Below are 115,343 nucleotides of genomic sequence, written 5' to 3'. Positions count from 1 at the left end.
CTTGTGATGATGCCAATTATTATATTGTTAGTTCCTACTCGCATGTTAAAGATTCCTATGAATCGAATAATATTGACCATGTGAAGTATTATGCCGATCGAGCTGTGGGTTCCCTAAAATCATTTCTTAATCAAATGAAATCCTGCGATTGTGTTAATGCAGAACGACTAGCAAAAAAAAGTTATGATATTCTTGAAAAAGTAGCCTATCAGGAAACTTATGAGGATGCTCGCTTTTTTGTGAAACGAGCTCGCGATAGTATTAAAGCCGGAGTTATTGAAGATGATAAATGCTCTGTATTACGTGGACAAAACAATGCTTCAACAACTGCAACCACAACAGAGGTAGCTTATTCAGATACTTCCGAAGATCAAACAGCTCTTTCTGATTTGGAAAAAGAGCAATTAAAATTACAGCAGCAACAAGAAGCTTTAAAACGGAAAGAACAGGAAATTAAAGCGAAACTGGCTGCGCAACAAGAAAAAGAGCAAATGCTGGAGAAACAACAGCTTATCAGAAACTATCAAAATGCGCTTCGATCTAGTGTAAAAAGTTACAATCAAACCTTAAAATTATGCGGTAGTAGCCATGACGCGTTTACTTATGCAGAAAATTCCGAAGGTTTAGAAAACAAATCAGTGAACGAAATTAATGAGCATTACAAACGAGAGATCGAAACGATGACCAATGAATTTTTAAGTGCCCTTAATTCAGTTAATTAAAACGATATACTGAAATATAAAATGAAAATCCCGTAACGATTGTGTTACGGGATTTTTTTATTTACTGGCGAATAGTTTTACATCCGTTTCACTCACCTCTTTACCTCCCAGGATGATTAAACGTTCCACGACATTACGTAGTTCTCGAATATTACCTGTCCAGTTATAGTCCTCAAGTAATTTAATAGCCTTGTCAGAAAAACTCTTTTGACCTGTGCCTTGTTCTGAGGCAATTTTAGCTGCAAAGTGATTTACCAATAAAGGTATATCTTCACGGCGTTCATTTAATGAAGGCACATTGATTAGAATAACAGCCAACCGGTGATATAGATCTTCTCGAAATTTACCTTCTTTAATTTCCTGGCTTAAATTCTTATTGGTTGCGGCAATAACACGGACATCAACTTTAATGTCTTTATCGCTTCCTACACGTTGGATTTTACTTTCCTGAAGCGCTCGAAGCACTTTCGCTTGTGCCGGCAGACTCATATCACCAATTTCATCTAAAAAAATAGTTCCGCCGTTAGCCGCTTCAAACTTACCCGCCCGGTCTTTATTAGCATTTGTAAAGGACCCTTTAACATGACCAAAAAGCTCACTTTCAATTAATTCACTCGGAATAGCCGCACAATTCACTTCGATCAAATTCCCTTTACTTCTATCGCTTTTTTCATGAAGCCAATGTGCTACTAATTCTTTTCCGGTACCATTCGGACCGGTAATCAACACTCTTGCGTCGGTTGGAGCTACTTTATCTATAATTTCTTTGATCTGGGAAATAGCATCACTGTCTCCAATCATTTCATATTTTTTACTAACCTTTTTCTTCAGTTTCTTGTTTTCAACAACAAGCTCTTTACGGTCTACTGCATTTCGTACAGTATTTAAAAGGCGATTGAGGTCCGGTGGTTTTGAAATGTAATCGAAAGCCCCTAATCGCATGGTATTTACGGCAGTATCGAGATCGCCGTGCCCGGAGATCATCACGACCGGAATTTCAGGTTTAATTTTTTTTACGGCTTCCAAAACTTCAACACCATCCATTTTTGGCATTTTGATATCACACAAGATCAGGTCGTAATCCTCATTTTTAATTTTTTCTACACCACTCAAACCATCTTCTGCTTCCTCAACTTTATAGGCTTCATTTTCCTCAGAAAGAATTTTCACCAACACACGTCTGATCGCTGCTTCGTCTTCAATTACTAATATTTTTGCCATATTGGTTCTGTTGTATTTCTTAATTATTATGGATTACCGGGAAAATTACAAATAACCTGCCAAATCAACTTTATTTTTTAATTTAAGCTTTATTCTGATTTTGAATAATATGAATATCGCGCTGCGGAAATGGAATTGTAATGTTATTTTCCCGAAATAACCTATCAATTTCAAAACGTAATTCACTTTGAGGTATTGCAGCCATAAAGCTATCTCCAAGGGTAAAAACCAATTTAAAATTCAAGGAGCTATCACCAAAATCAGTAAACAAAACTAAAGGTGGCGGTTCGTCCAGAACAGCTTCATGCTCCGTGGCGGCTTGTAATAACAGTTTTTTTACTAACTGTACATCGCTTCCGTAGGCAACGCCCACGGTTACCGATTCACGGGTAATATTACCGTTTTGCGTCCAATTGAACAAACTGTTCTCCAAATACATATGATTCGGGATTACCAGCACTTTATTGTCAATAGTCACCGCTCGGGTAGTTCGCAATTTAATTTCTTCAACACGGCCAACTTTGCCATTAATCTCAATAATATCGCCTACATGAACGGATTGATCAACTAAAATGAAAATCCCGGAAATAATATCTTGAAATAAGGTTTGTAAGGCCAGACCAACACCAATTAATAAAGCTGCCGAAGCTGCAAAAATAGCGGTTACATTTATCCCGATAGAATCAAAAACAACCAGAACAACGATCACATAGATGATCCAACGGGCAAAAGAAAATACAGTATTGAATTTTACTTTATCTTCCTGAGGCATTTTACGGGTTACCAGGCGTTTTACCCATCGTAAAAGATAGGTCGTCAAGATCATAACGATGGCAACCAATAAAACATATTTCACTTTCAGAACAATATCATGAACATTCTGCCCTGTTCCATAGGTGAAGTCTATGAGCTTAAAATCAAGAAAATCGATGAACTTGTCCCATAAAGAACTATCCTTGATTTTATTTTCAATATTTTTTAAATCTTGACTCATGATATTAAAATATGTCAATATTTAACCCATTTTATAATTTCTTTCCAGCTTGGTTTTTTCCCATACATTAAAATACCAACACGGTAAATTTTGGCTGCAAACCAAACAATGAGCATAAATGTACCTAATAAAATTAAAAGTGATACTATTTGATGCCAAATCGGGACACCAAAAGGTATGCGCATAAGCATCACAATGGGTGATGTAAAAGGAATAAATGAAAAAACTGTTGAAACGGTGCCGTGAGGATCTTCAATGACGGTAAAGAACCCAATATAAACTGCCAACATTAAAGGCATAATGATGGGCAACATAAATTGCTGAGTATCCGTTTCGTTGTCTACAGCTGCTCCAATTGCAGCATAGAGTGAACTATAAAGTAAATAACCGGCAATAAAGAAGAAAATAAAGGCAATTATAAGATTTGCCAGTGGCAAATGATAAAAAGCGGTCATAAAACCTTCAACTTTTGCGTTAAAATCCGGACTAGCCACCATTTGGTCTACCACAGCTTTTTGCGGACTTTCAATTTGTGAAAGATCAATTCCGAAAATAACTGAGGTTACGGTTAAAAGAATGCCACCAAATAAGATCCAAATTGCAAACTGGGTAAGACCAGCCAGAGAAGTACCAATAATTTTACCGAGCATCAGTTGCAACGGTTTAACTGAAGAAATGATAACCTCTATGATTCTACTTGTTTTTTCCTCGATCACACTACGCATGATCAGGTTTCCGTAAATAATAATAAACATGAACAATAAATATCCTGCAGCACCTCCAAAGATCAATTTTACCAGGCTATCCATTTTTGAAGTTTTTTCTCCTTCAAAACTCTCTTGAAAAATATTTATCCGAACCTGAGAATTTTCAATGGTATCCACATTGATCCCTTTATCCTTAAGGTTTCGATCTGTAAACGTTTTATCCAGCTTATTTTCCAGATCATTAATCAAACTTAATGACGGTGATTCATCTGAAAAGAACTTGATCTTTGGAATTGATCCATCGGTCATTTGATCATCCACATACAATAATCCGAAGGATTCTGTTTTTTTAGAAAGTGTTTTTGCTTCTTTCAAAGACATATTGTCTAAAACCGCATATCTGGTATTTTCTGAACTTTTAAAAGTGTTATGAACAACCCCTGAAGGATCCAGAATATTGATTACCCGAACCTTATCCTTATTAAGTTGCGTTAGGTAAGAGATAACCGCAATAAGGGCTACAAAAATTAGTGGGCTCAAAATCGTCATCACTATAAAGGATTTATTTCGAACCTTTGTTAAATACTCACGTTTTATAATTAAGGGTAAATGATTCATAACTCTAGTTGTTGCGCTTTACAGTTTGAATAAAAATATCGTTAACACTTGGGATAAGTTCTACAAAATGAGATACTTCCCCGTGAGTCGTTAAAAACGACAATAGATCGTTGGGACTATGATTTTCCTTGATTTTGATATTCAGTTTAAGCTCATCTTCAAGGGTTTTAAATTTAGCTTCAGATATCTCGAAATTTTCAGAGATCAGCCCTCGTAATGCCTTATGGTCACCCCGAATACCTACTTCGTACGTATTGCTTTTATACTGGCGTTTGATATCGATCAATTTTCCATCTAAAATCTTATTCGATTTATTGATTAAGGCGATATCATCACAAAGTTCCTCTACCGATTCCATGCGATGTGTTGAAAAGATAATGGTTGCACCCTCGCTACGTAAGCGCAATATTTCGTCTTTAATTAAATTAGCATTTATAGGATCGAAACCTGAAAACGGTTCATCAAAAATCAGCAATTTAGGCTCATGTAATACCGTTACGATAAACTGGATTTTTTGGGCCATACCTTTAGAAAGCTCCTGAATTTTTTTGTTCCACCAGTCTCCTATTTCCAAACGATCGAACCAAAACTTCAGGCGCTTTTTTGCTTCGGCCTTACTAAGCCCTTTCAATTGCGCGAGGTACAAGGCTTGCTCGCCAACTTTCATTGACTTATACAAGCCGCGTTCTTCGGGTAAATAGCCTATGTCTTTAATATGATTTTCTTCCAGAAAACTACCGTCTAAAACCACAGTACCGGAATCGGGGGCGGTGATTTGGTTTATAATACGAATTAAGGTTGTTTTACCTGCGCCGTTTGGCCCTAAAAGCCCAAAAATACTACCTTTTGGAACTTGAATTGATACGGAATTCAAGGCTGTGTAGTCGCCAAATTTTTTTGACACCTGGTCGACTTCTAATAAGTTAGTCATTAATGCTGTTTTTTTTGTAAATATATTAAATGTAAATAGAGTTATAAGGGTCTTAAGTGCACTAATTGAAAGGCTTTCACAAATATTTAAGAAACTTAATAAAGTTGGTGGTATAGGTACAAAACAAAACCCACCCTTAATAGAAATTAAGGATGGGAAAAAAATTGCTATGAAAAAGAAAAATTACCACTAAAAAATATTAGTGATAGTTCAAAGATAGTTTTTTTTTTATAACTAACGGCAAAACTGGCAGATAAACTCTGGCTGAAACAAAAAAAATTCCGTTTGTTAACGGAATTTTTATTTTGATTACATTTTTATCAAATTTAAGAGAACATATCTTTAACTTTTTCAAAAAATGATTTGTCTGAGCTTTCCGGTTTAGGCTCAAAATGTTCATCATTACGCATGGATTCAAAGAATTCTTTTTGTTCTTTATTGAGCGTTTTTGGCGTCCAAACATTCACATGAACCAAAAGATCGCCTCTTCCATAACCGTTAATACTAGGTATTCCTTTTCCGCGTAAGCGTAAAATTTTACCTGATTGAACACCTTCTTCTATTTTAATACGAACCTTACCGGTTACCGTATCGATTTCTGTTGAAGTACCAAGCACCGCATCAGGATAACTTATATATAGATCATAATGCAAATTATCGCCTTCACGCTGTAATTTTTCGTGTGGAACTTCTTCGATAGCTACTAATAAATCACCTGAAATACCATTACCGGGCGCTTCGTTTCCTTTTCCTGAAACCTTTAATTGCATGCCATCAACAACACCTGCAGGTATTTTTATTGAAACAGTTTCTTCAGAAATCTTTAAGCCTTGAGCGTCTGCATCATTTGGTTTTTTATCGATAATCTCACCGGCGCCTCCGCAAACATTACAGGGAGACGAGGTTTGCATTCTACCTAAAATAGTATTTGCAATACGCGTTACTTGTCCGGTGCCGTTACAGTTTGAACAGGTTTTATAGGTTGTTCCCGGTGCCTGAACTTTACGTTTTACTTTAATTTTCTTTTCAACACCGTTAGCGATCTCTTCCAGAGTTAATTTAACCCGGATACGTAAGTTACTACCTTTGGCACGGCGCTGACCACCGCCACCAAATCCGGAAAAACTTCCTCCTCCAAAAGCACCACCGAAAATATCTCCGAACTGACTGAATATATCATCCATATTCATGCCGCCGCCACCAAAGCCACCGCCTTCAAAGGCTTGATGACCAAACTGATCGTAACGAGCTTTTTTATCGGGGTTACTTAAAACCTCATAAGCCTCTGCAGCTTCCTTGAATTTAGTTTCGGCTTCCTTATCATCCGGGTTTTTATCCGGGTGATATTGAATGGCTTTCTTTCGGTAAGCTTTTTTAATTTCAACAGTGGTTGCGCTTTTGCTAACACCTAATATTTCGTAGTAGTCTCTTTTTGCCATATTTTCAGATTATTGTCCAATTACAACTTTTGGGAAACGAATAATTTTGTCTCCAAGTTTATAGCCTTTTTCAATCACATCGATAATCTTACCTTTCATATCATCGCTAGGCGCAGGAATTTGGGTAACCGCCTCATGTTTATCTGCATCAAAAACATCGCCACTAGCTACTTCAATAGCCTTCAACCCTTTTTGTTCTAATGTTTTTAAAAGCTTTTGATAGATCAAATCCACTCCCTTTTCAAGTTCGTCTGCACCCTCGGCTCCTTTTAAATGGGTTAAGGCGCGCTCAAAATCATCAACTACCGGCAAAAGGGTCTTCATAACATCTTCGCTAGCCGTAGAAAATAATTCTATACGCTCTTTAGCCGTACGACGTTTGTAATTTTCAAATTCTGCAAACAAACGCAAAAACTTGTCTTTTTCTTGCTTTAGTTCAGATTGTAATTTTTCTTGAACATCTTCTTCAGAATGATCCTCTTTTTTTGAAGATGCTTTGGATTTTTCGTCAGATGCATCTACAGTTTGGGTTTCTGCTGACTCAAACTGCTCCTGATCTAATTCTTGTTGTTTGTCTTTATTTTTGCTCATCGTTTCTTTTCAATTTTGGACTACGCGAATAAGTTGGCAAAAGTACTGCCATTATATTCAAAATGCCATAATGTCATTAAAAATTTTAATAAAATATTTTGTTTAACTTTTTTTTGGTTTTGTTAAACATTTTATTTACATTTGGATCAAAGAAAAAAAAATTGCTGTGAAAAAGATTTTTTCTCTTTTGACTAATTTTTAGTCTGTTACTGATTAATAGCTTTAAATGAAGACGACTACAACCGGAAACGGTACTTCATTTTAAAAAAGTCTCAAACTGTTTGAGACTTTTTTATTTTACAATACGTTCCTATTGATCCTCAGATTTTAAAAGTAAATCTTCCAAAGCAGGCTCCAGGCGATGATATTTAAATTGAAATCCTTCGCTTTCAATTTTCTGAGAACTCACCCGTTGACTGGCGTAAAGTATAACATGCATTTCTCCCAATAAAATTCGCATTACGAATTCCGGGATATTAGGTAAAAGCAAAGGTTTATTTAAAACTTTAGCAATCATAAGAACGAGATCATTATTTGTCACCGGATTAGGTGCTACACCATTATAGATTCCATACAGTTCATCCTGTAAGACCCGAATGAACATCTCAGATAAATCATGAATATGGATCCAGGACTGCCATTGTTTCCCTTTTCCAAATGCTGATCCAACGCCAAATTTAATAGGTTTTGCCATTGATGGTAAGGCGCCTCCTTCCTTCGCCAAAACCAAACCAATTCTAATTTTAGATACCTCAATGCCCAATTCCTTAAATCCATCCACAGCTTCTTCCCACTTATTCACAACTAAAGTTAGAAAAGACTCATGATCAAAATCGGTAAAAGTTTCATCGTAATAGTTCACCAAAGAATCGGGGTAAACGCCAATGGCACTGGCAGAGATCACATGTTTAACATGATGCTTTTCACCAATAAGCGATTGTATTAGCAAATGGGTTGGTTTAACGCGACTATCTAAAATTTCTTTTTTATACGCTGATGTCCATCGCTTCGAGATACTGGCACCTGCTAAATGAATTATAGCATCAACCCCATCAAAACAAGATTTATCGATTTCTCCTGAATCCGGATCCCAGTAAAATCCTTTGTAATTTTCGTTCGATTCCAGTTTTGATTTTCTAGTAGTGAGATAGTGAATTGCAATCCCATTTTCTTTACACCTGGATACTACATGTTTTCCAATTAATCCAGTAGCTCCTGTTATTAAAACACGCATTTTCTTTTTTTGCAAAGATACGAAATCTAAAAGGGGTACAACTTTTATTTATGCCAGGTTTAACACGCTGGTAAGAGTCTATATTTTTATCGCTCTCAGCATTTCGCGTTTACCAGGTGGTCCAGGCAGCCTTTCCACTCTAAAACCTACTGTCTGCATAGCGCGGCGAACACTTCCTTTTGCCGCATAGGTAACCAAAACGCCATTTATTTTCAGTGCTTCAAACATTATTTTAAAAATGGTTTCCGTCCATAGTTCCGGTTGTACACGCGCACCAAAAGCGTCAAAATAAATGAGATCATAACACGATTTATCATTTATATCCTTAAAAAATTTCTGTTGTTTTTCTAAATGAAAAGTATCGGTTAATTGATGCATCTCGCCCCAGGGCATCTCATGAAATTTTTGAAAAACAGCATCCAGCTGCCCTACTTCCAGAGCTTTCGTGTAGTTTAAATGTTTAATTTCTTCAATTGAAACGGGATAAGCTTCAACGCCTGTGTAATTTATTGAACATTGCAGTTTTGCGGCTTCTAAATAGGTAATGAAGGCGTTCAAGCCGGTTCCGAATCCAATTTCTAATATTGAAATATTTTTGGTTTTTTCACCTGCCAAATACTCCAAACCATTTTTAATAAACACATGATACGCCTCTTGGATTGCTCCATGTTTAGAGTGATACTGTTCATTCCAGTCCGGTAAATGAATGGTTGATGAACCATCTCCTGTAATAATGATATCTCTTTTCACTGTCATTTAATTCTTTACGCATGGGGTTGCATTCAAAAGTACTAATTTGATTGAAAGTAACATACAGAACATTCCAAAAGGCCGCAAAACACTGGTTATTAATTTTTTAAATCACTAAGGAATTAACAATTTTTAAGCCATGATTAGCAGTGTTTTAAAGATAGTATTAGAAATCCTTTAATTTTAAACGAAATAGCCGAACATTCCCTATTTTTAAGTCGCTTTTACTTAAATTTGCAACACTAATTAAGAAACCATGAGTGTACTTATAAACGATATTGAAGTTGTAAAAACAGAAACTTCAAAAATAAATGATATAGATTTTGACAATTTAAAATTTGGTCAGGTTTACTCCGATCACATGTTAGTTTGTGATTACGAGAATGGCGCATGGAAAGCACCGAAAGTAATGCCTTACCAAAATATTAGTCTGGAACCTTCTGCAAAGATCTTCCACTACGGACAATCCGTTTTTGAAGGTATGAAAGCCTATAAGGATGCCGATGGCGGGGTTTGGTTATTCCGACCAATGGAAAATTTTAATCGCTTAAACATTTCATCAAAACGTTTAGCCATTCCTGAAATCCCTGAGGCTTATTTCTTGGATGGTTTAAAAACCCTTTTAGAAGTAGACCAAGACTGGATTCCTCAGAAAGAAGGAAGCTCCTTGTACATTCGTCCGTTTGTTTTTGCATCCGGCACAGGTTTGCATGCTTCTCCGGCTAACGCCTACAAATTCATCATTTGTACAGCACCATCAGGATCTTATTTTTCAGGCAAAGTGAAAGTTTTGATCGAAACAAAATATTCTCGTTCTGCAAACGGTGGTGTTGGTTATGCTAAAGCTGGTGGTAATTATGCCGGGCAATTCTATCCAACGCAATTGGCCATCGATAAAGGATATCAACAAGTGATCTGGACGGATGACACATCGCACGAATACATTGAAGAAGCCGGTGCAATGAACGTGTTTATTCGTATTAATGACACTTTAATTACGAGTCCGACAAGTGATCGCATTCTGGATGGTATAACCCGTAAAAGCCTTATCGATCTCGCACGATCTAAAGGTATTAATGTAGAGGTAAGAAAAATAAAAGTTTCAGAATTGGTTGAAGCTGCGGAAAACGGTTCACTAAAAGAATTGTTTGGCGCCGGTACTGCTGCAGTAATTTCACCTATAGCAGGTTTTGGTTACCAAGGTAAAGACTATGAACTTCCGGAATTAAAGGAAACCTATGCCAGCTCTTTAAAGAAAGCCATTACGGATATTCAAACCAATAAGGCTGAAGATCCTTTCGGATGGCGCTATAAAGTTTTATAATATACTGTGTAAAGAAAAAGGAAGCCGATGGGCTTCCTTTTTTTATTTATCTAGAATGGCTTCGATATTCGGCTTGAAATAATTTGGCCCTTTCAACACTTTTCCATCTTCACGGTAAATAGGCTCACCGTCCTCACCAAGTTTACTCATATTACTTCGCTGAATTTCTTCAAAAACTTCTTCTATTTTATATTGTAAACCATGTTCTATAATAGTACCACATAAAATATACAACATATCGCCTAAGGCGTCTGCAACCTCTACCAGATCATTATCATTGGCTGCTTCCAGGTATTCTTCATTTTCTTCGCGCATTAATTTGTAACGAAGTAAATTTTTGGCTTCACCAAGGTCAGCTTTTGGGGTTTCGCGAAACCCTAATTTAAAGGCGGTATGAAATGCTTTAACGGCATTTATTTTGTTTTCCATGTGCTGTGTTTTAGTTAAATTTGCATAAAAATAGTTATATGTTCAGTAATGGTCAAAAGATTTTCGCCCTTTTATTTTTTATCGTTTTTGCTATTGTTATTGGCTACACTTATAGAAAAGATTTAAAACTTCACAAACGATTCTACGCCGGAAGTATTTGGGTTTTAATTGCTTTTATCTCCTTCATTTTACTGATTTCTGCGATCAAATTCTTTTTCAAATAGAATTTCTGAAAAAGTTCCAATATTTCACGCAACCATTTTATTAATGGCTCATCTTTTTGGTAGCTATTAAATCTGAATAACATGACACTAATTATAATTCTTAGTGCACTCGTTGCTATAAATTTATTTTTACTTGTATTTAGTGTTAATAAAAAAACAGACCATTGAGAGGGTCTGTTTTTTTTATTTTCAACGCTATGTTCTAATTCATATCCGGTAAAAAGTTATACTTTTCACTGTAATTGAGCATTTGCTCTGAAAAACTTTCCGGTTGTTCAATTTGGATATCTGTGATCTCACCAGCATCGTTAGTCAAAGGAACCAAAACCGGATTTACATAACCATTATAAGGCGCCGCATTAAATTGCTTATAGCGTTCTAAAACCTCAGCATGAAATTGCTGATCTACTTTAACACCGTATGTTTCTACCAAATCCTTTACTGCTTCATAATCACCTTCAGACTTGATGCGTTGTGTTTCCCGAAGTAATTCACCAAAAAGTGCTCTTAATTTTTCATAATCTGTGATATTGAAATACGTTTTACCATCACGTGAAATTTTTTCAATAACATTATCTTTCTTACCATGCTCAAAGGCCCAGGCAGAGATCCATTGTCTGTTTCTCATGTGAGCTTCTTCCACATCATCACCAAGGGTTATTCGGTTCAATTGGGTCATTAATCCATTTCGAATATACGTGTCATAAGCAGCTTCGCCAACGCCTTTCCAATTATCAACTAAGCCTAATTCCTGCAATTTTGGACTGTACAAATAGTACAATGCAACCAGATCGGCACGACCTTCTTCCAAAGTCGATGCATAATTTTTCAAGGTTTCCTTGGTTTCTCCAACTCCGGGATTTATTTGTCCGGAGGCATGACCAACCACTTCGTGTAAGGCTGTTTTTAATTTTGAAGCCAGCGTGTTGTATTTTTCGTAGTTTTCGATCTCCAGTGAATCATTAGCAAACTCTTCAATTTTACCTTTACTTCCGGCCTGATTTCCGGCTTCAACAATATTTCCTAATGAAACAGACTTACTTCCTATTTCTTTTCTTATCCAACTTGAATTGGGCAGGTTAACGCCAATAGCAGAGCTCGGTGAGGCATCACCGGATTCACCCGCAACATTTACCACTTTATAGGTAACACCAACGACATTTTTCTTTTTGTTTTCATCCAAAATGGGTGAATTATCTTCAAACCATTGTGCATTTTCTGAGAGTACTTTCATTTTTTCAGACATATCGAAATCATTGATCTCAGTTATGCCTTCAAAAGAACCCGTATATCCCAGAGGATCATTATATACCTCAATAAATCCGTTGATGTAATCAATATTTCCTGCAGTGGCTTGAGCCCAGGCCACATTGTAATCATCCCAGGTTTGAAGGTCTCCCGTATTGTAATAGTCAATTAATAATCCTAATGCCTTGGCCTGAGGTTCGTTTTCCGCTACAGACTGTGCCTTTTTAAGCCACATTACTATTTCATCAATCGCCGACCCATAAAGACCTCCGGATTTATATACTTCTTCTTTTACAACGCCATTTTCCTTAACTAATTTGGCATTGATACCATAAGCTAAAGGCTGATTGGGATTTGGTGATCTCTTATCCTTATAAAAATTGATCACATCAGCATTGGTAACATTTGGACTATAAAGATTCACGGCAGATTCCGCCACATTATCAATACCTTGTGCCAAATTCACCTTTTTGAGATCTTTATCATTAAAAATAACATCAAAGGCCTCAGAATTCAACTCCGTATTGGTTTGTTCCATGAGTTCAGATAAATAATCCTGACTAAAACCAGGTTTTATCTTTAAGTTAGAATAATGATGATGAATCCCATTACTAAACCAAACCCGCTTCAAATAAACTTCAAACGCCTTCCAATCATCAGTTGTTTTATCCCCTTCAAAAGCGGTGTAGATATGTTCAAGAGCGCGGCGGATACTCAGGTTATAACGGTAATTCTGATCCCAGATAATATCACGACCGGACAAACCCGCCTGGGTGAGATAATACACCAGTTTCTTTTCTTTTAAACTCAGTTGATCCCAACCGGGAATTTGATAACGAAGCACCTGAATATCGGCAAATCGGTCAACTTTATAGTCAAACTTTGAAACTTCGGTAGAATCTGCATTATTAGTAGACTTATCTTCTCCTTTTTTTGCACAGGAGAAACTCAACACGGCTATCAATACAGAATAGATTAAAAATTTAAAATTCATGTTCTTATTTTTAGTTAATTGGTTTATAATGACTTACAAATAAAAATATCTCTTTGAAGAAAATCGAAATAATTTTTAACTAAAGCCAATCAAATTTACGAATTTATTACTCCAAATTTAAAATTGATTATCTTTGAATTTAACTAACCGTTTTATAAAGAATGAAAGCCTTAAAGTATCTACTTTTTCTACTCTTAATTGCCGTTATTGGCTTTTCAATTTATGTTGCTTTACAACCGAATAGTTATAAGATTACCGTTAAAAAAACCATCGATGCACCGGCTCCAGTTGTTTACGATTTAGTAAATGATTTTAATAACTGGGATTCCTGGTTGTCGTTAACCAATGGTAACCCTGAACTGGTATTGAATGTATCAGATCATAGTTCAGGACCGGATAGCTATTTGTCCTGGGATTTAAAGAATCATTCGGGAAGTATAAAAACCACCGGCGTTAATCCGAACAAAATGATTGATCAGGAAATCAGTTATAAGAACTTTCCTTCCCTGGGTGGCATTTGGGGCTTTAATCAAAATGATAATGCCACGGACGTATCTTTCACGCTAGCATCGGAAAATTTATCTTTCAGTTTTAAAGCAAAATCAATTTTAAAAGGAGGCATTGAGAAACAAATTGAACCCGAATTAGTTGAAGGTTTAAATAAACTCGACAGTTTTGTAGTGGCGCGAATGCATCAGTACAGCATAAAAGTTGATGGCATTACAAATCACAGTGGTGGTTATTATTTATACACCACAACCTCTTGTAAATTGAATGCTTTCACAGAAAAAATGGAAGCCTCGCTGTCTTCTCTTAAACAATACGTTACAGAAAATAATATCACCACCGGTGGCGCCCCTTTCACACTATTTTATAACTGGGACCGAGATAACAATGCGGTAGTGTTCTCTAGTTGTATTCCGACAACTGAAAAAGTAATTACGACCAGTTCTGAAATACTAACCGGACAATTAGAACCGTTCAAGGCCTTAAAAACAACCCTGCAAGGAAATTACTCAAACCTAAACGAGGCCTGGCAGAAAGCTAACGATTATATCTCACAATATGGTTTAAAAGCCAGGGAAGATGGTCCGATGCTTGAACTTTATGTTACAGACCCACAAACAACGCCTAATCCTGCTGATTGGGTTACTGAAATCTTCATAGCGCTAGAATAAAATGAAAAATATCCTTCTTGTATTTATAGGTGGTGGCTTTGGTAGCGTTCTTCGCTTTCTCATTGGAAAATATCTTAACAGCTCTGCATCCGGTATTCCCTATGGTACATTTTTGGCCAATATTATGGGTAGCTTACTAATTGGTGTTATTTTAGGTATCGCTTCCAAACACAACACACTCAGCCACGGTCAAATTTTACTTTTAGCAACCGGTTTTTGTGGTGGCTTTACAACCTTTTCAACTTTCGCTTACGAAAATCATCTCTTCCTGCGAACCGGAGATTTCACCTCTTTTGCCATTTATACCATCGCCAGTTTTGTGCTTGGCTTTTTGGCGGTTTTCTGGGGGATGCATTTAGTAAAATAGAAACTGGAATTTTTCTAGTGCTTTCCAAAAGTCTTTACACCGGCCTCTACTCGCGTTTTAAGATAGTTTACACGCGGTACGATAGGACATGAATATTTGTCGTTGTAGGCACAATAAGGGTTGTACGCTTTATTAAAATCGATAGTTAAACTATCGTCTTCCGGAATACGCATATCAATGTAACGCCCTCCTCCATAACTTTCTAAACCGTTGGTTTCATCTAAAAAAGGTAAAAATAGATAATCCTCATAGCCTTCCTCCTGCATCAATTTTTGATTTTGATATAAATTCAATTTAAAATTTTGCCCTTTTAAGCGGAAAACAACTTCACCGTATTTAGTATAAACTGGTGTACGATCTGTTGTGGTTTTCATTTTGAAAGGTTTTTCATCAGGCGTTCTTATAAATTTTGCTTTAACCACAAAACTGGAATCCACTTTAAAAAAATCTAAACCTTCAAAGTTCTTTAAATCTTTTTCTTTTAAAGGCGATGTTGTCGCATCTTTAAATTCAGCATTCAAGGATTTCTGGAATTCTGTTTCCCCTTGGATGGGTTGTTTTTCCTGAGCGCAACTGTTAAAAATCAATAGGGCTAAAATAAGATTAAAGAAATATTTCATGAATTTAATTTTAGAAGAAAGCGGCAAGTTATAAATATTTTATCTACATTTGAACCAAACAAAAGTAAAAAATGATGCAAATAGTCGCTTATACCCGTAAACCAATTTCTTCTTTTGATACCAAAAGAAGTCGGACTTGCTGTATATTGTGATGCTATAAAAATATGATTTAACAATTTCTGAAAGTCCGACAATTTTGTCGGACTTTTTTTATTTACTTATGAAAACGCTATTCAACAGTTACATTAATACCTTTAAAGGACTTTCCCGTGAAGTTTGGCTTCTGGCTTTGATCACCTTGATTAACCGTGCAGGAACCATGGTGATTCCTTTCTTATCGCTGTATCTCACGGAGAAACTTGAGTTCTCTCTGGAAGATGTCGGTTGGATCATGAGTGCCTTTGGATTAGGCTCCGTTGCAGGTTCCTGGCTGGGTGGCAAACTCACGGATGCCATCGGGTATTATAAAGTTATGGTTTACAGCTTAATAGGCACAGGCATCTTTTTTATTTTCCTTCAATTTTTTGACACCTTTGTAGGATTTTGTTTTGGAATTTTTAGTGTGATGTTGGTCGCGGACGCTTTCCGACCGGCACTTTTCGTGGCTTTGAGCGCTTATAGTAAACCTGAAAACCGTACGCGATCTGTTACACTGATTCGTCTGGCTATAAATTTGGGTTTTTCCGCAGGTCCGGCTATTGGCGGGTTGATCATTACAACAATGAGTTATTCCGGGTTGTTTTGGGTAGATGGCATCACGTGTTTAGTTGCTAGTTTGGTGCTTATAGATACCTTAAACCCTAGAAAAGCAAAAACTCTGGAGGAGGTTAAAACCGCCAATCCGGAATCGGCATATAAGGACAAAGCATTTTTGATTTTCCTGGTAGCGATGGTATTGTTTGGTATTATATTTCTACAATACTTTTCAACCATGCCTTTATATTACAAGGAGTCACACAAATTGAGCGAGTTAGAAATTGGTATTTTATTGGGAGGTAATGGTTTTTTAATTTTTCTGCTAGAAATGCCACTAATAAAATGGCTGGAAACATCGCGGTTTTCCAAAACGGGACTCATGCTTTTTGGAGCCCTATTAACCGGCTTAAGTTTTATTATTTTAAACTTTACAACCTGGTCCGGTGTGTTGGTCTTTGGAATGCTACTTATGACCTTTGGAGAAATGATCGCTTTCCCGTTCTCCAATGCTTTTGCCCTGGACCGAGCGAAAAAAGGAAATCAAGGCGAGTATATGGCCTTATATTCCATATCGTTTTCTGTGGCCCATATTTTCGGACATAATACAGGAATGCGATTAGTATCGCATTTGGGTTTTAATAATACATGGTATATCGTAACTTTGCTAAGCGTAATGTGTATGCTGTTGCTCGCAACATTAAAGCATTATTTAAAACCAAAAAGAAGCTTAAAGAAAAAAGAATTATCATTTTGAAAGAATTAAAAAAAGATATTGTTATTGTAGGTGGTGGTCCCATTGGGATTGCCTGTGCTTTGGAATGCAAGAAACGAAACTGGGATTATGTGATCATTGAAAAGGGTGCTTTAACCAATTCTATTTTCAATTATCCCAGAAATATGACATTTTTTTCTTCTTCGGAAAAATTGGAAATCGATGAAATTCCTTTCATAAGTAACAAGTCGAAACCCAACCGGGATGAGGCTCTAGAATATTATCGCCGCGTCACTACCTCTAACAATCTTAATATCAATCTGTTTGAAACAGTAACAGATATTAAAAAGGAAGCCGGGCAATTTAAAACAACCTCAGATAAAGCTGTTTACTTTTCTGATCAGGTGATTATTTGTACCGGATTTTATGACATTCCGAAACTTTTAAATGTGCCGGGAGAAGATCTGGATAAGGTGACACACTATTATAAGGAAGCTCATAATTATACACTTCAGGATGTCATCGTAGTTGGCGCCAGCAACTCCGCAGTAGATGCCGCTTTGGAGATCTGGCGTAAAGGCGGAAGAGTAACTATGGTGGTGCGCGGTGAAGGTATTGGAGAGCGCGTAAAATATTGGGTGCGTCCGGATATCATAAACCGCATAAAAGAAGGCAGTATCAAGGCCTATTTTAATTCTGAAATTAAAGCCATCAAAGAAGAATCAGTCGAAATTCATACACCAGAGGGCGATATTGAAATAGATAACGACTACGTTGTAGCCCTAACGGGGTATTTGCCTAATTTTAGTCTCTTAGAAAAAAGTGGTATTACCATTTCAGATGATCAGAAATACATTCCGACTTATGATCCGGAAACTATGGAGTCGAATATAGAAGGTTTGTATTTAGCAGGAGTGATCTGTGGCGGTATGGAAACCCATAAATGGTTTATTGAAAATTCCAGAATTCACGCCAAATTAATTGCGGAAGCTATAGAGAAAAAACAGAACGTAAAGGCTTAGAAACCTTAATTATTTAATGGGTATTAGGCTACGTTGCTTCACAACACCAGACAACACGATCTGCGTCTTGCTTTCACCATAAACGATGAGTTGGTCGATAAAGGCTTCAAGGTGTTTATGGTCCTTCAAAACAACCTCCATAACAATGTTTTCATCACCTGTAATGCGGTAGCAATTAACCACTTCATCTAGAGACCTTACCTTCTCAAGGAAGGGTTTCAGCTTCCCCATAAATGCTCTCAATGTGATAATGGCTTTTAATTGATAACCAATATCGAACGGAGAAACGATCGCTTTATAACCCTCAATAATACCAAGGTCTTCCATCCTTTTAATACGCTCTGAGACCGCAGGAGAACTGATTCCAACCCGTCTGCCAATTTCAGCATTAGACATCCTGGCATTGTCCTGTAAACATCTTAAAATCTTCCAGTTGAGTTGATCTAAAGCCATTTAAAAGAATTTTGCTATTAATACATTAAATCTTAAAGCAAATATACAATTTTACTTTAATTTCTAAAGAAGAATATGGAAACTTGTGAGTAATTTTGAGTAAATTGCTGGAAAAATAAGATGCTATACAATACACCTCCAAACCTTTCGGACTTGCCGATATACAAAAAAGCCATTGATATTTTTGCGCTTTCACAAAGTATATCGTCCTATTTGAACCAGGATTTGTCTGGTTTGAAAGACGACGGCACAGAAGACAATAACATTTATTTCTCGGGTGACATCGTTCAACAATCCGTGTCCCTTGCTCCTGAAATTGCCAATGCCGAATTGCAAAAGCATTCCGATAGAAAATACAAGCATCTCGCGTCTTTAAAGCGATTAACAAATATGCTCTATAAGAATTCCTATCGTTTGGAAAAGTCTAATAGTAATGGCAAGGACTTCTTACCTATTTTGCGCAGCGAGCTGAGAAAATTCAAGAAATTACAGCGCACTTGGATATTAACGCTGTAATTTCCTAAACTTCTTTTTACATATTTCTTCGGTATTGTCCCCCTACCTCAAACAAGGCTTGCGTGATTTGGCCTAGAGAACACACTTTACAAACCTCCATTAAAGCTTCAAAAATGTTCTCATTATTAATGGCTGTTTCCTGTAAACCTTTCAATACGTCATCTGTATTTTGAAATTCGTGTAAGTTTTTCAAGGTCTTAATCTGATTTTCTTTCTCCTCCTCAGTGGCACGAATTACTTCTGCAGGTAAAATTGTTGGTGATCCTTTACTGCTTAAGAAGGTATTCACACCTATTATTGGATAATCACCATTGTGTTTCAAAGTTTCGTAGTACAAACTTTCTTCCTGAATTTTACTTCGTTGATACATCGTTTCCATGGCTCCCAGTACACCGCCTCGTTCCGTAATGCGATCGAATTCCATAAGAACAGCTTCTTCAACCAGATCAGTAAGTTCTTCAATAATAAAGGCCCCCTGAATTGGATTTTCATTTTTAGCTAATCCTAATTCTTTATTAATAATGAGTTGGATTGCCATGGCGCGCCGCACAGATTCTTCCGTTGGCGTTGTAATAGCCTCATCATAAGCATTGGTATGCAAAGAATTACAGTTATCGTAAATAGCGTACAAGGCTTGAAGGGTGGTGCGAATATCATTAAAATCAATTTCCTGAGCATGCAAACTTCTACCCGAGGTTTGAATGTGATATTTCAACATCTGAGCTCGCGGATTGGCTCCGTATTTATGTTTTAAAGCTTTAGACCAGATTTTTCGTGCCACACGGCCAATTACCGCGTATTCAGGATCGATCCCGTTGGAGAAGAAAAAGGATAAATTCGGACCGAATTTATTAATATCCATACCACGACTTAAGTAATACTCTACATAAGTAAAGCCGTTGGACAAGGTTAATGCTAATTGTGTGATCGGGTTGGCGCCGGCCTCAGCGATATGGTATCCGGAGATAGAAACTGAATAAAAATTTCTAACCTTATGCTCTATAAAATACTCCTGAACATCACCCATCAAACGTAAAGCAAATTCCGTTGAAAAAATACAAGTGTTCTGCGCCTGATCTTCTTTTAAAATATCCGCCTGAACCGTACCACGAACCTGAGAAATGGTTTTGGCTTTTATGTCTTCATAAACGTCTTTAGGCAATACCTGATCTCCGGTAACGCCTAATAGCATCAAACCTAAACCATCATTACCTTTTGGTAATTTTCCGTAATATTTAGGACGTTCTTTTCCCTTGTAGAGTTTTTCTATCTTTTTTTCAACCTCAGCTTCCAAACCATGCTCTTTGATATAAATTTCACATTGTTGATCGATGGCTGCATTCATAAAAAACCCTAATAACATTGGTGCCGGACCATTAATGGTCATACTCACAGAAGTCATTTTATCAGCCAAATTAAAACCGGAATACAGTTTTTTAGCATCGTCAAGGCAGCAGATAGAAACCCCTGCATTACCAATTTTTCCATAAATATCGGGACGATAATCAGGATCGTTTCCATAAAGCGTTACACTATCGAACGCCGTAGATAAACGTTTGGCTGGCATACCCTCGCTTACATAGTGAAAGCGTTTATTGGTACGCTCTGGTCCGCCCTCACCGGCAAACATTCGTGCCGGATCTTCATTAGTACGTTTAAATGGGTATAGACCAGCTGTATACGGGAATTCTCCCGGAACATTCTCTTGTAAACACCATCTCAAAACATCGCCCCAAGCCTGGTATTTTGGCAGAGCAACCTTAGGAATTTGCAAATGGGAAAGTGACTCTCTATGAGTTTCTATTTTAATTTCCTTGCCACGAACGGTATACGTATAAACCGGTTCTTTGTAGCGATTCACTTTTTCCTCCCAACCTATTAAAATCTCCCAATTGTAAGGGTCTAGATTCATTTTTTCACGATCAAATTCAGCAAAAAGAAGTTCTAAAAGTTGTTTACTTTTCTCGTCGGTAAGCGGACTTATTAAAGCTTCTTGATTGATTCCTAATTTGGTCAGAAAATCGGTTTCTTTTTCTTTAGCTACCTGCCCAACATTACAAATTGTTTTATAAATGCCATATAGCTTTTGCGCAACCTCAACCTGTTCATTTACGGTTTCGTCATAAGACCGGTTATTCTCTGCGATCTCAGATAAATAACGCGTTCGTTTCGGTGGAATGATGAAAACTTTTTCACTCATTTCTGCTGATATCTCAAGATGAGAGCGTAATTCTGCCTCCGTCCGATCTGCTAAGGTATCCATAATAGCCTTGTAAAGTGCATTCATTCCGGGATCATTGAATTGTGATGCGATCGTGCCAAATATTGGCAGTTCATCCTGTGGCGTATCCCATAAGTTATGGTTACGCATATATTGTTTTTTCACATCACGAAGGGCATCTAGCGCACCACGCTTATCAAATTTGTTGATAGCTACCAGATCGGCAAAATCCAACATATCTATTTTCTCCAATTGTGTAGCCGCACCAAACTCCGGCGTCATCACATAAAGGGACACATCACTATGTTCAATGATTTCTGTATCCGATTGACCAATTCCTGAAGTTTCCAAAATGATGAGATCGAATTGGGCTGCCTTTAATACCTGAACGGCTTCCTTCACATATTTTGATAGCGCGAGATTAGATTGTCGCGTTGCCAAACTACGCATATAAACACGTTTGTTATTGATAGCGTTCATACGAATACGATCGCCCAACAAGGCGCCTCCGGTTTTTCTTTTCGACGGATCCACAGAAACAATTCCAACTGTTTTTTCCGGGAAATCAATTAAAAAGCGACGGACCAATTCGTCTACCAAACTGGATTTTCCCGCGCCTCCGGTTCCTGTAATACCAAGAACAGGGGTTTTTGAATCCTTATTTTTTTTGTGAATTTGCTCTAAAAGCGATTGCGCCTTATCCGGAAAATTCTCAGCTGAAGAAATAACACGAGCAATAGCGCCCATATTCTTTTTAGAAAGGTCATCCAGGGTCACATGGAGTTCGTCTCCGATGGCGTAATCCGATTTTTCTACCAATTCATTGATCATCCCTTGTAAACCCATTTCACGACCGTCATCAGGAGAATAAATTCGGGTTATTCCATAATCCATGAGTTCTTTGATCTCCTCAGGTAGAATAACTCCGCCACCACCGCCAAATATTTTAATGTGATCGGCGCCGCGTTCCTTCAAAAGATCGAACATGTATTTAAAATACTCGTTATGACCTCCCTGATATGAGGTTAAACAAATCGCATTAACATCTTCTTGAATAGCCGTATTCACCACTTCTTCTACACTACGGTCGTGACCTAAATGAATCACCTCCACACCTGTAGCTTGAATAATACGTCTCATAATATTTATAGAAGCATCATGGCCATCAAAAAGTGAGGCCGCGGTTACCATGCGAATGTTATGCTTTGGCTTATATGGGGAAATTTGTTTCATCAATAAAATATTATCAAAATTGGTTCCGCAATTTACGAAATATTCAAAAATTATTAAGGTTTACCTATTATTTTATAAAATTATTATGAAAATACATTTAGCTCATAATTTCATTTAATTTAGTTCCCTAAATTTCAGCTCTAGATGAAAAAAATCACGCTTCTCATTCACTGTAAAGATCGGCCGAATATTATTGCTCGAGTGACTAATTTTATTGCGGATCAAGGTGGTAATATTGTGTATTTAGATCAGCATGTAGATCGTGAGCAGAATATTTTTTTCATGCGCCTTGAGGCGGAATTTGAGGGTACGGAATTCTCATCGGAACAATTTAAAGATTCTTTTAAAAACACCTTAGCTGAATCGTTCAAGATGAAATGGCGGGTATATTCCTCCGAGAGTCAAACCAAAATGGCCTTGTTCGTTTCGAAATATGACCATTGTTTGTACGACCTGTTAGGACGGTATCATTCGGGAGAATTGCCTCTGGAAATCCCTTTCATTATTAGTAATCATAATGATCTTAAGTCTATCGCAGATCGTTTCAATATTCCGTTTTATCATATTCCTGTTACTAAAGACACCAAAGAAAAAGCTGAGGAAAAACAACTGGAATTACTCAAAGAACACGGTATTGATTTTATTGTTTTGGCGCGTTATATGCAAATTGTTACTTCTAAGATTATTTCGGAGTATCCTAACAAGATCATAAACATCCACCATTCATTTTTACCTGCTTTTGTAGGTGCTAAACCCTATCATTCTGCCTTCAAGCGTGGCGTTAAAATTATTGGAGCTACAAGTCACTATGTTACTGAAGCTTTAGACGCCGGTCCGATTATCGAGCAGGATGTAACCCGTGTGTCACATTCGCATAATATCCACGATCTAATTTCTAAGGGACGTGATCTGGAGAAAATCGTTTTATCTAATGCTGTGAAACTTCACGCACAACGAAAAGTTATGGTTTATAATAACAAAACCGTTATTTTCTCATAGGATTAAACTGCACTTCAAAAACAGTTAAAATTTAAAAACTATATTTACAGAACCAAAACCCCATATCATGCTTAAAAAAATCATTGCTATTTGCCTGTTACTAAACCTAACAGCCTGCGCCGAACTTCAACAAGTAGTAAATCAAATACCGCAAGGCGGAACACTTAGTAACGCTGATATTGCTGCCGGACTAAGACAAGCCTTAGACCAGGGTATTGAAAAACAAGTGAGTAAACTCACGCAAACCGACGGATTTTATAAAAACGCTTTGGTAAAGATACTTTTACCGGAAGAACTTCAAAAAGTTGATAAGACCCTAAGAGATATCGGTTTGAGCAGTTTAGCCGATGAAGGTTTAAAATTGATGAACCGCGCTGCGGAAGATGCCGTAAAAGAGGCCACACCAATTTTTGTGAATGCTGTAAAAGAGATCACTTTTGACGACGCTAAAAATATTTTATTGGGCAATGATGAAGCAGCCACGACATATTTAAAATTAAAAACAGAATCACCTTTATATTCCAAATTCAACCCTGTAATTAAAAACTCCTTTGATAAAGTGGGAGCTAATGAAATTTGGAGCTCCCTGATAAATAAATACAATGCCTTACCATTAACGGCTGATGTAAATCCGGATCTTACAGATTATGTTACAGGCGAAGCGTTAAAAGGTGTTTATACCATGATAGCTCTAGAAGAAAAGGATATTCGAAACAATTTTGCGGCGCGAACTACAACCTTATTGAAAAAGGTATTTGCACTTCAGGATTAGATATTATTCGGTCTTTTTATACAAACCATTGAAGGCTACAATAGTGTCTTTCTTTTTAAAGGTTTCCCAGTATTGCCGGACGCTGCCATCGTCATTTTTGGTCCATGTTATTTGATGATAAAAAGGAATACCATCATTTCCTTTGAGCATATCACTTTTTAAAATCATTTGATTTCCAACTCGGTGTCCTTTTAAATGAAGACTACCACCCTGATTATCGATCCAGATCTGTTCCCACTCACCGGTTTGTGCATTGTAAAAATTACTACTGGTCCCGGTATAATTACCTTGAGCACTTTTCCAATTTTCACGAACAACACAATTTCCCTGGATCTTATCTATTGAATTGGTGCCGGCTAAAGACCCGTCAGGTTTGTAAACTGTCCACTCTCCTAACCAAAAATCGAAGGCTTTATAATTTTCGGTACAGCATTTGCAAGTCGTATTTTGTGAATTTAGAGTCATGGAAGATCCTAATAACAAAAGGAAAATAAAATGTTTCATTGTTTTTTAAGATGTTGATTGACTCTTAAAGTTATGAAGATTAATAAGATATCGTCTGTTAATTAACAAAACATTATAGGGAAAATTCAAATTAAAAACCTGGATTTTAAAAAGATAGCAAGGCGAAATTTAGCGTTTATTTAACCTTTTGATTACAACTAAAACATATAAAACACCGTATTTTAAAAATAAAAAACTATGACACTTCAATTTTGCAGAGTGGGTAGAATAACCCCGAATTTAGACAAAGTATTAAACCTAAAAACCTTTGAGGTTTTAGCAACTAGTCTGGTTGATGATCTGGATAAACTAGAGTTTCCCGAGCATTTCAATTTCAAGACTCAGACCGATCAAGAATAGCCGCCATAGCGCTTTGAAGTTCTTTGGCTTTTAGATCTGCAGCTTCAGCGAAGTCCGTTTCCTTTGAGGCATAAATAATACCTCGAGATGAATTTATCAATAAACCAATGTTTTTATTCATCCCGTATTTACAAACCTCCTCAAGACTTCCTCCCTGCGCTCCAACGCCGGGAACCAGCAGAAAACTATCTGGAATAATTTTACGAATATCTTCTAAAAATTCCGCCTTAGTTGCGCCTACCACATACATTAATCGCTCTGCATTTTCCCAGGTTTTTGAAGTTTCCAAAACGTGTTTGTACAAGGCCTTATCATCAACATTTTTCGTTTGAAAATCATAGGCTCCCACATTGGATGTCAAGGCCAGCAAAATCGTGTATTTATTTTCGAAGCTTAAAAAAGGTTCCACAGAATCCTTACCCATATAAGGCGCCACTGTAACCGAATCAAAAGCCAGATCCTCAAAAAATGCTTTGGCATACATGGCGCTTGTATTTCCAATATCGCCTCGCTTGGCATCAGCTATGGTAAAGATCTCCGGATACTTTTCATTTAAATAAGCAATCGTTTTTTCTAAAGCTTTCCAGCCTTTTAAACCATAAGCTTCGTAAAATGCGGTGTTGGGTTTGTAGGCTACACATAAATGATGTGTGGCATCAATAATCGCTTTGTTGAATGCAAAAATAGGATCGTCCTCTTTTAAAAGAACCTCAGGAATTTTATTCAAATCAACATCCAAACCAATACAAAGAAAGGACTGTTTGGTTTTTATTTGATGGATCAGTTGGTCTTGAGTCATAGGTCATTAATAGGCTTAAATTAACTCATCGGTAGCCTTTAACTTTTCAGTGTTTTCAGCTAATTGTAATTCGTCAATTATTTTTTGAATATCGCCGTTTATGATGTTCTGCAAATCGTAAAGCGTTAAACCAATACGGTGATCGGTAACACGCCCTTGTGGATAATTATAGGTTCGGATCTTAGCACTACGGTCGCCAGAAGATACCATACTACCACGTTTCGCTGCATCTTCCTCCTGCTTCTTCGCTAATTCCAAATCGTATAAACGCGAGCGCAATACTTTAAAAGCTTTCTCTTTATTCTTATGTTGCGACTTTTGGTCCTGACACTGCGCTACAATTCCTGTAGGTTCGTGAGTTAGCCTTACGGCGGAATAGGTTGTGTTTACCGATTGACCACCCGGCCCGGAAGAACAAAAATAATCAATACGCACATCTTTCGGATCGATCTCAATATCGAATTCTTCAGCCTCAGGAAATACCATGCATGTTGCTGCACTGGTATGCACACGCCCTTGTGTTTCGGTTTGTGGCACACGTTGTACGCGATGCACACCGGCTTCAAACTTCAAAGTACCATATACATCTTCACCGGAAACCTCGAACTGGATCTCTTTAAAACCACCATTGGTTCCTTCACTAAAATCAACAACATCAACCTTCCAACCTTTACTTTCGCAATATTTGGAATACATTCTAAAAAGATCACCGGCAAAAATACTGGCTTCATCCCCACCGGTTCCGGCACGTAATTCAACCACGGCATTTTTAGAATCTTCAGGATCTTTCGGGATCAATAAGTATTTAATTTCATCCTCCAGCTTTGGAATGCGCTCCTTAGCTTCCTCATACTGCATTTTAGCCATTTCAACCATTTCTTCATCTGAACTTTCCGAAATAAGTTGCTCTGCCTCCTTCAAGTTATCAGTGGCTTCAATGTAATCAGCACGCTTATCCATCAAAACCTTTAAATCTTTATATTCCTTATTGAGTTGTATGTATCGTTTTTGATCGGACATGATATCCGGTTGAATGATCAAATCACTCACCTCATCAAAACGTTGTTTTACAATTTGTAATTTCTCTAACATCTGCCTTTGTAATTGTGGTTCAAAAATACGATAAATAATGAATTTGCCATGCTATTTAAGCTGCTAAAAAAGCATTTCTTTCACATGAAAAAAGCACTTCAAAACCAAGTTACAAGACTTTTTGAAGCAAGCAAATCTTTTTTAACCACATTTTGAGGAGCCACAATCCTGACAGGTCAAACAACCTTCCTGGTATATTAAATTTTCCGAACCACAATGACCACAATGTTGACCTTTCGCTTTGGTTCCGTTTGCAACATAGCGTTTTAAGGCCCGAACCACACCATTTTTCCAGGTATTTATGGATTCGCTATCCAACTGTAAACTGTTAATCAGATCAACCGTTTTATCAATGGGCATACCATGGCGAAGGGTTCCTGAAATCAGTTTAGCATAGTTCCAAAATTCAGGATTGAATTTATGAGATAACCCTTCGATGGTCGTCTTATACCCTCTTTTGTTCTTAAATTGAAAATCGTATCGCGATACGCCGTGTTCATCTCTGTTTTTAATGATCAGTCCTTCATTCACCCAACGGGGTAGCAAAATCCCATCCTCATCATCAGCCAAACCGGTGAAGATCTCATAAGGCCTATTATCGATCAAACCAATGAAAGCGATCCATTTTTCTTTATTATTTTGAAATCGAATAACATCAGCCCCCAAAGTTTGAGGCCGTTTTACAGGGAATACACTCAGATTGGTTTCGGGAGTTTCCTCCTTTTTCTCCCCTGTGGAAATAAGCACACCCGAACGTGAACCGTCACGATAAACGGTAACACCTTTACACCCTACTTCCCAGGCTTTCATGTAAAGTTCACCTACCAATTCCTCAGGAACGTCGTTTGGTAAATTTATGGTAACACTAATAGAATGATCTACCCATTTTTGAATAGCGCCCTGCATACGCACTTTACTCAACCAATCAACATCATTTGAGGTGCCTTTATAATAGGGTGATTTTTTAATAAGCCCATCGATCTCTTCCTGCGACAGGTTTTTCGAGGTATCAATACCATTAACAGCCATCCATTGTTTGAATCGATGGTGAAACACAAGATATTCTTCCCAGGAATCACCAACTTCATCAACAAAATCCACACGAACATTTTTGTCATTAGGATTTACTTTACGACGGCGTTTGTAAACCGGCATGAACACAGGTTCAATTCCCGAAGTTGTTTGGGTCATTAAACTGGTAGTTCCCGTAGGCGCAATGGTTAAAAGCGCGATATTACGTCGGCCATATTCCAGCATTTCGTAATACAACTGACTATCAGCTTCCTTCAAACGATTTATAAATGGATTATCTTTTTCCCGATTCGCATCGTAAATAGGAAAAGCCCCGCGATCCTTAGCTAAATGAACTGATGCTCTGTAAGCTTCAAGCGCTATGGTTTTGTGAACTTGTAATGAAAAAGCATTGCCTTTTTCGCTTCCATATCGAATACCAAGTGCTGCCAGCATATCGCCTTCGGCTGTAATACCAACACCGGTGCGGCGTCCTTGTTGTGCTTTCTTTTTAATATTCAGCCATAAATTACGCTCTGTAGATTTGATCTCATCAGATTCCGGATCTGCATTAATTTTATTTAGAATAGCATCGATTTTTTCTAATTCCAAATCAATGATATCATCCATGATTCGTTGTGCGTAAGCCACATGTTCTTTAAATAATTCAAAGTTGAAACGCGCCTTCTTGGTAAAAGGTTCTTCTACATATGAAAAAAGATTAATGGCCAACAACCTGCAGGAATCGTAAGGGCATAACGGAATCTCACCACAAGGATTGGTAGAAACCGTATTGTAACCCAAATCTGCATAACAATCCGGTACAGATTCCCTAATAATGGTATCCCAGAATAAAATGCCCGGTTCTGCAGATTTCCATGCGTTGTGTACAATTTTATGCCACAAGGCTTTGGCATCAACCGACTTTGAAACTTTGGGTTGCGCACTATGAATTGGATATTTTTGAACATAAGAGGATTCAGCTTTTACTGCTTTCATAAAAGTATCGTCGATCCTTACTGAAACATTCGCCCCGGTAACTTTGCCTTGCTCTAATTTCGCATCGATAAAATCCTCGGAATCCGGATGATTTATTGAAACCGATAACATTAATGCGCCGCGGCGGCCATCCTGTGCAACCTCGCGCGTTGAATTTGAATAGCGTTCCATGAAAGGCACTAAACCTGTAGAAGTTAAAGCTGAATTCTTTACCGGAGAGCCTTTCGGACGAATATGCGACATATCATGCCCAACACCACCACGGCGTTTCATGAGTTGAACTTGTTCTTCGTCAATTTTCATGATGCCACCATAAGAATCAGAGCGTCCTTCATTACCAATAACAAAACAATTAGACAATGATGCTATTTGAAACGGATTACCAATGCCCGCCATCGGACTTCCTTGAGGAACGATGTACTTAAATTTTTTTATCAAACTGAAAACTTTTTCCTCAGAAAGCGGATTGGGATATTGCAATTCGATTCTGGCTATTTCCTTGGCGATACGGCGGTGCATATCGTCAGGTGTTTTTTCATAAAGATTCCCTTGAGAATCTTTCAAGGCATACTTGTTAAGCCAAACACGTGCGGCCAGATCATCTTGGTCAAAATAAGCGAGAGAAGCTTCAAAAGCCTCTTCTTGTGTATACGTTTTTGTGGGTAATTTGGTGAGATTTAGATCCATCGGACAACTGGAATTTTAGGATTAATTAGGTTGTTGAATAATGGAAATAAAATTAAGGAACGTGTAAAACTGAACTATGACATTTGTCATGTAATCTCAATTCATTTTTATCAAAATATTGGAAATAAGCTCATTAGCTATTTATCAACAGAAAAAAGTTAACAAATTTATTGAAGTATTTCTTTCGAAGATTTTTAAAAGTCAACAGCGAATCCCAAGCCCAAATACTGTTTCCATTGCACTTTGGGCCCGGCTTCTTCAAAAACGCCTTCCACATCTGTGGCCACCTGTGTTTTTACATCATCGTCATACCGTAAATGCGATCCTAAAGTGGCGCTTATAAAACTATTAACCTTGAAATTGAAGTCAACGCTCCAATCGATATCAATATTTCCAAACCTATTGAGATAGTCGGTGTACAAGCTAATACGATGAATGAGATCAACGTTTTGAAGAACTTCCATCTCATAACTATTGGTTACCAAAATACCAAATTCACGCCTGACCTGCTTACCTTTCCTGATGAGATTTCCATCAATATCATAAATTGCAGGATCTACACCAAAGGCACCATCATTCGCGAGATCCTCATCTAATACAAAGGTTGCCTTTAATGTGATAGGTGAAAAGTAAAACGACAAACGCTCAATATTTTTACCATATTCCATACCACCACCAAAAAACAAATAGGCCGGCGCCATGAAGCGGGAAATAGGTTGCTCTGTATTAGGGTATTTAAAACCATCAGAAATCTGGGTCCTGAAATTAAATTTCATGGAGTAGAACCAATTCGAAATACTATCCGGTTGAAATCCCAGATTAGAATTTAATTCAAATAAATCATCTGTTTTACGAAGTTCCCGGGCCTCTTGTTTATTCACACCATAACGAAATTCAGCATCATTTCGCCAGGTAAAATATCGGTCTTTGTAATTGGCAATCATTTTAGTTCCCAACAAACCCGAAATGGAGTTGGATCCACCGGAATTCCAGTTAACAAAGGATACCTGATTTAAATTAATGGAAAAATTATTTTTTCTGGTCCAAACAGGACCATCGTATTTTTTGGGTGGAAGTTTTAGAAATAAAGAGTCTGGCTGGGCCTGAAGATTTAGAGTAATTATAAAAATTATACTAAAAAAAATGTACTTCATTTGGTGTGTTGTTTGGCTTTTAAAATCTCTCTCTTATCAAAAATAGTTCCAAATTTTTCAAAACAGAAAACTTAATAGCTAAACTCTCCGTAGGGTGATTTTATTGTAAGGCGCTTCGATTTTGATGCCTCTACCCGACCAATAATCTGAGCATTAACATTGAAGCTTTTGGAAATTTCTATAATATCATTTGCAATTTCAGAGCTTACATATATCTCCATGCGGTGGCCGCAATTAAATACCTGATACATTTCTTTCCAATCGGTTTTACTTTGCTCCTGGATAAGTTTGAATAGCGGTGGCACAGGAAATAGATTATCCTTGATCACATGGCCTTCATCAATAAAATGAAGAATTTTGGTTTGCGCTCCACCTGAACAATGCACCATACCGTGAATTGTATCACTATTATATTTTGAAAGAATCTTTTTAATGATAGGCGCGTAAGTACGCGTTGGGGAGAGCACTAATTTTCCGGCATCGAGCGGCACTTCATTAACGGGGTCAGTTAACTTTACCTTACCGGAATAAACCAGATCTGAAGGCACTGAAGCATCGAAACTTTCAGGATATTTTTTAGCCAGGTAATTATGAAACACATCATGGCGCGCCGAAGTTAAACCATTACTTCCCATACCGCCGTTGTATTCTTTTTCGTAAGTAGCTTGTCCAAAACTCTCGAGACCTACGATAACATCGCCGGTTTGAATATTGGCATTATCGATGACATTGGAACGTTTCATTCGGGCCGTTACTGTAGAGTCTACAATAATGGTACGCACCAGATCGCCTACATCGGCAGTTTCTCCACCGGTAGAATAGATGGTTACTCCAAAAGATTTTAGTTCGTTTATGAGTTCTTCGGTACCATTAATAATCGCTGAGATCACCTCTCCTGGAATAAGATTCTTATTTCTTCCAATGGTTGAAGAGAGCATGATATTATCAGTTGCTCCTACACACAAAAGATCGTCGATATTCATGATTAGGGCATCCTGAGCAATACCTTTCCAAACTGAAAGATCACCGGTTTCTTTCCAATACATATAGGCTAGAGACGATTTTGTTCCGGCACCATCCGCATGCATCACCAGACAATAGTTTTGGTCTTGTGTTAAATAATCCGGAACGATCTTACAAAAGGCTTTTGGAAATAAACCTTTGTCAATATTTTTAATGGCATTATGAACGTCTTCTTTTGATGCTGAGACACCGCGTTGGGCATATCTTTTGGAAACTTCTTGGCTCATTGGCTTGGATTGTGATGCAAAAGTAATGTAATATTTTAAAAATGTATATCCTAAAAATGGATAAATACCTTTTGAATTTGCTAAGCCCGCGTTAGGCCTGCCTGCCGGCAGGCAGGGATTGGAGCAAGCTACCGTGTAGCGCGGAAAGCCCGACGGTTGCGCCATAAAGCGCAACCGAAACGCCCAAATCTATCTGGTAAATAAAAGTTCTCTATACTTAGTGAGTGGCCAAACCTCATCATCTACAAGTAATTCCAGTTTGTCGCAATGATATCGTATATCGTCAAAAAGTGGTTTTACTTTGTGGCAATAGGCTAATGCTTTTTCTTCCGGGTTTTCGATGGCATTCGCCTTTTTTCGAGCAGTGATCATTTTAGTAACATTGGTATTGATGCCTTCAATATGTTCGGAAATGGCCTGAATAAGTCCGATCTGTTCTTTGGCTATATTTTTGAATTCGCCTTCGAAAATCGCTTTAAGACCCTGAACATTCTCAATAAGGACATTCTGGTACTTCACTGCGGTTGGAACAATATGGTTTCGTGCAATATCACCGAGAACCCGACCTTCGATCTGGATGTGCATGCTGTATGCCTCGATCTCGATCTCGTAACGCGCTTTGGTTTCGATCTCACTCATTACGTCTAAATCCTGAAAAAGCTTCAGAGCCTTTTCAGAGATCTTGGCTTTAAGTGCCTCAGGCGTGGTTTTGTTATTACTTAAGCCACGTTTTTTCGCTTCTTTTTCCCAGGCTTCACTATAACCGTTACCTTCGAATAAAATATTTTTGGAGGCTTTGATATACTCACGAATAACGTTAAAAATAGCCTCATCCTTTTTGAGGTCTTTTTTATCGATAAGTTTATCTACCTCAATTTTAAAATCCTTGAGTTGCTTAGCTACAATGGTATTGAGAACCGTCATGGGGTTACCACAATTTGCCATAGAACCAACCGCCCGGAATTCAAATTTATTACCGGTGAAAGCGAATGGAGAGGTCCGGTTTCTATCTGTATTATCTAGAAGCACATCCGGGATTTTACCGATGACATTGAGTTTTAGTTCGGTTTTTTCTTCCGGTGATAATTTACCTTTGGTTACGCCTTCAAGTTCATCCAAAACTTTAGTAAGTTGCGTTCCTATAAATACGGAAAGAATTGCCGGTGGTGCCTCGTTTGCACCTAAACGATGATCGTTACTGGCTGATGCAATGGCAGCTCGCAACAGCTCTTCATGGTCGTGTACCGCTTTGATGGTGTTCACAAAAAAGGTCAGGAACTGAAGATTGCTCATAGGTGTTTTTCCAGGCTTGAGCAGATTCACTCCGGTATCGGTAGACAAGGACCAGTTATTATGTTTTCCAGAACCATTGATTCCTGCAAATGGTTTTTCGTGAAGTAAAACTTTAAAATGATGTTTCGAAGCTACGCGTCCCATAATATCCATGAGTAAAGAATTATGATCTACAGCCAAATTTGCCTCCTCAAAAATAGGCGCCAGTTCGAACTGGTTAGGCGCTACCTCGTTATGGCGTGTTTTTACAGGAATTCCGAGCAACATACATTCATCTTCCAGGTCACGCATAAAATTAAGCGCTCGATTTGGGATGGAACCGAAATAATGATCATCGAGTTGTTGCCCTTTTGCCGGGGCATGACCTAGCAACGTTCGACCCGTAAGGGTAATATCCGGGCGGCTCGCTGCCAATGATTTATCTATTAAAAAATACTCCTGCTCCCAGCCCAAAGACGAGGTTACCTTTTTTATATTCTTATCGAAATATTTGCAGACCTCTGTTGCCGCTTTATCCACAGCATTCAAGGCGCGTAATAGTGGTGTTTTATAATCTAAAGCCTCGCCGGTATAAGCGACAAAAATAGTTGGTATACATAGCGTTGTACCATATATAAAGGCCGGAGAACTGGGATCCCAGGCCGTGTAACCACGGGCTTCAAAAGTGTTGCGAATTCCCCCACTAGGGAAACTGGAAGCGTCTGGTTCTTGTTGGACAAGTTGGTTCCCGTCGAACTTTTCAATGGATAAGCCTTCACCTAAAGTTTCAAAAAAAGCATCATGTTTTTCAGCAGTGGCGCCGGTAAGCGGTTGAAACCAATGCGTGTAATGCGTTACGCCTTTAGTAAGCGCCCAATCTTTCATGGAGGAGGCTACCTGATCTGCTACAGAGCGGTCTATTTTTTTACCGTCTTTAATAGCGTTGATCACATTTTCAAAGGCATCCTTAGTGAGGTATTGCCGCATGGTATTTTCATTAAAAACATTTTGACCAAAAATGTCGGAGCGACGGCCTTTTGGCGTGTATGATATAGGTTTGTGGGCCATGGATTTTTTAACTGCGTGAAATCTTAAAGTAGCCATAGGTTTGTGGTTTGAATTTTTAAAAAACTTTGACTACAAAAATAACGAGATGTTTGGTTTAAATGAGGATAATTTGAAAAAACTTTTTTAATAATTTTTCAAAAATCATTTAAATAAATAGGCTTTTTTTAATGTATCCCCCAAAAAAATAGGGTTTAAATAAAAATTGACTAAGTATTTATTAAAATACCCCCTTAAAATTTATAGTCTGTGTAGAATGATTTATATTTGTTGCATATCAAAAATATCTTATTTATAAAATAGACATTATGGCAAAAATTAAATTAGAATACCTTTGGTTAGATGGTTACTTTCCAACTCAAAATTTAAGGAGTAAAACTAAGGTTGAAGAACACGAAAATTTTAAAGGCACTTTAGAAGAAATCGATAACTGGTCTTTTGATGGTTCATCCACAAAACAAGCTGAGGGTGGTTCTTCTGACTGTATTTTAGTACCAGTCGCTATTTATCCTGATCCTGAAAGAAAGAATGGTTATTTAGTGATGACAGAGGTAATGAATCCGGACGGAACACCACACGTTTCTAATGGTCGCGCAACAATTGATGACGAAGATGATGATTTCTGGTTTGGTTTTGAGCAAGAGTATTTCATAATGGATACCAAAACACAATTACCTTTAGGATTCCCTATAGGTGGTTATCCGGCTCCACAAGGAATGTATTACTGCTCTGTTGGTGGTAAAAACACACACGGTAGAAATTTAGTGGAAGAACATGCTGATATGTGTATTGCTGCCGGATTGAACTTTGAAGGTATCAATCAAGAAGTAGCTTGCGGACAATGGGAATTCCAGTTATTCGCAAAAGGTGCCAAAAAAGCCGGAGACGAAATTTGGGTTGCACGTTACTTACTACAAAGATTAACTGAAAAATACGGATACTATATTGAATATCACCCAAAACCACTTGGAAAAGATATGGACTGGAATGGTTCAGGTATGCATGCTAACTTCTCTAACTCGTTATTAAGAACCTGTGGCGATAAAGAAGTTTACGCTAAAGTATGTGAAGCTTTCCGACCTGTTGTTGCTGAACACATCGCTGTTTATGGTGAGTTTAACGACCAACGTTTAACCGGTAAGCACGAAACTGCTGCGATTACTGATTTCTCCTGGGGTGTATCAGACCGTGGTGCTTCTATTAGAATTCCAATTGCAACCGTAGAAAGAGGTTACAAAGGATGGTTAGAAGATAGAAGACCGGCATCAAATGGTGATCCTTATAAAATTGCTGCAAGAATTATTAAAACTGTTAAATCCGCGAAAGTTTAATAATTTCAGTAAGACGTTTTGTTCAAAAAGTGCTTTCCTTGGGAAGCACTTTTTTTTTATGTGTTGTTTAAAGTTTTACACTATCTGAGGTAAATAATAAATACATGAAGATACAATAGCCAAAAACTAAAAAGAATCCTTTAATTCTGCCAATTTCCAAGCGCTTTGGAATCAAAATTAAAGGCACTAAAACCGCTGAAAAGCCAAGCATCCAGAAAATATCGTTCGATAAGATTTCCGGAGCAGAAACCGGGATAGGTTTGATAATGGCCGTAAGACCAAGTACAGATCCTATATTAAAAATGTTAGAGCCGATTAAATTCCCTAATGAAATGGCTTTTTCCTGTTTTGCTGCAGCAATAATTGAAGCTGCCAGTTCCGGAACACTGGTTCCTATGGCAATTAATGAAACGCCTATGGCGGCTTCACTTACGCCCATAGATAAGGCTATACCTTTGGCGCCATCCACTAGCCATTCGCTGCCAAAATACAGTGTCGTGGCACCAATGATCAACCAAATAGCAATACGGAAATTAGAAACTATGGAAAGTGCTTCATCCACTTCTTCGGCAATTTCGGTCTTTTTGGTTTGCTTAATTAAAATGAATAAAAACGCAAATAATCCAATGAATAAAATAAGGCCTTCAATTTGCGATAGTAATCGATCGTTTATCAAAAAGTAATAAGTTACTATGGAGAACAGCATCATGCCCGGCCAATTGATCTTGTAAAAAGACCTATCGACAGTAATGGAACCTACCAATGCGGTAAGACCAAGAACAAGTCCGATGTTGGCAATATTAGACCCTACAACATTATTTATGGCGATATCCGGAGAACCGGAAATAGCCGCCTGAAGACTTACCAAAAGTTCTGGGGTTGACGTAGCGAAGGACACCACGGTCATCCCAATGACCATTCGAGAGATATTAAATTTAAAGGATAAGGCTACTGAGGATCTTACTAAATATTCGCCACCAATAACGAGAAGTATGAATCCTAAAACCACCCAAACGATGTCCATAAAAAATCTTTTTTGCGAAGATAAATGTTAAATAGTGAATCCTGAAAAATTTTACAGTGTAGTTTATTAAACTTTTATTAAAAACTATAATTTTAGTTAAATAACTATTTTTATAGTTGTATAACTACAAAAATAGTTTTACATTTGAACTCGCGTTAGGCCTGCAGGCAAAAATAGTATCATATATCCTTTTTATGTTTCGGCATAAAAAGATTGTTGCGGATAGGCCGATGCCGCAAGGCGAAACGCCTTAACCTTTTTAAATAGTATGAGTTTATGGAAAAATTAACCAATAAGGAGGAAGAAATTATGCACATCATTTGGAGGCTTGAAAAGGCTTTTGTGAAGGATGTTTTGGCTGAAATAAAAGAAGAGAAACCGCATTACAATACTTTATCGACCATTGTTAGAAATTTGGAAGACAAGGGCTATGTCGCGCATAATGCCTACGGAAAAACCCATCAGTACTATCCCATTGTGAGTTTGGAGGATTATAAAAAGAAATTTATGAAAGCAGCCATTCACAATTTTTTTGATAATTCGTATAAGAATGTGGTGTCGTTCTTTGCTGAGGAAGAAAAAATAAGTGTTGACGAACTAAAGGAGATCATTAATCTGATTGAAAAAAACAATAAATGATGATGTAGTTATTAAAAGTTAGCGTAGTTACAGGAATTTTTTATTTGTGCTACAAGGGACTATTGCAGCGGGAAACATTTTTTGAAAAAAATCGCTGGTTTTTATTAATGGGAATTATCACGGCCTTTGTGATTCCTTTTATTGTGATCCCAAATTATGTGACGCTTCCGGCTGTGGAATTAAGCACCGTGGCAGATCAAAATGTGGCGGTACCTTTAACGACTGAACCTAAGTCCCACTCTATTTTAGATACAATTTTTCTTATTTATGGTATTGGTACACTCATCTTCTTTATGCGCTTTTCAGTTCAGCTTTCCTCTCTAGGACATCTCATTTTTACCCATAAAAAAAGAAATCTGGGCCAATATAAAATTGTTGAAACGACTAAAAATATTGCTCCATTCTCTTTTTTCAACTGGATCGTTTATAACCCCCAGCAATTCAATGAACCGGAACTAGAGCAGATCATTATGCATGAAAAAGTGCACGCGTTTCAAAATCATTCTGTAGACATCCTAATTGGACAAATAAGCTGCATTGTTCTTTGGTTTAATCCATTTATATGGTTTTATAATAAAGCCCTTAAACAGAACCTGGAATTTATAGCAGACCAAACAGCAATTCAGAAATCGCAGTGTAAAAAAAGTTATCAATACACATTACTTAAAACAAGTTTTCCAAAGTACCAATTTGCTTTAAGTAATCCTTTTTATAATTCATTAATCAAAAAACGAATCATTATGTTACAACAATCAAAATCAAAAAAGATCAACCAAATCAAGTATGCCTTGGTAATTCCGGTACTCGCATTATTTCTAATGAGTTTTAATACGAAAACTGTTTATTTAACCAGTGAAGCGCCGCAGAAACCACAAAGTAGTGACCAAAAATTGCCAGAAACAAAAGCAGTTCCACCACTTTTTAAAAAGTCGGAAGAAACACAGAAAATATCTGAACCTAAGAAATTACAGGAGCACGTAAATTATGTGATCACTAAAAACACTTCAGATGCTGAACTGGATGGCTTTGTTGCCAATGCAAAAGAGCATGGAGTTACTTTAAAAATTAAAGGTTTACAAAGAAACAATGAAGGTGAAATTGTTGCCATAAAAATCGACGCAAAATCTGAAGATTCGAATGCTAACTACAATTATAATTCGGATACACCCATTGCTGTTATTAAGATCTCATTTGACAAAAATGGTAAAGGCCTATCTATTGGAAATGCGGCTATGAAATATAAGGTTAGTAAGTTGAAATCTACTAAGGAAGGGGCTTACACCATAAGTTCCTCTAACAATGATGAACAAAAAATTGTAATTCGAAAAGTTAAAAATAACGAAGACGAGAAGAAGGCGATCTCTGTAGTTGGTTATAACAAGCAGAAGAACAAGAATAAAAACAAAAATGACAATGATACTGAAGCTGAAACCATCCTAATTGTAGAGGACGAAAGTCCGAAAAGCATCGTGGTTAGAGATGTAGATAAAGATGATACGGAAAAGGTATCAGTTACAACGGCGTCAGGCAAAGAGCCATTGTTTGTTTTAGATGGAAAAGTTGTCGACAATAGTGAGATTCAACTTTTAATGCCGGAGGATATCGAAAAGATCAATGTTTTAAAAGGCGATTCTGCAATTAAAAAATACGGTAAAAAAGCTGAGGACGGCGTTGTGGAAATCACGACCAAGAAATAAAATTAATCCTCAATTTTAAAGATTTTAAAGACACCCGTTTTGGGTGTCTTTTTTTTTGTCCAAAAGATGAAATATTTAAAATTAGCACTATTTCAACCTTTTTGTGTCTACGATTTAAAAAAGACACCAAAAAAGCTTCTATAATTATTACAATTTTTAAATATTATTTACAATTACTATTACACATATTAACTTATTTGTAGAGATTCTATATCGATTTTAAATATTTATCATTTTTTTACTTACATATCACGAGGTAATTTCATAAGTTTTTATTCCTTCTCTTGGAACATAGCCTTCCCCTATTCTATCTTGAAATTATTGTTGAAAAAACATTGAATTTCTATTAACCTTTAAACCTATAATTATGATTATTTTAGCACAACTCACTATTCTTTTAGTTCTTTCATTGGTATAAAAAAAGCTTTGATTAAATAGGGTCTCCGTTTAGATTTAGTATTTTTACAGGTAGAAACAATTATTAATGAAAAAGCAATTTTTTAAACTTCTCGCCAAACTCAATAAAGCTGTTTTACCAAGTTATTCGAAAAAGGATTTCGATTTATCGAAGGCTTCTAAGTTTCAGATGGCTATCATTGGCTGGCGTTGGTATGTTACTAAAAATGCTTTGGATTAAAATTTAACCCCTTTTAATTAAAAAAGCTTATGCCTTATACAGCTAACGAGAATAGATATGAGAACATGACCTATAACCGCTGTGGACAAAGTGGTATTCAATTACCACTGGTTTCACTCGGTTTATGGCATAACTTCGGTGGTATTGATGTATTCGAAAATGGTCGGAAAATGGTACTTCGTGCTTTTGACCTGGGAATAACACACTTCGATCTTGCAAACAACTATGGTCCGCCCCCAGGTTCGGCTGAAGAAACTTTTGGAAAAATCCTAAAAAAAGATTTGAAACCTTATCGTGATGAACTAATGATCACTTCTAAGGCCGGTTACGGCATGTGGCCTGGACCTTATGGCGATTTCGGATCGCGAAAATATTTAATTTCCAGTTGCGACCAAAGTTTAAAACGCATGGGACTGGATTACGTCGATATATTTTATCATCACCGCCCAGATCCCAATACACCAATAGAGGAATCCATGATGGCTCTGGATCAGATCGTGCGATCCGGTAAGGCTTTATATGCCGGCATTTCAAATTACCGCCCTGCGGAAGCTAAACGCGCCTTTGAAATTTTAAAAGATTTAGGGACGCCTTGTTTAGTGCATCAACCCAATTATAATATGTTTGACCGTTGGGTAGAAGATGGTTTACTCGATACGCTTGAAGCATATGGTGTTGGTTCCGTAGTATTCAGTCCACTATTTCAAGGGTTATTAACAGATAAATACTTAAAGGGTATCCCTGAAGATTCTCGTGCTTCCAAACCAAGTGGATTTTTACAAACGGATCAAATTAATGAGGAAAACATCAATAAGGTTAAAGCTTTGAATGATATAGCACAAAAACGCGGTCAGAAAATGGCTCAAATGGCCTTAGCGTGGGTGCTTCGTGACAAAAGAGTAACCTCTGTTATCATTGGTGCCAGTAAGGTGTCGCATATAGAGGATGCTGTAGCAATACAAGATAACCTAAGCTTTTCCCCTGAGGAATTAGAAGCCATTGAAAAGATCTTAAAGTAAATCTCAATAACGCTTATACCTTAGTTTTCATTATTCATTTCATTTTTTTTCTTTTTTCTCCATATGATATAAAAAATGACAATAAGAATGGGAAGAATAATATAAACAACGAGCTCAAAAGGGTTTGAGAAATCGATGGGACTATTGTCGTCCGGATTTCGAGTTCCCGGTGGTAATTGTAGAAATATTTGTAAAAGCAATTTTAACATACACTTGATTTAATATCATCTAAAAGATACGAAATTTAGGAGAACCTTTTAGGTTTGCCATGAATTAAACCCTGATACCATGATAAGAACCTTTTATTTTATCCTTTTACTTCTATGTTCTGCTCACTCTAGTTTTGGTCAAACTATCGTTAAACTTTGGCCTGAAGGTGTTCCGAATCAAAAAATATCGGATGAAGCAGAATACAGTGAGAATACCGGTATTCTTAAAATATTTAACGTACAGGACCCCACACTTGAAGTATTTTTGCCTTCCAAAACCTTGCGTATAGGTAAAGCTGTGATTATTTGTCCGGGAGGAGGATATCGTTACTTGTCCTATAATTTTGAAGGCACGGATTTTGCGAAACTTTTGAACTCAAAGGGCATTGCTGCTTTTGTTTTAAAATACCGCCTGCCCGATTCAAAATCCTTAATCACACCAAATATTGCACCTTTACAAGACGCCCAACGTGCGATGAGATATGTACGTTCACAGGCTGAAACCTATGGTATTTCACCCAATCAAATTGGCATTATGGGCTTTTCAGCAGGAGGTCATCTGGCAGCTACCCTTGGAACTCATTATAACGATACCGTTTATGAGCCAACCACTCCTATGGATTCCTTGAGTGCCCGCCCGGATTTTTTGGTACTGGCCTATCCGGTTATAACCATGAAAGAACCTTATGCTCATAAAGGTTCAAGAAGGAATTTATTAGTACAAGAAGCAACTTCAGATTTAATTGAGTTTTATTCAAACGAATTACAGGTTGATGAGAACACGCCTCCTACTTTTTTGGTACATGCCTCAGATGATAAAGGCGTTCCGGTGATGAATAGTATTTTGTTTTACGAAGCTCTCAAACAACATGACGTGCCAGCCGAAATCCATATTTATCCCAAAGGTGGCCATGGTTTTGGACTCGCCATTAAGAAAGGTCATTTAAGTACCTGGACGGATCGGCTATTCGAATGGATGGAAAGTTTAGAATTAGAGTAATAACATAAAAAAAAACGCTCAATAAAAGTTTGAGCGTTTTTTCTTCGTGACCACGCCAGGATTCAAACCTGGAACCTCTTGAGCCGTAATCAAGTGCGCTATTCAGTTGCGCCACGTGGCCTTTTTTGTGGCTGCAAATATACTATTTTTATTAAATCACAACCAAAATATTTAATCCAAATTTTTATTTGATTATTTTTGAAATATGCAATTAGAATTACTTAAGGAAAAATACGGCCATAATCTAGATGAAACGCTTCTCAAGGAAATTGCCGAAGCTGGCATTATTAAAACTTTTGAGAAAGACGATATTATTATTGATATCAATCAAACCCTTAAATACATTCCCCTCCTACTTTCCGGTCATGTTAAGGTGTTACGTGAGGATGATGAAGGTAACGAACTCCTCATTTACGTTTTGGAAGCCGGTGAAACCTGTACCATGACGCTTACCTGCTGCATGGGAACTAATAAAAGTAAGATTAGAGCAGTTGCCGAAAAAGATTCAACCTTGTTAATGATCCCAGTGGAGAAAATGTCGGATTGGTTTCACAACAATGAAAGCTGGCGTAATTTTATTTTAGAAAGTTATCAAATGCGATTCGACGAAATGCTTGAGACCATTGATAATATTGCTTTCATGAAAATGGATGAGCGCCTTTTAAAATATCTTAAAAATAAAGCCGGTCTTCACGATTCAAATACTATAAACGTTATTCATCAGGAAATTGCTGAAGATTTACATACCTCTCGTGTGGTGGTTTCCCGACTTTTAAAGCAACTCGAAAACAGTAAAAAAATAAAACTTAGCAGAAATAAAATAGAAATTCTAGATCTCTAAGTAACAATTATCACATAGAAGGATTATATAATCTATTAACTTTGAAAATCATATGGAATTACTTTTAAAGCCCTGGCCATGGTATGTTTCCGGACCACTAATTACCCTGGTAATGGCCTTATTACTGTATTTTGGCAAATCCTTTGGTATGTCGTCAAGCCTACGCACTTTTTGTGCTATTGGTGGCGGTGGCAGGTATACTAAATTTTTTAAATTCGATTGGAAAGCACAATCATGGAACCTTATGGTTGTTCTAGGAGCTATTATTGGTGGCTTTATTGCTACTCATTTTTTATCGGATGGTAGTGTTATCGATTTAAACGAAAAAACGGTTATGGAATTACACACACTCGGTTTTAAAGATGTTGGAGAATCACTCATGCCAAGTGAAATTTTTAGCTGGAACGCTGTTGGATCGCTCAAAGGTTTGCTCGTACTCATTTTTGGAGGATTACTTATTGGCTTCGGAACACGTTATGCCGGTGGGTGTACATCCGGTCATGCTATTTCAGGTTTGAGTAGTTTGCAAAGACCATCTTTAATAGCCGTTATCGGTTTTTTTATAGGTGGTTTGATTATGACTAATTTCATTTTACCTCTAATCTTTTAAAGCAATGAAACATTTAAAATTTTTATTGGTAGGTATATTTTTCGGAATTGTTTTGGTGAAATCTGAAGCGGTTTCCTGGTATCGCATTTACGAGATGTTCCGATTTGAATCATTTCATATGTATGGTATTATAGGAACAGCGGTGCTTACCGGCATTGTCTTTCTACAGATAGCTAAAAAAGGCCTTTTTAAGAATATTGATGGCACCGATATTTTAGTGCCCCTGAAAGATCGTGGGTTTGTACGGTATATTGTAGGCGGTAGTTTGTTTGGGTTGGGTTGGGCTCTTATTGGGGCATGCCCCGGACCTTTATATATTCTTTTAGGCACAGGTCTCTACTCCATCATCATAGTCATTGCAACCGCTATATTGGGCACCTTTATTTACGGAATATTGAAAGACAAATTACCTCATTAACATGGATACAACTCAAATACTAGGATATGTTGGCGCGCTGGTTGTTGGCCTGGTATTGGGACTTATCGGTGGCGGTGGATCCATTCTTACCGTACCCCTACTTGTCTATTTATTGGGTTATAATCCGGTAGTCGCTACCGCATATTCCCTTTTTGTAGTGGGTTCTACTTCTGTTGTAGGTACTTTTCAGAAATACAAAAAAGGTATGGTTGATCTTAAAACGGGGCTTACCTTTTCCTTTCCTTCCTTTATCTCTGTTTACCTCACCAGACGTTATCTGGTTTCAGATATTCCTCATCATATTTTTAACATCGGAAGTTTTGAGGTTACCAAAAACATGCTGATCATGGTTCTATTTGGAATTATTATGCTTTTGGCCTCTTTTTCAATGATCAGAAAAAGAGTTAACCCAGAAACAGGTTCAGAAAAACAAGCTTATTATAAGACTTTTATTCAAGGTGTGGTTATCGGTGCTATAACCGGAATTATTGGTGCCGGTGGCGGATTTTTATATGTTCCGGCTTTAGTACTTTGGGCTAAATTACCTATGAAGAAAGCTGTGGGAACCTCGCTTATTATCGTTGCTATTAATTCGCTTATAGGCTTTATTGGCGATGTACAGAATCTGGCTATCAACTGGCATTTCCTACTAATTTTTACCGCTATTTCCATTATTGGAATCATTATCGGTGTGTCGCTTTCGAAATTTATTAGTAGCGAAAAACTGAAAAAGAGTTTCGGGTACTTTATACTTTTGATGGCAGTCTACATTATTTACAAAGAAATTAGCTAACTTTAGATGTGACAAAAGTCACAAACTAAACCATTGAGATTTCGTAATTTTGCAGCATAAATTTGAAGTTATGAAGATTGAACAATTATATACAGGATGTTTAGCTCAGGGAGCTTACTACATCGAATCTGATGGCGAAATTGCGATCATTGATCCCTTGAGAGAAACGCAGCAATATATCGATAAGGCCAAAAAAGAACACGGTACTATTAAATACATTTTTGAAACGCATTTTCATGCCGATTTTGTTTCAGGGCATGTAGATCTGAGCAAAAAAACAGGTGCCACCATCGTTTATGGTCCCGGAGCTAAAACAGAATATGACATTCATGAAGCTAAAGATGGTGAGGTTTTCAAGTTAGGTAACATAACAATCACGGTATTACACACCCCGGGTCATACTTTAGAATCCTCAACATATTTGGTTAAGGACGAAACAGGTAAACCTTATGCTATTTTTTCCGGGGACACCTTATTTTTAGGTGATGTTGGACGTCCTGATCTTGCCATAAAAAACAATCTTACCAAAGAAGATCTGGCCATTATGCTTTACGATTCTTTACGTGAAAAGATCATGACCTTACCGGACGATGTTATCGTTTATCCCGCTCATGGTGCAGGTTCGGCTTGCGGAAAAAATATGAGTAAAGAAACCGTAGGTGTTTTAGGTGAACAGAAAAAGACCAATTACGCCCTTCGTGAAGATATGAGCAAGGAAGAGTTTGTAAAAGAAGTATTGGAAGGGATGCCCCCTCCACCACAATATTTTGCAAAAAATGCCATGATGAATAAAACCGGGTATACTGATTTTGATACGGTTTTAAAACAAGGCGATAATCCGCTTGATCCGGAAGCGTTCGAAGCCATTGCAAATCAAGAAGGAGCTTTGGTTTTAGACGTGCGTACCGAAGATGATTTTGTAAAAGCCCATATTCCAAATTCTATTTTTATTGGTTTGAACGGGAGTTTTGCGCCGTGGGTTGGTGCTTTGATCGCTGATCTTAAACAACCTATACTATTGATCACTCCTGAAGGCAAGGAAAAAGAGGCTGTAACGCGGTTATCACGTGTGGGTTATGACAATACCTTAGGGTATTTAAAAGGTGGAATGGAAGCCTGGAAAGCAGCCGGAAAAGATATTGAACGTGTTGACTCCATTGATGCTTTAACCTTTAAAAAACGCTTCGAAGAAGATCATTTACATGTATTGGACGTGCGTAAAGAAGGCGAATTTGCATCAGAGCATTTGAAAGGTGATAACGTGCAACTGTTCTCTTTGGATTACATCAATGATCAAATGAATGACATTGAGCAAGATGAAACCTATTATGTTCATTGTGCCGGAGGCTACCGCTCGGTAATCGCTGCTTCGATTCTAAAAGCGAGAGGTTTTAATAATTTGATCAATATTGAAGGTGGATTTGGTGCCATGAAGAACAGTGGTTTACCCGTTACAGATTACGTTTGTCCAACAACTTTATAAGAATTAATTTAAAATCTTTAATTATGAAAAAAAACATGGGAGCAACTGATAAGGGCATACGTGTACTTATCGCTATTGTAATAGCCGTTTTGTATTATTTCAATGTAATCGAAGGAACGCTTGCGTACATTTTAATGGCTTTGGCATTGATATTCCTGATTACAAGTTTTATTAGCTTTTGCCCGCTTTACAAACCATTTGGAATAAACACGAATAAAACTGAGAAGAAGTAAATCTGAGCTGCTTTTTAAAACAACTTTTTTTGATTACTATCAAGCACGATTTAATGGTTAAATAATTTCGGCGCTTAAACCGGCTTCCAATAATTTGGAGCAACGAGGTTTCAAATCGTCGTATTCACCTGTTTTTACAGTACATTTTCCTTTATAATGAACGATCAAAGAACATTGTTCAGCTTGCATGGAAGTATGATCACAAGCATACATCAATGTTTCGATCACATGATCAAAGGTGTTAACATCGTCGTTATAAAGTACAATTTCATTTTGGGTGGAGACCGTTTCTTCCACCAATAATTCTTCTGATGTTTTTTCTCTGGTACTCATAAGATTTTGGTTTAAAATCATCAGTTCGTGATGCACTAATTTAAAAATTTTAGTGCAACCCATTGGTTTCTTTCTAATTTTTCTTGAAATTTTAACAAATGTGTTTCACATTCGGTCTGAATTTTAGGAATATCATCATTATAAAAGCCACTTAATATCAATATTCCATTTTTAGTCAGGCATTTAACATAGGCTTTTATATCCTGAAGTAGAATATTCCGATTGATATTGGCTAAAATTATATCATAACACTTGCCCTTTAAAAGTGAAGCGTCACCTTCGAAAACAGAAATATTCTTACAATTGTTTCTTTCAATGTTTTCAAGACTGTTTTCATAACACCAGCGATCAATATCTATAGCATCTACTGCTTTGGCTCCTTTTAGTTCTGCGAGAATCGCTAAAACGGCAGTTCCGCAGCCCATATCCAGAACCGTTTTATCTTGAAAATCGTTTTTTAGAATATGCTGTATCATCATGTGTGTGGTTTCATGATGACCGGTTCCAAAGCTCATTTTGGGTTCAATGACAATATCGAATTGGGTATCGAATTTTTCATGGAACGGGGCTCGAACAGCACAGAGATCATCCACTACAATGGGATTGAAATTTTTTTCCCAGGTTTCATTCCAGTTGGTTTGTTCGATGTCTTCTAAGGTGTAACTGATATCAAAAGTACGTTCATTAAGGATTTGAATATCGCCAAGAATATCCTCCTGCCAATCGGATGTTTGAATGTATGCTGAAAGTCCGTCGTCTTCCTCTACAAAACTTTCAAAACCAACCTCAGCCAGTTCGGCAATAAGTATGTCTACCGCGGGCTGCAGCGGACTGAACTTGAAATGATATCCGATATAATTTTGAGCACTCATGTTTTTTGAATTACTGAAGTCGCGTTAGGGATTGAAGCGATATCCTTTTTGGAAAAAAGATTTAGCGGAAAGCCCGACGGCCGCGCCCAAAAGCGTGGCCGTAACGCCCAAATTATACTTTTAAAAGGCATTCACTATTGCAAAAAAGTCTTCTGCATTTAAAGATGCTCCGCCAATAAGGCCACCATCTACGTCCGGTTTCGAGAAAATTTCCTCGGCATTGGCAGGTTTTACACTACCGCCGTATAGGATAGAAACGCGTTCGGCAATGTCGTACCCGTATTGATCTGCCAATGTTTTGCGAATAAAGGCATGCATATCCTGAGCCTGTTCTGGGCTTGCCGTTTCACCGGTTCCAATGGCCCAAACGGGTTCGTAAGCCAGGACGATATTTTTAAAATCCCAGGCCTGAAGCTGGAACAGGGCATTTTTGATTTGGTTGCCCACGACGGTTTCTTCGTTTCCTGCTTTCCTATCCGCTAATTCTTCACCGAAACAGAAAATCACACGCATTTTATGGTCTAACGCGGTTTTCACTTTTTTGGCCAAAAGCTCATCGGTTTCATTAAAATATTCACGACGCTCACTATGCCCCAAAATAACCGTATTAACGCCTACACTTTTTAACATAGATGCACTAATTTCTCCGGTGTAAGCACCGTTTTCAGCAAAATGCATGTTCTGTGCAACCACTTCTATATCAGTATTACGGAGTGTTTCAAAAGCGCGATACAAATTGGTAAATGTTGGAGCCACCATAACCTCGGCATTAGAGGTTTTGGTTTGTGCCATTAGATCGGTTAATAGTGCCTCAGTTTGAGACAGATCGTTATTCATTTTCCAGTTTCCGGCTACGATATTTTTTCTCATGATTGGTTACCCGTTTCAGGGATTTTTTTGAATTATAAATTTTGTGTTATACGATTATCTGTGGCTTTTTCGGCGTTATACAAGCTTATTGTACCTGACTTATCCACAACGATATAGCGTGGAATCCAGTCCAGATCGAGAAACGCTCCAAAAGGTCCTTTCCAACCCGATTGCATGAAATAATGCTCGCCGTTTACCTGATATTTTTTTATCCCTTTTTTCCATGCCTCCTGATTGCGATCCAGCGATAGAAAAACATAAGTTACATCGGGATATTGACTCTGAATTTCTTTAACTGTTGGCATGCCTTTGAGGCAGTCGCCACACCAGGACGCCCAAACCTCAATAAACAGGGTTTCTCCTTGATGTTTTTTTAAAATGTCTTTGAACGGTACAGAGCTACCATCGAGACTTATAAAAGTATCATTTAAAGCGGCCTCTGAAAATTGTGTAGGATCAGGAGCGCTTTTACAGCTCAAGAACCCCATTAAAGATACTAGTAGAAAGGTGTATGTTTTCATGTCAATAAATTAATTATTCAAGTTTTACTTTAGGATCGAGCCACATATAAACAATATCTACAAAAATATTGATAATTATAAACATGAGCGCAATAATTAATACGGAACCCATGATGACCGGTAAATCCAGAGTGTTTAACGCATAAACGATTTCTTTTCCCAAACCGTTCCAACCGAAAATATATTCAACAAAAACGGCTCCCGCGAGCATGGATGCAAACCAACCTGATACGGCTGTTACCACTGGATTTAAAGCATTCTTTACGGCATGTCTTTTAATAATCTGATACATCGCCAGACCTTTCGCCCGTGCCGTTCGGATGTAATCCTGATTAAATACTTCGAGTAATGAGTTTCGCATGAGTTGAATGACGACGGCCAATGGACGAATGCCCAAAACTATAGCAGGAAGAATCAAATTTTTCCATTTGATGTGCATGCTTTCACCAAAATCGTCGAGCTCATATAAGCTTCCTGTCATTTCAAGATGCGTATATTTATGAAGAATAAAACCGAAGAACCAGGCGAATAAGATCGCACTAAAAAATGATGGCACGCTCATACCCAAAGTACTAAGCACTTGAATGGCCTTGTCCAGCCAACGATCCTTGTAAAGCGCTGAGACAATACCTAAAAAAATACCAAGTAAAATAGCTATGATGATTGCCGAAACCGCCAACACAAACGTATTCGGTAGGGTTTCTTTTAGAATGGAACTCACTTTTTTACCGGATTTCGCAAAGGATGTTCTTAAATAAGGTGATTTTAAAACAACAGTCGTATTTCCTAAACTGAATAATTTGGTAGCATCGTATTTATCAGAATCTAAAAATGTGTAATCATTTTGGTTTTTTGAATGAAATGATAGCGGCGAAAGATCATTCAAATAATAAAAATATTGTGTGGTTACCGGTTTGTCAAAACCAAATTTTTTCTTGATCAGTGCGAGTTGTGCACTGTCTTCATTTTGGCCCATCATCATTTGAGCGGGATCACCCGGAAGTACATTAAATAAAAAGAAAATAACAGTAACCACTCCAAACAAAGTAAGAAGTGCATACATCAATTTATTTAATAAGTAGCTAATCAGATTTCGGTGATTAAAAGAGGTTACATTATAATTTCAACTTGTCTACATCGTGCCAGTTAAATTTCTGCTTGATCACGCCTTTGCTTAATTCCAGAATACCCGGATTGGCACGAACTACTGTTTTCAGGGCTTTTTCGTCGCAGAGATACCATTTGAAATCCAGATCGTATTTTAAATTAAACTGTTTTTTCTTGGCTTCGCTGGAGGATGTTAAACCGATAATGGTATATCCTTTGGATCTTGCGCGATCTTGAAGGCCTTTTAAAATATATGCGCCATTCTTTTCAATATTTTCAAGACTATAGGAAACTACAACGATCAGGCTGTCCTGATTAAGAAAATAATCAGTAAGATCCTCATCGCCGTCTTCAATCGAAAAATCGTAAATAGGTGGCACATAACCTTCATCAATAACTTCGGTGTCCGCGCCTATTAATTCGCCATCAACATCAGGATAATCTCCGTAATTGGTGATCTCTTTTTCTTCGCCATCAACATCAAACTTCCAGGTATATTCAATAACCGGTTTTGCGGCATCTTCAGGAACCGACATATCTTTTTTGATATCCGTTCCTATTTTATAAGCTCTAAAATCAACTACCGGCAAGTGCACCAAAACATGATAGCCAAACCAGAAACAAAACACAAAACTTAGCAAGGCCAAAATAGTGGTTGGAAGCATATTAAAAACCGGTTTGATATGCTGCTTTCCTATAAAAAGAATCACAACAAGAATAAGTAATACCAGATCTTTTGAGAAACTCTGCCAGGGTGTTAATTTTAAAGCATCTCCAAAGCAACCACAATCCCGAACCTTATCGAAATAGGCCGAATAAAAGGTTAAAAAGGTGAAGAAAATAATCATTCCTAATAAACTCCAGGACGTGAATTTAGGTTTGTAACCAATCAATAAAAAGACGCCTAAGATCACTTCAAAGGTTACAACGAGTACCGATAACATCAAGGCATATGGAATTAGTGATGGCAGGTTTAAAACCTCGGGACTAAAATATTCCTGAAGTTTATAAGAAAACCCCAGCGGGTCATTGAGTTTTATCAATCCGGAGATAATAAAAAGTACGCCAACAAATATGCGACAGATCGCTACTAAATATTTCATAATGTATCTTATCAATTAAAAGAAATGGTTTTAAGTGGCATTAAGATGAATTAATGCGAAAACAGCGTAATTAACCATATCTTGATAATTCGCATCTATACCCTCACTTACCAGAGTTTTTCCTTTGTTATTTTCAATGGTTTTTACACGCAATAATTTTTGCAAGATCAAATCCGTAAGACTACTTACACGCATATCGCGCCAGGCCTCCCCGTAATCATGATTTTTATCCATCATCAGCTTTTTGGTGATGGCCACCTGTTCTTCATACAATTTTTTAGCCTCTTCCGTTGATAGATCCGGTTGCTCTGCGATACCTTTTTTAATCTGGATCAAGGCCATGATACAATAATTGATGATCCCTATAAACTCGCTCACTTCATCCTCATCAACCTTTCGGGTTGCATTTTCCTGTAAACCACGAATACGCTGGGCTTTTATAAAAATCTGATCCGTTAATGAGGGTAATCGCAATATTCTCCAGGCGCTGCCATAATCACTCATTTTTTTAACAAACAAATTTTTGCACATGTCTATTATGGCATCGTATTGTTTTGAAGTATCTTGCATGTATCAATTGAATTTTGCGTAAATTTCGCATAAATTATTAAAACCTTCAAAGTTTCCGGTTTAAAACTTTTAACTCATAAACCTGACTTAAGATATTTCTTCGAATGACTATAAATTGCAAAGGCAAACTTATTGATTTAAGTACTCCGAAAGTGATGGGGATTTTAAACCTCACTCCTGATTCATTTTTTGACGGCGGAAAATTTCAAGATCAAACAGCAAGTTTAAAGCAGGTCGAGCGAATGTTGAACGAAGGGGCGACCTTCATCGATGTTGGTGCATATAGCTCAAGACCAAAAGCTGAGCATGTTAGCGAAGCAGAGGAATTAAAACGCTTACTTCCAGTTTTAGAAGTTATTCTTGAAGAATTTTCGGAAGTACTCATTTCGGTTGATACCTTTAGATCTAAAGTAGCTAAGGCCGCTATTGAGGTTGGCGCGGCTCTTATAAATGATATTTCTGCAGGCCAAATGGATCCGCAAATGATGGCAATGGTTGGAAATCTTAAAGTTCCTTACATCATGATGCACATGCGCGGGACGCCTCAAACCATGCAAAATCTTACGCAATACGATGATCTAATAAAAGATATGCTATTCTACTTTTCAGAACGCCTGGCGGAAGCCAGATCGCATGGCATAACAAACCCGATTATCGATCCCGGATTTGGATTTGCAAAAACCAGAGAACAAAATTTTGAACTTTTGGATCATCTTGAGCTTTTTAAAATTATTGAACATCCGCTTTTGGTAGGCGTTTCCAGAAAATCTATGATCTACAAAACTTTAGATACCACGGCCGAGCATGCTTTAAATGGTACAAGTATTTTAAATACCGTGGCCTTGCAAAAAGGGGCTTCGATCTTGCGGGTTCACGATGTAAAGGAAGCTGTGGAATGCGTGAAATTAGTAACCGCGTTACATTCTTGATATGAAAAGTTTATTGACGTTTTTTATTTTTCTTTTTACTTTTTCCTGTGCTCCTAAAAAGGTCGTTGAACTTCCACAGGTTAATCAGGTAGATATTTCAAAAATTTCAGATATTTCTGCTGCCTATTTATTTTATGAACCCGGTCAGGGGGATGGTATTGAACTCAACCGAAAAAATCTGATAAGCACAACCAATTGGGTTGTTAATGTTGATAAACGCCTGACCTTAAATCAGGCTATTCCGAAAATTATATTCCTTCAGGATAAAAAACGCAACGCAACGCATAAAAATGCTGAAGCTAAAAACTATTATACCTGCGACGACCTCAGCCAAAATACACTTGGATTTATTGAATTTACTGAAGTTCATTATCATTTGAAAGACACCTCAGATTTCAAGAGTACTCAAGGCAAGACTGTTTCTTTGGTAAATTTTGAAACATCTGACCGATTTGAATTAAAATTATCCGGTAATGATTCTATCCGGTATTTAAAAAGACCTGTTTCTGAGTTGAAAACAACTTTGGACAGTTTGCATATGAAAGATCAAAATCTAAAATTTACCTTAAGATTTAAGGGTGATTTAGCCTTTCAGGATTATATCTCGGTCAAATCGAAACTCGCAAAATGGGCTGCCAAGGAGGGAACGGTTTCAAAGGATGAATTTATTTTTAATTAAACATACTTTTAGTAATTTTACCGAAACCCACTGCCATTGGAAATTTTTAAAGATGTATTAAACTTCTCTGTAGTCGACATTATCGATGTGATACTTGTTGCCCTGCTACTCTATTACATTTACAAACTTATCAAGGGAACGGTAGCCATTAATATTTTCATAGGTATTATTATTATTTACCTGGTTTGGAAACTCACCGATTTTCTGGATATGGAATTGCTTTCCAGCATTTTTGGTGGTTTCATGAAAGTGGGTATTATCGCATTGATCGTGGTATTCCAGCCCGAAATCAGAAAATTTCTATTGATGGTAGGATCCACCAATTTTAAAGGTCGCAGAAAATTTTTAAGACCCTTCAGTTTTTTAAAGACTGAAACCGTTGTTTCCACAGATGTTGAAGCAATTATTTCAGCATGTAATAAAATGGCGATGTCCAAAACCGGTGCATTGATCGTTTTCGAACGCAATAATAACCTGGATTTCTTATCCTCGTCCGGAGACGAAATGAATATAAAGGTTACGCAACCCATCATAGAAAGTATCTTCTTTAAGAACAGTCCGTTGCACGATGGTGCAATCATTATCGATAACAATATTGTTAAAGCTACTCGAGTGATCCTTCCTGTGAATAACGATAAAAACATTCCGCATCGCTTCGGGTTACGTCATCGCGCCGCTATTGGAGTAACTGAAAAAACTGATGCTTTAGCGCTTGTTGTAAGTGAAGAAACCGGACATATCTCCTACTTTAAGGATGGGGAATTTGTAGTTTTCGATGATACCACCGAACTCATAAGTTTGATCAAAGAAGACCTGGCTTAAGCAACTTCTTCCTTGAGGAATTGCACTTCGTATAAATTCTTGTAGAATCCATTTTTGTTTTTAAGCAACTCTTCGTGCGTTCCCTGTTCCACAATCTCGCCGGCATCCATCACGATGATCTTATCAGCTTTTTTAATGGTAGCCAAACGATGGGCGATCACAATAGAAGTACGACCTTTGGTGATCTTATCTGTTGCATTTTGAATGAGTTGTTCCGAATAAGTATCTACAGACGAGGTTGCTTCATCTAAAACTAAAATACTTGGATTTGTTACATAAGCGCGTAAAAAGGAGATCAATTGGCGTTGCCCTGAAGACAGCATTACACCACGTTCCTTAACGTTGTAGTGATAGCCATTAGGCAAGGTTTCAATAAAATCGTTTACACCAATGGCTTTAGCCGCTTCGCGCACTTCATCTTCTGTGATATGCGGATTTCCAAGCGTGATATTATTTAAAATGGTATCTGCAAACAAAAATACATCCTGCAACACTACAGCGATTTGAGTTCGTAAAGAATTCAGAGTAACTTCTTTAATATCAATATCATCAACCGAAATTACTCCGGATTTAATCTCATAAAAGCGATTCAGTAAATTGATAATGGTGGATTTTCCGGCTCCGGTAGCACCAACGATCGCGACGGTTTCGCCGGCTTTTACCTCAAAAGAGACCCCTTTAAGAACATCTTCATTCTCAACATAATTGAAATAAACATCTTTAAATTTTATGTTTCCTTTAAAACTTTTGGTGATGTAGGTTCCGCTATCATCAATCTGAGAATCCGTATCCAAAATTTTAAATACGCGATTTGCAGCAACCATTCCCATTTGGAGAGTATTGAACTTATCTGCAATCTGACGCAAGGGATTAAATAACATGGGTACGAACATGATAAAAGATACCAGAGTTCCCTGAGTTACAGTACCATCGAGCACCACATTCAACCCCCCGTACCAGGCCACTAACCCTATCGTTATAGACGAGGCCAGATCTGCAATTGGAAAGAATATAGAGTTATACCAAACGGTTTTTAACCAGGCTTTTTTATGTCGCTCATTTATGGCTTTAAACTTAGCGTATTCTTTATCCTCACGCGTAAATAACTGAAGGATCTTCATCCCGGTAATACGCTCCTGAACAAAGGAATTTAAATTTGAAACTTCATTACGTACATCCTCAAAGGCGCGCTTCATATATTTTTGAAACAACCGTGTAGCGTACATCAATACGGGCAACATAATGAATACGATCAGGGTAAGTTTAAAATTGATATAAACCATAATACCAAAAACAACAAGCATCGTAAGTAAATCCCTTATGATCATGAATAATCCCTGACTGAAGATATCGGCGATACGTTCCATATCGGTAACCGAACGTGTTATGAGAACACCCACAGAAGAGGTGTCGTAGTATTTCATTTTAAAACGAAGAATATGTTTGAATAGCTTCACTCGAATATCCATCACCATATTCTGACCTAACCATGCGGCATAGTAAATAAAGGTAAGCTGCGAAGCTGTTTGCAATGCCAAAACAACCAATAACAAAACCACATAGGTTAAAAAGTGCCTTGGATTTTTTACAGCCACACTATTGTCTATGGCATCTTTAGTAATATAAGGTGTGGAAGCCCCTAATATTGCCAAAAAGATAACTAAAACCGTTAAACCAATAAAAACATGGCGGTAAGGTTTCATGTACTGAAAAAGTCGTTTGAACAACTTTACATCAAAAGGTTTCTCGTTTTTCTTTGTCATTTATATTTTTATCGATTCCGGGTATTCAATCTGAATTAAATAAAGGCCTTGAGCCGGCACTGAGTAGCCTGCTTCACTGCGATCTTTTGATTTTATAATTTGATGAACATCCTCGGGTTTCATTTTATCTAAACCAACATTTACCAGCGTACCTACAATGGCTCGAACCATATTGCGCAAAAATCGGTCGGCCTTAATCACAAAATGCAATTCGTTACCAACTTGGGTCCACTCGGCTTTCATGATGTCACAAATATACGTCTTCACATCGGTATTCGTTTTAGAGAAACATTGAAAATCTTTATACTCAAATAAAATTTTCGCAGCAGTATTCATTTGTTTCAAATCCAATGGTTGCTTCACCAAATAGGTGTCTTTAAAATTAAAGACATCCTTTTCCAAAGCAATGCGATACAGATATGTTCGGCTTTGAGCATCAAACCTTGCATGGGCTTCTGGTTTTACTTTAAAAATAGTATGAATGGCGATATCCTTTGGTAAAAACGCATTCAATTTATAAACCAGGTCCTGAGTGTCCAAAGTTTGATCTACATCAAAATGTGCGAACATTTGTTTGGCATGAACGCCTGTATCTGTCCGGCCTGCTCCTACTATTGAAATTGTTGCTTTCAATAAGGTGGATAGGGCTTTTTCTAAAACCTCCTGAACTGAAATGGCATCGGGTTGTACCTGCCAACCGTGATATTCTGTGCCATTATATGAAAGTTCTAAGAAATACCTCAAACTGTTTTAATACTTTTGTTGAAAGGCAAAGATAGGTAGTTTTACACTGATTTTTAAAGCTGATACTATTAATTAAATATTAAAAACGCAGCGTTTTACAATGACAAAAATACTTTTACTTTCTGATACTCATGGTTATATAGATGACGCTATTTTGAAACACGTAGAAAAAGTTGATGAAGTTTGGCACGCCGGAGATATTGGTGATTTAAGAGTTACTGACCCCATTAAAAACCTTAAACCTTTACGCGCGGTTAATGGTAACATTGATGATGCACGAATACGCACCGAATTTCCGGAACACCAACGGTTTTTGTGTGAAGGTGTTTCGGTTTGGATGACTCATATTGGAGGTTATCCGCCAAAATACAGTTCCAGAATTCTTCCTGAATTGAATGAAAATCCACCGCGGCTTTTTATTTGTGGACACTCCCACATTTTAAAGGTGATGCCGGATAAAAAACGAAACCTTATCCATATGAATCCGGGAGCGGTTGGGAAGCATGGGTTTCATAAATCACGTACTATGTTGCGCTTTACCATTGATGGAAAAAAAATAGATCATCTGGAAGTTATTGAGTTTAATAAGCGTTAATAAGCCCGCGTAAGGGATAGTAGCGGAAAGCCCACAGCGAGGTACGAGCGCGGACTTGCAGCGGATAGCCCGACCCGGAGCTTGCGGAGGGTAACGCCCAAACAATTTTTATTTTGAACTAAAAAACCCGAGACTTTCGACCCGGGTTTTTAACGCACTAATACTACTAAGATGTTAGGTTTATCGCAATCGATCTACAGATTTTACAAGGTCTTCATCCTTTTTAATGGCTTTATTGGCCAGGGCCAAAAAGACGATAGAAATGACGGGAAGAAAAACCCCAACACCTTTCTCTGAAATATGACTTTCTCCAGGTGCCGTTAGTATCCGATATACAAAAAATCCTAGTAAAATAAAGTTTAATATGATGTTCAGGCGGCCCAACATAAATTGAGACTTCCTGTTTTTGTATCTGAATATTGATATCAAAGATAATAATGCTGAGGCTAAAAATAAACCTAAATACAAAAAATTATCTTGCGCATATACCAAAACGCCATTTTCTGCAGTCCACAAGGGAAATACAAATATGAGTCCTGCCGATATTCCTGCGGCGATTAAAAGATATATGGTTTGTATGCGTTGAATCATATTGATTTTAAAAATCTGAGGACAAAAATAACAGTTTCTTTTCTAAAATAAATGTAAAAAATTAAAATAAAGTTGTATTATTGCATAAGTTATTCTCATTGACTGCAGTGATTGTGGTCTTTTCTTCAGAATAATAAATCATTTTATTTTTCAGAGTAATTATATTCAAAAAAATTATTTTCCCAATTAGACTTCAATGCTTGAAATTTCACAGTTAAAAGAAAAGAAATTAGCAGATTTACAAGAAATTGCTAAACAGCTTAGTATTCCAAAATACAGAACTTTAAAAAAGTTAGACCTGGTTTACCAGATTTTAGACAAACAGGCGGCAAATCCTAAGGCCGTAACAAGTGTGGTTGAACCATCTAAAGATGACAAACCACAACAGAAACAGGAAAAACCAACCAGAAAACGCGTTGAGCGGTCTGATAAAAAAGGCCCTCAAAATCAGAATAAGAAATCTGATGACAATTCTAAACAGAATAATGCCCCGTCTAAGGATCATTCTAAACAGAACAATAATCCAAAATCAGATTCTAAGAACACGAATAAGAACGATCAAAACAGTACTGATAACAAACAGAAAAGTCATCAGAAAAAAGATCATAACCAAAATAAAAATCAGCATAAAGGCCAAAAAAGCTCTAATGTTGATAAAGGCAATAAAGACAACCGCAACCGTTACCGCGAGCCGGATTTCGAATTTGATGCCATTATAGAAAGTGAAGGTGTTCTGGATATTATGCAGGATGGCTATGGCTTTTTACGCTCATCAGACTACAATTATTTGTCGTCTCCCGATGATATTTATGTATCGCAATCACAAATCCGTTTATTCGGGTTGAAGAAAGGGGATACAGTTTTAGGTAACGTGCGCCCACCGAAAGAAGGTGAAAAATATTTTCCTCTGATTAAGGTTATAAGAATTAACGGTCAGAAACCTGAAGTGGTTAGAGACCGTGTATCCTTTGAACATTTAACGCCGTTATTTCCGAAAGAAAAATTCAATATTGCTGAGAAACAAAGCACCATTTCAACACGAATTATGGATTTGTTCTCCCCGATTGGAAAAGGGCAACGTGGTATGATCGTATCGCAGCCTAAAACAGGTAAAACGATGTTATTAAAGGATGTGGCCAATGCCATTGCAGCCAACCACCCGGAAGTTTATTTAATGATCCTATTGATAGATGAGCGTCCTGAGGAGGTAACGGATATGCAACGTAATGTGCGTGGTGAAGTTATTTCATCAACCTTCGACAAGGAAGCTCATGAGCACGTACGCATCGCCGATATCGTTCTTGAAAAAGCAAAACGCCTGGTGGAATGTGGTCACGATGTTGTGATCCTTCTAGACTCCATAACGCGTTTAGCGAGAGCTTATAACACCGTGCAACCGGCATCCGGGAAGATATTAAGTGGTGGTGTTGATGCCAACGCATTGCATAAACCAAAACGTTTCTTTGGTGCCGCGAGAAATATTGAGAATGGTGGTTCTTTAACCATTATTGCCACGGCATTAACAGAAACCGGTTCTAAAATGGACGAGGTTATCTTTGAGGAATTCAAAGGAACCGGTAACATGGAACTGCAATTAGATAGAAAAATTTCTAATCGTAGAATATTCCCTGCTATCGATCTTACGTCCTCAAGTACGCGTCGTGATGATCTGTTATTAGACGAGAACGTGATTCAACGCATGTGGGTAATGCGCAAATATTTAGCTGACATGAACCCTGTTGAAGCCATGGAATTCATTAATGAGCGGTTTAAACAAACTCGAAACAACGAGGAATTTTTAATATCCATGAATGGATAATACACCAGAGTAACTAGACTAACTCAAATGTTAAAAGCCTTAGCAATACGTGTATTGTTAGGGCTTTTTTAGTGGCATCAATGCATTAGTATACTCTAAAAATTGCGCATAAAAAAAGCTTCTCGATCGAGAAGCTTTAACTAAATTAATTTTTAAAATGATTATAGCGATGCGATGTGCTGCGCTAAACCAGATTTTAAATTCGCCGCTTTGTTAGCGTGAATGATGTTTTTCTTCGATAATTTATCGATCATTGAAACAACAGATGGAAACATTTTTTCAGCTTCTTTCTTATCGGTTACCTCACGTAGTTTCTTGATAGCATTACGCGTTGTTTTATGTTGGTATTTATTTACCACGCGTTTTGCTTCGTTACTTCTAATTCTTTTTAATGCTGACTTATGATTTGCCATGTTTTGTTTTTTATTAAAAATTGTAGCCCGTAGGGGAATCGAACCCCTCTTACCAGGATGAAAACCTGGCGTCCTAGCCGATAGACGAACGGGCCAGTTGTTATTGTGACACCGTTAATCAATACTGATTAACTTCAAACGGTTTCAATTAACTCGACAATGTCTCCATTGCGGATGCAAAAATACAACTATTTTTAAATGTTGCAAGACCAATATTATTTTTTTTCTAAAAATTTTTAGAGGCCTTTTTTAGGTTTAAATTTTAATAGGCTTTTGCAAATAAAACACGGCCTTTTGAAGGTTTCCCGGAGTACACACAAACCCCTTCTTCAGGTTCCTGATCCAAAGGAATACAACGAATTGTAGCTTTAGTTAAATCCTTAATTTTTTCTTCAGTCTCATTTGTTCCGTCCCAATGCGCTGAAACAAATCCGGTTTTCGTCTCTAAAACAGTTTTAAATTCCTCAAAAGTTTCCACTTTCGTAATATGAGTATCTCTAAAATCAAGCGCCTTTTTAAATATGGCTTCCTGAATTTCTTTTAGTAAGGATTGAATATGATCCTCCAAACCATCCAAAGCGACACTGCTTTTGGTTAAGGTATCACGACGAGCAAGTTCTACAGTTTCATTTTCAAGATCTTTCGGTCCGATGGCTATTCTTAGCGGAACACCTTGTAATTCATGCTGGGCAAATTTAGCTCCGGGCCGTTGTGTATCTCGATCGTCATACTTCACAGAAATACCTTTGGCTCGTAATTTTTGAACTATGCCGTTTGCAACTTCAGAAATGGCTTCAAACTGTTCTTCGTTCTTATAAATAGGTACAATAACCACCTGATTTGGCGCTAAATTTGGAGGTAAAACCAATCCCTGATCGTCACTGTGGGTCATGATCAATGCACCCATTAACCGTGTTGAAACACCCCAGGAGGTAGCCCAAACGTAGTCTTGCTGACCTTCTTTATTAGCAAATTTAACATCGAAAGCTTTAGCGAAATTCTGGCCCAGGAAGTGCGAAGTTCCGGCCTGAAGTGCTTTACCATCTTGCATTAACGCTTCAATACAGTAGGTTTCTTCTGCCCCGGCAAAACGTTCGCTCTCAGTTTTAACACCTTGTATAACCGGTATGGCCATAAAGTTTTCAGCGAAGGTAGCATACACATTATTTATAAGTTTCGTTTCCTTCAAAGCTTCTTCTTTTGTGGCATGAGCTGTATGTCCTTCCTGCCAAAGAAATTCAGCTGTTCTTAAAAATAAACGTGTTCGCATTTCCCAGCGCACCACATTGGCCCATTGATTTATAAGCAAAGGAAGATCACGATAACTTTGGATCCAGTTTCTGTAAGTATTCCAAATAATGGCCTCACTGGTTGGTCGCACCACCAATTCTTCCTCTAATTTTGCTTCGGGATCCACACGCAGTTTTCCCGGTTTATCAGGATCGTTTTGAAGTCGGTAATGTGTAACCACAGCGCATTCTTTAGCAAATCCTTCTGCATTTTTCTCTTCGGCTTCAAACAAACTTTTCGGCACAAATAGCGGAAAATAGGCATTTTGATGTCCGGTTTCTTTAAACATGCGATCCAGTTCAGCCTGCATTTTTTCCCAAATGGCGTAACCATAAGGTTTGATTACCATACAACCTCTAACCGCTGAATTCTCGGCCAGATCAGCCTTGACAACCAATTCGTTGTACCACTTGGAGTAATCGTCCGCCCTACTTGTAAGTTTTTTACTCATATTTGCTTTTTGGCACAAATATTGTGCATATGTTAAATAAAAAAATAGTTCAGCAAAACTAACTATTTTTGTAATGTTCAACAATAAAATCTTAGAGATATGCAACTAAATAACAACATATTCAAAAAACTGCAATATACCCCACTTCTGGGTTTATTGTTAGTTGTCATGTCATGTGGGTCATATCAATATGTTGGTGTGGAATCAGATGGCATTTACGGTGAACCGGAAATGCGTGTAAATCCGCAGCAACGCGAAGACGCTATTGTTGAAATCCCAAACCAAAGTAATAGTGATTATTACCAGAATTATTTTAAGAACAAAGCTATGGAATATGACGTGATGCTCCAGAATAGTGAGATTTTCACGGATATTGATAGCTATAGCAGCGATGCTTACGTTGAAAATGATTCTTTAGTTGATAATACTCAAAATTATGCAGGTTGGGGCCAGAATCCCAATAACGTAACCATTAACTATATCGACAACAGTTGGAATAACTGGGGTTGGGGTTATTACGGCTGGAATAACTGGAGATGGAATAACTGGAATTACTGGGGATGGAACAATTGGAATTACTGGGGCTGGAATAACTGGTATGGAGGATGGTACGATCCTTTTTGGTACTCACCATACTACGGTAGCTTTTATGCCGGATGGGGATACTACGGTTATTCACCTTACTACAATAATTACCGAGGCCGTTATTATTACAGACAACCATCATTTAGTGCCACAAGAAGGGGAAGTTATGCGAATACCAGCTACCGCAGTAATACGACTAATTTAAGTTCAAGAACGCAAGGTCGACGCAGTACTGCAACAAGAAATAACACTGCTGTTACTTCCAGATACAATACCTCTAGAAGAAGTAGTAGTAGTATTATAAATAATTCGTACCGAAACAACACACTTCGAAATAGTACAGGTACAGTTCGCCGCAGTTCTACTGCTGTAAATAATTCGGGTATTGCTACTAGAAATTATAATTCAAGATATAGCTCACCTACTAATTCAGGAGTACGCCGAAGTGCATCTACTATAAGAACGCCATCAAGAAGCTCAACTACAAGAAGCACTTCTACGGTAAGACGAAGCTCCAATAGTTATGGATCACCTTCGAATATGCCTAGTAGAAGTTCTCGTCCATCATACACGCCGTCGAGTAGTAGTAGATCCAGTTCAGGATACACGCCAAGTAGAAGTTCTTCTTCTTCAGGATCAACCATGAGATCTTCCGGTGGAGGCAGTTCAAGAGGCTCATCCGGCGGAGGCGGTCGAAGAGGCGGCTGATAAATACTATAAATTATAATTAAGAATTTGTCTCATAATTGAGGCTATTAAGATAATAAAATCACCTATGAAAAAATTAACTTTATTTTGTCTTGGGCTACTCTCGTTTTCTTTAATGCAAGCCCAGGATATCAACGATGCTTTGAGATATTCTCAAAATGCTATTGAAGGTACAGCCCGCTACAGAGCATTGGGTGGTGCCTTTGGAGCCCTCGGTGGCGACTTAAGCGCACTAAGCAGCAATCCGGCCGGTGGTGCCGTTTTTACTCAAAGTAATGCTACTTTTACATTAGCGATAAATGATGCCACCAACGATACCAATTATTTTAATGGCTTTGGATCTATATCTACAAATCAAACCGATCTCAGCCAAGGTGGTGTTGTATTCGTTTTCAAAAGTAACACCAATTCGCCATGGCAGAAATTTGCGGTAGGAGTAACTTATGATCGCACCAATAATTTTAATAACACATGGAACGCTTCAGGCACCAATACCAACGACGACGGTCAGTTTAGCAACTCTATAACGAGTTATTTTTATGACTACGCTGACGGTTTGCGATTGGATGAGATTTCTACGCTTCCCGGTGAAACATATAGTGACGCTTATAAAGCCATTGGTGATTTTTACGGTTTCGCCAACCAGCAGGCTTTTCTTGGTTTTGAATCCTATTTGTTGGAACCTGAAGATATAAATAACGATGCTAATACGGTTTATTACGGAAATGTAGCCCCGGGTAATTTTACCCACGATTATACTTATGCTGCAACTGGTTATAATGGAAAAGCAAGCTTCAATTTATCAACTCAATATCAGGATAATTTGTATTTAGGACTCAATTTAAATACGCATTTTATTAATTATAACCGTAGCACAATTCTTTATGAAGATAACAACAATCCAGGTTCTGTAGTTAACTATGCAGAGTTCAACAATACTTTGTCAACAACAGGGAGCGGGTTCTCATTCCAGTTAGGAGGAATTCTTAAATTAGGTGATTCATGGCGTCTTGGAGCCGTTTATGATTCCCCAATCTGGTATAACATCGACGATGAAACTACTCAATATTTAGCCACCGACGGTGCTAATGGTTTTATTGAGATAAACCCACAAGTGGTAAATGTTTATCCCACCTATAAATTGCAAACGCCATCACAATTTACGGGAAGTGTTGCCTATGTATTCGGTCAGGAAGGCTTAATTAGTTTTGATTATGCCGTTAAAGATTATAGTAAAACGAAATTTAAGCCGGAGTCAGACGCTTTTTTCAGTGCTCAAAACAACGCTATGGCTAACGTTTTAGATGTCTCACAAACCTACAGATTAGGTGGTGAGTACAAAATAGATCAGTTTAGTTTACGCGGCGGTTACAGATTTGAAGAAAGTCCTTATAAAAATGGAGTAACCATAGGTGATTTAACCGGGTACTCATTTGGAATTGGGTATAATTTTGGAAATACAAGATTAGACCTTACTTACGATAAATGGGATCGAACAGACAATCCATCTCTTTATAATGTTGGTTTAGTTGATACAGCCTCTGTGAAAAGATCAAATTCAAATATCATCATATCATTAAATTTGAACATATAACAAGTCTACATAGAAATTTAAAAACCCAGACAATGCCTTGTTTGGGTTTTTTATTTGAAATATGTAATAAATTCAAGGAAAACCGGACTAAAAGATCCCTTTATAATTGTATGTTAAGATAAATAATAACAAAACAGATTTGCTTATCTTTGCACTCTGAAATGCAGGCATTTCAAATGATGATACATTTTTAAATATCCTCTTAAACAAGGTGTTGAAGTTTTCAAATAACGTATCTCATTAAAAAATTAAAGAACAGACAGATGAAATTTGGAAAAAATTTGGAAGAATTTGAATCTTTAGGAGACGACCACATCAGTACATCGGCTAATACGCCAATGCGAAATGATGCCTTTAAATTATCGAATGCAGAAAAAATAGATATCATAAAGGATGATGTACGCCATATTATGGAAACACTCGGCCTTGATCTCACAGACGATAGTTTGAACGGCACCCCAAACAGGGTGGCTAAAATGTTCGTAAATGAAATTTTTGGTGGTCTGAACCCAGACAAAAAGCCTAAACCTTCAACTTTTGAAAATAAGTATAAATACGGTGAGATGTTGGTTGAAAAGAACATCACCCTCTACTCCACCTGCGAACACCACTTATTACCTATAGTTGGAAAAGCGCATGTTGCTTACATTTCCAATGGCACCGTTGTAGGATTATCTAAAATGAATAGAATCGTAGATTACTACGCGAAACGCCCACAGGTTCAAGAGCGGCTAACGATTCAAATTGTAAAAGAACTTCAGGAAGTTTTAAATACTCAAGATGTAGCCTGCGTTATTGATGCAAAACACTTATGTGTAAATTCCAGAGGTATTCGGGACATTGAAAGCAGTACCGTAACTTCTGAATTCGGTGGAAAATTTAAAGACAAAACGGTAAGACGCGAGTTTTTAGATTATATTAAACTCGATACCGCCTTTTAAAAAAAGCACAACGTTTATTATTAGATCAAAATTTCAGCTTCCAATATTTAAATTAGCGCAACCTAACCATGACGCCACTTTACAAAAGCCAAAACATTCAAATATACAATTCATTAAGCGGAGAAAAAGAATCATTCAAGCCTATCGACGAAGGTTACGTTGGGATGTATGTTTGTGGTCCTACCGTTTACAGCAATGTACATTTGGGAAATGTTAGAACGTTCATGTCCTTTGATGTGATTTTTCGTTATTTAAAGCATCTGGGTTATAAAGTACGTTATGTTCGTAATATTACGGATGCCGGACATTTGGAAAATGATGCCGATGTGGGTGAAGATCGAATTGCAAAAAAAGCGCGTTTGGAGCAGTTAGAACCTATGGAAGTCGTACAACGTTACACTGTAGATTTCCATAACATTCTCGATAAATTTAATTTTTTACCTCCTAGTATCGAACCTACAGCTACCGGTCATATTATTGAGCAAATCGAACTCATCAAAACAATAATTGATAATGGTTTTGCTTATGAAGTGAATGGCTCTGTTTATTTCGATGTTCACAAATTCAATGAATCACACGATTACGGCAAACTCAGCAAGCGAAAACTGGAAGATCTGATTCATAATACTCGTGCTTTAGACGGACAAAGTGATAAAAAGAATCCTCAAGATTTTGCGCTTTGGAAACGTGCTGAGCCACAGCACATCATGCGATGGCCATCGCCCTGGAGTGATGGTTTTCCGGGCTGGCACCTTGAATGTACTGCGATGAGCACCAAATATTTGGGTGAACAATTTGATATTCATGGAGGTGGTATGGATCTTAAATTTCCACATCACGAATGTGAGATCGCTCAAAATGAAGCTGCCAAAGGACAAACACCGGTTAATTATTGGATGCACGCCAACATGCTTATCATGAACGGTAAAAAAATGGCGAAATCCACAGGAAATTATATTCTTCCCGGAGAAATATTCACAGGAAACAATCCGAATATTACAAAAGCTTTTGAACCCGGCGTTGCGCGTTTTTTCATGCTACAAGCGCATTATCGCAGCGTATTAGATTTTACAAATGATGGTCTACTTGCTAGTGAAAAAGGATTCAACCGTCTCATGGATGCGATCAAGGTCCTATCGGATTTAAAAGCAGGAACAAACTCTACCATAGACATCACAACCTGGAAACAATCTTGTTATGATGCCATGAATGATGATTTTAATTCACCTGTCCTCATTGCACATTTGTTCGAGGCGGTGAAATATATCAATCAGCTTAAGGAAGGCTCTGAAAGCTTGGATCAAAAGGATTTCACTACGTTTAAAGAAACCATTCATGCTTTTGTATTTGATGTTCTGGGATTAGAGAACACATCAAATACCGAAACAGGCGCCGATAAATTATCAGGAGCCGTAGACTTATTGATCAAAATGCGTCAGGAGGCGCGTATCAATAAAGATTTTTCGCTTTCAGATAAAATCCGTGATGAATTGGCTGAATTAGGCATTCAGCTTAAAGACGGTAAAGACGGCACGACCTTTTCGTTGAATTAAGGATTTCAGCGCCTTAGAAATTTTCCTTTTAAAAGGAAACTATCATGCTAAAAAAAATACTTATTGCACCTTTTTTATTCTTGATAAAAGTCTATCAGGTCCTGATTTCACCAATGTTACCAGCAACTTGCAGATATACACCCACCTGCTCCTCTTATGCTAAAGAAGCTTTGCAAAAGCATGGCATACTCAAAGGGGGCTGGCTGGCATTAAAACGTATATTTAGTTGTCATCCTTGGGGTGGCTCCGGATACGATCCTGTGCCATAATTTTTTTTATTTCTTCGGAATTTGCTTTAAAATCTCAAGAACAAAGGTCCAGAACTTTTGTACAGATGATATTTGCGCCCGTTCATCAGGAGAATGTGCTCCTTTAATATTTGGTCCGAAACTTATCATGTCCATTTCAGGATAATTTTTTCCTAAAATTCCGCATTCAAGACCGGCATGACACGCAGCTACATGAGGTTTTTCATGGTTTAATTTTTCATACAAAGTTTCCATAACTTTAAGTATTGGCGAATCCATATTCGGTGTCCATCCCGGATAATCTCCTGAAAAATCAACGTCGCAACCCGTTAATTCGAAAGTAGCTCTCAAAGCATGAGCCAGATCCCATTTTGAACTTTCAACAGAAGAACGCGTTAAACAGCCAATATGAATTTTTCCGTCCTTAACTGAAACCTTCGCAATATTGTTTGAGGTTTCAACCAGATCAGGAATATCGGCACTCATGCGATAAACACCATTCACGGCAGCATAAATAGCTCTGGTCAATCCTTCCTGAACACCGAGATCCATTATTTTTTTCGGTGTTTGAACTTTTGCTATCAGGATATCCAAATGCGGTTCCATGGTTTTGTATTCTTTTTTTATAGCTTTGGAAATTTCAGCAATATGGGTCACAAAATTTTCTTCTTTTGAAGCGTCAATGGCTACAATAGCTGTGCTTTCTCGCGGAATAGCATTACGCAAACCACCTCCGTTTATTTCTGAAATACGTAAACCAAAATGTTCAAAACCATCAAACATGATCCTGTTCATGATTTTATTGGCGTTACCTAAACCTTCGTGAATTTGCATTCCTGAATGCCCGCCTTGTAAACCTTTAACCGTAATGGTATATCCAATTTTAGATTCAGGTGTATCTTCTTCTTCGTAATCTCTTGTTGCGGTAACATCAATACCTCCCGCACAACCTACACCTATCTCATCATCTTCTTCAGTATCCAGATTCAGTAAAATGGCTCCACTCAATACACCGGGTTTTAATCCCATGGCTCCCGTCATTCCCGTTTCTTCATCGATCGTAAACAGTGCTTCAATAGCCGGATGTGCAATCTCTTTGCTTTCCAAAATAGCCATAATAGTTGCTACACCAAGACCATTATCTGCTCCCAAAGTAGTGCCATTGGCACGCACCCAGTCGCCATCCACGTACATATCGATTCCTTGGTTATCAAAATCGAAATTCGTGTCATTATTCTTCTGATGTACCATATCCAAGTGCGATTGCATCACTACAGTTTGCCGGTCTTCCATACCTTTTGTAGCCGGTTTTTTGATAATGACATTGCCAACGGCATCCTCCAGGGTTTCCAAACCTAGACTTTTCCCAAAATCTTTCATAAAAGCAATAACTCGTTCTTCTTTTTTTGAAGGACGCGGCACAGCATTAAGGTCGGCAAATTTATTCCAAACTGCTTTGGGTTCTAACTCACGTATTTCTGAATTCATGATTTTAAAAATTTTGAATGACAAAGGTACGTATTCGAATGCGGAATTATAAAATTGTTTCCTATTTTTGATACATGCAGAGAACCATAAAAAAGCGCTTAGCCTTATTACTTATTCCGCAGTTTTTTTTGGTAAAACTTTTATCGCTTTTTCCAGAATTTATCGAGCAATATTACAGCAATGGGATCTATCCGTATATTTCTAAAGTACTTCGTTTCACCCTTGGATGGTTGCCTTTTTCTTTTGGCGATGTCATTTATACCATAAGTATCATTTATATCATTCGATGGTTCTTCATAAATCGCAGAAGGCTCAGAAAAGATACCAGAAACTGGTTTATTGATGTTTTTGCAGCAATTTCTGTGATCTATTTTGCATTTCACTTTTTTTGGGGACTAAATTATTACCGTCCGCCCTTACACAAAAACCTAAATTTAGAAGCTAATTATAGTACCGAACAGCTTGTTAGGGTCACCCAAATGCTCACGGAAAAAGCAAATGCTGTACATATGGAAATTACGCGTAATGATACGGTAAAAGTAACCATGCCTTTTTCAGAATCCCAAATCTTTAAAATGGTTCCTGAAGGCTACCATAATCTAACCGGAACATTTCCGAATTTAGATTATAAGCCTCGAAGTCTAAAAAAATCTATTTATAGTATTCCTTTAACCTACATGGGATTCAGTGGTTATTTGAATCCCCTTACCAATGAAGCTCAGGTAGACGGAATAATTCCACGTTTCATATTTCCCACTACCGCTTCGCATGAAGTGGCGCATCAACTAGGTTATGCCGCTGAAAATGAAGCAAATTTTATTGGCTGCCTCGCGGCTATAAACCATGATAATATCTATTTTAAATATGCAGGCTATACTTTCGCATTGCGGTTTTGTTTAAACGAAATTTACTTTCGGGATGAGTGCCTTTATGAAGATATGGTAGCTCATGTGGATAAGGGCATTATAAAAAATTATAAAGAAGTTCGTGCATTTTGGGAAGCCCATGAAAATCCGGCTGAACCTTTTTTTAAAGTATTTTACGGTAACTTCCTGAAAGTGAATAAACAAAGTAAAGGCATGGAAAGCTATAGTTATGTTGTTGCACTTTTAACGAACTATTTTGATGAATCTTTAGGAAAAGTTAAAAAACACTGAACATTAGGTAAATAAAAGTTAATTTTTCTATTTTTAGTGCAAAATTGACTAACTCTAATGATTAAAAAAACCTCCCTGGTTTTTGCTATGCTTTTTGCCCTAGCATTAACCGCACAAGATTATTTCCCTAAAAATGACGGTGTACACACCGTAAACACGAACTACAAAGCACTAACAAATGCTAAAATTTATGTAACGCCCAATCAGATTATTGAAAATGGGACGCTTATTATAAAAGATGGCCAAGTGGTTGCTTCAGGAAAGGATGTAACCATCCCAAAAAATGCAGTAATTGTCGATCTTAAAGGCAAGTACATCTATCCTTCATTCATCGATGTGTATTCCGGCTTTGGAATCGATCAACCAAAAAGAAATTCAGGTTGGTCGCGTTCAACCCAATACAAAGCCTCCAGAACAGGTTATTATTGGAACGACCATGTGATGCCGGAACAAAAAGCGATCAAGGATTTTAAGTACGACAGTAACACAGCAACAGAATTACTTCGAGCCGGATTTGGTGTTGTGAATACCCATATTCACGATGGTATTGTTCGAGGCACCGGTATTTTGGTAGCCCTGAATAACAATAATGGAAACCAATATCGGGTATTAGACGACAACTCCGGGCAGTATTTTTCATTTTCAAAAAGTGTGAAATCCGAGCAATCTTACCCTTCTTCCATTATGGGAAGTATGGCCTTGATTCGTCAATTGTATATTGATGCCGATTGGTACCGGAAAGGAAATATAAAAACAAAGGATCTTTCCTTAGAGGCTTTCAACAGAAATAAACCTTTGGTTCAGTTCTTCGAAGCCGGAAGCCGTCAAAATATTATGCGTGCTGATAAAGTTGGTGATGCCTACGGCGTTCAATATGTCATGCTTGGTGGTGGTGATGAATATGAGCGTCTTGACGACATAAAAAACACCAACGCAACAATCATTTTACCTTTAGATTTTCCGGATGCCTATGACGTAGAAGATCCTTTTACTACGGAAAGTTTAAGTTTAGCAGACCTCAGAGCATGGAATCAAAGACCTTATAACCCAAAATTGCTGGCAGAGCATAATATTCCGTTTGCGTTTACCACAGCAAAATTAAAATCAATTAAGGAGTTTAAAACAAATTTACTGAAAGCCATTGCCGCCGGCCTAAGTGAAGAGAAAGCCCTTGAGGCCTTAACAACCGTACCTGCTCAAGTACTGGGTAAGTCTTCAGAGATTGGCTCTTTAAAAAATGGAAGTCTAGCGAATTTCATTATCGCTTCCGGTGATATTTTTGACAAAAACACCATCCTCTTTGAACACTGGATTCAAGGTGAAAAAACTGTTTTTGAACCAGTAAACGTCAAGGATATTAGAGGTAATTATGAATTTACAATCGCCAATACACCTTACAAACTTGATGTTTCCGGCAGTCTCAGTAAACTCAAATCTAAAGTAACTTCAAACACACAGTCCTTCGGTTCTAAAATATCCTATGATATTGACTGGGTGAACCTGAGTATCACTACTGCCGATAGCACAGCCAATGAGTTTATTCGAATTGTAGCAAAGGTGAATGATCAAGGTAATTTATCCGGAAAATATATTGATCCTTATGGAAATGAATCACCTTTTTATGCTAAAGTGGAGAAGAAATCATCTGACAATGAAACTGAAAAAGACGTCACAAAGAGTGCATCGGTTTATGAGATGGCTCCACTAACCTATCCAAATAAGGCTTACGGGGTCAAGTCTTTACCAAAACAAGAAACCATTCTATTTAAAAATGCTACGGTCTGGACGAATGAAGATTCCGGTATATTGAAAAACACTGATGTTCTGGTAAAAGATGGTAAAATCGCGAAAATTGGAAAGGATCTTTCAAATTCCAAGGCAAAAATTATTGATGCTACCGGAAAACATTTAACTGCCGGTATTATAGATGAACACTCGCATATTGCCACATCTTCTGTAAATGAAGGTGGTCAGAACTCCTCTGCGGAAGTAAGTATTGAGGACGTTATTGATGAAAAAAGCATTGCCATTTATCGCGATCTGGCCGGTGGTGTTACATCCATTCAAATTTTACATGGATCTGCAAACCCAATAGGTGGACGTTCTGCAATAATAAAATTGAAATGGGGTGAATCGGCTAATAATCTAATTTTTGATAACAGTCCGAAATTTATCAAGTTCGCCCTGGGAGAAAATGTGAAGCAATCCAACTGGGGAAGCCGCTCCCGTTTCCCACAATCTCGCATGGGTGTGGAGCAGGTTTATATGGATTATTTTACACGAGCAAAAGAATACGATGAATTAAAGAAAAGCGGTAAACCATACAAACGCGATATTGAATTAGATGTTCTGGCAGAAATTTTAAACAAAGAACGCTTTATTTCTTGTCACTCCTACGTGCAAAGTGAGATCAATATGTTGATGAAGGTGTCTGAAAAATTCAATTTCAGAGTGAACACCTTTACCCATATTCTTGAAGGTTATAAAGTAGCCGATAAAATGGCTGAACACGGCGTTGGCGGTTCTACTTTTAGCGACTGGTGGGCTTATAAGTTTGAGGTAAATGATGCGATCCCCTATAATGCCACGATCATGCACAATGCAGGCGTTACTGTAGCGATAAATAGTGACGACGCCGAAATGTCTCGTCGTTTGAATCAGGAAGCAGCAAAATCTGTGAAATATGGTGGTATGAGCGAGGAAGAGGCCTGGAAAATGGTAACCTTGAATCCGGCGAAATTATTACACATCGATGATCGTGTGGGTAGCGTAAGAGAAGGCAAGGACGCCGATCTGGTTTTATGGTCTGATAATCCCTTATCTATTTACGCTAAAGCGGAAAAAACCCTGATTGAGGGCGCCACTTATTTTGATCTGGAGAAAGATAAAGCGATGCGCGAAGCGATCAAAAAAGAACGCAGCGAATTGATTAACGAAATGATGCAAGACAAAAATAAAGGCTTAAAAACCAAACCCATTTCAACGAAAAAAGAAGTGTTGTTACACTGTGATTCGATGGATAGCGGACTATAAAAAACTATGAAAATGAAAACACTATTCAACTATATTTTAATGCTGTGTACCATTGTATCAATGGCTCAGCAAACCCCGGCGCCTAAACAAACGAAAACTATTGCCATTGTTGGAGCAACTGCCCATATTGGTAATGGATCCGTAATTAATAATAGTATCATAATCCTTAAAGACGGTAAAATTGATGCCCTCATGGATGCCACACAAAACACAACAGATTTTAGCGGTTTTGAAGTGATCGATGCTAAAGGGCACGATGTTTATCCGGGATTTATTGTACCAAACTCTACCTTGGGTCTCATTGAAATTGATGCTGTTCGCGCCTCTGAAGACGATGCCGAACTTGGCCAATGGAACCCCAACGTGCGCAGTTTGATTGCTTATAATGCCGAATCTAAAATTGTAGAAACCATGCGCCCAAACGGGGTCCTTATGGGACAGATCACACCTCAGGGAGGCAGAATTTCAGGAACCTCATCAGTAGTTCAATTTGATGCCTGGAACTGGGAAGATGCCGCAGTAAAGGTAGATGACGCCATACATATGAACTGGCCAAGAACCACAAGCTCACGTCGTGGAGAAATTACAGTTAATAAAAAGTATGGCGAGGAGGTTGAAGCCATAAACAGTTATTTCGACAATGCAAAAGCCTATAATCAGGGAAATAAAACGACCACGAACTTACCTTTTGAAGCCTTAGATGCCGTTTTTAAAGGATCCAAAAAGTTATTTATTCATGTTGAAGAAGAAAAAGGAATTATTGATGCCGTAGATTTTGCTAAATCGCATGATATAAAAAACCTCGTTATTGTTGACGCTCAAGAAGCTTACAAAACCATTGAACTCCTTAAAGCCAATAATATTCCTGTGGTATTAACCAGAGTTCATAGTTTGCCGGAGCATGAAGATGATGATTACGATCAGCCTTTTAAAAATGCAACCATCCTTACCCAAAATGGTATTACCGTTGCTCTGGAAGTAGCTGGAGCAGGCAGAATGGAACGTATGCAATCCAGAAACCTTCCTTTCTATGCGGGAACTACGGTTTCCAGAGGATTAACTAAAGAACAAGCTTTGCAATTGATCACTTTGAATCCAGCAAAAATCCTGGGAATTGATGATCAATACGGAACACTGGAAGCCGGGAAAAGTGCCACATTATTTATTTCTAAAGGTGATGCTTTAGATATGCGAACCAACCAAATTACCCACGCTTTTATCGACGGGCGGATGATAAGTTTGGAAACGCATCAAACAGAACTTTGGAAACGGTATTCCAATAAATACAAAAAACAATCCTAGGTTAAAGCGAGCTATTAAGCTCGCTTTTTTTTAACTACAGGTCGGATAAATCCGTACTTTTGTGACCTATGGAGATCAAACAAATCACAAGTACCCAAAACAGTTATATTAAGCATCTGGTGCAGCTACGTGATAAATCGCGCGAACGAAAAAAAACAGGGCACTTTATAATTGAAGGACAACGTGAATTAGGTTTGGCCCTTAAAGGTGGTTACTCCCTGGACAAGGTATTATACTTCCCTGAATTGATCTCTTTAGAAACGCTTACTACTTTCGTTCCGGTAATGGTGGAGATCATTGAAATCTCAAAAGAAGTCTATCAAAAACTAGCCTATCGAGACTCGACAGAAGGTCTGATTGCCGTGGCGAACTCAAAATCTCATGATCTTGAAAACTTAAAATTAAGTTCTGAAAATCCTTTGATTTTAGTCGCTGAGGCTCCTGAAAAACCCGGAAACATAGGCGCTATTTTAAGAACAGCAGACGCCGCAGCCGTGGATGCCGTAATTATTGCAAATCCGAAAACCGATCTTTACAACGCTAATATTGTACGCTCCAGTGTGGGTTGCCTATTTACAAACCATATTGCAACAGGAAGTACTGAGTCTATTATCAGTTTTTTAAACAAAAAAAATATTGCTATTTATTGCGCTGCATTACAAGCTTCACAGCCTTATCATCTACAAGATTTCTCGAAACCCAGCGCCATTGTTGTAGGTACGGAAGCTACTGGATTAAGTGAGGCCTGGCTACAGGCTTCTAAACAAAACATTATTATTCCGATGCAGGGTGAAATAGACTCTATGAACGTTTCTGTTGCCGCAGGAATTCTTATTTTTGAGGCCAGAAGACAACGCGGATTTGAATAATTCAGAATCCTAAACGAAATAAGACGACCTTACATGACAGCTCAAACGCTATTTTACATTATCATTGCGATCATCCTTTTCAATTTTATTCTCGATAAAATTCTGGATGCCTTAAATGCAAAACACTTTAATGATGCTTTACCAAAACCTGTTGAAGATGTTTACGATGCCGAAGAGTATAAGAAATCACAGCAATACAAAGCTGCTCGCTATCGGTTTGGAATCATAAGCTCAACGTTTTCTTTAGTGGTTACTTTGACTTTTTTGATTTTGGATGGTTTTGAGTTTGTCGATAATATGGCTCGAAATTTTACAGATAATCCTATCGGAATTGCTTTGATCTTTTTTGGAATTATCGTGATTGGCAGTGACCTCCTGAGTTTGCCTTTTTCATATTATAGTACGTTTGTGATCGAAGAAAAATTCGGCTTTAACAAAACCACTTTAAAGGTCTTTATTTTTGATAAGATCAAAGGATGGTTATTAACCGGCATTGTTGGCGGAGGCATACTGGCTTTAGTAATATGGTTCTATCATGTTACAGGTGATAACTTTTGGCTATATGCCTGGGGTTTAATGGCCGTTTTTACCTTGTTTATGAACATGTTCTACTCAAAGCTTATTGTACCGCTTTTTAATAAACAAACCCCATTAGATAGTGGTAATCTGCGTGATAAAATTTCAGAATATGCCAAAACCGTTGGCTTTAAACTGGATAAGATCTTTGTGATCGATGGCTCCAAACGAAGTACCAAGGCGAATGCCTATTTTTCAGGCTTTGGAAAAGAAAAACGCGTGACGCTTTACGACACCTTAATAAACGATCTTGAGGAAGATGAAATTGTAGCGGTTTTGGCGCATGAAGTTGGCCATTACAAAAAGAAGCATATTATTTTTAATTTATTTGCCTCTATTTTACTCACCGGTTTCACGCTCTATATTTTATCCTTATTTATTTCTAACCCAATCATGTCAGAAGCTTTAGGTGTTTCGATACCAAGTTTTCATATCGGTTTGATCGCTTTTCTATTACTTTACGCCCCAATTTCTGCATTAACAGGCCTGATTATGAACTTATTTTCAAGAGCTTTTGAATATCAGGCAGATGATTTTGCTAAAAATACCTATAAAGCAGAACCACTGATTAAAGCTTTAAAGACCTTATCGAAGAACAGCTTAAGCAACCTCACTCCGCATCCGGCATATGTTTTTGTGCATTACTCCCATCCTACTTTATTACAACGCATCAAGAATTTACGGCAGTAAACCGCGTTAGGTCTACCTGGCGGCAGGCAGGTATTAAGTAATTGTTGGATCTCTTTTCCCTTCCAGCTGCACCTGGGATGCATCTATTTACCCGCGGAAACGGATTTATTCGGGTTTCTAACATTCTTATGAAAAAGCGACTCGCAAAAGCGCAAAAAAATGCCCAAAACACTATTTTCAAAGCTTTTGAAATTTAAATCATTATTGTAAAATAATAGTGTATCTTTGCCGCTTGAAATTCCTCAGGGTGAGGATGTGTTACAGGAAGTTTAAGGTTAAGTATGTCGATTCGCTTCTTTTAGTAACACTAAGAACATAATCGAATACTTAAGAACGAATGAACACATTCCAAGAATTAGGTCTTAATACAGACCTATTGCAGGCTATTACTGATTTAGGGTTTACTGAACCCAGTGAAGTACAACAGAAAGCCATCCCTATTTTACTACAAAAAGAAACTGATCTTGTAGCATTGGCTCAAACCGGTACCGGTAAAACGGCGGCATTTGGATTTCCTATGTTGCAGAAAATTGCCATTGAGAGCAGAACAACTCAAGGGCTTATTTTATCACCAACTCGCGAGCTTTGTTTGCAAATTACCAACGAAATGAACCTTTATGGCAAATATTGTAAAGGACTCAACGTGGTTGCTATTTACGGCGGCGCGAGTATTACAGAACAAGCCAGAGATGTGAAACGTGGTGCTCAGATTATTGTGGCTACACCGGGGCGTATGAAGGATATGATCAGTCGCCGTTTGGTTGACATTTCAAAAATTGAATATGCTGTTTTAGATGAAGCCGATGAGATGCTGAATATGGGCTTTAAAGAAGATATTACCGAGATCCTATCGCACACGCCGGCCGAAAAAAATACCTGGTTATTTAGTGCCACGATGCCTAAAGAAGTGGCTTCGATCGCTAAAAACTTCATGCATAATCCGCAAGAAATTACGGTAGGTAATAAAAATGAAAGTACCAATACGGTATCACACGAGTATTATTTGGTTAATGCCCGCGACCGTTATATAGCTTTAAAACGTTTAGCTGATGCGAACCCGGATATCTTTTCGGTCATCTTTTGTAGAACAAAACGCGATACCCAAAAAGTAGCAGAACGCCTTATTGAAGATGGTTACAGTGCCGGTGCTTTACACGGGGATCTGAGTCAGAATCAACGCGATTTGGTAATGACCTCCTTTAGAAAAAAACAAATTCAAATGTTGGTAGCCACAGATGTTGCCGCTCGTGGGATTGATGTGGATGACATTACGCATGTTATAAACTACCAATTACCCGACGAAATAGAAACGTATACCCACCGCTCCGGTCGTACCGGTCGCGCCGGGAAAACCGGAGTTTCTATGGTGATCGTTTCTAAAAGTGAGGTTCGAAAAATAAAAAGTATTGAACGTATCATTAAAAAAGAATTTGAGAAAAAAGACATTCCTGATGGTATGGAAATTTGTGAGGTGCAGTTGATGTCTTTAGCAAAAAAGGTTCATAAAACAGATATTAACCATGGTATTGATCAATATTTGGATCAATTAAACGGCTTATTTAATGATACTACTAAGGAGGAACTGATCAAGAAATTCTTCTCGGTTGAGTTTACCCGTTTCTATAATTATTACAATAAATCCCAGGATCTTAACATCCCGGAAGGTTCCTTTGACCCTGGTGTTGGTAAAGATTTTGGTGGCTCTTCAAATTCGGTCCGTTACTTTATTAACGTGGGTAAAAAAGATGGCTACACCTGGATGACCTTAAAAGACTTTTTAAGAGAAACTTTAGGATTAGGTCAGGATGATATCTTTAAAGCGGAAGTAAAGGATAGTTTTTCTTTTTTCAATACCGAACCTCATTTAAAGGATAAGGTATTATCGTTTTTCACTGATTTTAAACATGAGGGGCGTTTTGTAAACGTTGAAGTTTCTGAAAACCGTGGCGGCGGTAGTGGCAAACGTCGTGGAGACAAAAAACGTTCAGGAAAACGTCGTGGTGGTGATGGTTTTCAAGGTAAAGACCGTGGAAATGGAAGAAAATCCGGAGGAAAATCGAAATCAAGACGTTCCTCAGGAAACAGTATCGCAGCGACCAGACCACGCCGGTCTCGTCGATAAACCAACAAATCTGTTAATTTTAAGTCAAAATAAAATTGTTGGGAGGTCGTTTTTCTTTAGTTTAGTACTTTTATAAAAAAATTAGACTTTCATCTATGAAAAAACAGCTATTACTTTTCTTATTGATCATTGGTGCTTCAGTGCTTAGTGCTCAGGAGACGACTATCGTAAAAGGAAAAGTATTAGACGCTTCAAACGATAAACCATTAGAATCGGTAAATATTGTGAATCTCAATGAAGTTGTTGGTACATCCACCAACAGCGCCGGAGAATTTGAGATCAAGGCGAAGGCTAATGACACCTTACATTTTTCATATTTAGGTTTTAAATCCATAAAAGTTCGTGTCACAAATGACTGGATCAAATTTGGAAGTGCTGATATAAAACTGACGGAATTAGCTCTGGCCTTAGAACAGGTGGTTGTAAACCAGCTTAACCTGACGGGTTATTTGGCGGTTGATATAAAACAAGTACCAGAGCCTAACGATAATTACCGCTATGCTATTTCGGGTTTACCCAGCACAGGATACGAAGCTGACAGACCCGGGACTATTTCAAAGATTGTTGGGTCTATATTTAATCCTGCAGATTTCTTACATCGGATGTTTGGTAAAAAACCTAATGAATTACGTAAGCTCCAAAAAATGAAGCAGGATGATCAGATCCGTAATTTATTAGCCTCTCGTTTCGACAGGGAAACCCTTATGGCTTTATTGAATGTGAACAAGGTTGATCTCGATGAAATTGTGAAGCAGTGTAACTATTCCAAAGAATTTGTAGAATCAGCAAACGATCTTCAAATACTGGATGCTATCAATGAATGCTACGAGGAATATAAATTATTGAGTCGTGGTAGAACCGGAAAACTATAACCTATTTTTCGGTTAGTCTTTCCTGATAGTTTTTCAGAATATCATCAAAACGCTTTAGTGATTTCTTAATCCAGTGAAAACGAAGTTCCTGTTGGTCCTCAATACTGAGTTTCCACGAAACATCAGTTCGTTTTAATTGAGAGGTCACATGTTGTAAAATAATAGCTGCGGAAACCGAAATATTTAAACTCTCAGTAAATCCAGCCATTGGAATTTTGAGATAGGCATCAGCCTGATCCAGAACAACCTCCGATAACCCCTCTGTCTCCCTTCCAAAGAAAAAACAAGATTTCTTAGTAACATCAAAATCATGTAATTCAGTATCATTGGTATGTGGTGTTGTCGCTACAATTTGATACCCTTCAGACCTTAAATGGTCTATGGAGTCCTGCACCGAATTATAACGATGAACATCAACCCATTTTTGAGCTCCCATGGCAATCTCGCGATCAATACGCTTGGTGTTTACTTCTTCAACCACATGAATATCCTGAATACCAAACACATCACAACTACGAATTACGGCACTGGTGTTATGTAATTGATAAACATCCTCGGTGGCTAAAGTAAAATGACGCGTTCGTTGGGCTAAAACCTTATCAAAACGCGCTTTTCGTCGTGGTGTAAGAAAGGTTTCTAAATACTCAAGAAGTTCCAGGTCAACCATGAATTTTACTATTAGAAATTTTAAAAGAACAAAAGTAAGGTATTTCAAAAAATACGAAATAATGGTTAATTTTAGGCTATGGAACATATTGTGGTATTAACAGGCGCCGGTATGAGTGCCGAAAGCGGACTTAAAACTTTTAGAGATGAAAATGGCTTATGGGAAGGTCATGATGTGATGCAAGTAGCCTCGCCGCAAGGATTTGCTAAAAACCCGGAACTTGTTTTAGACTTTTACAATCAACGTAGAAGACAACTTCAAGATGCAAAGCCTAATGCGGCTCATAAAGCATTGGCAGGTTTAGAAAAGGACTATAAAGTAAGTATCATTACCCAAAATATTGACGATCTGCATGAGCGTGCCGGTAGTTCTAGAGTCATTCATTTACATGGCGAGTTGTTTAAAGTTCGTAGTACTTATAATCCTTCAGATATAAAACCTTGGCGTAAAGACCTGCATTTAGGTGATACTTGTGAAAGAGGACACCAATTACGCCCTCATGTGGTATGGTTTGGTGAAGATGTTCCCATGATGGGAAAAGCCATTGATACATGCCAGAAGGCAGATATCCTAATGATCATCGGAACCTCGATGCAAGTGTATCCCGCAGCCGGACTAATTCACTATATCCCCGATGAAACTCAGGTTTATTTTATAGATCCTAAACCTAACATTACAGGCAGCTCGCGCCTCACTGTTATTGCTGAACCAGCCACAACCGGTGTTAGAAAGGCCATTTCTCTTTTTAATTTATAGGTGAAAAATTATGTCTTTTCCTTATTCTTTTCCTCGATCCATTTACTGAGATACTTAGTGCTTTGCAACTGATGATGCTGAAGCATTTGACCTATAAAATTCTGTTGACGATAAATCTCTAAATTTTCCCGGAATTCCCTTAGTTTTTCTGAAAACAGGTCGTAAAAATAGAGCTTGTTAAAGCGTTGGTTAATAACTTTAAATCCGGCCATATGCTTGTCCTCCCAAAGTGAAGTTTTAGAATAAAGTGCGATGGCTTTCTCTGCGAATTCCTCGGGAATATCCGTTACAAAACCGTTGTATTGAAAATCCCCAAATATTCCCTCTGCTGCAACGGAGCTCATAACACAAGGCGTTCCGGATTGCATAGCATCGATTACCTTTCCTTTTAAGCCGGCACCAAATGGTAAAGCTGCAAGGCAAACTCTTGCTTGCTTCATAACTTCAATAGCATCCTCGGCAAACCCTTTAATTAAAAAGCCTTCTTTGACATTGTGAAGCTGATCGACCTTTTGAGAAGCGTAGGCACCATAAATATGAAGTTCTGCTTTTGGTAACTTCTTTCTAATGAGAGGCCAAATCTCTTCTTTTAAATAAAGGACACTTTGATAATTGGGTTCATGTAAAAAATTACCAATAGTTATAAAGTTTTGACGATTTTCAAATTCCGGTGAGTCTTCAATATCGGTTTTGGAAATTGAATCCAATAAAAATGGTAAATAGTGCAATAAGCTTTTATCTACTTTAAAATATTGGTCTAGCAAATCCATCTCAACCTCAGAAATAATCAAACTAAGATCGCTTCTAAAAATGCTAGCAATTTCACGCTTGGAAATATCGTTTACCAAAAAGGAATCTTCCCAGGGCTTACCTGATTTATAAGCCAATTCACGAGCTTTACGCAAACCATGTAAGTCTTCTGTATCCAAAATGCGTAAGGCTTTTGGACAATGTTCAGCAACGCGCCAGCCAAATTGTTCTTCAGTCATAAACCTATCGAACAAAACGACTTCAGGTTGCAATGTTTCAATAAATTTATCGAAGGAGGCGTTATTTAGTTCAATCTGCTTTAGAGAAATACCAAATTGCTCCAAATTAGAAGACCTTTCTGTTCTGGAACTACTTGATGCAAAAGTGATCTGATACCCTTCACTCTTAAAAAAATAAATGAGTTGCATCATCCGGCTTCCGGCAGCAGAGCTTTTAGGCTCCGGCCAAACAAACCCGATAATGAGTAAGGTTTTATTCATGAGCTAGGCCTCGCTTATCGAAGAAAATATTTATGCGTGTTTAACTGTTATTGCGGCTGTGAACCCATATTGTATTTCACGGTCATACGCTTGGTCCAATCTGTAACGGCAGCAACCTGATCGCTGGTGAGATTAGCACGTGGATGCATCCATTGATAAGAGTCCAGTGGCATCCAGCCTTCCGTAACCGACTTGGCAATATGCTCGATTTTTTTCGCTTTTTTCTTGTTGGAATAGGTATTCCATTCTGAAAAGTTCAAATGCTCTTTAGCTTCATTAATGTGCGATGCCAGATAATAATTTACAGGTGTAATATGATTATAAGCGGGGTATTCGGTATAATCAGAATGACAATCAAAACAGGATTCACTTAAGGTTATCTTTACAGCCTCAGGCGGATTCGTTTCAGCATAAAAAGCGTTTACTTTCGATTTATCGCCGTGATTCTTTTTCGGACCAAAGAATTGAGCGATAATCACGATAGCTAAAATCGTGAATAGAATTTTTTTTGTTTTTGACATTGTAACTATTTTAAAGATTCATGACTTTTTCCAGTTCTTCCTTCGGAATAACTAAAAGTTTGTTTTTTACGATTCTTTTGGTCAATGTTTTCCAGTTTGGTTCCTGTTCGAAAATAGATTTCAGAATAGGATGTGCCATGTCATATTGTTTATTATTCAACAAATTAACGGCATACCAATAACGCATTTCCAGATTTTCAGGAAAAAGTTTTTGAGCGCTCAAGTATAATGCTTCGGCTTTTTTAGAATCGCCGGCTTCCATGGCCAGATCACCATCATTCATAAAATCGTATGCTTTTTGAAGCTTTACCAAACGTTTTAATTCCTGAACCGGATGCGGATTATCTTCAACACGCAAATCCATAACCACATCTTCCCAAGAATTTCCGGTAGCCACGGGTTTTACAATTAAAATAGCAGCTGACTGGCTTCCTCTAATATCGCCTTTCTCACCCTGTGCAGCTTCCAGAGCCGCAATAATACGATCATTAAAATCGCCTTTAGTAGTTTCAAAGGCTTTGGCCATAGCATCCCAAACCGTATTCTTTAACATCATGTTGGCCTGAGCAGAAAAATTCTTTCCCTGAACATGACCGGCCTCTTCAATGCAAGCGCTACCGGTATGAGTAGCCACCTCACCTTTAGTGTTCAAAAAAGCAACCTGACGATACATCTCTCCCGGATCATTTGCTATTAAAGCATCCAAGGCCTGTTGCGGCGATAGGCCTTGTTTCATTAATGCCAGACCTTTGGGGCCATAACTTGGATTTACCAAAGACTGCGTTGCCACCACTCCTACACCAGCCTCAGCGTATGTAACGGTTGTACCTACACTGAACCAATGTGATTGTACGGCCACACCAATATTTCCGGTAACAGTATCTCGTGCAACAATTGAAAAGGTATGTGCAAAAGGTTCGGATTTTTTATAAACTTGTGAAGATGAAAATTGAAAAAAACAAAAAACCATAAGGGCTGTTACTAATTTCATAGGGAAAAATTTTAATCTAAGATATTAATTTTAATTCAGATGACATCTAATAAAAATTCATATTTTGGAATTCGGTATTCGCTTTACAAATACCTATCTTTGCCTTTTCAAAATTTAAAAGCATGTCACTGTCTGCATTAAATGCCATTTCACCGATTGATGGAAGGTACCGCTCTAAAGTAAACGTCCTGGCCAATTATTATTCGGAAGAAGCCTTAATTAAATACAGGGTTTTGGTTGAAATTGAATATTTTATCGCTTTATGTAATATTCCACTTCCTCAGCTTCAGACAATTGATAAAAACAACTTTGATTCCTTAAGATCTATTTACAAGGATTTCAACACCAAAGATGCTGAAAAGATAAAATTGATAGAGCGTATTACCAATCATGATGTTAAGGCAGTTGAATACTTTATTAAGGAAAAGTTTGAAGCCCTTAATTTGAGTGCTTATAAAGAATTTATTCACTTCGGACTCACTTCACAGGATATAAACAATACCGCTATTCCTCTAAGTATTAAGGAGGCTGTTCAGGAAGTTTATATTCCCGAATTACAGACTTTAATTGACACGCTTAAACAATTAGCTGCGAACTGGGCTAACATATCGATGCTAGCAAGAACTCATGGGCAACCCGCTTCCCCGAGTCGATTGGGTAAAGAAATCAATGTATTTGTGGTGCGCCTTGAAGGACAACTTGAACAGTTAAAAACGATCCCAAATGCCGCTAAATTTGGTGGTGCTACCGGTAATTACAATGCGCATCATGTGGCTTATCCGGATATCGATTGGAAAGCTTTCGGAACAGCGTTCGTAGAAAAATCACTTGGGTTACACCATTCATTCCCGACTACCCAGATTGAGCATTATGATCACATGGCAGCTTTATTTGATGCCATGAAACGCATTAACACGATCCTTATCGATCTTGATCGCGATATATGGACCTATGTTTCTATGGATTACTTCAAACAAAAAATAAAAAAAGGCGAAGTAGGAAGCAGTGCCATGCCTCATAAAGTAAATCCTATCGATTTTGAAAACAGTGAAGGAAATTTAGGTATTGCCAATGCTTTATTTGAGCATTTATCAGCAAAATTGCCTATTTCTCGTTTGCAGCGCGATCTTACCGATAGTACGGTATTGCGAAATATAGGTGTTCCCTTTGGACACACCATCATAGCTTTTAAATCAACTTTAAAAGGTTTAAGTAAATTATTATTGAACGAAGCAAAATTTGCACAGGATCTTGAAAACAACTGGGCCGTTGTTGCTGAGGCGATCCAAACTATCTTGCGTCGTGAAGGCTATCCAAACCCTTATGAAGCCTTAAAAGGATTGACCCGAACCAATGAAAAAATAAATCAAAATTCTATTTCAGATTTTATAGATACGCTTGATGTTTCTGAGGATTTGAAAGCAGAATTAAAACAAATTACACCAAGTAATTACACCGGTATTTAATATGTTAAGTAATAAAATCACACTTATACTCTGTGGTATTCTTGCAGCCGGTATTTTTGTAACCGGAATACTGGGCGTACTCAATAATTTTATCGTATTAACTTGTGTTTCCATAGTTCTCATTACTATTGTGATTCAAGTTTTTTTCAACAAGAACGACACCCCAAACCAAAAAGATCAATCATAAAAAAAACGCCTGATTAAGGCGTTTCTTTTTTGCTATCAAACAGTTTTGTTCGCTTTTAGTTAATTGAAGAAATTCATAATATCTTTAATCTGACTTCCGTCCATATCTGATGTTTGCATGGCCTGCATTAATGTCATCATTTTATCAGGACTCATATCATTCCCAAGCAAACGCACAACAGCGAAACCCATCGTTTTAGAGCTTCCGAATAATACCACCTCATCGGCATCTTCATCAGAACCAATATACTTTACCACCACTTTGGTTCCTTTATCATTAAACTCCATTAATTCCTTGTATTTAGGCTGATCCAGGATGGCTTTAACGGTTTCAACTTCTGCATTATAACTATCAATATTTTTTTCATCAACCTTATACCCCAAAAAATTCAGACGACTTACCGAATTATAAGCTTCTTTTTGTTCCTCATTGAATTTCGATTGATCAACTTTAACCATTGATAATGGAATATCCTGAGATATAAAGTTTTTAGTTTCTTGTTTATCTACAAAATAAGTTTGCAAACTGGCTCCTGAACTACAGCCAACAAGAAGTAAACCGAGAAACAGAATGAATAATGAATTTTTAATTGATTTCATGATGAATTAGATTTTAAAAACAGAAGCAATTTGCTAACAAACCGTAAGATCTATTAGCAAATTGAACTGCTCGTTTTTTAGTTGATGGATTTGTTTTTTGATTGATGAATGACTTTAATTTTAGCTCTTTTTCTCTAATTTATCGCCACCAGGAATATTCATCTGGTTGGTTAATCTAGAGATTTCATTAAGATCGATATCACCGGTTAATGAAACGACTACGGTTTCAATTTTACGTTCCTTTCCGTTGATCTCAATTTTATCATCCATAACCTTGTCGATACCATTAACGAAGATCAAAAGCTCCTGAACGTGGTCGGCATCTCTGCCTTCTTTCACGTAGAATTTCACTTCAGTACCTTCATCTTTTACTTCCATAAGTTCTTCTAAGGAACCGGCACGACCTTTTACCCATTTAGAGATATCGCCTGCAATCGATTTGTTATCGGTTACGATGGTTTTAAAGCTGGTAATACTTTTTACCATATCCATGTATGCTTTTGCTTCAGGGTCATCCACATCGATTCCCATTTTAGCGATCATTTGGAACATTTTTGGTTTTATGGATACAAAAGTAACATCAGGGTTATCATTGTATTTGTCAAAAATGTCACTTTGGGCCATTCCCACTAAGGGTGTAAACATGATGGCCATAACGAATACTATTAATCTATTTTTCATTGTTCTTGTTTTTAAGTTGTTGTACGTTTTCATTTTTTTTGATTGATAAGGTTATTTTTTAAAAATAATTTGGGTGGAGTTTTCGAGCTCATTCAAATAGCCCAGGGTTGAAGTACCTTTGTTAACTTCTTCCAGATAACCTACAGTTGAAGCACCTTTGTTAAATTCTTTTGAAATCAAATTCATGGATTTCGAAAAGGCATTGAAGGCTAACTGCGGATCATCATAAGTACCCAGATCCTGGCGATTTGTTGAGGTGCCGAAATATACTCCTAATAATAGAACGACCACGGCTGCGACAGAAATCCATTGATACAAATACGTTTTCTTAGTTTTTAATGGAACGTCTTTAGTGAACTGCTCTTCTTTATTTACCAAAAAATAGTCGAACATCGGTTTGTACATTTCCAAATGTGGTGCAACGTTATCGCTTTGAAAATAGTTTTTTAATACTTGCTCTTCTTTAAGAGATGTCTCACCGTTCTCGTATTTTTCGAGTAACTTTTCTATGCTATTTAATACCATAATTATGCGTATTAGTTAATCTTTCTCTAATTGTTTTTCTCGCTCTTGATAAGTTTACGCGAACTGCCGTATTATTCATATCCAGCATTTTTGCGATCTCATCGTAATCATATTCTTCTACATCGCGTAGTTGAATAATCATGCGCTGTTGTTCGGGTAATTCTTCGATGATGCGTGCTACCCAGTTTACGCTATCTTTATACTCCAACTGTTTTTGTAACGACGTATTGTTGTCTTCATAATTACTGTGAACCAGTTTCAGGTTTTGCGCCTGTTTCGACTTCAACTTATCATAACAAAAGTTCTTGGTCATCGTCATCGAAAATGCTTCTACATTTTTATAGTCTTGCATTTTCGCTTTATTATTCCACAATTTCAAAAGTATTTCCTGCGTCGCGTCTTCGGCTTCTTCGGTTGAAATCAATAAGCGTTTTGCTAATCGAAATACTTTATCCTTAAAAGGCATTACAATATTTAAAAACTCCGTTTGAGTCATTTCTTGGTTTGGTTTGTTCAAAAAGCCTTAATAAGGCCGTTTAATATCACGACGATTATATATCTCTTTTGTTACAAAAATTTTTTATAATACAATATTGATTGTACTTTTAAGTTTTAATAGACTCCCTAATTTTACAATATGAAGACAATAAAAGCCCTAATTCTCACAGTATTTGTATCATTTTTAGCTGTTAGCTGTTTTAAAGATAATGATGATTCACTGATCGCAACCAACTCCATCAATGATTTTGTATGGAAAGGTATGAATTCCTGGTACTACTGGCAGACCGACGTTCCTAATCTGGATGACACAAAAGATGATAATGCCTCGCAATATCAAGCCTATTTAGATCAGTATAGTTCTCCTGAACAACTTTTTAATAGTTTACGCTATCAATATGGTACAGTAGACCGTTTTTCATGGTTCGTAGATAACTATATTGAACAACTACAATCCTTTCAAGGTATTTCCGAAGCTTTTGGAATTCGTTTTCAACCTGTTCAAATTAACGCGAACGGCGATGTCATTATGTACATAGAATATGTAAGTTCCGATTCTCCTGCTAAAGATGCCGGTATTTTGCGTGGTGATATCATTAGTGGTATTGATGGCACATCACTTAATACTTCTAATTTCAGTACCATTATCAATAACCTTGATAATAGCACGGTAACTTTTTCATTTGTTACTGTCAGTAATGGTACGCTTACTGCCGCAGGAGATAAAACCTTAACAAAGCGACTTATATTTGACAATCCGGTAGTTTTAGCTAAAGTTTTTGATAATATTGAAGGAAAAAAAGTAGGCTATTTGGTGTATAATGGTTTTAGAAGCGCCTACCATTCCGAATTGAATGCTGCCTTTGCAACATTTAAAAGTGCGGGAATTGATGAATTGGTTCTGGATCTCAGATTAAATGGTGGTGGCTCTGTTGAAACGTGTTCCTATCTCGCCAGTATGATCGATGCTAATGCAGCAGAAGGTGTTTTTGCCCAACTTAATTTTAATGCAAAACACAGTAATGAAGATGGTGCTTATAACTTCACCAATACCTTAAATGTTTACGACGCCGATTATAACAAAACCGGGACAGAAACGATAAATCGTTTAACTACACTGAATCAACTTTATGTTTTGACCTCCGGTGGTACGGCCTCTGCCAGTGAAATGATCATCAATGGCCTTAAAGCTTATATGCCTGTTAAACTTATTGGTACTACAACCTACGGTAAAAATGTGGGATCTATAACCCTTTATGATTCTCCCGGTTCTGACTATACCGATATCAATTCAGCTAATGCTGGCCATTTGAATGCCATGCAACCCATCGTTTTTAAAATTTTTAACAAGGATATGCAAAGTGATTATACCTTAGGTTTTACTCCGGATATTGAGGTTAAAGAATATGAATACTGGGATAATATTCTCCCTTTTGGTGACATGAACGAGATCATGTTAAAAACAGCTTTAGACGATATTCGAGGATATATTACCAAAGTAGCTCCAACCAAAATGGCATCCGAAGCACAATCTATTGAACTAGCTCCAAAGAAGTTTGAGAATGAAATGTATATAACACCATCATTCCTAAAACAATAATCGATTAAAAAAACAAATAAAAAAGGCGCTTAAAGAAGCGCCTTTTTTGTTTTCAATTGGTGCTATAGATTGATATTCAATCCTAAATTGATATTTCTTCCTCTACTGGTAAAACCTAATATTTCCGCATAATCTTCATTCAAGATATTAGTCACAGAAATAAAGGCTTTTAATTTCTGATTCAGGAATCTATGGCTGAAATACATATCAAACAATGAGAAAGGTTTCAGATTGACATTTTGATAACTTGAAAAATCAAGATCCTGACGTTTTCCTACATACTGATAATTCACAGATGCAAACGTATTTTTTGAAAAATCATAGCCTACACCAGCATTAATCTTTTGTTTAGGTACCCTAAGGCGAGCCGCATCTTTTACTTCCGTAAATGCATAATTCCCATTAAAACTGAAATTTTCTAAACCTTCGTAAGACACTTCGATTTCCACGCCTTGAACCGTAGCTTCAGAGCCCGCATTTTCATATTGGTTCGTATAAATAATAGTGTTTTTTTCATTTCTATTGAAAAACAATCCGCTCACCTTAAATCCCTTATTAGAATTATAAGCTAAACCGGTCTCAATGGTAGTATTTTCCTCAGGCTGCAAATCCGGATTTGGTCCGAAATATCCGTAAAGCTGAGATAAATTCGGCGCTATAAAACTAGTAGCATACGACCCAAATATCTTTGCATACCCATTATTAACCGATAATTTATACGACGGATTTATACTGTAAACCAAATGACTCCCATAAGCACTATGATTATTTAATCTAGTCCCGGCATTAAGGTTTAATCCGAAATCAGAAACATACACCACATTAACATACGGATCGGTGGTGGTGTAACTTTCCTCCTGATTGTATTCGGCGCGATAATCACCATGATCTACACCTATGATCGTGTAAAACTTTTCATCAAAAACATATTTATTGAATAGATCAACCTGCAAACTTTGAGCATCATTTATGGTTGGAAACGCCGAAATGGTCTCACGATGTATCCTTGTAAAAGCAGCATTCACCTGTAGTGATCCATTTTTGTAGTCAAATTTAGGCGCTAAAGCTACTCTGCCTTGCTCTGAGTTATATTTATCATTGGTATCGGCCAGTGTATAATTTGGTGGTGGATAACCGTCAAAATTCGTTTTAAATTTACCATAACTCCCGAAAGCGGTTAATGAAAACGCTTCAGAAAAAACATAGCCTAGTTTTAAATTGGTGTTAAACCTGGAAAAGGGATCTTTTTCAGCATTTAGGCCTTTCGCCGCAGATAAACCATCTTCATAGCGATTACCAAAACTGGCGAGATAACTAAACTTATCCAGAGTTCCACTAACGGCTGCGTTATTCTTAAAACTATGTATATCGTTGTTTTGTTGATCTTGAGATTGGTTGGTACCAATGACAGTTAAAAAATGACCTGAAACCGGTTCTGAATCTGCTTTTTTAGTGGTAATGTTAATTACAGCTGTGGCCGCTGCATTTCCATACAGGGTACTTGCAGCACCTTTAATAATTTCAATAGATTCGATAGTATTCAAGTCCAGTAATCGCAAGTCAAAATCATTACTTACAAGCGAAGGATCATTCACCTGAATGCCATCAATAAGGATCAAAACCTGGCGGTTATTACCACCACGAACAAAATATCCCAGGTTTTGCCCGGCCACACTGCGGCTACCATTAATTTCAATACCGCCCTTAGTATTGATAAGTTCTGAAATCGTTCTGCCTTGATTTCTTTGAATGTCTTCAGAGGTAATCTTAATTACCGTTTTTCCGGAATTTTCACGTTTTAATTCAAAGCGTGAATCGGTGATCACAACTTCATCAAGTTGTTGTACTTTGGTAGAATCAGTTTGTTGCGCAAAACCACTAAGGCTCAGCCCCAACAAAATAACACCCAAAGTTGGTGTTTTTTTGGTCATTTTAATTTTAATTGCTCGAGAATCGCATGGATTAGCATACGCAAACTTTTATCCCGAAAGTTTAACTTATTTGTTTGAATAAGGCAGGTCTCCTGACTTGCGTCTTCATGTTGGTCTTCCCATCACGCCTTGGCGTGACAGTGACATCGAAGTTGAACATGAAGCTTTGTAGCTTACAGTTGCGGGAACAGTTCCGGAATTTCACCGGATTCCCTTTTAATTTTTCCGCGTTAAGCGGAAAAAACCAAAATTCGACGTAAAATTAAAAATCTATTTTTATATTTTATTGTTAAATCAAATAATATTACTTTTGATGTATCAAAAAAATAACCGATAAGGCTATGCTTAATAAAAAACAAATCGTTTTACTTTTATTCATATTAGTTGCAGCAGTAATCAGACTTTTTCCGCATTTACCTAATGTAACGCCCATTACCGCAATGGCATTATTTTCCGGTGTGTATTTCAATAATAAAAAGTTAGCATTGCTTGTACCTTTATTGGCTATGGCAGTTTCAGACCTGTTTTTAGGCTTTCACACCATTTCAATTTTTGTGTATGCCGCCTTCATTTTGGTTGGTATTATTGGAATGACCTCCAAAAAAATGAGTGTAACCAGTGTTTTACTTTCCAGTATTAGTTTTTTCATTATTACTAATTTTGGAGTTTGGTTGATTGGTTATCCCAAAACAATTGATGGTTTAATTGAGTGTTATACTTTGGCTATACCTTTCTTTAGAAACTCGTTAATTGGTGATGTATTCTACGCTGCCTTAATGTATTTCAGTTTCGAATTCGTATCGAAAAAGTACTTGCAAACGGCTTAATTAAAGAACTTTCCACATCTTTTCTAAGATTATTTTTGTTGAAAATTAGCCTGTAATTTTCGGAACCTCCTTCATTTAAAAATTTTATCTTTGGATAAACTTCAAATTTTAAATGAACGAAAGTATAATCCTCATTCTAGCCATACTTATTTCCGGAGGCATCGGTGCCTTTGTAGGTTTCACCATAAGTAATTTAAAAAGCAAAAGCAATCTGAGTGCCTTACAGGAACGTCTGACCCAGCTGAATAACAGCTACGAAGAATTAAAGAACACTCTGGATAAACTTTCACTGGAGCGCGATGCGATCCGTCAGGAAAAAGAAGCTTTAAGTGCGGAATTAGTTCGTAAAAATGCCGATTTCGAGCATCTGGAACAGAAAAACGAAGAGCAAAAAGCCGAGGTTGAAAAGCTTCAGGAAAAATTTACCAAGGAATTCGAAAATTTAGCTAATAAAATTCTAGATGAAAAGTCAACGAAATTCACAACCCAAAACAAAGAAAATCTCGATGCTATTTTAAAACCCCTTCAGGAAAAGATCCAGCATTTTGAAAAACGCGTGGAAGAAACCAACAAAGAGGATATTAACCGTAGCGCCGATCTACGCCGTCAAATTTTGGGCTTGAAAGAACTCAATGAACAAATGAGCAAGGAAACCCTGAATTTAACCAAAGCATTAAAAGGCGATACTAAAATGCAGGGGAACTGGGGCGAATTGGTTTTGGAACGTGTGCTTGAGCGTAGTGGATTGCGCAAAGACAGTGAATATTTTATTCAGCAAAGTTTTACTACTGAAGAAGGTAAACGGGTTATGCCCGATGTGATCATTCATTTACCGGGCGATAAAAAACTCATTGTGGATTCCAAAGTTTCGCTTGTAGCTTATGAACGATACATAAATGAAGTTGAGGAAGTGGATAAACCATCGCATTTAAAAAATCATGTGCTTTCTGTAAAAAAACGAGTGAGCGAATTAGCCGAAAAAAATTATCACCAACTCTATGAAATGGAGAGTCCGGATTTTGTATTGCTCTTTATTCCGATTGAATCAGCCTTTGCCATTGCGTCCATGGAATATCCTAATTTATATGCGGATGCTTTCGATAAAAATATCATTATTGTAACGCCTACAACATTATTGGCGGTCTTAAAAACGATTGACAGTATGTGGCAAAATGAAAAACAAAAAGAAAATGCTATTGAGATTGCCACCCAGGCCGGACGCTTATACGATTCCTTTGTAAATCTTACTGATGAATTGATCAAGGTGGGCAATCAAATAGGCACAGTAAAAAAATCTTATGACAGTGCCATGATCAAACTCACCGGAAAAGGAAATCTTATTAAACGCGTTGAAAAGTTAAAAACATTAGGTGCTAAAGCCAGTAAGCAACAAAATGAAAAGCTTTTAAAGCGCGCGGAAGACAACGAATAAACCCGCCAAAATAATGTTTAAACACAGTTCAGAATCACAGATAACCATAACGCAGCTCATGCTACCCTCCCACTCTAATTTTAGTGGAAAAATACACGGGGGATTTGTTCTTAATCTCATGGATCAGATCGCCTTTGCCTGTGCTTCAAAACACTCTCAGCATTACTGTGTAACGGCTTCGGTAAATCGTGTAGATTTCTTAAATCCTATAGACGTAGGCGAATTGGTTACTTTAAAAGCCTCCGTTAACTTCACTGGGCGAACCTCCATGGTTATTGGCGTTCGTGTAGAATCAGAAAATATTCAGACCGGGAAGAAAAAACATTGTAATTCATCATATTTCACTATGGTGGCAAAAAATGATGCCGGTAAAAATGTTCCAGTGCCCGGATTGATCTTAAAAACAAAACAAGATGTACGACGCTATACGCGAAGTATTGCCCGGCAGGAACATGCTAAAAATCGTAGTGATGCCTTCGATGCCTCAGAATTTAAAGTAACTGAGCACCTCAAATCGTTAGAAAAACACAATGTAAGTTTAGAGCTTAATGATTATTAAAATAGTAAAAAAAGTATAAAAAATTGTTTTTCAGTATCCTGTAAAATGTCTTTTTTTGATTCAGAATTAAACATGAAAAAAAATAAAATTTTCCGGTTTTTAAGGTGGGAATTTCATCTTTTAAACTGTTTTATAATAAAACAGTGAAAAACACTGTTATTAGAATTAAACCACTTAAAAATCCCAAAAAAAATGAACCTTAAAAAATTAAGAACCTACGGTCTTTTTTGCTTAACCCTAATAGTTTTCGCCTTTGCGCAAAGTTGTAGTAACAACAATGATACGGCTTCTCGATTACAGCTTAAAATGGTAGATGCGCCGGGAGATTATCAGGAGGTCAATGTTGAAATCACAGATATTCAATACAATACTACTGATAGTGAAGCTGGCTGGAAAAGTTTTACTCCCGCAAGTGGTTATCCAATCAACGTAGATCTCACTCAGCTTGTTGCAGGAAATAGCTTAATACTTGCCGACCAAATTATTCCTGCAGGAATGATGCATCAAATTCGTTTGGTTTTAGGAGACAACAATACCCTTAAATTAGAAGGTATTGACGAATTGATTCCTTTAGATACACCAAGCGCCTTACAGTCCGGATTAAAATTAAACTTAAATACAAAACTGGAAGGTGGCTTTACGTATACCTTTATTCTGGACTGGGTAGTAAGCGAATCTGTAGTAGAGGCGGGAACTACTGGTATGTATAATCTTAAACCCGTAATTAAAGTAAATGCTGAAGTGAACTCCGGTTCTATTAGCGGTCTAATATTGGATGATGCTCAAAATGCTCTAGATAATGTAACCGTAAACCTTTATGATTCAAATAACGAAAAGGTTACAGATACTATGACGGGCGCTCAGGGTAATTTCTTGTTTCAAGGTATTTCTGAAGGAAGTTACACTATAAAAGTAAACGAAAATGGTTATGATGAGTTTACTATCGAAGTTGAGGTTTCAGTTGGTGAAGTGACTGATGCAGGAACGCTTAGTTTGACACCTACGCCTTAATTTAAATAAAAAAAGATAAGAGATATGGGCTTTGAAAGGAAATAGTAATGTTTAATTGATTCCTTTGAGCCCATATTTTTGTTTTGAATATTATATATCTATTAATTCCTTTTCAAATGAAAAAAAGCATTGCTATTCTAATTATTTTAATAATTCTGGGATTTATAGGCTATAAATATGTCTATCACGACCATAGAAATATTAAAGAAGAATCAGCTGTTTTTATAGTGAGCTCAAAGGAACTAATAGGTGAATTTTCTTCGGACCCCTCAAAAGCTGAAAAAAAATACCTGAACAAAACCATCCAGGTTTCCGGGCCAGTGAGTTCGATTAATGATGTAAGTATTACCTTGAGTGGCGCTGTCTTCTGCCAGTTTACTAACGGTCTAAATTTCAGTCCAAAAGAAAACCAATCCTTAAAAATCAAAGGTCGTTTAATAGGTTATGACGATTTGTTAGAAGAAATAAAACTCGATCAATGTAGTGTAATTAACTAATATACAAATACTTAATTGTGTTAAAATAGCTAAACCCCTTACAGCAAAATCAATATTTTATTATTTTTAAACAAATTAATCTCTATGAAACACCTATTAATAATTGCGTTTTGCATGCCTCACTTGCTATTTTCACAGGATGATTTATTAAATGAAATTGATACTAATGCCGCTGGTAATCAATATGTAACTTCAGCCTTTAAAGGATTAAAAATTGTCAATTTTGAGTCTACCAAACTGGTAGCTCAAGGGGATTTCACCTTTATTGTGTCTCACCGTTTTGGAAGCATTAAAAATGGTTTCGATAACTTTTTTGGTTTGGATGATGCCGTTACTCGATTAAATTTTGTTTTTGGAGTCTCAGATGGCCTCAATTTTGGTGTTTCGCGAAGTTCTTATCAAAAAATTTACGAATTTTCAACCAAATATCGACTCTTACGCCAAATAGAAAATGGATTTCCGGTTACTATTGTTGGTTTTAATGAAGTCCTTATAAACACGGGATTGAGTAAAGATAATTTACCGGGATTAGAGTTTGAAAACAGGTTAACCTACACCTGGCAATTTTTGATATCCCGAAAGATAAATGAAAATTTTACTGTAGAGTTGGCACCAACCTTTTATCATGAAAATTATGTAGCCTTAGATGATCAGGAAAACTCTCAATACGCCTTAGGTATTGGGGCACGCTATAAGTTGGGTAAACGTTGGTCTATTAATGCTGATTATGGTTGGCACCTCAACAGAGCTGCCTCTTCACCTTATAAGAATCCCCTATCTATAGGTGTTGATCTGGAAACAGGTGGTCATGTATTTCAAATGCATTTTACTACAGCTCAGGGAATGAATACGAATGCCTTTTTAGGACAAGCTACCGGTGACTGGACCGATGGTGATATATTTTTTGGATTTAACTTAAGTCGAACCTTTTAACCTGCTACTATGAAAAAATTAACGATAATTCTGACTATTAGTATTTCCTTTTTTAATTGCGCTAATGATAGCCTGAGTGATTTAACCGAATCCGGGCCTCTACCAAATCTGGTTACTTATGTTAAGGACGTTAAACCCATTATGGATAATAATTGTATCAATTGTCATGGAACAACACCGATAAACGGAGCCAATGTATCATTAGTAACCTACAATCAAGTAAAAAGTGCTGTTCAAAATAATAGTTTAATTTCAAGAATTAATGCCACCGACCCGGGCAATTTGATGCCCCAGGGAGGCCCTAAATTACCTCAAAATCTTATCGATACCGTCATAAAATGGCAAACCGATGGATTTGTAGAAAACTAACTTTAACCTAAATCTACATAACAATGAAAAATTTACAAATCATTTTACTTGCGTTTATTATCGTATTATTCTATAACTGCTCCGGCGATAGTGCTCCAGCAGAAGATACAAATACGAACAATCCGAGTAACCCGAGCCCTAACCCTGATCCTGCACCTACGACCAAGGTAACTTATACGGCAGATATAGCCGGTATCATGTCTGGGAACTGTACTTCTTGCCATAGTGACCCTCCTACACAAGGTGCACCTCAATCATTAACCTCTTATACGCAAGTAAAAAATTATGTAGATCTAATTATTGCTCGAGTAAATAGTTCTACAAATCCAATGCCGCCAACAGGTCAAATGCCTGAAGATACCAGAAGTTTAATTCAAAAGTGGAAAGATGATGGTCTTTTAGAAAATTAAAGTAATCATTTAAAAAAGCATCATATTGGTATACTAATTGAGTACCATTGAATACTATGAGAACAATTGTTAGCCTTGCACTATTCTTATTGGCCTTAATCGCCAATTCGCAATCAAAATATCTTACAAAAACGGGAACAGTAAGTTTCGAGGCTTCTGTTCCCAGTTTTGAACAGGTTAGAGCTGAAAACAAAGCTGTAACAGCCATTATAAATACCGATAATGGAGAATTCGCTGCCTTAATATTAGTAAAAGGTTTCCGATTTAAAAATGCCTTAATGGAAGAACATTTCAACGAAAACTACGCTGAATCAGATAAGTTCCCAAAAGCTACTTTTAAAGGTATAATCGATGATTTTGACCCAACAAAATTATCAAATGAGTATATTGAAAAAACCATTCGCGGTACCATGTCGTTCCACGGGCAAACACAAAATCTGAAAGACATTAAAATTTCTCTTTCAAAAAAAGGCAATAGTATCGTAATGTTTGGTGCTTTTGAAATGAAAGCCTCTGATTTTGATATCGAAATTCCAAAAATTGTGAGCAACAAAGTAACCAACGAGGTTCAGGTCGAATTTAATTTTCAATTAAATAAGAAATAAGACCGGAATCTTAGTTTCAATTTAACTTTTCAGAAATTTTCCAACAAATACTCTTTCATCTGTTGTAACTTTTATGATGTATAGACCAGCCGTAAGATTCGATACATTTAATTGTTTCTCAGAAGAAATCACTTGGAAAATCTTTTGACCGCGAATATCAAAAACATCATAAGTTATTTTATTTGATGAAGTTTTCAAGGAAATTTTTAAAATATCATTCGTCGGATTAGGATAAAGCTTGATCGTATTTACTTCAAATTCTTGCTTTGCCAGAGTCGAACCTACAATAATACCATAATCGTCTGCTCTTTGGGCGGCTTTATTACCACACCTATCTGGAGCCCCATTAAAAGAGGAGATCACGCGCATCCGAATCAAGGTATTTGAGGTGGCACTAGCTGGTGTTGCAACCGATTCTGAGGCCTGATGTGTCCCTGGATCGGTGCTCACTGCATTATCAGTTAATACAAGTTCATTTGTACCATTACTATTCAATTCATCAAACGTTCCGCTATTATCCCAATCGATCCAAACCTCGAGAAACTGCGATTTTCCATCAATAGACTCATAAGACACATTAAGATCGTTCGTAGATCCCTCTTCTACAGTTGTAAAATGACTACATGAATAATCTTCAAGAGCATCGGGTGGAATATACCCGGTTGTTTGATTATCAATCGTATTAAAAGTCACATTTCTAACGCCGTAATCGAAACTTTTATCATTTCTATTACTGGATAAACTACAAGCCGTTAACGGTGCTTCATTTACTATCATGCCATTATTCTCTGTGTAGGATGATGTACCCATGGCATTTGTTATTTGGAGTGTTACATCATAATTACCACTATTATTAAATGTGACTGTTGGGTTTTGTAAGGTAGATGTGTATGGCGGATCGACCCCATTATCGAAGGTCCAGTTAAAAGTTACATTGTCAAATCCCTCATTAGTGAAAGACTTTGGAACATTTACTGATGCATCCGAAAATTGTACAGAATTACCAACACAGGTACTTTCAGAAGCTGCTTGAAACGCCACCACTGGTGCAGCCACAGGATCTAATCCAGAACTTGATAAAAAAGACGTTCTTGTATTCTCCATAGCATTACGCGCTACCGCTCGTTGCCCACCTGTAAACTCTGAAGCACAGGTGGTATAATCCATATAATTGTAAACATGGTCTTCGTGATTTCCCGAATTTCTACGGAAACCCGTGTCAGGATTTATAATTTGATCAAATGATGCGTCACAAGTATTTATTTCATCATTTTTATTACAACGATACACCTGATTATCTGCCAAAGAACGAATATGTGCTGGTGTGTCTGCAATACCATCATTATAAGAACCCGGACATTGATAATCACCAGTACCATAATCATAATCACCATCGAAGGTATGATATAAATCGAAGGCATGACCTAGTTCATGCGTTGAGACATAGGAGTCTTCATTGGCAAAAACACAGGCTTGCATGATTGCACCGTCATAACCCGCACCATGCGCACCGGCATAATAAGCATATCCTAAGGTTTTTATACCACCATCATCACAATTCTTACCATCTATTTTATATACCAGCCAAATATTATAGTACTTCGTAGCATCCCAATATGAATATTCCTTTAGAGAGTTGATAGGAGCATCGCCATTATAATCATCTAAACCCTTGGTGTCATTGTATACACCATCACTTAAATAATCAGGCTCTCCACTAAGATCTACGCGATTAATACCAGTTGTAGACTGTCCGTTTTCATCCTGTATGGCTAAAACAAACTCAATACCCATATCAACACCTTCACCAAATCCATTGGTTCCTTGAATTTTTCGCCATTTGTTATTTAAAACTTGAAGACCTTTGATAACCTCTTCGTCGGAAATATTTGAACCAACACCAATAGGTTCACCGATATGCATAACATGAACAACAACAGGAACTTTATAAACTGTATTTACGGAAGATTTCTGTGAACTTATTTTACTAATATTTTCACGATTTTTAAGGAAACGCTCCCTGTAAACAGGATTGTTTTTCATTTGACGTTCGTGAACAATTCTCGCACCACACATTTCAGGGGGTGGTTGTTGTGCATTATCAATGGCGTTGAATTCAGATACGGTAGATTGACAATTGCCAAAAGCGTAAATAAAAAAGAAAATAATAAATGCAATTAGAGGGTAATTTGTAGGTTTCATGGGGTTGAGGGATTTGGTTGCGCTAAATTAAAATTCTTTTTTAGCTCCCCAAAAAAAACACTCTAAAACTCCTGATTACGTGCAGTTTATCGAATAAATCAAAAAAAATGCCGCTAAAAAGCGGCTTTTTTTTATTTGCTCAGATACATTTTTCGACGTGCATAGAGATCGTAAAAATCATCGTCCTTTAAACTTTCAATAAATAAAATACTTTCTCCGGTACTCTTCATTTCAGGACCCAACTGCTTGTTAACATTCGGAAATTTATTAAATGAAAATACCGGTTGTTTTATGGCATAACCATCCAAATGTGGTTTGAAATCGAAATCCTTGATTTTCTTTTCTCCCAACATGAGCTTTGTGGCATAATTTACATATGGTTCTCCATAGGCTTTAGCAATAAATGGAACAGTTCTGGAAGCTCTTGGATTCGCTTCAATAATATAAACCATATCATCTTTAATCGCGAACTGAATATTTATTAAACCAACGGTGTTCAATGCTAATGCAATCTTTTTGGTATGATCTTTAATTTGCTGTAAAACAAACTCCCCTAAATTGAATGGAGGAAGCGTCGCATTACTGTCTCCTGAGTGAATTCCACAAGGTTCAATATGTTCCATGATCCCAATGATATAAACTTCTTCACCATCACAAATAGCATCAGCCTCTGCTTCAATGGCACCTTCCAAATAATGGTCTAACAATAACTTATTATTAGGAATTTTTTGAAGGAGGTCTACCACATGTTCCTCAAGATCTTTTTTATTGATTACAATCTTCATTCCCTGACCTCCCAAAACATAGGAAGGACGCACAAGAATTGGAAAATTCAATTTATCAGCTACGGCTAGGGCTTCATCAGCAGTTTCCGCAGTGTCGAATTCCGGATAAGGAATATTGTTTTCTTTTAACAAGGTTGAAAAACTACCACGATCTTCAGCCAGATCCAGAGATTCAAAACTCGTTCCGATAATTTTAATACCGTAACGCGATAATTTTTCGGCAAGTTTTAAAGCTGTCTGACCTCCTAATTGCACGATGACACCTTCAGGTTTCTCATGCTTTATAATATCATAAATATGTTCCCAGAAAACCGGCTCGAAATATAATTTATCCGCGGTATCAAAATCAGTAGAAACCGTTTCGGGGTTACAGTTGATCATAATCGTCTCATAACCACATTCGGCTGCAGCCAAAACACCGTGAACACAACAATAATCAAACTCTATACCTTGCCCAATACGGTTTGGTCCGGAACCAAGAACAACAATTTTCTTTTTATCCGTAACGATACTTTCATTTTGGGAAAACCGCTTGCCATCTACAGTTTCCATATCACTTTCAAATGTTGAATAATAATAAGGCGTTTTCGCTTCAAACTCTGCAGCACAGGTATCAACTAATTTATAAACCCGATTGATATTCATTTCTTCACGCTTGCTATACACCTCGCTTTCAAGACAGTCTAACATGTGTGCAATTTGCCTGTCACCAAAACCTTTTTGTTTGGCCTCCAACAACAGTTCCTTTTCTATGGTATCGATGTTGTATGTTGAAATTTCTTTTTCAAGAAAATATAATTCCTCATACTGCTTCAAAAACCACATATCGATCTTGGTGATCTCATGGATTCGGGTTAAAGGAATACCCATCTTGATCGCATCATGAATAATAAATACCCTATCCCAGGAGGCATAGGTAAGTTTTTCAATAATTTGATCGTAATTCTTATTTTCCTTTCCATCGGCACCCAAACCATTACGCTTTATTTCCAGAGATTGTGTGGCTTTGTGCAGCGCTTCCTGGAACGACCGACCAATACCCATAACCTCTCCTACAGATTTCATTTGAAGTCCTAACTGGCGATCTGAACCTTCAAACTTATCAAAATTCCAACGTGGAATCTTAACAATAACATAGTCTAAGGTTGGCTCAAATAATGCCGATGTAGATTTGGTAATCTGATTATTTAATTCATCCAAATGATAACCAAGAGCTAATTTGGATGCTATTTTTGCAATTGGATATCCAGTAGCTTTACTAGCCAATGCTGAAGAGCGCGAAACTCTTGGGTTGATCTCAATGGCGATAATATCTTCTTTTTCATCCGGCGATACAGCGAATTGCACATTACAACCTCCTGCAAAATCCCCTATGCTACGCATCATATGTATAGCCATATCCCTCATGCGCTGATAGGTTCTGTCACTTAAAGTCATCGCAGGAGCAACAGTAATTGAATCTCCGGTATGAATTCCCATAGGATCCATATTCTCTATGGAACATATAATAACCACATTATCGTTCGAATCCCTTAAAAGCTCTAATTCATATTCTTTCCAACCTATCAAAGCCTTGTCGATCATTACCTCATGAATCGGTGATTCTTCTAATCCTCGCGTTAACAATTCATCAAAATCTTCCTCTTTATACACGAAGGATGCACCAGCGCCACCCAGGGTAAATGAGGCGCGAATCACTAAAGGAAACCCAAACTTTTGGGCAATTTCTTTTCCCTTTAAATATGATGTTGCTGTAGCCTGAGGCGCCATGGGAATACCTATTTTCAACATCAATTCTCTAAACTTCTCACGATCTTCAGTAATGTTAATCGCATCAATGTCTACACCAATAATTTCAACACCAAAATCTTCCCAAATACCTTTACTATCAGCCTCAATACATAAATTTAAAGCTGTTTGACCACCCATTGTTGGTAGCACCGCATCAATTTGAGGATGATCATTTAAAATTTTTACGATAGATTTTGTTGTAAGAGGCAGCAAATAAACATGGTCGGCCATCGACGGATCTGTCATAATGGTGGCAGGATTGGAATTTATTAAAATGGTTTCAATGCCATCTTCGCGAAGCGAACGCAATGCTTGAGAACCGGAATAATCAAATTCACACGCCTGACCAATAATAATGGGTCCTGAGCCAATAATTAGGATAGATTTTAGTTTAGGATTTTTAGGCATTTTGCTGTGGTATATAGTGTTTTTTAAATTGTTACAAAAATAGTAATCAGGAGATATAAAAAAAGGCGCTACCGTTAAGTAACACCTTTTTATTATCAACAATTGTTAATCATTATTTTTTATGTCTAGGTTCAGATGATACAGACAATCTCTTTCTACCCTTAGCTCTTCTTCGAGCTAAAACTTTTCTACCGTTAGCAGAAGCCATTCTCTCTCTAAAACCATGCTTGTTTCTTCGCTTTCTTTTTGAAGGCTGAAATGTTCTTTTACTCATTTTATTCTGTCTTTATAATCTGAAATTTACTTAAATTATAGCTTCTTTGAAACTGAGGGCAAATATACAAAGGCTTTTTAATTTCACAAACGATATTTTAAAAATAATTTTTTTTATAGAATTACTAACCACAATGAGCCTCAATCCTTTATTTTAAAGGTGTTTTTGAGATTAGGATTCTTAATTCCGCATACCAATTTTTACATAAAAATTTAGTTTCTTTGCAGTGTAGAACGGAGTGGTCGTTAGATTTAAGGAAGAACGACTACTAATTTTGATAAATTTTAACCAAATTATGTACAATAAAATCTTTAAACTTATTATTGCGGTTGCCATATTTGCCTTTGCTATTTATGAATTTACAGAAGGATTAATAGGTAATGGCATCATGTATATCTTACTTTCTGGTATTTTTGTATTTCTTTATTTTAAAAATGAATTTATTTTACTTGCCTTTTTAAGATTACGAAAGCAAGATTTTGAGGGCGCCAAAAAATGGTTGAGTAAAATTAAAAATCCTGAGGCTGCCTTAGTAAAAAAACAACAAGGATATTACAATTATTTACACGGCATCATGGTATCTCAAACCAACATGAATGAGGCGGAGAAGTATTTTAAGCAAGCTGTTTCTCTAGGTTTGAATATGAAACACGATTTAGCAATGGCTAAATTGAACCTGGCCGGAATTGCGTTTTCAAAACGTCGTAAACAAGAGGCCAAATTATTGTTATCCGAAGCTCAGAAATTAGATAAACAGGGCATGCTAACCGAGCAAATTAAAATGATGAAGCAAAATATGAAGCGCGCTCAAATGCCAAATCAGCATTACGGAGCCGGAGCTTCTATTCGTGCCCAAAAACGCCGGGGAAAATAAAGGTTTACTGAAGGTTATTGATAATAACCGGGTTCTGGTATCTGAATCTCGTATAACTTTCTCGACGCATTGTTCAGGTGAGCTTCTCTAAGCCACGGATTGTGAATTTTTAGAATTTTATAATTGATCTTAAAATGTTCAGCAAAAGCAGTAAAATCAGTTACTGCACTATCCACAGGAACTTTATAGGTTGGAATACGTTTATAAAGATCTTTTTCTCTGAAATTAAATCCATATTTAACAGGATGTGATAAAATTTCTTTCACAGCCAGAATTCTGAATACATAACGTCCTGTCTCCTCGCCTAAAAGTAAATCGTAATAGCTTTTAACACCTTGATCCTCCAAACGGCTGCTAATACCATATTTTCCAGCGTTGTAAGCCGCGGCAGCTAAAGTCCAGCTTCCTAAATCCTCTTTGCATTTTAGGAAATATTTACAAGCCACTTCAGTAGCTTTTTCAAGGTTATAGCGTTCATCTACGTTATCATTGATTTCCAATCCATTTTCTTTACCGGTGCTACTCATAATCTGCCAAACACCGCGGGCTCCGGCCGGTGATACGGCATTTGTTAATCCACTTTCTATAACTGCTAAATATTTAAAATCATCCGGAACACCATATTTTGCCAATATTGGTTCTATTATCGGAAAATATTTTTCCGAGCGCTTAAACATTAATAATCCGTTAGATTGCCAATAGGTATTTACCAACAATTCACGGTCCATTCGTTCATAAATATCCGGATCTTCAATGGGCACAGGCTCTCCGGCAAAATCTAAATTTTGTGGAATTTGAAGCGCATAAACATTATAATCGTTAAATAATTTTTTTTCAAAATTCTCGTCTGTAGGAGCATCTTGAAGGGCGTAAATGAACAACCCACACAAACTTAATAATCCTACAAAAGCCAGTATTCTTTCTACAATCTTCATCATTTTAAGTTTTCGCTAAATTTAAGAAATAAATTCATATCATATCTCGCGCTAATCCAAAATTATTTTTGGTAAATGCGTATTAAACCAACGGTATTTATTCAATATCATTGTGTGCGTTCCTCCTTCAATGGTATAACATTCTCCAATATATCTCATTGGAAAAACCGAATCTCTATCCCCATGGATATGAATAATTCCCGGAATAATCGAATGATGTTCCCAATTTACCATCTTCTCAATGGCCCAACTTAAATATTTATGGTCGCTTACTGTTAAATAAGTTTTGTACAGCTCCAAACGCTTTTTTACGCCTTTTCCGATAGCATATTTTGCTAAAACATCCACATTACTGGCCAGTTGGGTAGGTAAAAGCTTATAAGCTTTAGTATTTTTTGCAAGAATCATGTGCGGCGGAATTTCTTCCGTGCATTTTACACTGGAAACTATAATAAGTTTTTTTACAGAAACAAAGGGTAACATTTCCTGAACCAGAACACCTCCAAAAGAGACACCTAACAGCACAATATCGTCATGTTTAATATGTTTTGACATCCGTTTGGCATAATCCTTAAGTGACTCATTTACAGTTGGAATCATCCACTCTAACAAGTGTATTTCAAACTGTTTTTTTGGCAAGTCGATATATTGAAAAATTTTGGGACTTGCCGCCATTCCTGGCATCAAATAAACATGTATTAGCTCCTGAGACATAAGCTTTTAACAATTAAATCCTTTTAAATTGGCAATAATTTTTGTACTTTTGTACGGTAAATCTACTAAACTACTGCTAAAGTAGTCTACATTATTCCTTTGAAATTAAACATAAAAACTCATGACTGAAGCTGCAGATTTAATTGATAATGAATTCTTACGCCAATTTGAACTGAAAGTCGATGATCAACTTGCCAAAATTGAATACTCGTTACAAGAACGAAAAATCTTTTTAACCAAGCTAGTTATCCCGGAAAGTATTACCGACGAAAATTTTAAAACCAACTTTTTAAAACTGGTTTTTGAAGAAATTGAAACACGTAACTTAAGCGTTATGCCTACCTCCCCGGCGATCGCGAAGTTTGTGCGAAGCAACCGAAAGTATAAGCGTATGCTTCCTGTAGGCGTTAGAATTTAAATTTTTAATCACTTCAAGAAAAGTCGGAATATTAAGTTTCGACTTTTTTTATGCTACAAAATTTAAATTTTGGTGTAAACCTCCATGACGTCCTGAGTAACAATAACCGTAGACATATCTGGATTAAAGACTTTCAATTTATCTTTTCGAATAATATCGATCTCATTACCGTTAATTATGGCAATAGTAGATCCTAAAATAACCTTATTTCCATCCACGGTATAAGAGGTTGCAGACCCAATTACACCACTATCACAAACGACATTCGTACTGAGGTTTTCAAGAAGATTATTAATTGCAGTAATTTTAATTTTTGGATTAAAAGTATTGTTAAACAACACCACACCGGAAGCGTCGAACACCAGTGTTTCATTATTAGTACACGAAATTTCATCCAGTATATTGGTGTGGGCAACACCATCTTTATTCATATCCATTCCTCCCTCTACATTCCAGGCCGTTAATTGCCAAACACCGTCTAGGGTATTTAATTCTTGTTGGTTGGAATCTTTTGAACATGAAACAAGTACTATAGAGAGCACTGTAATAACAGTCACCCAAAAGAATTTGTTCATTAATTAATAGCTATTTACTTCAACGACACTAAAGTATTGTGAAGCCCGGTCATTAAGCAAAAAAATAGGATGAATTACTTAAAATAACGGATTAATTACCATTTCAATCCTGAAGTTGCAACTCAGAAACGAATTCAAAACGCACAAGACCATCAGAATCGATCTCAGTTAGCTGTATCTCATGAAGCGTATTTACCAATTCCGGATTCCAGGGTGTCTTTACTTTTACATAATTCTCGGTAAATCCGTGAATATAACCCTGTTTATTTTCACCTTCAAACAAAACAGTTCTCGTACTCCCTACCTGACTCTCATAAAAAGCACGGCGCTTTTTAGCTGATAAACCTCTAAGCATCTTGCTTCGTTTACGACGCACCGCTTTTGAAACAACGCCTTCCATATCAGCAGCTTCGGTATTATCGCGTTCTGAATAAGTGAAAACGTGTAAATAGGAAATATCTAAGGTGTTCAAAAAGTTATAGGTTTCAAGAAAATGGGCATCTGTTTCACCCGGAAAACCAACAATAACATCCACCCCGATACAAGCATGCGGCATAACGGATCTTATTCTTTCAACACGATCAACGTACAACTCACGTAAATATCGCCGTTTCATTTTTTTCAATATAGCATTACTACCGGATTGCAGGGGAATATGAAAATGCGGCACAAAAGCTCTGGATTTAGCCACCAGGTCAATGGTCTCATTTTTCAATAAATTTGGCTCGATCGAAGAAATTCTCAAGCGCTCAATCCCTTCTACCTGGTCTAATTCTTTAACCAGATCTAAAAAGGTGTGTTCATGCTTTTTGTTACCAAACTCTCCTTTACCATAATCTCCGATATTCACACCGGTGAGCACAATTTCTTTAATGTTCTGCTGGGATATTTCACGGGCATTATTCAATACATTTTCCATAGTATCGCTTCGTGAAATACCTCGAGCTAAAGGAATGGTGCAATAGGTACATTTATAATCACAACCGTCCTGTACTTTTAAAAATGCTCGGGTGCGATCGCCAATAGAATATGAACCCACGTAAAAATCGGCATCATCAATATCGCAAGAATGAACCTCGCCAAAATCATTTTTTGCAAGATCATTCAGGTAATCTGTGATCTTAAATTTTTCCGTTGCGCCCAAAACCAGATCTACTCCATGAACATCGGCTAACTCCTGAGGTTTTAATTGTGCATAGCAACCAACAGCAGCTATAAATGCTTCTGGATTCACTTTTTGAGCCTGCTTCACTATGGTTTTAAAACGTTTATCTGCATTATCTGTTACCGAACATGTATTTATCACATAGATATCGGCTTTTTCAGTAAAATCAACCCGCTCAAATCCTTCTCCCTCAAAACTTCTGGCAATCGTAGAAGTTTCTGAAAAATTCAGTTTACAACCTAAAGTATAAAAAGCAACTTTTTTATTCATTTAATTTTGGCCATCCTAACTTGTATCAGGATGTATTTACATTTATATTTACCTAGCGCAATAAAGGCTGCAAATTTACGATTATAAATGATATGATAAAACCGATAACAGAACTAATACTCAAGACCTTAAGTTTAACTTGTGTATTAGCCGTGATTTTTTCATGCTCAAATAATGACAACCGAAAGCGTGAAAAGTTGGTTTTTCGCTACAATGAATTTGCAAACATCAACACCTTAGACCCTGCATTTTCGAGAACCTTACAGGATAATTCAATCTGTAATCAACTGTTTAATGGTCTGGTTCAACTGGACGACCAATTAAACATTTTACCAGCTATAGCCAAACGTTGGAACATCTCTGATAATGGATTAATTTACACGTTCACCCTGCGCGATGATGTCTATTTTCATAAACATCCGTTATTTGGCCCGGATTCTACCCGATTGGTTACAGCTCAGGATTTTACCTTCAGTTTTAACCGTTTACGTGATAAAAAATTAGCCGCACCCGGAAGCTGGGTTTTGAATAAGGTAGATGATTTTAAAGCGGTAAACGACAGTACCTTTGAAATTTATTTACAACAACCTTTTCCAGCTTTTTTAGGCCTGTTAACGATGAAATATTGTTCCGTTGTACCTAAAGAAGTTGTACATTATTATGGAGATGAGTTCCGGTCTCATCCTGTAGGAACAGGACCTTTTAAGTTCAAACGTTGGGAGGAAAATATCAAATTGGTTTTAAGGAAAAATGAACTCTATTTTGAAAAGGATAAAAATGGTAGACAGCTACCTTATTTAGAAGCTATAGCCCTAACCTTCTTACCCGATAAACAAAGTGAATTTTTACAATTCGCTCAGGGAAATATTGATTATTTATCAGGATTGGATGCCTCTTATAAAGATGAATTATTAACCGCTGACGGCAGGTTGCGGCCAAGATATGCCAATTCGGTGAATATGACACGTGGCCCTTACCTTAATTCAGAATATCTTGGGTTTTATTTGGATTCGAAAACCCCTGAAATTCAATCAATATTGATACGTCAGGCGATTAATTACGGTTTCGATCGAAAAAAAATGATGATCTATTTACGCAATGGCGTGGGAATTCCGGCTACGGGTGGATTTATTCCAAAAGGTCTTCCGGGACATAGTGATACTATTGGCTATACTTATCAACCTGAAAAAGCTAAAGCTTTAGTGAATCAATTCAAAAAAGAATCAGGTATCCAAAACCCTGAGATCACTTTGGAGACTTCGAGTAACTACCTCAGCTTTTGTGAATTTATACAGCGGGAATTAGAAAAAGCCGGACTTACCATAAATGTTGATGTTATGCCGGAATCAACATTGCGCTCAGCGCGTTCTCATGGAAAAATCGATCTGTTTCGAAGCTCATGGGTGGCTGATTATCTCGACGCTGAAAATTATCTCTCTATCTTTTACAGTAAAAATTTTACCCCGGATGGCTCTAATTACTTCCATTTTAAGAATAAGGAAGTTGACAGTCTCTACAATAATGCCTTTCTTATTAACGACATTAACAAAAGAAAACAACTTTATACCAAAATAGATTCTATTGCTATGCAAAATGCCATCATGGTTCCTTTATTTTATGACGAAGTGGTGCGTTTCACTCAGAAAAATGTGAAAGGTTTAGGTATTAATCCTATTAACCTCTTAGATCTGCGGTACGTTTATAAAGAATAGTAAAATTATTCATTGGAGGCACCTATATCCTCGATCTCATCTTTAACCTCAGGAGTTTCTTTTCCCCACTGTTTTTTAAGGATATAATAAAGTAAAGTAGTGAAAGCTAGTCCAAATGGCATCGATATTATTGTAAGGAATAATTTATTATCCCAATCAAAATTCCAGTCCATTAATGTTGAAATAACTCCCAATAAAACACCAAAAATAATCGCTCCTATATAGTAAGCTGCAATTCCTAGAATAGCGAAGCCCCAACGGCTTTTATTAAAAGTTTCAGAAAGTTTGAAGTAGTATTTTCCAATAAAGTAAATTATGACAATGTCAAGCATAACATAAGTTTTAGGTTAAGTTTAAATCAAATCAGCCACGACGATAATCCTTGGTGGCCTCAAATATATGATCAAGTATCGCCTTATCGTGATTTGTAAATGCTACATTACGTCGCGCCATCATAACCTCACAAACCTCAAAAGCCTTTTTGGTTAAATAGGTTGTAAAGCCGCTACTCCCACCCCAACTGAAACTAGGCACGAAATTTCGAGGAAAACCACTTCCGTAAATATTGGAACTCACTCCAACGACAGTACCTGTATTGAACATGGTATTTATTCCACATTTACTATGATCTCCCATCATCAAACCACAAAACTGAAGTCCGGTTTTAGCAAAACTCTGGGTTTTATAATCCCATAAACGCACCGGAGCATAATTATTTTTAAGATTTGAATTATTGGTATCTGCGCCTAAATTACACCATTCACCTAGAACAGAATTTCCAAGGAAGCCATCATGACCTTTATTGGAATAGCCAAATATCACGCAATTATTAACTTCACCGCCAACTTTACTATGCGGACCAACAGTGGTTGGACCATATATCTTTGCTCCCAATTTGAGCGTTGCATGCTCACAAAGCGCAAATGGACCTCTTATTATGGAACCCTCCATAATTTCGGCATCTTTACCAATATAAACAGGGCCTGAGCTTGCATTAATTGTAGTAAACTCTAATTTAGCTCCGGGTTCAATAAAAATATTTTCAGCACCAATAATATTGTTACTTTTGGGAATGGGCTCGGACTTTCGGCCTTTTGTCAATACATCGAAATCCGCTTTCATAGCTACACCATTCTTCACAAAAATATCCCAGGTATTTTCAATTTTTAGGAGCGGTTCCTGACATTGAATGACATCAAAATCATCAGCCTCAAATCGCTTTTCCGGTGTATCGGTAACATAAGCTACAACCTGATCGCCACTCACGATCGCCTGCCCGGATTTAAGCTCCTTGATCTTTTTTACTAAAGCGTCATTGGGACCATAGGCAGCATGGATCATGACATTAATTTTTGCCGAAACCAATGGAAATTTACCCGACAAATAATCTTCTGTTAAGGAAGATGTTTTAGTTTTCAAAAAATACTCCCACTTTTCACGAAGGGTCAGGATGCCAACCCGAATATCCGCTACAGGTCGTGTGTAAGTAAAAGGTAAAAGATTATCGCGAAAAGGACCGTCAAAAAGAATGTAATTCATAGGTATCTAAAGGATTTCCATCAAACTAAAAGCATCTTGAAGATACTTTAGGTAACATGGCTGGTTCTAAACAAAAATAGACCAATTGATCAAAATAAAAAAGCCTTTCATTTCTGAAAGGCTTGTATTCTTGATGGAAATCAAATTATTTTTTGAATTTCGCGTATTTATTTTTGAATTTATCAATACGACCGGCAGAGTCAACTAATTTAGACTTACCAGTGTAGTATGGGTGTGATGTTCTTGAGATCTCCATTTTAACAAGTGGGTATTCTTCGCCATCAACTTCAATAGTTTCATTCGTTACCGCAGTAGACTTGGTTAAAAAAACGTCGTCGTTAGACATATCTTTAAACGCCACTACTCTATAATTATCTGGATGTATTCCTTTTTTCATCACTTAAAAATTTTATACTATCATTTTTCGAGGTGCAAATTTAAGTAATTTTTAGAAATGAACAACCTTTTTTTATATTTTTTATTTAGGAAATTAAATCCCGTAAATTGGTATCTTTGGCCCCCAAACAAATACGATTTCAATATCCAAACCTATGGAAAATTCATTAAAAAAAATACCAACAACTTACGGCTTATTTCTGGGCGTCGTTTTAAGCGTTGTGGCCATTTTTGCTTACACTCAAAATTTAGATCTATTTTTAAAACCCTGGTTTGGCTTAAGTCTTTATGCGCTCTGTGTAATCGCCGGCGTTTTATCACTTATGAAAAACAAAATAGCGAATAACAGCTATTTGTCATTTCGAAATAGTTTTACCTCCTACTTTATTACGGTTTTGGCCGGTGTTGCCATATTCACATTCGTGACTTACATTTTATTTAACTATGTTGATAACGATGCTTCAAACTATCTTAAAAAAATGTCTATTGATAAGAATATTGAAGTTTTGAAAAGTATTGGTACCAAACCGGAAAAACTAGCTGAAACCAGAGCAAAATTAGAATCTGAAAATTTATTCTCGATTGGAAATGCGATCCAAACGCTTATTATAACCTATATTATTCCCTTAAGTATAATTGGGCTTTTACTAGCAGCTGCATTTAAGAAAAATCCCCCGCGAAATTAATAATTCCTTATTTTTGAATGCGGTAACGTCTAATTTTTATACCATGAACATTTCAGTAGTAATACCACTACTTAACGAAGAAGAATCCTTAACTGAATTACATGACTGGGTCAAAAGGGTTATGGATACTCATAAACTCAGCTATGAAATTATTTTCATTGATGATGGCAGTACGGATGGTTCGTGGGAAATAATTTCAAACCTGGTATCAAAAAACAAAGCCGTTAAAGGGATCCGTTTCTCAAAAAATTTTGGTAAATCTCAAGCGCTTCATGCAGGCTTTGAAAAAGCTCAAGGCGACGTTATTATTACCATGGATGCTGATTTACAGGACAACCCGGATGAAATTCCGGAGCTGTTCGAAATGATCACGAAAGACAATTATGATCTGGTTTCCGGTTGGAAAAAAGTACGTTACGACGCCATTCTGACCAAAAATCTTCCGTCGAAATTATTTAATTGGGCCGCGCGAAAAACATCCGGCGTTCATTTACATGATTTCAATTGTGGCTTAAAAGCCTATAAAAAATCTGTTGTTAAAACCATCGATGTACATGGTGAAATGCACCGCTACATTCCGGTATTAACAAAAAATGCAGGTTACACAAATATTGGAGAGAAAGTTGTGCAACACCAAGCTAGAAAATACGGCGTTACAAAATTCGGAATGAATCGCTTTATTTACGGCTTTCTCGACCTCATTACCATTTGGTTTATTTCACGATTCGCCAGACGCCCGATGCATTTATTCGGTGCTCTGGGCGTTCTTATGTTTGCCGTAGGATTTGGCTTTTCCCTTTATTTGGGTATCGATAAATTATTTTTAAATCCGGCCGGACGTCTCATCACCCAACGCCCGCCATTTTACATAGCACTGGTAACAATGATTATTGGAACTCAATTTTTTGTAGCTGGATTTTTAGGCGAATTGATTTTACGAACAAAACAAAACCGTAAAAGGTATTTAATTCAAAACGAACTTAATTTTTAATCTTATTGGGTAGAAAATCTAATCAATTGGGTTCAAAAATTTAACATGGCGAAGGCTATTCGCATGCAATTGTTTATTTTTGAATGAATAATTATTGCCATAAAACTATGATACACATTGAACCAAAAATTTTAGATCGTATAAACAGTTGGTTAACCCCAACTTTTGATGAAGAAACGCAGGAAACAATCAAAGAAAGTATTGCTTACAATCCGAAAGAAATTCAGGAAAGTTTTTATAAGGATCTGGAATTTGGCACCGGTGGTATGCGAGGTGTTATGGGCGTTGGCACGAACCGAATCAATAAATATACGCTTGGAAAAAGTACGCAAGGTTTGAGTGATTATTTGCATCAGGTTATTAGCGATGAAACACCAAAAGCTGTAATTGCCTACGATTGTCGGCATAACAGCAAAACGCTTGCAAAAGTAGTTGCTGATGTATTTTCTGCTAACGGTATTGAGGTATTTTTGTTTGAAGACCTGCGACCCACGCCGGAATTGTCGTTTGCAGTTAAACACTTAAAATGCCATTGCGGTATCGTCCTTACGGCATCTCATAATCCGCCTGAATATAACGGTTATAAGGTTTATTGGAAAGATGGCGGGCAATTGGTTCCGCCACAAGATGGTGAAATTATTAATGTGATCAATTCAATTGATTACGCAAATATAAAATTTGAACCTAACGATGATCTGATCCATCACATTGGAAAGGATGTAGATGATGCTTTTATAGAGGCCTCTGTAAGCAATGGAAGTGTTGGTGCTACCCAGGCTGCTAAAGATGATCTAACCATTGTATTCACTTCCCTTCATGGAACGTCGATTACGGCGGTACCGGAAACCTTAAAACGTGCCGGGTATAAAAATGTGCATATTGTTGAAGAACAAAAAGTTCCTGATGGTGATTTTCCAACAGTGGCTTCTCCAAACCCGGAAGAACCTGCAGCCTTAAAAATGGCCCTGGAATTAGCTAATAAAGTGGACGCTGATATTGTTATAGGAACCGATCCGGATTGCGATCGTTTAGGTGTTGCTGTTAGGAATACTGATGGTGAACTACAGTTGCTTAACGGAAATCAAACTATGGTGATGATGACCGATTTCCTTCTGAAAAAATGGAAATCTGAAAATAAAATTAAGGGAAAGGAATTTATCGCGACTACTATTGTTTCAACGCCCATGTTGAACAAATTAGCGGAAGCTTATGGTGTTGAAAATAAAATAGTACTAACAGGATTTAAATGGATCGCTAAATTGATCAAGGATTATCCGGAATTAGACTTTATTGGCGGTGGTGAAGAGAGTTTTGGTTATATGGTAGGTGATTTTGTACGTGATAAAGATGCGGTAACCTCTACCCTTCTGGCCTGCGAAATTGCAGCGATAACTAAATCTGAAGACAGCTCGTTTTTTAAAGAGTTGGTAGGTCTTTATACCGAATACGGTTTTTATAAAGAAAAGTTGATATCGCTGACAAAGAAAGGTATTGAAGGTGCAGAAGAAATAAAGCAAATGATGGTCGATGCCAGAGAAAATCCGGTGAAAATCATCAATGGTTCTAAAGTGGTTAAAATTGAAGATTATCAATTGTCCATTGCTAAGAATCCCGAAACCGGAAAAGAATCGCCGATAGACATTCCAAAATCGAATGTATTAATATATTATACAGAAGATGGCAGTCAGGTAGCACTTAGACCAAGTGGAACAGAACCTAAGATCAAGTTTTACGTAAGTGT

112 protein-coding genes, 2 tRNA genes and 1 riboswitch (2 of these 115 cut by a window edge) are annotated in these 115,343 nt (G+C 37.3%); of the genes, 58 read left to right on the top strand and 56 right to left on the bottom strand.

Going from position 1 to position 115,343, the window contains the following annotated elements; all coding sequences use genetic code 11:
• Positions 1-722 carry the 3' portion of a hypothetical protein gene (locus ABD682_RS08375; RefSeq protein WP_344740711.1) on the top strand. It extends 61 nt beyond the left edge of the window, so the window shows 722 of its 783 coding nt (coding positions 62-783); the start codon falls outside the window, past its left edge; the stop codon is at positions 720-722.
• Between the two features lie 57 nt (positions 723-779).
• Here ABD682_RS08375 and ABD682_RS08370 read toward each other — a convergent pair whose 3' ends face one another.
• From ABD682_RS08370 to mnmC2, 8 genes are all read right to left on the bottom strand, one after another.
• A complete protein-coding gene (locus tag ABD682_RS08370; RefSeq protein ID WP_344740710.1) occupies positions 780-1,943 on the bottom strand; it encodes a sigma-54-dependent transcriptional regulator in 1,164 nt (387 codons plus the stop codon).
• An 82-nt stretch (positions 1,944-2,025) separates the two neighbouring features.
• Positions 2,026-2,937, bottom strand: coding sequence for a mechanosensitive ion channel family protein (locus ABD682_RS08365; RefSeq protein ID WP_344740709.1), 912 nt, complete (start codon positions 2,935-2,937; stop codon positions 2,026-2,028).
• A gap of 14 nt (positions 2,938-2,951) precedes the next feature.
• Positions 2,952-4,262 (bottom strand): ABC transporter permease, encoded by a 1,311-nt coding sequence (locus ABD682_RS08360; protein ID WP_344740708.1) that lies wholly within the window; start codon positions 4,260-4,262, stop codon positions 2,952-2,954.
• Positions 4,263-4,266: 4 nt separating this feature from the next.
• Positions 4,267-5,193, bottom strand: a complete 927-nt coding sequence (locus ABD682_RS08355) for an ABC transporter ATP-binding protein (protein WP_344740707.1) — start codon at positions 5,191-5,193, stop codon at positions 4,267-4,269.
• A gap of 326 nt (positions 5,194-5,519) precedes the next feature.
• Positions 5,520-6,632, bottom strand: coding sequence for a molecular chaperone DnaJ (gene dnaJ, locus ABD682_RS08350; RefSeq protein ID WP_344740705.1), 1,113 nt, complete (start codon positions 6,630-6,632; stop codon positions 5,520-5,522).
• 9 nt (positions 6,633-6,641) lie between these two features.
• Positions 6,642-7,223 (bottom strand): nucleotide exchange factor GrpE, encoded by a 582-nt coding sequence (locus ABD682_RS08345; RefSeq protein WP_344740703.1) that lies wholly within the window; start codon positions 7,221-7,223, stop codon positions 6,642-6,644.
• 310 nt (positions 7,224-7,533) lie between these two features.
• On the bottom strand, positions 7,534-8,457 hold the full coding sequence (locus ABD682_RS08340; RefSeq protein ID WP_344740702.1) for a TIGR01777 family oxidoreductase: 924 nt from the start codon (positions 8,455-8,457) through the stop codon (positions 7,534-7,536).
• Between the two features lie 78 nt (positions 8,458-8,535).
• Positions 8,536-9,207, bottom strand: coding sequence for a tRNA (5-methylaminomethyl-2-thiouridine)(34)-methyltransferase MnmC2 (gene mnmC2 / locus ABD682_RS08335; RefSeq protein ID WP_344740817.1), 672 nt, complete (start codon positions 9,205-9,207; stop codon positions 8,536-8,538).
• Between the two features lie 256 nt (positions 9,208-9,463).
• On the opposite strand from mnmC2, the gene ABD682_RS08330 reads away from it, so the two are divergent.
• On the top strand, positions 9,464-10,531 hold the full coding sequence (locus ABD682_RS08330) for a branched-chain amino acid aminotransferase (RefSeq protein WP_344740700.1): 1,068 nt from the start codon (positions 9,464-9,466) through the stop codon (positions 10,529-10,531).
• Between the two features lie 42 nt (positions 10,532-10,573).
• Here ABD682_RS08330 and ABD682_RS08325 read toward each other — a convergent pair whose 3' ends face one another.
• Together ABD682_RS08325 and ABD682_RS08315 are read right to left on the bottom strand one after the other, a co-directional pair.
• On the bottom strand, positions 10,574-10,960 hold the full coding sequence (locus ABD682_RS08325; RefSeq protein ID WP_344740698.1) for a pyrophosphohydrolase domain-containing protein: 387 nt from the start codon (positions 10,958-10,960) through the stop codon (positions 10,574-10,576).
• A gap of 426 nt (positions 10,961-11,386) precedes the next feature.
• Complete coding sequence (locus ABD682_RS08315) at positions 11,387-13,426, bottom strand: dipeptidyl-peptidase 3 family protein (protein ID WP_344740696.1); 2,040 nt, start codon at positions 13,424-13,426, stop codon at positions 11,387-11,389.
• Positions 13,427-13,587: 161 nt separating this feature from the next.
• Between ABD682_RS08315 and ABD682_RS08310 the strand changes: the two genes are divergently transcribed.
• Complete coding sequence (locus ABD682_RS08310; protein WP_344740695.1) at positions 13,588-14,604, top strand: GyrI-like domain-containing protein; 1,017 nt, start codon at positions 13,588-13,590, stop codon at positions 14,602-14,604.
• Position 14,605: 1 nt separating this feature from the next.
• Entirely contained in the window at positions 14,606-14,971 is a 366-nt protein-coding gene (crcB, locus tag ABD682_RS08305; protein WP_344740693.1) for a fluoride efflux transporter CrcB, read from the top strand.
• Positions 14,972-14,985: 14 nt separating this feature from the next.
• On the opposite strand, the gene ABD682_RS08300 is transcribed toward crcB, so the two are convergent.
• Positions 14,986-15,591, bottom strand: a complete 606-nt coding sequence (locus tag ABD682_RS08300) for a DUF1684 domain-containing protein (protein WP_344740691.1) — start codon at positions 15,589-15,591, stop codon at positions 14,986-14,988.
• A gap of 220 nt (positions 15,592-15,811) precedes the next feature.
• Between ABD682_RS08300 and ABD682_RS08295 the strand changes: the two genes are divergently transcribed.
• Both ABD682_RS08295 and ABD682_RS08290 read left to right on the top strand, forming a co-directional pair.
• Complete coding sequence (locus ABD682_RS08295; RefSeq protein WP_344740689.1) at positions 15,812-17,041, top strand: MDR family MFS transporter; 1,230 nt, start codon at positions 15,812-15,814, stop codon at positions 17,039-17,041.
• Positions 17,029-18,021, top strand: a complete 993-nt coding sequence (locus tag ABD682_RS08290; RefSeq protein ID WP_395360591.1) for a YpdA family putative bacillithiol disulfide reductase — start codon at positions 17,029-17,031, stop codon at positions 18,019-18,021. The genes ABD682_RS08295 and ABD682_RS08290 overlap by 13 nt, the downstream gene beginning before the upstream one ends.
• A gap of 9 nt (positions 18,022-18,030) precedes the next feature.
• On the opposite strand, the gene ABD682_RS08285 is transcribed toward ABD682_RS08290, so the two are convergent.
• A complete protein-coding gene (locus tag ABD682_RS08285) occupies positions 18,031-18,474 on the bottom strand; it encodes an Lrp/AsnC family transcriptional regulator (protein ID WP_344740687.1) in 444 nt (147 codons plus the stop codon).
• A 120-nt stretch (positions 18,475-18,594) separates the two neighbouring features.
• Between ABD682_RS08285 and ABD682_RS08280 the strand changes: the two genes are divergently transcribed.
• Positions 18,595-18,990 carry a hypothetical protein gene (locus ABD682_RS08280; protein ID WP_344740685.1) on the top strand — a complete coding sequence of 132 codons (396 nt, stop codon included), beginning with the start codon at positions 18,595-18,597 and terminating at the stop codon, positions 18,988-18,990.
• A gap of 16 nt (positions 18,991-19,006) precedes the next feature.
• Here ABD682_RS08280 and ABD682_RS08275 read toward each other — a convergent pair whose 3' ends face one another.
• Positions 19,007-22,444 carry a methylmalonyl-CoA mutase family protein gene (locus ABD682_RS08275; protein WP_344740684.1) on the bottom strand — a complete coding sequence of 1,146 codons (3,438 nt, stop codon included), beginning with the start codon at positions 22,442-22,444 and terminating at the stop codon, positions 19,007-19,009.
• Between the two features lie 144 nt (positions 22,445-22,588).
• On the opposite strand from ABD682_RS08275, the gene purU reads away from it, so the two are divergent.
• Both purU and ABD682_RS08265 read left to right on the top strand, forming a co-directional pair.
• Positions 22,589-23,443 carry a formyltetrahydrofolate deformylase gene (gene purU / locus ABD682_RS08270; protein ID WP_344740683.1) on the top strand — a complete coding sequence of 285 codons (855 nt, stop codon included), beginning with the start codon at positions 22,589-22,591 and terminating at the stop codon, positions 23,441-23,443.
• A 67-nt stretch (positions 23,444-23,510) separates the two neighbouring features.
• Complete coding sequence (locus ABD682_RS08265; RefSeq protein ID WP_344740682.1) at positions 23,511-24,215, top strand: DUF4197 domain-containing protein; 705 nt, start codon at positions 23,511-23,513, stop codon at positions 24,213-24,215.
• Positions 24,216-24,218: 3 nt separating this feature from the next.
• Here ABD682_RS08265 and ABD682_RS08260 read toward each other — a convergent pair whose 3' ends face one another.
• On the bottom strand, positions 24,219-24,719 hold the full coding sequence (locus ABD682_RS08260; protein ID WP_344740680.1) for a hypothetical protein: 501 nt from the start codon (positions 24,717-24,719) through the stop codon (positions 24,219-24,221).
• Positions 24,720-24,917: 198 nt separating this feature from the next.
• Between ABD682_RS08260 and ABD682_RS08255 the strand changes: the two genes are divergently transcribed.
• Positions 24,918-25,079: a hypothetical protein gene (locus ABD682_RS08255; protein ID WP_344740678.1), complete on the top strand. Its 162-nt coding sequence runs from the start codon at positions 24,918-24,920 to the stop codon at positions 25,077-25,079.
• Here ABD682_RS08255 and pyrF read toward each other — a convergent pair.
• The 6 genes from pyrF to ABD682_RS08225 form a co-directional block, all read right to left on the bottom strand.
• Positions 25,054-25,878 (bottom strand): orotidine-5'-phosphate decarboxylase, encoded by an 825-nt coding sequence (gene pyrF / locus ABD682_RS08250; protein ID WP_344740677.1) that lies wholly within the window; start codon positions 25,876-25,878, stop codon positions 25,054-25,056. The two genes, ABD682_RS08255 and pyrF, sit on opposite strands and share 26 nt — an antisense overlap.
• A gap of 15 nt (positions 25,879-25,893) precedes the next feature.
• Positions 25,894-26,970: a peptide chain release factor 1 gene (gene prfA / locus ABD682_RS08245; protein WP_344740676.1), complete on the bottom strand. Its 1,077-nt coding sequence runs from the start codon at positions 26,968-26,970 to the stop codon at positions 25,894-25,896.
• A 141-nt stretch (positions 26,971-27,111) separates the two neighbouring features.
• Positions 27,112-29,667, bottom strand: coding sequence for an adenosylcobalamin-dependent ribonucleoside-diphosphate reductase (locus ABD682_RS08240; protein ID WP_344740674.1), 2,556 nt, complete (start codon positions 29,665-29,667; stop codon positions 27,112-27,114).
• A gap of 194 nt (positions 29,668-29,861) precedes the next feature.
• Positions 29,862-30,821 (bottom strand): DUF3078 domain-containing protein, encoded by a 960-nt coding sequence (locus tag ABD682_RS08235; protein ID WP_344740673.1) that lies wholly within the window; start codon positions 30,819-30,821, stop codon positions 29,862-29,864.
• A gap of 71 nt (positions 30,822-30,892) precedes the next feature.
• Positions 30,893-32,071: an AIR synthase related protein gene (locus ABD682_RS08230; RefSeq protein WP_344740671.1), complete on the bottom strand. Its 1,179-nt coding sequence runs from the start codon at positions 32,069-32,071 to the stop codon at positions 30,893-30,895.
• Between the two features lie 189 nt (positions 32,072-32,260).
• Positions 32,261-34,447, bottom strand: a complete 2,187-nt coding sequence (locus tag ABD682_RS08225; protein WP_344740670.1) for a glutamine synthetase III family protein — start codon at positions 34,445-34,447, stop codon at positions 32,261-32,263.
• Between the two features lie 269 nt (positions 34,448-34,716).
• Between ABD682_RS08225 and ABD682_RS08220 the strand changes: the two genes are divergently transcribed.
• Positions 34,717-35,739 carry a glutamine synthetase beta-grasp domain-containing protein gene (locus ABD682_RS08220; RefSeq protein ID WP_344740668.1) on the top strand — a complete coding sequence of 341 codons (1,023 nt, stop codon included), beginning with the start codon at positions 34,717-34,719 and terminating at the stop codon, positions 35,737-35,739.
• A 67-nt stretch (positions 35,740-35,806) separates the two neighbouring features.
• Here the strand turns inward: ABD682_RS08220 and ABD682_RS08215 are convergent, their stop codons facing one another.
• On the bottom strand, positions 35,807-36,763 hold the full coding sequence (locus tag ABD682_RS08215; protein ID WP_344740666.1) for a calcium/sodium antiporter: 957 nt from the start codon (positions 36,761-36,763) through the stop codon (positions 35,807-35,809).
• A 276-nt stretch (positions 36,764-37,039) separates the two neighbouring features.
• On the opposite strand from ABD682_RS08215, the gene ABD682_RS08210 reads away from it, so the two are divergent.
• The 4 genes from ABD682_RS08210 to mgrA all read left to right on the top strand — a co-directional run bounded on the left by ABD682_RS08210 (position 37,040) and on the right by mgrA (position 40,755).
• On the top strand, positions 37,040-37,402 hold the full coding sequence (locus ABD682_RS08210) for a BlaI/MecI/CopY family transcriptional regulator (RefSeq protein ID WP_344740665.1): 363 nt from the start codon (positions 37,040-37,042) through the stop codon (positions 37,400-37,402).
• Between the two features lie 107 nt (positions 37,403-37,509).
• A complete protein-coding gene (locus ABD682_RS08205; protein ID WP_344740663.1) occupies positions 37,510-39,099 on the top strand; it encodes a M56 family metallopeptidase in 1,590 nt (529 codons plus the stop codon).
• Between the two features lie 484 nt (positions 39,100-39,583).
• Entirely contained in the window at positions 39,584-39,736 is a 153-nt protein-coding gene (locus tag ABD682_RS08200; RefSeq protein ID WP_344740661.1) for an SsrA-binding protein, read from the top strand.
• A 29-nt stretch (positions 39,737-39,765) separates the two neighbouring features.
• Positions 39,766-40,755 carry an L-glyceraldehyde 3-phosphate reductase gene (gene mgrA, locus ABD682_RS08195; RefSeq protein WP_344740659.1) on the top strand — a complete coding sequence of 330 codons (990 nt, stop codon included), beginning with the start codon at positions 39,766-39,768 and terminating at the stop codon, positions 40,753-40,755.
• Between the two features lie 20 nt (positions 40,756-40,775).
• Here mgrA and ABD682_RS08190 read toward each other — a convergent pair whose 3' ends face one another.
• A complete protein-coding gene (locus ABD682_RS08190) occupies positions 40,776-40,964 on the bottom strand; it encodes an adenylosuccinate synthetase (RefSeq protein ID WP_344740658.1) in 189 nt (62 codons plus the stop codon).
• A 79-nt stretch (positions 40,965-41,043) separates the two neighbouring features.
• Between ABD682_RS08190 and ABD682_RS08185 the strand changes: the two genes are divergently transcribed.
• Positions 41,044-41,964 (top strand): alpha/beta hydrolase, encoded by a 921-nt coding sequence (locus ABD682_RS08185; RefSeq protein ID WP_344740657.1) that lies wholly within the window; start codon positions 41,044-41,046, stop codon positions 41,962-41,964.
• Positions 41,965-42,011: 47 nt separating this feature from the next.
• On the opposite strand, the gene ABD682_RS08180 is transcribed toward ABD682_RS08185, so the two are convergent.
• A tRNA-Arg gene (locus ABD682_RS08180) sits at positions 42,012-42,085 on the bottom strand.
• An 84-nt stretch (positions 42,086-42,169) separates the two neighbouring features.
• Between ABD682_RS08180 and ABD682_RS08175 the strand changes: the two genes are divergently transcribed.
• The 6 genes from ABD682_RS08175 to ABD682_RS08150 all read left to right on the top strand — a co-directional run bounded on the left by ABD682_RS08175 (position 42,170) and on the right by ABD682_RS08150 (position 46,342).
• Positions 42,170-42,805, top strand: a complete 636-nt coding sequence (locus tag ABD682_RS08175) for a Crp/Fnr family transcriptional regulator (RefSeq protein ID WP_344740656.1) — start codon at positions 42,170-42,172, stop codon at positions 42,803-42,805.
• Between the two features lie 52 nt (positions 42,806-42,857).
• On the top strand, positions 42,858-43,415 hold the full coding sequence (locus ABD682_RS08170; protein WP_344740654.1) for a YeeE/YedE family protein: 558 nt from the start codon (positions 42,858-42,860) through the stop codon (positions 43,413-43,415).
• 4 nt (positions 43,416-43,419) lie between these two features.
• Positions 43,420-43,833, top strand: coding sequence for a DUF6691 family protein (locus tag ABD682_RS08165; RefSeq protein WP_344740653.1), 414 nt, complete (start codon positions 43,420-43,422; stop codon positions 43,831-43,833).
• 1 nt (position 43,834) lies between these two features.
• Positions 43,835-44,626, top strand: coding sequence for a sulfite exporter TauE/SafE family protein (locus ABD682_RS08160; protein WP_344740652.1), 792 nt, complete (start codon positions 43,835-43,837; stop codon positions 44,624-44,626).
• 70 nt (positions 44,627-44,696) lie between these two features.
• On the top strand, positions 44,697-46,109 hold the full coding sequence (locus ABD682_RS08155; protein ID WP_344740651.1) for an MBL fold metallo-hydrolase: 1,413 nt from the start codon (positions 44,697-44,699) through the stop codon (positions 46,107-46,109).
• 23 nt (positions 46,110-46,132) lie between these two features.
• The gene (locus ABD682_RS08150; RefSeq protein ID WP_344740650.1) at positions 46,133-46,342 is read left to right on the top strand and encodes a YgaP family membrane protein; all 210 of its coding nucleotides are present in this window, start codon (positions 46,133-46,135) and stop codon (positions 46,340-46,342) included.
• A gap of 57 nt (positions 46,343-46,399) precedes the next feature.
• Here the strand turns inward: ABD682_RS08150 and ABD682_RS08145 are convergent, their stop codons facing one another.
• The 7 genes from ABD682_RS08145 to ABD682_RS08115 form a co-directional block, all read right to left on the bottom strand.
• The gene (locus ABD682_RS08145) at positions 46,400-46,675 is read right to left on the bottom strand and encodes an ATP-dependent Clp protease adaptor ClpS (protein WP_344740648.1); all 276 of its coding nucleotides are present in this window, start codon (positions 46,673-46,675) and stop codon (positions 46,400-46,402) included.
• Positions 46,676-46,710: 35 nt separating this feature from the next.
• Complete coding sequence (gene prmA, locus ABD682_RS08140; protein WP_344740647.1) at positions 46,711-47,547, bottom strand: 50S ribosomal protein L11 methyltransferase; 837 nt, start codon at positions 47,545-47,547, stop codon at positions 46,711-46,713.
• 120 nt (positions 47,548-47,667) lie between these two features.
• Positions 47,668-48,417 (bottom strand): triose-phosphate isomerase, encoded by a 750-nt coding sequence (gene tpiA, locus ABD682_RS08135; protein ID WP_344740645.1) that lies wholly within the window; start codon positions 48,415-48,417, stop codon positions 47,668-47,670.
• 32 nt (positions 48,418-48,449) lie between these two features.
• Complete coding sequence (locus ABD682_RS08130; protein ID WP_344740643.1) at positions 48,450-48,938, bottom strand: TlpA family protein disulfide reductase; 489 nt, start codon at positions 48,936-48,938, stop codon at positions 48,450-48,452.
• A 13-nt stretch (positions 48,939-48,951) separates the two neighbouring features.
• Positions 48,952-50,028 carry an ABC transporter permease gene (locus ABD682_RS08125; RefSeq protein WP_344740816.1) on the bottom strand — a complete coding sequence of 359 codons (1,077 nt, stop codon included), beginning with the start codon at positions 50,026-50,028 and terminating at the stop codon, positions 48,952-48,954.
• 25 nt (positions 50,029-50,053) lie between these two features.
• Positions 50,054-51,148 carry a BT_3928 family protein gene (locus ABD682_RS08120; protein WP_344740642.1) on the bottom strand — a complete coding sequence of 365 codons (1,095 nt, stop codon included), beginning with the start codon at positions 51,146-51,148 and terminating at the stop codon, positions 50,054-50,056.
• Between the two features lie 30 nt (positions 51,149-51,178).
• A complete protein-coding gene (locus ABD682_RS08115; protein ID WP_344740641.1) occupies positions 51,179-51,718 on the bottom strand; it encodes a DUF1599 domain-containing protein in 540 nt (179 codons plus the stop codon).
• A 104-nt stretch (positions 51,719-51,822) separates the two neighbouring features.
• Between ABD682_RS08115 and folP the strand changes: the two genes are divergently transcribed.
• Genes folP through ABD682_RS08100 form a run of 3 tightly spaced genes read left to right on the top strand, consistent with a single transcriptional unit; the run spans position 51,823 to position 54,148 of the window.
• Entirely contained in the window at positions 51,823-52,647 is an 825-nt protein-coding gene (folP, locus tag ABD682_RS08110) for a dihydropteroate synthase (protein WP_344740640.1), read from the top strand.
• Position 52,648: 1 nt separating this feature from the next.
• The gene (locus ABD682_RS08105; protein ID WP_344740639.1) at positions 52,649-53,326 is read left to right on the top strand and encodes a hypothetical protein; all 678 of its coding nucleotides are present in this window, start codon (positions 52,649-52,651) and stop codon (positions 53,324-53,326) included.
• 36 nt (positions 53,327-53,362) lie between these two features.
• Positions 53,363-54,148 (top strand): diadenylate cyclase, encoded by a 786-nt coding sequence (locus ABD682_RS08100; RefSeq protein ID WP_344740638.1) that lies wholly within the window; start codon positions 53,363-53,365, stop codon positions 54,146-54,148.
• On the opposite strand, the gene ABD682_RS08095 is transcribed toward ABD682_RS08100, so the two are convergent.
• Both ABD682_RS08095 and truA read right to left on the bottom strand, forming a co-directional pair.
• Positions 54,145-55,911 carry an ABC transporter ATP-binding protein gene (locus tag ABD682_RS08095; protein WP_344740637.1) on the bottom strand — a complete coding sequence of 589 codons (1,767 nt, stop codon included), beginning with the start codon at positions 55,909-55,911 and terminating at the stop codon, positions 54,145-54,147. The genes ABD682_RS08100 and ABD682_RS08095 overlap by 4 nt on opposite strands.
• Entirely contained in the window at positions 55,912-56,655 is a 744-nt protein-coding gene (gene truA, locus ABD682_RS08090; protein ID WP_344740635.1) for a tRNA pseudouridine(38-40) synthase TruA, read from the bottom strand.
• 100 nt (positions 56,656-56,755) lie between these two features.
• Here truA and ABD682_RS08085 point away from each other — a divergent pair, with 100 nt between their 5' ends.
• Complete coding sequence (locus ABD682_RS08085) at positions 56,756-57,250, top strand: metallophosphoesterase family protein (RefSeq protein WP_344740634.1); 495 nt, start codon at positions 56,756-56,758, stop codon at positions 57,248-57,250.
• 180 nt (positions 57,251-57,430) lie between these two features.
• Here the strand turns inward: ABD682_RS08085 and ABD682_RS08080 are convergent, their stop codons facing one another.
• Entirely contained in the window at positions 57,431-57,841 is a 411-nt protein-coding gene (locus tag ABD682_RS08080) for a DUF4293 domain-containing protein (RefSeq protein ID WP_344740632.1), read from the bottom strand.
• Between the two features lie 196 nt (positions 57,842-58,037).
• Here ABD682_RS08080 and rho point away from each other — a divergent pair, with 196 nt between their 5' ends.
• Entirely contained in the window at positions 58,038-59,660 is a 1,623-nt protein-coding gene (gene rho, locus ABD682_RS08075) for a transcription termination factor Rho (RefSeq protein ID WP_344740631.1), read from the top strand.
• 161 nt (positions 59,661-59,821) lie between these two features.
• Here the strand turns inward: rho and rpsT are convergent, their stop codons facing one another.
• The 3 genes from rpsT to proS form a co-directional block, all read right to left on the bottom strand.
• Positions 59,822-60,073, bottom strand: a complete 252-nt coding sequence (gene rpsT / locus ABD682_RS08070; RefSeq protein WP_344740630.1) for a 30S ribosomal protein S20 — start codon at positions 60,071-60,073, stop codon at positions 59,822-59,824.
• 23 nt (positions 60,074-60,096) lie between these two features.
• Positions 60,097-60,168: transfer RNA gene (locus ABD682_RS08065), tRNA-Glu, on the bottom strand.
• Between the two features lie 167 nt (positions 60,169-60,335).
• A complete protein-coding gene (gene proS, locus ABD682_RS08060) occupies positions 60,336-61,814 on the bottom strand; it encodes a proline--tRNA ligase (RefSeq protein ID WP_344740628.1) in 1,479 nt (492 codons plus the stop codon).
• Positions 61,815-61,913: 99 nt separating this feature from the next.
• Here proS and ABD682_RS08055 point away from each other — a divergent pair, with 99 nt between their 5' ends.
• The 5 genes from ABD682_RS08055 to yidD all read left to right on the top strand — a co-directional run bounded on the left by ABD682_RS08055 (position 61,914) and on the right by yidD (position 67,464).
• The gene (locus ABD682_RS08055) at positions 61,914-63,107 is read left to right on the top strand and encodes a hypothetical protein (RefSeq protein ID WP_344740627.1); all 1,194 of its coding nucleotides are present in this window, start codon (positions 61,914-61,916) and stop codon (positions 63,105-63,107) included.
• Positions 63,108-63,174: 67 nt separating this feature from the next.
• Positions 63,175-64,701, top strand: a complete 1,527-nt coding sequence (locus ABD682_RS08050) for an OmpP1/FadL family transporter (protein WP_344740625.1) — start codon at positions 63,175-63,177, stop codon at positions 64,699-64,701.
• 263 nt (positions 64,702-64,964) lie between these two features.
• Entirely contained in the window at positions 64,965-65,642 is a 678-nt protein-coding gene (gene folE, locus ABD682_RS08045; RefSeq protein ID WP_344740623.1) for a GTP cyclohydrolase I FolE, read from the top strand.
• 68 nt (positions 65,643-65,710) lie between these two features.
• The gene (cysS, locus tag ABD682_RS08040) at positions 65,711-67,195 is read left to right on the top strand and encodes a cysteine--tRNA ligase (protein WP_344740622.1); all 1,485 of its coding nucleotides are present in this window, start codon (positions 65,711-65,713) and stop codon (positions 67,193-67,195) included.
• Between the two features lie 44 nt (positions 67,196-67,239).
• On the top strand, positions 67,240-67,464 hold the full coding sequence (gene yidD, locus ABD682_RS08035) for a membrane protein insertion efficiency factor YidD (RefSeq protein ID WP_344740621.1): 225 nt from the start codon (positions 67,240-67,242) through the stop codon (positions 67,462-67,464).
• A 6-nt stretch (positions 67,465-67,470) separates the two neighbouring features.
• Here yidD and ABD682_RS08030 read toward each other — a convergent pair whose 3' ends face one another.
• Positions 67,471-68,931 (bottom strand): aminoacyl-histidine dipeptidase, encoded by a 1,461-nt coding sequence (locus ABD682_RS08030; protein ID WP_344740619.1) that lies wholly within the window; start codon positions 68,929-68,931, stop codon positions 67,471-67,473.
• A gap of 74 nt (positions 68,932-69,005) precedes the next feature.
• Here ABD682_RS08030 and ABD682_RS08025 point away from each other — a divergent pair, with 74 nt between their 5' ends.
• The 7 genes from ABD682_RS08025 to ABD682_RS07995 all read left to right on the top strand — a co-directional run bounded on the left by ABD682_RS08025 (position 69,006) and on the right by ABD682_RS07995 (position 79,552).
• Positions 69,006-70,088 (top strand): DUF3810 domain-containing protein, encoded by a 1,083-nt coding sequence (locus ABD682_RS08025; RefSeq protein WP_344740618.1) that lies wholly within the window; start codon positions 69,006-69,008, stop codon positions 70,086-70,088.
• Positions 70,089-70,145: 57 nt separating this feature from the next.
• Complete coding sequence (locus ABD682_RS08020; protein ID WP_344740617.1) at positions 70,146-73,121, top strand: amidohydrolase family protein; 2,976 nt, start codon at positions 70,146-70,148, stop codon at positions 73,119-73,121.
• A 12-nt stretch (positions 73,122-73,133) separates the two neighbouring features.
• Entirely contained in the window at positions 73,134-74,423 is a 1,290-nt protein-coding gene (locus ABD682_RS08015) for an amidohydrolase family protein (RefSeq protein ID WP_344740615.1), read from the top strand.
• A 68-nt stretch (positions 74,424-74,491) separates the two neighbouring features.
• Positions 74,492-75,292 carry a TrmH family RNA methyltransferase gene (locus ABD682_RS08010; RefSeq protein WP_344740614.1) on the top strand — a complete coding sequence of 267 codons (801 nt, stop codon included), beginning with the start codon at positions 74,492-74,494 and terminating at the stop codon, positions 75,290-75,292.
• 33 nt (positions 75,293-75,325) lie between these two features.
• Complete coding sequence (locus tag ABD682_RS08005; protein ID WP_344740613.1) at positions 75,326-76,558, top strand: M48 family metallopeptidase; 1,233 nt, start codon at positions 75,326-75,328, stop codon at positions 76,556-76,558.
• 337 nt (positions 76,559-76,895) lie between these two features.
• Positions 76,896-78,680: a DEAD/DEAH box helicase gene (locus ABD682_RS08000; RefSeq protein WP_344740612.1), complete on the top strand. Its 1,785-nt coding sequence runs from the start codon at positions 76,896-76,898 to the stop codon at positions 78,678-78,680.
• A 95-nt stretch (positions 78,681-78,775) separates the two neighbouring features.
• Positions 78,776-79,552 (top strand): carboxypeptidase-like regulatory domain-containing protein, encoded by a 777-nt coding sequence (locus ABD682_RS07995; protein WP_344740610.1) that lies wholly within the window; start codon positions 78,776-78,778, stop codon positions 79,550-79,552.
• Position 79,553: 1 nt separating this feature from the next.
• Here ABD682_RS07995 and ABD682_RS07990 read toward each other — a convergent pair whose 3' ends face one another.
• Positions 79,554-80,219, bottom strand: coding sequence for a TrmH family RNA methyltransferase (locus ABD682_RS07990; RefSeq protein ID WP_344740609.1), 666 nt, complete (start codon positions 80,217-80,219; stop codon positions 79,554-79,556).
• A gap of 78 nt (positions 80,220-80,297) precedes the next feature.
• Between ABD682_RS07990 and ABD682_RS07985 the strand changes: the two genes are divergently transcribed.
• A complete protein-coding gene (locus ABD682_RS07985) occupies positions 80,298-80,975 on the top strand; it encodes an SIR2 family NAD-dependent protein deacylase (protein WP_344740608.1) in 678 nt (225 codons plus the stop codon).
• Between the two features lie 8 nt (positions 80,976-80,983).
• On the opposite strand, the gene ABD682_RS07980 is transcribed toward ABD682_RS07985, so the two are convergent.
• Genes ABD682_RS07980 through ABD682_RS07970 form a run of 3 tightly spaced genes read right to left on the bottom strand, consistent with a single transcriptional unit; the run spans position 80,984 to position 83,737 of the window.
• Complete coding sequence (locus ABD682_RS07980) at positions 80,984-82,225, bottom strand: glycosyltransferase (protein ID WP_344740607.1); 1,242 nt, start codon at positions 82,223-82,225, stop codon at positions 80,984-80,986.
• Between the two features lie 47 nt (positions 82,226-82,272).
• Positions 82,273-82,746 carry a heme-binding domain-containing protein gene (locus ABD682_RS07975; protein ID WP_344740606.1) on the bottom strand — a complete coding sequence of 158 codons (474 nt, stop codon included), beginning with the start codon at positions 82,744-82,746 and terminating at the stop codon, positions 82,273-82,275.
• Positions 82,747-82,756: 10 nt separating this feature from the next.
• The gene (locus ABD682_RS07970) at positions 82,757-83,737 is read right to left on the bottom strand and encodes a DUF1028 domain-containing protein (protein WP_344740605.1); all 981 of its coding nucleotides are present in this window, start codon (positions 83,735-83,737) and stop codon (positions 82,757-82,759) included.
• A 122-nt stretch (positions 83,738-83,859) separates the two neighbouring features.
• Here ABD682_RS07970 and purB point away from each other — a divergent pair, with 122 nt between their 5' ends.
• Together purB and ABD682_RS07960 are read left to right on the top strand one after the other, a co-directional pair.
• Entirely contained in the window at positions 83,860-85,203 is a 1,344-nt protein-coding gene (purB, locus tag ABD682_RS07965) for an adenylosuccinate lyase (RefSeq protein ID WP_344740603.1), read from the top strand.
• A gap of 1 nt (position 85,204) precedes the next feature.
• Positions 85,205-85,390, top strand: coding sequence for a hypothetical protein (locus ABD682_RS07960; RefSeq protein WP_344740601.1), 186 nt, complete (start codon positions 85,205-85,207; stop codon positions 85,388-85,390).
• A gap of 59 nt (positions 85,391-85,449) precedes the next feature.
• On the opposite strand, the gene ABD682_RS07955 is transcribed toward ABD682_RS07960, so the two are convergent.
• The 4 genes from ABD682_RS07955 to ABD682_RS07940 form a co-directional block, all read right to left on the bottom strand.
• A complete protein-coding gene (locus ABD682_RS07955; protein ID WP_344740599.1) occupies positions 85,450-85,989 on the bottom strand; it encodes a DUF4252 domain-containing protein in 540 nt (179 codons plus the stop codon).
• Between the two features lie 120 nt (positions 85,990-86,109).
• Positions 86,110-86,670: a DUF4252 domain-containing protein gene (locus ABD682_RS07950; RefSeq protein WP_344740597.1), complete on the bottom strand. Its 561-nt coding sequence runs from the start codon at positions 86,668-86,670 to the stop codon at positions 86,110-86,112.
• 51 nt (positions 86,671-86,721) lie between these two features.
• Positions 86,722-87,195 (bottom strand): hypothetical protein, encoded by a 474-nt coding sequence (locus ABD682_RS07945; protein WP_344740596.1) that lies wholly within the window; start codon positions 87,193-87,195, stop codon positions 86,722-86,724.
• Entirely contained in the window at positions 87,182-87,691 is a 510-nt protein-coding gene (locus ABD682_RS07940) for an RNA polymerase sigma factor (protein WP_344740595.1), read from the bottom strand. The genes ABD682_RS07945 and ABD682_RS07940 overlap by 14 nt, the downstream gene beginning before the upstream one ends.
• A gap of 141 nt (positions 87,692-87,832) precedes the next feature.
• Here ABD682_RS07940 and ABD682_RS07935 point away from each other — a divergent pair, with 141 nt between their 5' ends.
• Positions 87,833-89,293: a S41 family peptidase gene (locus ABD682_RS07935; RefSeq protein ID WP_344740594.1), complete on the top strand. Its 1,461-nt coding sequence runs from the start codon at positions 87,833-87,835 to the stop codon at positions 89,291-89,293.
• Positions 89,294-89,355: 62 nt separating this feature from the next.
• Here ABD682_RS07935 and ABD682_RS07930 read toward each other — a convergent pair whose 3' ends face one another.
• A complete protein-coding gene (locus tag ABD682_RS07930; protein WP_344740592.1) occupies positions 89,356-91,224 on the bottom strand; it encodes a TonB-dependent receptor plug domain-containing protein in 1,869 nt (622 codons plus the stop codon).
• Positions 91,225-91,289: 65 nt separating this feature from the next.
• Positions 91,290-91,488: riboswitch (cobalamin riboswitch) on the bottom strand.
• Between the two features lie 77 nt (positions 91,489-91,565).
• Here ABD682_RS07930 and ABD682_RS07925 point away from each other — a divergent pair.
• From ABD682_RS07925 to ABD682_RS07885, 9 genes are all read left to right on the top strand, one after another.
• Entirely contained in the window at positions 91,566-92,051 is a 486-nt protein-coding gene (locus tag ABD682_RS07925) for a DUF6580 family putative transport protein (RefSeq protein ID WP_344740591.1), read from the top strand.
• 112 nt (positions 92,052-92,163) lie between these two features.
• The gene (locus tag ABD682_RS07920; protein WP_344740590.1) at positions 92,164-93,483 is read left to right on the top strand and encodes a DNA recombination protein RmuC; all 1,320 of its coding nucleotides are present in this window, start codon (positions 92,164-92,166) and stop codon (positions 93,481-93,483) included.
• A gap of 13 nt (positions 93,484-93,496) precedes the next feature.
• Positions 93,497-94,042, top strand: a complete 546-nt coding sequence (locus tag ABD682_RS07915; RefSeq protein WP_344740588.1) for an acyl-CoA thioesterase — start codon at positions 93,497-93,499, stop codon at positions 94,040-94,042.
• A gap of 192 nt (positions 94,043-94,234) precedes the next feature.
• Entirely contained in the window at positions 94,235-95,053 is an 819-nt protein-coding gene (locus ABD682_RS07910) for a DUF4382 domain-containing protein (RefSeq protein ID WP_344740587.1), read from the top strand.
• 116 nt (positions 95,054-95,169) lie between these two features.
• Complete coding sequence (locus tag ABD682_RS07905) at positions 95,170-95,550, top strand: OB-fold protein (RefSeq protein WP_344740585.1); 381 nt, start codon at positions 95,170-95,172, stop codon at positions 95,548-95,550.
• An 84-nt stretch (positions 95,551-95,634) separates the two neighbouring features.
• Positions 95,635-96,483, top strand: a complete 849-nt coding sequence (locus ABD682_RS07900) for a DUF5777 family beta-barrel protein (RefSeq protein ID WP_344740583.1) — start codon at positions 95,635-95,637, stop codon at positions 96,481-96,483.
• Between the two features lie 9 nt (positions 96,484-96,492).
• Positions 96,493-96,852, top strand: coding sequence for a hypothetical protein (locus ABD682_RS07895; protein ID WP_344740581.1), 360 nt, complete (start codon positions 96,493-96,495; stop codon positions 96,850-96,852).
• Between the two features lie 23 nt (positions 96,853-96,875).
• Entirely contained in the window at positions 96,876-97,262 is a 387-nt protein-coding gene (locus ABD682_RS07890) for a hypothetical protein (protein ID WP_344740580.1), read from the top strand.
• 56 nt (positions 97,263-97,318) lie between these two features.
• A complete protein-coding gene (locus ABD682_RS07885) occupies positions 97,319-97,867 on the top strand; it encodes a YceI family protein (RefSeq protein ID WP_344740578.1) in 549 nt (182 codons plus the stop codon).
• A 21-nt stretch (positions 97,868-97,888) separates the two neighbouring features.
• On the opposite strand, the gene ABD682_RS07880 is transcribed toward ABD682_RS07885, so the two are convergent.
• From ABD682_RS07880 to rpmH, 3 genes are all read right to left on the bottom strand, one after another.
• Positions 97,889-100,069 carry a T9SS type A sorting domain-containing protein gene (locus ABD682_RS07880; protein ID WP_344740576.1) on the bottom strand — a complete coding sequence of 727 codons (2,181 nt, stop codon included), beginning with the start codon at positions 100,067-100,069 and terminating at the stop codon, positions 97,889-97,891.
• A 131-nt stretch (positions 100,070-100,200) separates the two neighbouring features.
• Positions 100,201-103,053 carry a carbamoyl-phosphate synthase large subunit gene (gene carB, locus ABD682_RS07875; RefSeq protein ID WP_344740574.1) on the bottom strand — a complete coding sequence of 951 codons (2,853 nt, stop codon included), beginning with the start codon at positions 103,051-103,053 and terminating at the stop codon, positions 100,201-100,203.
• A gap of 112 nt (positions 103,054-103,165) precedes the next feature.
• Positions 103,166-103,327, bottom strand: coding sequence for a 50S ribosomal protein L34 (gene rpmH, locus ABD682_RS07870; RefSeq protein ID WP_344740573.1), 162 nt, complete (start codon positions 103,325-103,327; stop codon positions 103,166-103,168).
• Positions 103,328-103,622: 295 nt separating this feature from the next.
• On the opposite strand from rpmH, the gene ABD682_RS07865 reads away from it, so the two are divergent.
• Positions 103,623-104,201 (top strand): DUF2892 domain-containing protein, encoded by a 579-nt coding sequence (locus ABD682_RS07865; RefSeq protein ID WP_344740572.1) that lies wholly within the window; start codon positions 103,623-103,625, stop codon positions 104,199-104,201.
• A 14-nt stretch (positions 104,202-104,215) separates the two neighbouring features.
• On the opposite strand, the gene ABD682_RS07860 is transcribed toward ABD682_RS07865, so the two are convergent.
• Together ABD682_RS07860 and ABD682_RS07855 are read right to left on the bottom strand one after the other, a co-directional pair.
• Complete coding sequence (locus tag ABD682_RS07860; RefSeq protein ID WP_344740815.1) at positions 104,216-105,136, bottom strand: lytic transglycosylase domain-containing protein; 921 nt, start codon at positions 105,134-105,136, stop codon at positions 104,216-104,218.
• 51 nt (positions 105,137-105,187) lie between these two features.
• Positions 105,188-105,850, bottom strand: coding sequence for an alpha/beta hydrolase (locus tag ABD682_RS07855; RefSeq protein WP_344740571.1), 663 nt, complete (start codon positions 105,848-105,850; stop codon positions 105,188-105,190).
• Positions 105,851-105,971: 121 nt separating this feature from the next.
• Between ABD682_RS07855 and ABD682_RS07850 the strand changes: the two genes are divergently transcribed.
• Positions 105,972-106,268 (top strand): N-acetyltransferase, encoded by a 297-nt coding sequence (locus ABD682_RS07850; RefSeq protein ID WP_344740570.1) that lies wholly within the window; start codon positions 105,972-105,974, stop codon positions 106,266-106,268.
• Between the two features lie 62 nt (positions 106,269-106,330).
• Here ABD682_RS07850 and ABD682_RS07845 read toward each other — a convergent pair whose 3' ends face one another.
• Both ABD682_RS07845 and mtaB read right to left on the bottom strand, forming a co-directional pair.
• Positions 106,331-106,843 (bottom strand): hypothetical protein, encoded by a 513-nt coding sequence (locus ABD682_RS07845; RefSeq protein ID WP_344740569.1) that lies wholly within the window; start codon positions 106,841-106,843, stop codon positions 106,331-106,333.
• Between the two features lie 103 nt (positions 106,844-106,946).
• Positions 106,947-108,278 (bottom strand): tRNA (N(6)-L-threonylcarbamoyladenosine(37)-C(2))-methylthiotransferase MtaB, encoded by a 1,332-nt coding sequence (mtaB, locus tag ABD682_RS07840; RefSeq protein ID WP_344740567.1) that lies wholly within the window; start codon positions 108,276-108,278, stop codon positions 106,947-106,949.
• Positions 108,279-108,370: 92 nt separating this feature from the next.
• Here mtaB and ABD682_RS07835 point away from each other — a divergent pair, with 92 nt between their 5' ends.
• Positions 108,371-109,990: an ABC transporter substrate-binding protein gene (locus ABD682_RS07835; RefSeq protein WP_344740565.1), complete on the top strand. Its 1,620-nt coding sequence runs from the start codon at positions 108,371-108,373 to the stop codon at positions 109,988-109,990.
• Between the two features lie 5 nt (positions 109,991-109,995).
• Here the strand turns inward: ABD682_RS07835 and ABD682_RS07830 are convergent, their stop codons facing one another.
• The 3 genes from ABD682_RS07830 to ABD682_RS07820 all read right to left on the bottom strand — a co-directional run bounded on the left by ABD682_RS07830 (position 109,996) and on the right by ABD682_RS07820 (position 111,926).
• Complete coding sequence (locus tag ABD682_RS07830) at positions 109,996-110,322, bottom strand: hypothetical protein (RefSeq protein ID WP_344740564.1); 327 nt, start codon at positions 110,320-110,322, stop codon at positions 109,996-109,998.
• A gap of 31 nt (positions 110,323-110,353) precedes the next feature.
• On the bottom strand, positions 110,354-111,529 hold the full coding sequence (locus ABD682_RS07825) for a GlmU family protein (RefSeq protein WP_344740563.1): 1,176 nt from the start codon (positions 111,527-111,529) through the stop codon (positions 110,354-110,356).
• A 145-nt stretch (positions 111,530-111,674) separates the two neighbouring features.
• Positions 111,675-111,926 carry a type B 50S ribosomal protein L31 gene (locus ABD682_RS07820; protein ID WP_344740562.1) on the bottom strand — a complete coding sequence of 84 codons (252 nt, stop codon included), beginning with the start codon at positions 111,924-111,926 and terminating at the stop codon, positions 111,675-111,677.
• A gap of 154 nt (positions 111,927-112,080) precedes the next feature.
• Here ABD682_RS07820 and ABD682_RS07815 point away from each other — a divergent pair, with 154 nt between their 5' ends.
• The 3 genes from ABD682_RS07815 to ABD682_RS07805 form a co-directional block, all read left to right on the top strand.
• Positions 112,081-112,611 carry a DUF4199 domain-containing protein gene (locus tag ABD682_RS07815; protein WP_344740561.1) on the top strand — a complete coding sequence of 177 codons (531 nt, stop codon included), beginning with the start codon at positions 112,081-112,083 and terminating at the stop codon, positions 112,609-112,611.
• Between the two features lie 43 nt (positions 112,612-112,654).
• The gene (locus tag ABD682_RS07810) at positions 112,655-113,602 is read left to right on the top strand and encodes a glycosyltransferase family 2 protein (RefSeq protein WP_344740560.1); all 948 of its coding nucleotides are present in this window, start codon (positions 112,655-112,657) and stop codon (positions 113,600-113,602) included.
• A 107-nt stretch (positions 113,603-113,709) separates the two neighbouring features.
• A protein-coding gene (locus ABD682_RS07805) for a phospho-sugar mutase (protein WP_344740559.1) crosses the window boundary here: on the top strand, positions 113,710-115,343 show its 5' portion. It continues 97 nt past the right edge of the window; only the first 1,634 of its 1,731 coding nucleotides appear in the window; the start codon lies at positions 113,710-113,712; its stop codon lies off the right edge, out of view.

It is taken from the genome of Gaetbulibacter aestuarii (assembly GCF_039537665.1).
Taxonomy (GTDB): Bacteria; Bacteroidota; Bacteroidia; order Flavobacteriales; family Flavobacteriaceae; genus Gaetbulibacter_A; species Gaetbulibacter_A aestuarii.
This window is presented reverse-complemented; position numbering and strand designations above follow the sequence as displayed.

Bases quoted from the DNA above. Each gene is read 5' to 3' on its own strand.
- ABD682_RS08095 (WP_344740637.1), bottom strand. From the start codon at position 55,911: ATGACAAAGAAAAACGAGAAACCTTTTGATGTAAAGTTGTTCAAACGA.
- ABD682_RS08115 (WP_344740641.1), bottom strand. From the start codon at position 51,718: ATGCAAGATACTTCAAAACAATACGATGCCATAATAGACATGTGCAAA.
- ABD682_RS08355 (WP_344740707.1), bottom strand. From the start codon at position 5,193: ATGACTAACTTATTAGAAGTCGACCAGGTGTCAAAAAAATTTGGCGAC.
- rpmH (WP_344740573.1), bottom strand. From the start codon at position 103,327: ATGAGTAAAAGAACATTTCAGCCTTCAAAAAGAAAGCGAAGAAACAAG.
- ABD682_RS08370 (WP_344740710.1), bottom strand. From the start codon at position 1,943: ATGGCAAAAATATTAGTAATTGAAGACGAAGCAGCGATCAGACGTGTG.
- ABD682_RS07935 (WP_344740594.1), top strand. From the start codon at position 87,833: ATGAAGACAATAAAAGCCCTAATTCTCACAGTATTTGTATCATTTTTA.
- ABD682_RS08120 (WP_344740642.1), bottom strand. From the start codon at position 51,148: ATGAAATATTTAGTAGCGATCTGTCGCATATTTGTTGGCGTACTTTTT.
- ABD682_RS08330 (WP_344740700.1), top strand. From the start codon at position 9,464: ATGAGTGTACTTATAAACGATATTGAAGTTGTAAAAACAGAAACTTCA.
- ABD682_RS07955 (WP_344740599.1), bottom strand. From the start codon at position 85,989: ATGAAATCAATTAAAAATTCATTATTCATTCTGTTTCTCGGTTTACTT.
- ABD682_RS08130 (WP_344740643.1), bottom strand. From the start codon at position 48,938: ATGAAAACATACACCTTTCTACTAGTATCTTTAATGGGGTTCTTGAGC.
- ABD682_RS08285 (WP_344740687.1), bottom strand. From the start codon at position 18,474: ATGGCTTTAGATCAACTCAACTGGAAGATTTTAAGATGTTTACAGGAC.
- ABD682_RS08055 (WP_344740627.1), top strand. From the start codon at position 61,914: ATGCAACTAAATAACAACATATTCAAAAAACTGCAATATACCCCACTT.
- ABD682_RS08240 (WP_344740674.1), bottom strand. From the start codon at position 29,667: ATGGATCTAAATCTCACCAAATTACCCACAAAAACGTATACACAAGAA.
- ABD682_RS07985 (WP_344740608.1), top strand. From the start codon at position 80,298: ATGGAACATATTGTGGTATTAACAGGCGCCGGTATGAGTGCCGAAAGC.
- ABD682_RS07930 (WP_344740592.1), bottom strand. From the start codon at position 91,224: ATGACCAAAAAAACACCAACTTTGGGTGTTATTTTGTTGGGGCTGAGC.
- ABD682_RS08145 (WP_344740648.1), bottom strand. From the start codon at position 46,675: ATGAGTACCAGAGAAAAAACATCAGAAGAATTATTGGTGGAAGAAACG.
- ABD682_RS07890 (WP_344740580.1), top strand. From the start codon at position 96,876: ATGAAAAATTTACAAATCATTTTACTTGCGTTTATTATCGTATTATTC.
- mtaB (WP_344740567.1), bottom strand. From the start codon at position 108,278: ATGAATAAAAAAGTTGCTTTTTATACTTTAGGTTGTAAACTGAATTTT.
- ABD682_RS08260 (WP_344740680.1), bottom strand. From the start codon at position 24,719: ATGAAACATTTTATTTTCCTTTTGTTATTAGGATCTTCCATGACTCTA.
- ABD682_RS08150 (WP_344740650.1), top strand. From the start codon at position 46,133: ATGAAAAAAAACATGGGAGCAACTGATAAGGGCATACGTGTACTTATC.
- ABD682_RS08220 (WP_344740668.1), top strand. From the start codon at position 34,717: ATGGCAAAAATTAAATTAGAATACCTTTGGTTAGATGGTTACTTTCCA.
- ABD682_RS08235 (WP_344740673.1), bottom strand. From the start codon at position 30,821: ATGAAGTACATTTTTTTTAGTATAATTTTTATAATTACTCTAAATCTT.
- rpsT (WP_344740630.1), bottom strand. From the start codon at position 60,073: ATGGCAAATCATAAGTCAGCATTAAAAAGAATTAGAAGTAACGAAGCA.
- ABD682_RS07810 (WP_344740560.1), top strand. From the start codon at position 112,655: ATGAACATTTCAGTAGTAATACCACTACTTAACGAAGAAGAATCCTTA.
- ABD682_RS07885 (WP_344740578.1), top strand. From the start codon at position 97,319: ATGAGAACAATTGTTAGCCTTGCACTATTCTTATTGGCCTTAATCGCC.
- ABD682_RS08205 (WP_344740663.1), top strand. From the start codon at position 37,510: ATGGGAATTATCACGGCCTTTGTGATTCCTTTTATTGTGATCCCAAAT.
- ABD682_RS07945 (WP_344740596.1), bottom strand. From the start codon at position 87,195: ATGGTATTAAATAGCATAGAAAAGTTACTCGAAAAATACGAGAACGGT.
- ABD682_RS08310 (WP_344740695.1), top strand. From the start codon at position 13,588: ATGAAAGCCTTAAAGTATCTACTTTTTCTACTCTTAATTGCCGTTATT.
- ABD682_RS08030 (WP_344740619.1), bottom strand. From the start codon at position 68,931: ATGAATTCAGAAATACGTGAGTTAGAACCCAAAGCAGTTTGGAATAAA.
- ABD682_RS08085 (WP_344740634.1), top strand. From the start codon at position 56,756: ATGACAAAAATACTTTTACTTTCTGATACTCATGGTTATATAGATGAC.
- ABD682_RS07980 (WP_344740607.1), bottom strand. From the start codon at position 82,225: ATGAATAAAACCTTACTCATTATCGGGTTTGTTTGGCCGGAGCCTAAA.
- purB (WP_344740603.1), top strand. From the start codon at position 83,860: ATGTCACTGTCTGCATTAAATGCCATTTCACCGATTGATGGAAGGTAC.
- ABD682_RS07970 (WP_344740605.1), bottom strand. From the start codon at position 83,737: ATGAAATTAGTAACAGCCCTTATGGTTTTTTGTTTTTTTCAATTTTCA.
- ABD682_RS07895 (WP_344740581.1), top strand. From the start codon at position 96,493: ATGAAAAAATTAACGATAATTCTGACTATTAGTATTTCCTTTTTTAAT.
- ABD682_RS08325 (WP_344740698.1), bottom strand. From the start codon at position 10,960: ATGGAAAACAAAATAAATGCCGTTAAAGCATTTCATACCGCCTTTAAA.
- folE (WP_344740623.1), top strand. From the start codon at position 64,965: ATGAAATTTGGAAAAAATTTGGAAGAATTTGAATCTTTAGGAGACGAC.
- crcB (WP_344740693.1), top strand. From the start codon at position 14,606: ATGAAAAATATCCTTCTTGTATTTATAGGTGGTGGCTTTGGTAGCGTT.
- ABD682_RS08265 (WP_344740682.1), top strand. From the start codon at position 23,511: ATGCTTAAAAAAATCATTGCTATTTGCCTGTTACTAAACCTAACAGCC.
- ABD682_RS08020 (WP_344740617.1), top strand. From the start codon at position 70,146: ATGATTAAAAAAACCTCCCTGGTTTTTGCTATGCTTTTTGCCCTAGCA.
- ABD682_RS08165 (WP_344740653.1), top strand. From the start codon at position 43,420: ATGAAACATTTAAAATTTTTATTGGTAGGTATATTTTTCGGAATTGTT.
- pyrF (WP_344740677.1), bottom strand. From the start codon at position 25,878: ATGACTCAAGACCAACTGATCCATCAAATAAAAACCAAACAGTCCTTT.
- ABD682_RS07950 (WP_344740597.1), bottom strand. From the start codon at position 86,670: ATGAAAAATAGATTAATAGTATTCGTTATGGCCATCATGTTTACACCC.
- ABD682_RS07990 (WP_344740609.1), bottom strand. From the start codon at position 80,219: ATGGTTGACCTGGAACTTCTTGAGTATTTAGAAACCTTTCTTACACCA.
- ABD682_RS07925 (WP_344740591.1), top strand. From the start codon at position 91,566: ATGCTTAATAAAAAACAAATCGTTTTACTTTTATTCATATTAGTTGCA.
- ABD682_RS08210 (WP_344740665.1), top strand. From the start codon at position 37,040: ATGGAAAAATTAACCAATAAGGAGGAAGAAATTATGCACATCATTTGG.
- folP (WP_344740640.1), top strand. From the start codon at position 51,823: ATGACTATAAATTGCAAAGGCAAACTTATTGATTTAAGTACTCCGAAA.
- ABD682_RS07825 (WP_344740563.1), bottom strand. From the start codon at position 111,529: ATGAATTACATTCTTTTTGACGGTCCTTTTCGCGATAATCTTTTACCT.
- ABD682_RS08185 (WP_344740657.1), top strand. From the start codon at position 41,044: ATGATAAGAACCTTTTATTTTATCCTTTTACTTCTATGTTCTGCTCAC.
- ABD682_RS08015 (WP_344740615.1), top strand. From the start codon at position 73,134: ATGAAAACACTATTCAACTATATTTTAATGCTGTGTACCATTGTATCA.
- ABD682_RS08340 (WP_344740702.1), bottom strand. From the start codon at position 8,457: ATGCGTGTTTTAATAACAGGAGCTACTGGATTAATTGGAAAACATGTA.
- prmA (WP_344740647.1), bottom strand. From the start codon at position 47,547: ATGAGTGCTCAAAATTATATCGGATATCATTTCAAGTTCAGTCCGCTG.
- ABD682_RS07960 (WP_344740601.1), top strand. From the start codon at position 85,205: ATGTTAAGTAATAAAATCACACTTATACTCTGTGGTATTCTTGCAGCC.
- ABD682_RS08215 (WP_344740666.1), bottom strand. From the start codon at position 36,763: ATGGACATCGTTTGGGTGGTTTTAGGATTCATACTTCTCGTTATTGGT.
- dnaJ (WP_344740705.1), bottom strand. From the start codon at position 6,632: ATGGCAAAAAGAGACTACTACGAAATATTAGGTGTTAGCAAAAGCGCA.
- ABD682_RS07855 (WP_344740571.1), bottom strand. From the start codon at position 105,850: ATGTCTCAGGAGCTAATACATGTTTATTTGATGCCAGGAATGGCGGCA.
- ABD682_RS07845 (WP_344740569.1), bottom strand. From the start codon at position 106,843: ATGAACAAATTCTTTTGGGTGACTGTTATTACAGTGCTCTCTATAGTA.
- ABD682_RS08255 (WP_344740678.1), top strand. From the start codon at position 24,918: ATGACACTTCAATTTTGCAGAGTGGGTAGAATAACCCCGAATTTAGAC.
- prfA (WP_344740676.1), bottom strand. From the start codon at position 26,970: ATGTTAGAGAAATTACAAATTGTAAAACAACGTTTTGATGAGGTGAGT.
- ABD682_RS07830 (WP_344740564.1), bottom strand. From the start codon at position 110,322: ATGCTTGACATTGTCATAATTTACTTTATTGGAAAATACTACTTCAAA.
- ABD682_RS08080 (WP_344740632.1), bottom strand. From the start codon at position 57,841: ATGATTCAACGCATACAAACCATATATCTTTTAATCGCCGCAGGAATA.
- ABD682_RS08295 (WP_344740689.1), top strand. From the start codon at position 15,812: ATGAAAACGCTATTCAACAGTTACATTAATACCTTTAAAGGACTTTCC.
- ABD682_RS08175 (WP_344740656.1), top strand. From the start codon at position 42,170: ATGCAATTAGAATTACTTAAGGAAAAATACGGCCATAATCTAGATGAA.
- ABD682_RS08365 (WP_344740709.1), bottom strand. From the start codon at position 2,937: ATGAGTCAAGATTTAAAAAATATTGAAAATAAAATCAAGGATAGTTCT.
- ABD682_RS08170 (WP_344740654.1), top strand. From the start codon at position 42,858: ATGGAATTACTTTTAAAGCCCTGGCCATGGTATGTTTCCGGACCACTA.
- ABD682_RS08010 (WP_344740614.1), top strand. From the start codon at position 74,492: ATGGAGATCAAACAAATCACAAGTACCCAAAACAGTTATATTAAGCAT.
- tpiA (WP_344740645.1), bottom strand. From the start codon at position 48,417: ATGAGAAAAAATATCGTAGCCGGAAACTGGAAAATGAATAACGATCTG.
- ABD682_RS08050 (WP_344740625.1), top strand. From the start codon at position 63,175: ATGAAAAAATTAACTTTATTTTGTCTTGGGCTACTCTCGTTTTCTTTA.
- ABD682_RS08005 (WP_344740613.1), top strand. From the start codon at position 75,326: ATGACAGCTCAAACGCTATTTTACATTATCATTGCGATCATCCTTTTC.
- ABD682_RS07915 (WP_344740588.1), top strand. From the start codon at position 93,497: ATGTTTAAACACAGTTCAGAATCACAGATAACCATAACGCAGCTCATG.
- ABD682_RS08190 (WP_344740658.1), bottom strand. From the start codon at position 40,964: ATGTTAAAATTGCTTTTACAAATATTTCTACAATTACCACCGGGAACT.
- ABD682_RS07820 (WP_344740562.1), bottom strand. From the start codon at position 111,926: ATGAAAAAAGGAATACATCCAGATAATTATAGAGTAGTGGCGTTTAAA.
- ABD682_RS08225 (WP_344740670.1), bottom strand. From the start codon at position 34,447: ATGGCTACTTTAAGATTTCACGCAGTTAAAAAATCCATGGCCCACAAA.
- ABD682_RS08360 (WP_344740708.1), bottom strand. From the start codon at position 4,262: ATGAATCATTTACCCTTAATTATAAAACGTGAGTATTTAACAAAGGTT.
- ABD682_RS08315 (WP_344740696.1), bottom strand. From the start codon at position 13,426: ATGAATTTTAAATTTTTAATCTATTCTGTATTGATAGCCGTGTTGAGT.
- ABD682_RS08345 (WP_344740703.1), bottom strand. From the start codon at position 7,223: ATGAGCAAAAATAAAGACAAACAACAAGAATTAGATCAGGAGCAGTTT.
- rho (WP_344740631.1), top strand. From the start codon at position 58,038: ATGCTTGAAATTTCACAGTTAAAAGAAAAGAAATTAGCAGATTTACAA.
- carB (WP_344740574.1), bottom strand. From the start codon at position 103,053: ATGCCTAAAAATCCTAAACTAAAATCTATCCTAATTATTGGCTCAGGA.
- purU (WP_344740683.1), top strand. From the start codon at position 22,589: ATGAAAAAAATCACGCTTCTCATTCACTGTAAAGATCGGCCGAATATT.
- ABD682_RS07940 (WP_344740595.1), bottom strand. From the start codon at position 87,691: ATGACTCAAACGGAGTTTTTAAATATTGTAATGCCTTTTAAGGATAAA.
- ABD682_RS07850 (WP_344740570.1), top strand. From the start codon at position 105,972: ATGACTGAAGCTGCAGATTTAATTGATAATGAATTCTTACGCCAATTT.
- ABD682_RS07920 (WP_344740590.1), top strand. From the start codon at position 92,164: ATGAACGAAAGTATAATCCTCATTCTAGCCATACTTATTTCCGGAGGC.
- ABD682_RS08000 (WP_344740612.1), top strand. From the start codon at position 76,896: ATGAACACATTCCAAGAATTAGGTCTTAATACAGACCTATTGCAGGCT.
- ABD682_RS07910 (WP_344740587.1), top strand. From the start codon at position 94,235: ATGAACCTTAAAAAATTAAGAACCTACGGTCTTTTTTGCTTAACCCTA.
- ABD682_RS07865 (WP_344740572.1), top strand. From the start codon at position 103,623: ATGTACAATAAAATCTTTAAACTTATTATTGCGGTTGCCATATTTGCC.
- cysS (WP_344740622.1), top strand. From the start codon at position 65,711: ATGACGCCACTTTACAAAAGCCAAAACATTCAAATATACAATTCATTA.
- ABD682_RS08155 (WP_344740651.1), top strand. From the start codon at position 44,697: ATGAAGATTGAACAATTATATACAGGATGTTTAGCTCAGGGAGCTTAC.
- ABD682_RS08025 (WP_344740618.1), top strand. From the start codon at position 69,006: ATGCAGAGAACCATAAAAAAGCGCTTAGCCTTATTACTTATTCCGCAG.
- ABD682_RS08200 (WP_344740661.1), top strand. From the start codon at position 39,584: ATGAAAAAGCAATTTTTTAAACTTCTCGCCAAACTCAATAAAGCTGTT.
- ABD682_RS07815 (WP_344740561.1), top strand. From the start codon at position 112,081: ATGGAAAATTCATTAAAAAAAATACCAACAACTTACGGCTTATTTCTG.
- ABD682_RS08275 (WP_344740684.1), bottom strand. From the start codon at position 22,444: ATGAAACAAATTTCCCCATATAAGCCAAAGCATAACATTCGCATGGTA.
- ABD682_RS08105 (WP_344740639.1), top strand. From the start codon at position 52,649: ATGAAAAGTTTATTGACGTTTTTTATTTTTCTTTTTACTTTTTCCTGT.
- ABD682_RS07860 (WP_344740815.1), bottom strand. From the start codon at position 105,136: ATGAAGATTGTAGAAAGAATACTGGCTTTTGTAGGATTATTAAGTTTG.
- ABD682_RS07835 (WP_344740565.1), top strand. From the start codon at position 108,371: ATGATAAAACCGATAACAGAACTAATACTCAAGACCTTAAGTTTAACT.
- ABD682_RS08160 (WP_344740652.1), top strand. From the start codon at position 43,835: ATGGATACAACTCAAATACTAGGATATGTTGGCGCGCTGGTTGTTGGC.
- ABD682_RS07900 (WP_344740583.1), top strand. From the start codon at position 95,635: ATGAAACACCTATTAATAATTGCGTTTTGCATGCCTCACTTGCTATTT.
- ABD682_RS07905 (WP_344740585.1), top strand. From the start codon at position 95,170: ATGAAAAAAAGCATTGCTATTCTAATTATTTTAATAATTCTGGGATTT.
- ABD682_RS07880 (WP_344740576.1), bottom strand. From the start codon at position 100,069: ATGAAACCTACAAATTACCCTCTAATTGCATTTATTATTTTCTTTTTT.
- ABD682_RS07995 (WP_344740610.1), top strand. From the start codon at position 78,776: ATGAAAAAACAGCTATTACTTTTCTTATTGATCATTGGTGCTTCAGTG.
- ABD682_RS08300 (WP_344740691.1), bottom strand. From the start codon at position 15,591: ATGAAATATTTCTTTAATCTTATTTTAGCCCTATTGATTTTTAACAGT.
- yidD (WP_344740621.1), top strand. From the start codon at position 67,240: ATGCTAAAAAAAATACTTATTGCACCTTTTTTATTCTTGATAAAAGTC.
- ABD682_RS07975 (WP_344740606.1), bottom strand. From the start codon at position 82,746: ATGTCAAAAACAAAAAAAATTCTATTCACGATTTTAGCTATCGTGATT.
- mgrA (WP_344740659.1), top strand. From the start codon at position 39,766: ATGCCTTATACAGCTAACGAGAATAGATATGAGAACATGACCTATAAC.
- proS (WP_344740628.1), bottom strand. From the start codon at position 61,814: ATGAGTAAAAAACTTACAAGTAGGGCGGACGATTACTCCAAGTGGTAC.
- ABD682_RS08280 (WP_344740685.1), top strand. From the start codon at position 18,595: ATGCTATACAATACACCTCCAAACCTTTCGGACTTGCCGATATACAAA.
- ABD682_RS08230 (WP_344740671.1), bottom strand. From the start codon at position 32,071: ATGAGCCAAGAAGTTTCCAAAAGATATGCCCAACGCGGTGTCTCAGCA.